Origin of the sequence: Shewanella sp. 10N.286.52.C2, assembly GCF_002874545.1 — a bacterium.
Lineage (GTDB): Bacteria > Pseudomonadota > Gammaproteobacteria > Enterobacterales > Shewanellaceae > Shewanella.
The window spans coordinates 173,014-288,356 of record NZ_MCTV01000039.1; the positions used below are offsets into that span (position 1 = coordinate 173,014).

A 115,343-nucleotide genomic window follows, 5' to 3' on the forward strand; every position below is an offset into this window, starting at 1 on the left:
GGATAATATCGCCTAATTTTAATCGCTTGGCAGGTATTTCTGAAATATCACCATCAAGTTTTAAATGAGCTGTTAATGGCACCAGTTTATGAAGATTACTTGAATTGACGGATGCAGTTTGTTTGGCTTTTTGTTCAAAATAGCGGCCAAGTAATAGGAAGAAAGTAAACATGGAGACAGATTCAAAATACACTTCTCCATTGCCATTAATCGTTGCAAAACAACTGGCAATATAAGCTCCGGCGATTGCAATTGATACCGATAAGTCCATATTGAGTTTACCGCTAAGTAAACTTCTTATGGCGCTGAAATAAAAAGGCTGAGCAGAATAAAATACCACTGGCGCGGCCAAGGTCATACTGACCCAGCGAAAGTAATCGCGCATTTGAGTATCTTGGAGGGTGAAGTAATCAGAGTACAAGGCCAATGCAAACATCATCACTTGCATGGTAGCAAAACCAGCTAAGCCTAAGCGTAATAAAAACTTTCGGCCTTCTGTTTTACTTTGCTTTTCTTGCTCATCCACTTGATAAGGCGCAGCCTGGTAGCCAATACGGCTTATCGCCGCAAGAATTTCACTGAGTTTCAGTGACTCTTCATGCCAACTAACTAAAGCGCGCTGCGTGGTAGAATTTACGCTTATGTTAGTAATACCCGCTAATTGTTTTAGCTTATGTTCAATTAACCATGCGCATGCCGCACAGGTTATACCGTCAATCGAAACTGAAATGGTATTGATACCATCAACTTTGTGGGTAAGGTCTTGTTGAACTTCAGGGATATCATAAGCTGAGTATTGCGCTAATTCAGCTGGGACCAGGGCAGTTTGTTTGCTACCCGGTTCACTTCGATATTGGTAATAACTCGCCAGACCTGAATCAATAATAGCTTGTGAAACCGCCTGACAACCAGGACAGCACATAAGCTGATCTTGGTTGTCGATAAAAGTGGTGAATTCATTGCCAGTTAAAACAGGTTCATTACAGTGATAGCAGTTTTGCATTATATATATTAATTCAACCAGTATTCGACATCATCATGAATTTCAATACGTTGCTGGATTCTCCAGCTTGCATCAAAGCCTTCAAGTCGGACATTCCATGGCCCAGAAATCGCTTCTGATAAACCAATTCGATATGTGCCGTTGCCATCAGCAGTGGCATTAATGTTGAAATCTTTTTCTTCAAGGGTTGGGTGAATAAAACTGACTTTCAATACGGCTTGGTATGCAGGACCGCCATGTTGAGATATTTTAAGTTCGTGATCGTCAACTTCAATTAAGTATTGCATGCCTAAGTTTTTAGCTTGCTTAATTTTACGCAAATCCATATTGATGGCTTTGCCTTCTTTGTAATAATCATCTGAAACCAAGGAGTCAGCATTATCAATGGCGATACTCATCGCAACCATGCTTTTAAGGACAACAACAAAAAGAAGAACAACGATAAACCAAGGCCAAAAGTGCTTATACCAGGGAAGAGGAGCAGACATAAAACGGTCCTAATTATTAACTTTTATTATTAATCTATTTTAACCTGAAAACCATTAATAATCACTTAAAAAAAAGGCCTCGTTTAAACGAGGCCTTTTTTGTTATCAAGCTGTAACTATTTGTTTGATAAGCTATAAACGTATGCAGATACTACATGAACTTTTTCTTCACCTAGGATATCTTTCCACGCTGGCATAACACCTGAACGACCATTTGCAATTGATTGCATAACTTGTAAACGGCTTCCGCCATATAACCAAGCATCATCAGTTAAATTAGGTGCGCCCATAAACTTATTACCAGTGCCATCCATACCATGACAAGCAAAACAGCCTTTCATGAATGAACCTTGACCTTGAGCTGCTAACGTAGCGTCATGATCACGTCCTGATAATTTAAACACGTATTCAGCTAAGCCACGAATTTCACTATCTTCGATGGGTAATCCGCCTTTAGGAGGCATCATGCCGTTACGACCATTCATCAGCGTTGTCTTAATAGTTGCAGGATCGCCACCATATAACCAATTACCATCGGTTAAATCTGGGAAGCCAACACTACCGCGAGCATCCGAACCATGACATTGAGCACAGTTTTGTAGGAATAAACGCCCACCAACTTTAAGTGCCTCTTCGTCTTTAACTAGCTCTTCAATTGGCGTAGCTAAATAAGCAGCAAAGATAGGGCCGTATTGCTTGTCAGCACTTGCGACTTCACGATCGTACTGAGAAAGGCGTTGCTCTGCAGTAGCTAACTCAACCGCTGCTTTAGACTCTTCGATTGAACGAACACTTTGGTTCGAACTTGTCCAACCAAATAGCCCTTGATAGCTGCCAAGACCGGGGTAAAGTGCTAGATAAATCAAACCAAACACGATACTGATGTAGAACATATAAGACCACCACTTTGGTAGTGGGTTATTGAGTTCTTCAATGCCGTCAAAGCTATGACCCATTGATTCCCCTTCATCAATTCCTGTGTTGTTCTTAGAGCAAGCTCTAAGCAGGAAAAAACAACCGGCGATAACTAATAATGTTGGAAAAATAATCCAAACGTTCCAAAAGATACTCATTAATTATTATCTCCTGAATTATTAGCGCGTGTCGCGATTTCTTCTTCAGAAAAAATCAGATTAGCAGCTTCATCAAATTTGGCTTTGCTTTTTGAGCTATAAGCCCAATAGAAAATACCGGCAAATACCACCATAACAATAATGGTTAGAATGCCTTGTAATGTTCCATAATCCATAACTGCCTCCTTATTTCAGTGCATGACCTAAAGACTGAAGATAAGCAATTAACGCTTCAAGTTCAGTTTTGCCTTTAACAGCAGCTTCAGCACCTGCAATTTCTTCCGCGGTATACAAATTATGATCCGGGTGGAAATTACTTAAGATTTGCATTTTATTGCCCGTTAGTTTTCCATCTAATTTGGTATCTGCTAACCAAGGGTAAGCAGGCATATTAGATTGAGGCACTACACTACGTGGGTCGATTAAATGCACTTCATGCCATTTATCACTGTAACGACCGCCAACACGGGCTAAGTCAGGACCAGTACGTTTAGACCCCCACTGAAATGGGTGGTCCCAAACTGATTCGCCAGCAACAGAGTAGTGACCGTAACGTTCAGTTTCGGCACGTAAAGGACGGATCATTTGGCTGTGACAGTTGTAACAACCTTCACGGACATAAATATCACGACCTTCAATCTGCAAAGCATTGTACGGCTTTAAACCTTCAACTGGTTCAGTAGTATCTTTTTGGAAAAGCAAAGGGGTGATCTGTACTAGACCACCGAAACTAATTGCGATTACAGTAAAAATACCAAGCAGGCCGATGTTTTTTTCGATTATTTCATGATTAAATTTCATCGTTCTGCTCCTTATGCTTTGGCTTCAGCTAATGCTGGAAGGGTGTCTTTAGGGGCATTAACGGTACGCAACACGTTATACGCCATGATAAACATACCCGTTAAGAAGAACACACCACCAATAAAGCGAACAAAGTAGAACGGATAAGATGCTTCTAAGCTTTCAACAAAGCTATAAGTCAAAGTACCGTCAGAGTTAACTGCGCGCCACATTAGACCTTGCATCACACCAGAGATCCACATTGATACTATGTATAAAACTGTACCAATTGTCGCTAACCAGAAATGGACGTTTACTAGGCTAGTACTGTACATACGGCCATGACCAAATAGCACAGGAATTAAATGGTATAAAGAACCAATTGAAACCATCGCAACCCAACCAAGCGCACCAGAGTGAACGTGACCAACAGTCCAGTCAGTGTAATGAGACAGTGCGTTTACGGTTTTAATTGCCATCATTGGTCCTTCGAAGGTAGACATACCATAGAAAGATAATGAAACAACTAAGAAACGTAATACTGGATCTGTACGCAGTTTATGCCAAGCACCAGACAGTGTCATAATACCGTTAATCATACCGCCCCAAGAAGGTGCGAATAAAATTAGCGACATCACCATACCCAATGTTTGTGTCCAATCAGGTAAAGCAGTGTAATGAAGATGATGCGGACCTGCCCAGATATATAACGCAATCAATGCCCAAAAGTGAACAATTGATAAACGGTAAGAATATACCGGACGACCAGCTTGCTTAGGTACAAAGTAGTACATCATACCTAAGAAACCTGCTGTTAATAAGAAACCAACAGCGTTATGGCCATACCACCACTGCACCATGGCATCTACTGCGCCAGAATACATTGAATAGGATTTGAATAAGCTTACTGGTACCGCCATTGAGTTAACAATGTGCAATACTGCAACCGTAATGATGAAAGCACCGAAGAACCAGTTTGCAACGTAAATATGCGATGTTGTTCGTTTGATAATGGTACCAAAGAACACAATTGCATAACTCACCCAGACAATGGTAATGGCGATATCAATTGGCCACTCAAGTTCTGCATATTCTTTACCAGAGGTGAAACCCATTGGTAATGTAATTGCAGCAGAGAGGATAATGGCTTGCCATCCCCAAAACGTGAAAGCAGCTAATTTAGGTGCAAACAGTTTGGTTTGACAAGTGCGTTGTACGATATAGTAGGATGTTGCGAAAAGGGCTGAAGTACCAAACGCGAAAATCACGGCATTCGTATGTAAAGGTCGTAAACGACTATACGTTAACCATGGAGTTTCAAAGTTTAGTTGTGGCCAGATTAACTGGGCCGCAATCAATACACCAACTGCCATACCAACGATTCCCCACAATACTGTGGTTAATGCAAATTGGCGAACAACGGTGTAATTGTAATCAGCGCCTGTAGGCTGGGAATGGTTCATCATAATGCTTCCACGGCTTATTACTTTTACTTTAAAATTAGTAAAGAAAGATCTTTACCTGTTTAGGGTGACAGGTGGTTAAAAAAGTATCTGTTTTAGAGTTGCTTTTTTAATTATTGTCAAGGTGTTACCTCATGTTTTTTATAACTATCACGAGGCAATGCAATGATACTTGAGCTAAGTCAAAAAAGATATATGTGAGCTAGGTGTAAACTTGATCTAGATCAATTTCCTAAAGATAATGTTATCAATATGAATCGAGAGGTTAAAAGTTGTGCAGTTTTTAACAAAATGGATTGTTGGCTCTTTTTTTATAGTGTTTTTAGGTGGATGTAATCCTCAATCAAACACTAAAACAGTAACATCTGATGTAATAGACAGCAGTTTGTGCCAATTTCAACAAGGGGTATGTAAGTTAAATGTTAACAGTGTCGACATTATGCTGATGATTAACCCCGTTTTCACACCAAGTGAAAAACCTTTGAGTATTGATTTACACTTTTCCGTCCCTGTCACTGATGTAAAAATGCGAATCGAAGGAAGAGACATGTTTATGGGGGTAATACCGGTAAATCTTACTGCAGAAAAAAACAGTAATCCTAACCACTATAAAGGTAGTGCTATTTACGGTTCCTGTAGTAGTAATTATATGGTTTGGCGCGCGCTAGTTAACTATTCAATTGACGGAAAGCCGCAATCAACATGGTTTGATTTTTTAGCTGACAATAAATAGTCAAAGATAAAGGCTGAATCTCATTGATAATCATTCTCAATTAGATATAATAGCCAAAAAATCAATTGAGAAAATAGTATGTCCCAATTAAACATTTCAATATCCATCGATAAACTTGCTAAGTTAATTCAATCAGGCCAATTGTGCGTTGCTGACTTTAGAAGTTTAGACACTCAAACAAAGCAACAGTTATGGCAATTATGTCTGCTCAGTTGTAAAGAACGGATACACTGCCAGCATCCTGCCGATAACCCTAACAACTTAATAGAAATGTTTTCTGAGTTAGGGTGATTTAAGCATTATGAAAACTAAAATCACCTTCTTTAAACCAAGTTAGTACTACCGACATAGTGAATGTCAAACTTCATTAGTAGATGACGAGTTGGTACCTCAAAACGTTAACAGTGCTTAACTACAGCTTGCATCAAACTTTCAAATCAAAGCCAGTATTATTGATTAAGTCTAGGTTCAGTTACTGACAAGCTTTTAACGGGCCAATTAATTGTTAGTTTAGTTATTTGATGCCGCCATAATCATTTTATTACGAAGCCACTTATTAGCGGGCTCTTTATCGACATTCACATGCCAATATAAATGCACGTCAATGCCCGGCAATTCAACAGGCATCGGATAAATGTTGATATCAAACAATTCACTGTACATCTCAGCTGCTCTTCTAGGCAATGTGAGCAACATATCGTTATTGGTGATAATACGGCATGCCGAAAAAGGATGTTGGCAACGTAATGATATTTTACGATGTAAGCCTAAGCGTGATAATTCAAAATCTTCAAGTCCTGGCCCTGTTGAGCGCGAAGACACTAAAACATGTTGAAGATGTAAATAAGTATCCAAATCTAAGCTGCTATTAATAGTAGGGTGATCCTTGCGTGCCACCACCACCACTTGATCTAGTTCTAGTTGGGTATGCAAAATATTATTGCTAACAGGAATAAGTGCATCAATGGCTAAATCGATATCGCCACTGGCTAATTTATTTTCTAAATCACTACGCCTTACGCGTTTATTACTGCGTAGATTTATCGTCGGAGACTCTTTAGATAAACTTTGCTGTAGTGGCGGTAAATAGTAGGGTTCTAATGAACCATGCAATGACAGTGAAAAATTTTCACGGGAGGTTGACGGCTCAAACTGCCTTGATTGCACCAAACAAACCTGTAGCTGATGTAAGGCTTCACGCACATCCGCAATAACATTCTTTGCCACCGGCGTCGGTCTCATTTCATTACCTTGTCGCACAAATAAAGCATCATCAAAGTGAGCACGCAACTTACCTAAGGAATGACTGACTGCGGGTTGAGACAAATTCAGTACAGAAGCCGCCTTTGTTATATTTCCCTCACAATAAATTGCATCAAAAACCACAAACAAATTTAAATCTATTTTCATGCTGACACCATTGCATCCTTGCTAAAAATCTACACTGCTAACTTTAATCAAAAAAATTCAACCTACGCTGGTCAAAATTTATCAGCCTAACTATTTAAAATATAAATAGTAGGGTATAAGAACTATTCATTTGTTTAATCTAGGTTGCAACCTTAGCATAGTCAAGTCGATTTTAAACAGCCCGATTACAAAGGTAACTAAACCACCAGCAGTTGTTAGTCAATAAACGTGCAGGTGGTAATTAAAAGCTATAAACAAATTGAAGCATCAATAAACGTTTTTTGTTTCGCTGCTTAAAACCCAATATCACACTGAGTATTTATATGGCTGCAATATATTTGATAAGACATGGGCAAGCTTCTTTTGGAAGTGCTGATTACGATCAGCTGTCAAAAAAAGGTGAACAACAAGCACAGCTTCTTGGTGAATATTGGCGCGCAAGAGCCCAGCCAAGTAAGTTTTATTGTGGCGATCTGTTACGCCATGGGCAAACATTATCTGGATTTAATAAAGGTTATCAAACCAGCACAGTACCGATGATTATTCACTCGGGCTTTAATGAATTTGACCATGTTGATATTTTAAAAAAACACCACCCTCAATGGCAAAACTTCCCCAAGATGAGTGAAGATATCAATAAATTGCAGCACCCCAATAAAACCTTTCAAAAAGAATTTGCACTGGCGTTAGAACGCTGGATGTTCAGTGATAAACATGACGAATATAAAGAAAGCTGGCCGCAGTTCAAGTTACGCTGCATCCGTGCGCTACAAAATATAATAGATCAAGAGTTGGCCACTAAACGCCAGCTTAGTGCTAATGATGACAATGCAAAAAAATCAAAAGATATATTGGTATTTACTTCCGGCGGAACAATTTCAGTCATCATTCAACATATCCTTAAATTAACCAATAAAGAATTATTGATGATAAATCAGCAGGTTAGAAATACCAGTGTTACTAAATTATTATTTTCAGAACAGATGCTAAGTATCGATTATTTAAATAATTATAGTCATTTAGAGCAAGCAGGAGAAGACTGGGTAACCTTTAGATAACGCCGCATAAAACAACTTAAAAATAGATAGGGATTAAGCATGGCAGAGATCAACTTATTTGATTTAACAGGGAAAGTAGCATTAGTCACTGGCGCGAGTCGTGGTATTGGTGAAAGTATTGCGAAACTTTTAGGCCAGTACGGCGCGCATGTTATCGTTTCAAGTCGAAAACTTGATGCGTGTAATAAAGTGGTCGATGACATTGTTATCGCTGGCGGCAGTGCAGAGGCAATTGCATGTCATATTGGTGAGATGGAACAAATAGACTCGCTGTTTGCCGCTATTACACAAAAGCATGGCAAGTTAGATATTTTAGTGAACAATGCCGCCGCTAATCCATATTTCGGCCACATTATGGATACTGATTTAAGTGCCTTTCAAAAAACTGTCGACGTTAACATTCGTGGCTATTTCTTTATGTCTACCCAAGGCGCTAAATTGATGAAGCAAAGTGGCGGTGGATCTATTGTCAATGTGGCATCCGTTAATGGCGTTATCCCGGGTGATTATCAAGGTATATATTCGATAACCAAAGCTGCGGTAATTTCAATGACGCACGCTTTTGCCAAAGAATGTGCTCAGTTTAATATTCGAGTTAATGCGTTACTACCTGGCGGCACAGATACTAAATTTGCCTCGGCATTAGTCGACAACCCTAAAATCCTCAAACAAATGATGCATCACGTGCCAATGAAACGTGTGGCGCAGCCAGACGAAATGGCCGGCACAGTATTGTATCTCGTCTCTAACGCTTCTAGCTATACCACAGGCACCGCGATTAATGTGGATGGTGGCTATTTAATCGGTTAATTAACGAGATTATGGCAAAAGCCGTTATTAATAGCAGTCAATTTGCATCAAATAACTAAAAACAATAACCAATAAAAACCCGTGTTAGGAAAAAATTATGAGCAGTCAAAACAGCACTATTTCAAGCAACAGCACTATTTCTAACAACAGCACTCCGAATAACACCAATAATAGTATCGATAAACTATTTGAATCTTTCAGCAGCAAAAGTTTGTCATTAAAAAATAAAACCGTGATGGCACCAATGACACGTGCCTTTTCGCCAAACTATGTGCCTACTGCAGATGTTGCGGCTTACTATCGTCGCCGCGCAGAAGGTGATGTAGGTTTAATTATTACCGAAGGTACCTTTATTTCCCATAAAGCGGCTAACGGTTATGAAAACGTGCCCGCGATTTATGGAGAGAAGGCCCTTGCAGGCTGGAAGCATGTGGTAGATGAAGTACACGCCGCTGGCGGAAAAATTGCCCCTCAGCTTTGGCATGTGGGGTCTGTCAGAAAATTAGGCATAGGTCCAGATAAAGAAGCGCCTGCCCATAGTCCGTCTGGTTTATACAAACCTGGCGCAGAAAATGGTGTCGCTATGACTCAGGCCGATATTGATGACGTTGTTGCTTCATTTGCCCAAGCAGCATTGGATGCGAAAAATATTGGATTTGATGCTATCGAAGTGCATGGGGCACATGGTTACTTAGTTGATCAGTTTTTCTGGGAAGGCACCAACCAACGCCATGATAAATATGGTGGCTCACTTGAAAATCGCACTCGTTTCGGTGTTGAGATTGTCAAAGCCATACGTGCAGCTGTAGGTGCAGACTTTACAATTATTTTCCGATTTTCTCAGTGGAAACAACAAGATTATAGCGCCAAGCTTTGCCAAACCCCTGAGGAATTAGAAACTTTCTTATGTTTACTCAGCAATGCCGGTGTCGATATATTCCACGCAAGTACCCGACGCTTTTGGGTTGCTGAGTTTAAAGGTTCAGATCTTAATTTAGCGGGCTGGACTAAAAAGCTTACCAATAAACCCGTTATTACAGTGGGTAATGTTGGTTTAGATGCTGACTTTATCGGTGAAGGTAACGCCGATCTTTCTGGCACATCTAACCCAACGGGTATTGATGAATTACTGATCCGTTTAAATAACGATGAGTTTGACTTAGTGGGTATTGGCCGCGCTTTACTCGTTGATCCGCAGTGGGTAAATAAGATTAAGTCCAATGCGATAGACGAGATTAAACCATTTAACAAAAAAACACTGATGTCGCTTAGTTGATTGTTAACTGACGACATGACCTGCGTACTGCACTGTTTGTAATGCAAAAAATGATGTTCAGATTGAAAGGGGAATAAAATGGATTTTGAATACAGTCCTAAAGTTCAGCAGCTAATGAAACGTGTCAGCAAATTTATGGATTTACATATTTTTCCTAACGAAGCAGCAATGCATAAACAAGTTGAACTTGAACCTTGGTCAACCCCTCCTTTAATGGAAGAGCTCAAGGCAATCGCAAAAGCGGAAGGCTTATGGAATTTATTTTTACCGGTTACCTATGGCAAATATAGTGCAGGGTTAACCAACCTTGAATATGCACCGCTGGCAGAGTTAATGGGCCGAGTCATGTGGGCGCCTGAAGTATTTAACTGCGCTGCACCTGACACTGGCAATATGGAAGTATTAGCTCGTTACGGTAACGAAGCCCAAAAGAAACAATGGTTAGAACCATTACTGGAAGGCAAAATTCGTTCAGCTTTTGCGATGACAGAGCCAGAAGTCGCTTCAAGTGATGCGACCAATATTGAATTACGTATAGAACGTGACGGTAATGAATATGTCATTAATGGCCGTAAATTCTATATCAGTGGCGCATGCCGCAAGCAATGTGAAATTATGATTGTGATGGGTAAAACGGATCCAACAAATAGCAATCGCTACGTACAGCAGTCACAGGTGCTGGTACCAATGGATACCCCTGGTGTGACTTTAGTCAGGCCGATGAAGGTATTTGGTTTTGATGACTCGCCAGAAGGCCACGCTGAAGTCATGTTTGACAATGTCCGTGTACCTGTTGCAAACATTATTGTTGGTGAGGGCAAAGGTTTTGAAATCGCTCAAGGTCGCTTAGGCCCTGGGCGGATACATCATTGCATGCGCTCAGTTGGCATCGCCCAGCGGGCTTTAGATTTAATGTGTAAACGTGTCAGTGAACGCATTGTGTTTGGTCAGCCGATGATAAAACAACAATCGGTACGTGAAGATATTGCAAAGTCAGCCTGTCAGATTGAACAAGCGCGATTGATGACGTTAAAAGCAGCCCAAAAAATGGACACCGAAGGCAATAAAGCCGCTAAAGATTTAATCGCCATGATTAAAATTGTTGCCCCGAATATGTCCCTTGATGTCATCGACCGTGCAATCCAATGCCATGGGGCTGTGGGTGTTAGCCAAGATACATTTTTAGCTCATGCTTGGGCTGGGCAACGAACCTTACGTTTAGCTGATGGACCCGATCAGGTGCATATGATGCAACTGGGACGTGACTTAGTTAAGAAGGTAGCGAATTAACATCTGGCATCACCTGACTGTAATCAAAAGGGTGAAGTGGTTTTGATTCGCGACACTAAATTAAGTTAACTATTGACCCTAAGTGGTCTAAAAGAGAATTGCCAATGTTAGACGATAATTTAATAGACCTTAAACAATTAACTCAGTATCTAGAGCGCCATATTGCGGGTTTTAAGGGTCCCATTACGCTTGAAAAGTTTGCCGGTGGCCAGTCTAACCCGACGTTTAAATTGCAAGCGGCAACAGGTAACTATGTGCTGCGCAGGCAACCACCTGGCAAGTTGCTAAAGTCAGCCCATGCTGTGGATCGCGAATATAAAGTGATCAAAGCATTGCAAGATACTAAGGTGCCAGTCGCAAAGGTATATCACTTATGTGAGGACCCAAACATCATCGGCTCGATGTTCTATGTGATGGAGTATTGCGATGGCACTGTGTATTGGAGTGCATCTTTATCTGACATAGCCACGAATGAGCAACGTACAGCAATGTATGATGAAATGAACAAAGTATTGGTAGCGCTGCATAGTGTTGATGTCGAGCAGGTAGGGTTAAGTGATTATGGTAAAGCAGGTAACTATTTTGAGCGTCAATTAGCCCGTTGGACTTCTCAATACCGCCAGACTGAAATTACCCCCATTAAAGCGATGAATGATCTAAGCCAATGGCTAGAAGCGAATTTACCTAATGATGACGGTCGAAGCTGTCTAGTCCATGGCGATTTTCGCCTAGACAATATGATGTTTGCCAAAGACTCAGCCAAGGTCATTGCACTGCTGGATTGGGAATTATCAACGTTAGGCCACCCGTATGCTGATTTAGCTTATCAATGTATGCAACTAAGAATGCCTGCAGGTTTGGGTAGCATCGACGGATTGAAAGGTGTCGATCGTACTAGTTTAGGTATCCCTACCGAAGAGGAATATGTAGCCCGATATTGCCAAAGAATGGGTATCGAGCGCATTGAAAATTGGGTGTTTTATCTCGCATTTAGTTTCTTCAGGTTAGCCGCTATTGCTCAAGGCGTTGCTAAACGCGCATCCCAAGGCAATGCATCAAACGAAAATGCTAATAAAGTCGGCGCATTTGTCGAACCGTTAGCAAAAATGGCCCTACAAGTAATCGCCCAAAAATAACTTGCAGCTTTCACTGCTATAACCAAATAAACCACGAATTACAGGAGTTATCTCATGGATCCATTATTAGATTTTAGCGGTAAAGTCGCCATCATAACCGGGGCGGCACAAGGTTTTGGACAACTACTTGCCCAAGAACTAGCAAATCGCGGCGCTAAACTAGTGATCAGCGATATCAATGAAGCAGGTGTTCATAAAGTGGCAGATGATATTGCGGCAACAGGCGCAGAAATTCTAGCCATGAAATGCGATGTTTCAAAAAATGACCAGTGTAAATTAATGGTAGACACTGCCATGGAGGTATTTGGTCGTGTAGATATTGGAGTCAATAACGCCGGGGTTGCCCATGAGTTTATGCCGTTTCATCAGATAGATGAATCTATTATGGATAGCCAATTTGCGGTAAACGTTAAAGGTGTGCAATTTGGCATGCGTCATCAAATACAACAAATGCTGACCCAAGGAGAAGGGGTCATTCTTAATGTCAGTTCTATGGCGGGTATTGGCGGCGCGGCATTAGGCAGTGCTTATTCAATGGCAAAACACGCGGTTATTGGCTTAACCAAAACCGCTGCGGTTGAATATGGCCGCGCCAATATACGGGTTAATGCAATTTGTCCATTCTTTACGCTAACCCCTATGGTCACCAATTTTGCAGATGCTGAGCAGCAACAAAAAATGAGCCGCGGCGCACCTATGAAACGCCTCGGTGAGCCCAAAGAAATAGTCGCGGTGATGTTGATGATGCTATCGCCAGCAAATACCTATATGACAGGCCAATGTATCGCAGTAGATGGCGGAGTATCAGCCCTTTAAAAGGCAACTTTTAGCCAGAGTGAGTTAGTCACGCTTAGGGAATCACTGTTTTACAGGATTTACAGCGAGTTTTTGACCAATAAAGAGAACAAATTATGCCAGCTAGTTTAATGAATCAACGCGATCTTGAATTTATGCTTTATGAACTGTTTGATAGTGAGGCTTTGATTACTCGTGAGCGTTACCAAGATCATGATCGACAAACATTTAATGAAGTCGTTAATACCGCTAAAGCCATTGCAGAGAAGCATTTTCTTCCCATTCGCCAAAAGTTAGATACACATCAACCGACATTTGATGGCACTAAAGTGCATCTCATACCTGAATTAAAACCTGCTATTGATGCCGTCAATGAATCAGGTATTGCTGCAGCCACCGCAGATTACGATGTCGGTGGAATGCAACTGCCGCCAATTGTCGCCAGTGCAGCTGGCGCTTATCTTAGTGTGGCTGGGGGCGTAGGTATGGGTTACAACATGCTAACAACGGCAAACGCCAATTTACTTGAAGCCCACGGCAGTGATGAACTGATTGAAACCTGGGTTAAACCAATGCGTGAAGGTCGCTTCATGGGTACCATGGCGATGACTGAACCGGGAAGTGGCTCTGGTTTAGGGGATTTAACCACCAAAGCGATTAAAGCTGAAGATGGCAGTTATCGCATAACGGGTAATAAAATATTTATTTCGGGCGGTGATCACGATCTCAGTGAAAATATCGTCCATTTGGTGCTTGCCCGTCTCCGTGGCGCACCGCAAGGGGTAAAAGGTATTTCACTTTTTGTCGTCCCTAAATTTTTATTAAATGAAGACGGCACAATCGGTAACGATAATGAAGTGGCATTGGCAGGATTATTTCATAAAATGGGCGGCCGGGCGCAAACCTCAACGGCGCTGAGTTTTGGTGAAAAAAATGGTTCAATAGGTTACTTGGTGGGTGAAGAACATTGCGGTTTGAAATACATGTTTCACATGATGAATGAAGCCCGCATCATGGTCGGCATGAGTGGCGCTGTACTTGCTGTCGCCGGTTATCAGTACTCAGTTGATTATGCCAAAAACCGTCCACAAGGTCGTTTACCTTCTTGTAAAGACCCGTTATCCCCTATGGTCAATATTATTGAGCATGCAGATGTAAAACGTATGCTATTAGCGCAAAAGGCCATTGCAGAAGGTGCTTTATCATTAGTGTTATACGGCACCCAATTAAGTGATGACGAGAAAACAGCGCCAACCATAGAGCAACGACAATATGCTCACACGCTATTAGACTTTTTAACCCCCATCATTAAAACCTGGCCATCTGAATATGGGCCTAAAGCCAACTCCTATGCGATTCAGGTAATGGGAGGCCATGGTTATATTAATGAGCATCCTGTGGAAATGTTCTATCGTGATAACCGTCTTAATCCGATACACGAAGGCACAACCGGCATTCAATCATTAGATTTAATGACCCGCAAAATGCCTATGAACAAGATGCAGGGTTATATAGCAACATTGGACGAAATAACTAAAACCATTGCTGTAGCAAAAAAACACCCAAATTTAAAAGTGTTTTCGAGTCAGTTAAGTGATGCAGTAAGGTTATTAAAAATTACTACTGACTCAGTATTAACGGCAATGTCGACTGAAAATATAGACTTAGCATTAGCCAACTCAGTTAAATATCTGGAATTGTTTGGCCACATTATTATTGCATGGCTATGGTTAAAACAAGCGATAGTAGCCACAGAAGCACTCAGTAAAAAGCCGCATCAAGCAGATGAAAACTTTTATCAAGGTAAGCTGCAGGCTCAGCAATATTTTTATCGATTTGAACTACCGAAAATTGAGCACTGGTCAACCATTTTGTTAACCTCTGACAGTACAAGTTTTGATATGCAACCTGATTGGTTTTAAAGGTTGTATTGTGTATCTGGTGATTTTGAAGCTTAACTTATAAATTAATTTATAACCCCCTCAAAAGCATGATTGATTTTATCAGTCATGCTTTTTTATTATCAGGGTAAATTTTCATTCAATTTATCTTTTTAACTTCCACATCTACTATTCGCTACGGGAATGTGAAGGTATCAAAACTATTCATTTGTTTAATCTTGTTGCTCACATTAGCATGAGTTAATGCTTAATTTTTATTCATTAATTAAATGTGACAAGGGAATGACAACATAATGCCAACAGTAATTAATAGAGAAGACATTGGAAAGTATATCGGCTTTCAAGCTGAGGCTACTGATTGGCATACCATTACTCAAGAGCAAATAAACCAATTTGCAGATTGCACGCTCGATCATCAATTTATCCATGTAGATGAACAAAAAGCCAAATCGACCCCCTTCGGCAGCACCATTGCTCACGGTTTTTTATCTTTGTCTATGTTGTCTCATTTTGCCGAAGACTTCAGCGTCATCATCGATGGTTTTTATATGGGCTTAAATGCCGGTTTCGATAAAGTGCGATTTTTACAACCTGTAACGGTTAACAGTCGTGTTCGTGCTTTTGCAAAAACCTTATCTATTGAAGAGAAAAAACCAGGACAATTTAGATTATCTACCGAAGTAACAATAGAAATAGAAGGCTGTGATACACCAGCGCTGGTTGCTCAATGGATTTCAGTACAAATGGTTAAATAAAGACTTTTCTGGAACCACAATAACAAGAAAGAAATATAACAATTAGGAAATCATTATGACGATGAGTTTTGACGGAAAAGTGGCAATAGTTACTGGCGCTGGAAATGGTTTAGGGCGTTCTCACGCATTAGAGTTAGCTAAAAGAGGCGCTAAAGTGGTGGTTAACGATTTAGGCGGTGCTCGAGATGGCAGCGGCGCTTCAAGTGCAGCCTCTCAAGAAGTGGTTAGATTGATTGAGACTATGGGCGGAGAAGCCATAAGTCATAGTGCTAATGTGGCTAATTTTAACGAAGTGGAAGACATGGTGCAGCAGGCCATGGCGAAGTGGGGGCGGGTTGATATTCTTATCAACAATGCTGGTATCTTACGCGATAAATCATTTTCTAAAATGCTCCTAGATGACTTCAAGTTAGTGATGGATGTCCACGTTATGGGATCAGTGAACTGCACTAAAGCGGTTTGGGAAATCATGAAACAGCAAAATTATGGCCGTATTGTGATGACCACATCCTCAAGTGGCATGTACGGTAACTTTGGCCAGTCAAATTATGGCGCGGCGAAAATGGCGGTGTTAGGTTTGATGAATACCTTAGTACTTGAAGGCGCTAAAAATAACATTCGAATTAATGCGTTAGCACCTACTGCAGGTACACGAATGACGGAAGATTTAATGCCAGAAGAAATTGTAAAAGCATTCGCACCTGAGGCGGTAACTGCTGGGATGCTAACCTTATGTGATGATGAAGCGCCTAATCGATTCATTTTATGTGCCGGAGCTGGCGGGTATTCTAGCGCAAGCATCTTTGAAACGGACGGGTGCTTTTTACCTCAATCTTCACAAACCCCAGAACAAGTCCGTGCTCATTGGGATGAGTTAACGGCGCAAGAAAGCCAAACCGAACTCACTTCAGGCGCCAAGCAAGGTGAGAAATTTGTTATGAAAGCAATGGCGTTTATGCAATCTCAGCACTAATTCTTAAACTAATAATTTTACATACAATCATAATAAATTTAGCGACTCAGTTTTGTTTGCTTTATACCGAACCTAACAATATAAAAACTAAAATAATTAAAATAAGAGAGGGGATTTATGAGAGAAGCCGTCATAGTTTCAGCTGCACGTTCACCGATAGGCAAAGCTTATCGGGGCGCTTTTAACGATCTTTCTGCGCCGACTTTAGCAGCTGCTACGGTCACAGCCGCCATAGAACGAGCTGGAATTGAGCCAAGTGATATTGATGACTGCATCTTTGGCGTGGTGTTAACTCAGGGCAATCAAGGAATGAATTTTGGCCGTCAGGTTGCCATGGCGGCTAATTTACCCGTTTCAGTTCCCGGAATGACAATTGATCGTCAATGTTCTTCAGGCTTAATGTCGATTTCAATCGCGGCCAACCAAATTGTCTGTGATGGTTCGCAAATCGTTGTCGCAGGGGGCTGTGAATCACTGAGTTTAGTGCAAAACGATAAAATAAATAGCTACAGGGTAGTTGATCCAAACGTAAAAGCTTATCGACCCGCCATTTATATGCCGATGCTTGATACTGCTGAAGTAGTCGCAAAGCGTTATAACATTTCTAGAGAACAACAAGACCACTACGCTTTATTATCACAACAACGTACTGCAGCAGCGCAAGCGGCTGGAAAGTTTGATGATGAGATAGTGCCAGTAACTTGCACTAAATTAGTCATGGATAAAGAAACAGGAGGGGTTACACCGCAACAGGTAACCTTAACTAAAGATGAAGGCAATCGTCCATCAACCAATTTAGCGGGTTTATCGGGTTTAAAAGTCGTTAAAGACAATGGCTCCATAACTGGCGGTAACGCATCACAGTTATCAGATGGCGCTGCTGCAGTGGTTGTTATGGAGCGTGAACTCGCCAAAGAGCGAGGTCTTGAACCATTAGGGGTTTATCGCGGTTTAGTGGTGACAGGCTGTGAACCCGATGAAATGGGTATTGGTCCTATTTATGCCATTCCTAAATTACTCGAGCGTCACGGCTTAACCATGGATGACATCGGTTTGTGGGAAATAAACGAAGCTTTTGCTGTTCAAGTGTTGTATTGCGCAGAATACTTAAATATTCCAGAAGATCGGTTAAACGTTAATGGTGGTGCAATTTCTATCGGCCACCCGTATGGTATGAGTGGCACTCGAATGGTAATGCATGCATTAATTGAAGGTAAGCGTCGTGGGGTTAAATACGTAGTCATAAGTATGTGTATTGGTGGCGGACAAGGTGCAGCGGGCTTGTTTGAAGTGCTTTAAGGTTTAACAATAATAAATAAGAGGCAAGTATTATGGAAAAGATTTGGCTTGAAAAAAGTTATCCACCTGGGGTTGAATTTGAGATTGATCCAGATAAATACAGTTCATTAGCTGAGTTGTTTTTTAAATATACCAAGTTATATAAAGACAACACCGCCTTCGTTAATATGGATGTTGCTATTAGCTATGCAGAACTTGAGCAACAGGCTACTGATTTTGCGGCCTATCTACAACAAGAGCTAGGGCTAGTAAAAGGTGATAAATTTGCCATTATGATCCCTAATTTATTGCAATATCCCATAGCCCTGTTTGGTGCGCTGATAGCTGGGCTTACTGTCGTCAATGTTAACCCGCTTTATACTCCTCGGGAACTTGAGCATCAACTCAAGGATTCTGGCGCCAAAGCTATTCTCATTCTCGAAAACTTTGCCAATGTACTACAAGCCGTTATTGATAAGACCGCTGTAGAACAAGTGATTATCACTGCTGTAGGTGACCGCTTAGGAACAATTAAAGGTGCTTTAATTAATACCGCGCTAAGACATGTAAAAAAACAAGTCCCAGAATATAACTTACCTCAAGCAATAAAATTTAATAAAGCCTTAGCTTTAGGCAGTAAATTATCTTTTACTCCAGTTGAAATTGTCGGTGCTGATTTAGCTTTTTTACAATACACCGGCGGCACGACAGGCCCATCAAAAGGGGCTATGTTAACCCACCGTAATATGGTGGCAAATATAGAGCAATCTAAAGCTGTAACTAAGAATGTTTATGAAATAGGTAAAGAAATCATGATTACGGCTTTGCCGCTTTATCATATCTTTGCACTTACATCGAACTGCCTAGCCTTTATGCCTTTTGGTGGTAAAAATATTCTAATCACCAATCCACGTGATATGGACGGCTTTGTTAAAGAGTTAGCTAAATATCCTTTTACTGCTATTACAGGGGTGAATACCTTATTCAATGGCTTATTACATACCCCAGGTTTTGACAAACTAGATTTTAGTTCTCTTAAAATGGGCTTTGGTGGCGGTATGTCAGTCCAACGGCCCGTCGCAGAACTGTGGGAAAAAGTAACTAAGACTCGCTTATTAGAAGGTTATGGATTAACAGAATGCGCCCCATTAGTCACCATGAGCCCATATAACCAACAAAGTTATAACGGTTCCATTGGCGTGCCAGCCTCGTCAACGGATATCCGCTTAGTAGGCCCCGATGGTGAAGACGTTGCCAATGGTGATCCCGGTGAAATGTGGGTTAAAGGCCCACAAGTGATGAAGGGTTATCATAATCGCCAAGATGCTACTGATGAAATCCTTATCGATGGCTGGTTAGCAACCGGCGATATTGCCACCATGGATGAAAATGGCTTTTTTACCATTGTTGACCGTAAAAAGGACATGATTATTGTCTCCGGCTTTAACGTTTTCCCTAACGAAATTGAAGAAGTACTCGTTAGCCATGAAGGCATATTAGAAGCCGCTGCTGTTGCAGCGCCAAGTGATGCAACTGGAGAAATGGTCAAAGTGTTTGTGGTTAGAAAAGATCCTGATTTAGACGAAGCCGCGGTATATGAGCACTGCACTGAATTACTGACTAATTATAAGCGCCCTAAAGAAGTGACCTTCTTAGATGAATTACCTAAAAGTAATGTCGGTAAAGTACTTAGAAAAGAGCTTCGTTCTTAGTCAATAACCTAGTAGTAAGATTGCATTTTAATTTAACGTTCTAAATTTCAATACTTTAATAGCAGATCAGGGGCATAATGACCTGATCTGTTTTCCGCTGCCATGATTTAGCAATCATTATAGATATTCATTAATGACAAAGCTTAGTTTCTTAGTGTGACCCATCTGAAAAATAACAAGAAATACAGGAACAAATATATGAAATTTAAAAAACTGCCCATAAGCCAACTGTCAGTTTCTATTATGCTATTTTTAGCAGGCTCAGTAACGTTACAAGCTAATGATTTAGCAGAGGTGGGTATTGAATTAGATGCAGCTAAAGCTGCTATTGATATTGATGAAAACAGCTTTAGCTGTATCCGCGATATGACACCAGTAAGGCATTTTTATGTGGACAACATACTTGGTGATCTTGACGCAACATTGGCAGTAGCCAATGCCCCTGAGGGAGCAAAATATCCTCCAGGCTCAGTAGTACAGTTGGTACCAACAGAAGTGATGGTAAAAGGCAAGGCGGGTTCATCTCCTGTCACAGGTGATTGGGAATTTTTTGAGTTAGAAGTCAGTGAGGACGGCTCAAAAATAGTTAATCGCGGCTTTGTTGATGTCAATAACCGTTTTGGCGGCAATTGTTTTACTTGTCATTTACCTGCTCGCGATAAGTGGGACTTTATCTGTGAATCAAATCATGGTTGTGAACCCATTCCAATCGATCACAGCATGACGGGTGCGCTGCAACGCTCAGATCCTCGCTGCGGCGAAGAAGCACTTGAATCTGGCGACAGTATGGCGTTATTTAAATTAAAAACCATGGTGGTTATTGGTTCGGTTAAAAAGTGGTTTGAAGACCTTTTTTAACCACACTGCTATTAAGAGTAAAGTGAATAAGCTTTGCTCTTTTTTATGGAAATTTTAAAAGTAAGATTAACCAAGTCAGGGATGAACATGAATGAAGTCAAAACCCATTACCGAAATTGTAATATTTGTGAAGCCATGTGTGGCTTGGAAATTAAATATCAAGACAAACAAATCTTATCGATAAAGGGCGATCAAAACGATCCTTTTAGTAAAGGTTACAATTGCCCTAAAGCCACCGCGTTAGAAGATTTTTATTACGACAAAGATCGTTTAAAAACCCCCATTAAACGTACTACATCAGGTTGGGTTGATATCTCATGGGAAGAGGCATTTGATGAAATAACCGAGAAATTCAAAGCGATTCAACATAAACATGGCAAAAACGCATTGGCAGTTTATTTGGGCAACCCTAATGCCCACAGCCTTGGCAATGCCATGATGCTAAAACCCTTTTCAAAGTCTTTGGGCACCATAAACCGTTTTAGCTCAGCTTCGGCTGATCAATTACCCCATCATGTAGCAGCTAACTTCATGTTTGGTGCCGGTATGTTAATCCCAGTACCAGACATTGATCGCACCGACTTTATGCTAATTATTGGTGGTAACCCTGTTGTGTCAAACGGCAGCATGATGACAGCGCCAAATGTTATCGGGCGCATGAAGGCGATTCAAAAAAGAGGTGGTAAGGTCGTTGTCGTAGACCCTAAATGTTCACGTACCGCTAAAATTGCCGATCAGCATCTGTTTATTCGCCCAGAAAAAGATGCCTTATTTCTTTTTGCCCTCATTCATTGTGTATTTGCGACTAACAAGGTTAATTTACGTCACTTAGCCGCCATGACAGAGGGTGTTGAGCAACTTGAATCGGTCGCTAAATGCTATGCGCCTGAAGATGTTGCTGATTTTGTCGGTATCGATGCTGCGAGTATTCGTCAGCTCGCTGCTGATATGACCGCCGCTGATTCAGCGGTTTGTTATAGCCGCATGGGCGCCTCTACTCAAACTTTTGGTGGTTTATGCCAATGGCTTACCAATGTGCTGAATATCATCACAGGTAATTTTGATCGTGCTGGTGGCGCGATGTTTCCACAGCCTGCGTTTGATTTACTGCGAAATCACGTGAAAGGCCATAAATCATCCTTTGGCCAATATCACTCTCGGGTTAGAAAGCTGCCATTTTTTAACGGTGAATTCCCAGTCTCCACCTTAGCTGAAGAAATACAAACACCGGGTGAAGGTCAAATAAAGAGTTTAATTACTATTGCGGGTAATCCGGTACTGTCTGCGCCCAATGGCAAGCAAATAGCTGATGCATTTAGTGACTTGGATTACATGGTGTCGGTGGATATCTACCTTAATGAAACCACAAAACATGCCAATATTATTTTACCTGGCACTACAGGCTTTGAAAATTCCCATTTTGATATCTTCTTTAACTCATTCTCAGTAAGGAACACGGTTAAATACTCGCCGCCACTATTTGAAAAAAATGCCAATCAGCGAAGTGATTGGCAAATTTTAAAAGAAATTTCATCACGTATGACCAATACGCCTATGGATCCTTATACACCAGAGATGATCTTAGATATGGAATTAACCCAAGGGCCTTATGGCGAAGAGGGTATGAGTTTACAAAAGCTTATTGATAACCCACATGGGATTGATATCGGCCCACTGATGCCGTGTATTGAGCAAAGGATTAAAACAGCTGCAGGTAAAATAGATTTAGCGCCGCAAATATACCTCGATGACTTATCACGTTTAAATGCGTTGATGACCACTGCGCCAAGAGATCAAATATACCCATTTGATTTAATCGGTCGCCGATTAGTAAAAAGTCACAATACCTGGACGCAAAACTCTGCGCGTTTAATTAAAGGTAAAAATCCCTGTACCTTAGAGATCCATACCCAAGATGCGCAAACGCTGGGTATTAAACAAGGACAATTGCTTAAGGTGAGTTCTCGGGTGGGTGAAATCCACATAGAAGCCGCAATTACCAATGACATTCTCCAAGGCGTGGTGTGTATGCCTCAAGGTTGGGGGCATAATCAACAAGGTACGCGCATGTCAGTTGCAGCAACACAACCGGGTGTCAGTATGAACGACTTAACGGATGCAAGTAAGGTCGACACGTTAACAGGTAATGCCGTACTTAATGGTATACCCGTTGCTATTGAACTTGCGTAACTGTAGGGGAAACATGACAGATGAAATACTTTACACCGTTATTTGTTTTTATTGCTGGTTGGATACTCTTAATATTTAGTGATACTTTGGCGACAATTGGTCTTGTTAATGGTTTGCTGCAATTACTCATTTTCACCTTTGTGGTATGTATTCCTACATGGCGTACAGGCCGAATGTCCTACGTTGATATAGGTTGGCCATGGGGGCTCACACTGATTGGTATTATGACTTGGTGTTACAGTGACGGCGATTCAACCCGTGTCGCATTAGTCAGTATGGCTTATATTTTTGCTGGTAGCCGAATGGGGTTTGGGGCGTTAAAACTGTGGACATCAGGTCACCTGCAAAAAGAATTGCCACGTTATGAATACCAAAAACGTCGCTGGCAAAAAGCAGGTAAAACTAACGTGGCGTTAGCGCAGCAAATAGAGGCGATAATACAAGGTTTGGCCAATGCATCTTATTTGGCTTTACCTGCATTTATTATTGCAGCCAATACAGACTCACAAATTTCAATATTTGAAATTATCGGCATTATTGTGTGGCTGGCTGCATTTGCGATGGAAACTATTGCCGATATACAAAAGTTAGCTTTTTTGAAAGCGATGAAATCGACAGGGATTAACAATCAGGTTTGTAATGTGGGCTTATGGCGATTGAGTCGTCATCCAAATTATTTTGCTGAATGGATGGTGTGGAATGGATTAGTCATTGCCGCTATTCCATCATGGCTAGCCTTATACCAACAAGAGACAGTGGTTGTTTGCGGATTATTAGGTGTAGGTTTACTGATTACCTCCAAAATAATGTACACCACCTTAGTTGTTTATACTGGCGCAGTACCTTCTGAGTTCTATTCAGTGCAAAAACGCCCTGAATATAAGGCCTATCAGCAAACAACCAATATCTTTTTCCCGGGCCCGAATAAGACACAGTAAATATAACGTTAACTAAAAATAGCACTAGAACTAAAACTAAAACTATCACCAATAGGTAAAAGCATGTTTAAAAGTACTGACAACTATATTGCTTCGAGCGATCTCACTATGGCTGTGAATGCCGCTATCGCATTAGAAAAACCGTTATTGATTAAAGGCGAGCCGGGTACCGGTAAAACACAATTAGCAGAAGAGTTAGCTAAATCTTTAAATTGTAAGTTGTATCAGTGGCATATTAAGTCGACCACTAAAGCGCAGCAAGGCTTGTACGAATACGATGCTGTGTCACGCTTAAGAGATAGTCAATTAGGTGATGCACGTGTGCATGATATTTCAAACTATATCGTTAAAGGTAAGTTATGGCAGGCTTTTGAAGAAGAGCAAAGACCCATCTTACTTATTGATGAAATTGATAAAGCTGACATCGAATTTCCCAACGATTTACTGCAAGAATTAGACAAGATGGAGTTTCATGTTTATGAAACTCAGCAAGTGATCAAAGCCAAACAGCGTCCGATTATCATCATTACCTCAAATAATGAAAAAGAACTGCCAGATGCCTTTTTAAGACGCTGCTTTTTCCATTACATTAAATTCCCCACCAAAGTCGAAATGGAAAAAATCATCGATGTGCATCATCCAGATGTTAAGCAAGAACTACTCAAGCAAAGCTTAGAAGTATTTTTTGACCTACGAGAAGTGAATGGCATTAAGAAAAAGCCGTCTACTTCTGAACTGATTGATTGGATCAAGCTATTAATATCAGATGATATTTCTCAAGCGAGTCTATTGGATAAAAATTCTGACGTTATTCCGTTATTTGGTGCGCTGCTTAAAAATGAACAAGATGTGTCATTACTTGAAAAACTCGCTTTTATGAGTCGTAGAAACCGCTAATCGCTAAAGAAAGGTAGTGAAATCATGTTTATTGATTTTTTTCTTACGTTGAAAAAACATAACGTACCTTGCAGTTTGCGGGAGTTATTAGATCTTATTGCCTTATTAAAAAAAGGCGTGGTGTTTGCAAGCGTTGAAGATTTTTATAATTTGGCCAAAATCGTGATGGTAAAAGACGAAATGTACTATGACAAATATGACAACGCTTTTGCGGAATACTTTAAAGGCATAGAAAGCATTAATGTGTTTGATCAAATCTTGCCTGAAGATTGGTTACGTAAAGAATTTGAAAAGCATTTAAGTGATGAAGAAAAGCAACAGCTGAAAGCCTTAGGTGGCCTCGAACAGCTAATGAAGGCATTAAAAGAGCGACTTGAAGAACAGAAAAAACGCCATGCTGGTGGCAATAAATGGATCGGTACCGGTGGAACATCACCTTTTGGTGCTTATGGCTATAATCCTGAAGGCATAAGAGTGGGGCAAGAGGGTAACCGTAATAACAGCGCGGTTAAAGTCTGGGATAAACGTGAGTTTAAAAACTTCGACCAAGACCGAGAGCTAGGTACCCGTAATATCAAGTTAGCATTAAAAAAATTACGTAAATTTGCCCGAACTGGTGCCAGTGAAAAGTTAGATATAAACACCACTATTCGCTCCACTGCTCAAAATGGTGGCTTGTTAGATGTACACATGGAGCCTGAGCGTCACAATGCGGTAAAAGTGCTAATGTTTTTTGATGTTGGCGGCTCAATGGATGATTACATTCAAACCTGTGAAGAGCTTTTTTCAGCCGCCCATACTGAATTCAAACAATTAAAATTTTTCTATTTTCATAATTGTTTATATGACAAAGTATGGCAAGACAACAGCAGACGCTATCAACAAACAATTGACCTTGAAGAAGTCATCAGAACATACGGTTCAGATTATAAAGTCATATTTGTCGGCGATGCGACAATGGGGCCTTATGAAATTGTCGCCCGCGGTGGCAGTGTTGAACACTGGAATGAGAAACCTGGCAGTGATTATATGAATCGGCTATTAGGCCACTTCAATAAAGTGACCTGGTTAAATCCACAACCCCAGCAGCATTGGTCTTATCATCAGTCGATATCGATAATTCAGCAGTTAATGGATAACAAAATGTACCCGCTAACGGTAGATGGTATTGGTAGGGCGATTAAGGAACTGAGTTAACTCGCGATATAAAATCGACAAACTACAGCTTCATATTGAGCTAAAATAATTCAAGGAAGAAATAAGTGGCTTTTGTGAGGTATCACAAAAACCGTATTTAAAATTATGATTATAAAAGAGATTAATATCACCCAAAAAGCCATTGAGCTGTTTTTAATCGCCATTGTTGTCAGTGTTTTTCTAAATGACATTATCATTAATGAACATACCTTAGCCGCTAACCATCTTTGGTATTTAGCCTTAGCGGTTATCATATTAAGCCTATATCGGCTAGATATCCGCCCCAACAAACAAAATAAAATTCACCATCAAGGTTTAAAAAAAACAGGTATTTATAGTCTACTGTTTATTGCAATTTACCTTTGTGGTCCACTCGCCACAGCAAGATATGGTCATGTTTTACTGACTACGCTAGGTAAATATGAGCATGTTAACCATGAGTTCATTGTTAAATATGTGAGTACAGCCTATAGCAGTCAATATTGTACTGGCGCTGTTTACATTAAAAGTTACCAATTATTCGGCAATGACCGTATATGCGGGGTACCTAAATCACTTTGGTTTAGGTTAAAAAAAGGTGATACATTAACCGTTAAAGGTAGACAAACTAGCCTAGCGTTTGAATATCAGACCGTACAGTTAATCAACAACACTAGCGGAAGCTAACCGCTGTAACAACAAGGTTTTATGAATAAGGATTAGGTGTGAATAACATACAAAAAATAGCTGGCGTTGCTGCACTTTTTGAAGCTGTTATTTACATATCAGCTTTTATATTTTTTGGTGCGTGTTGGGATTACCCAGTCAGTGCAGGTGATACACAAAAACTCAGTTATCTAATTCATCATCAATCAATTTTATCAATCGTTAATTTTGTTATGTATGTCGCTTTTGGGCTTTTTTTAGCCATATTAGTTATAGCGATCCATCAACGGATGAAAACCAAAGCGCCTCTTTTGTCACAAACGGCTACAGTCTTCGGTATTATTTGGGTTGGCCTTGTCATCGCAAGTGGCATGATTGCAAATGTTGGATTAGCAGCTGTTATCGATTTGTCAGCCCAAAATCCACAGCAAGCAATGACCCTTTTAATGGTTATAAACACAATCGTTGAGGCTTTTGGAGGCGGCAACGAAATTGTCGGCGGCTTATGGGTTCTATTATTGAGTGTTGCAGGGTTAAAAGCGATTGAATTACCGAAATGGTTACACTATTTCGGACTATTAATTGGAACTGTCGGTGTTCTTACAATTTATCCTGCTGAAATCCTCACTGAAATATTTGGCTTAAGCCAAATAGTGTGGTTCTCTTGGCTAGGTATGGCAATGCTTGTAAACCTTAACAGCGAATAGGGCGTTCAAACGGCTGAATGACCATTGCAGTCACTAAGTAAATTACTATGGAGTTAACTTTAAAGATAAATATGCAAAAAGTTTCGCACCTTGTAGTAAATAAAAATAGGCCGCCAGAAGCTAAGACTATTGTTAGCTTTACTTTATAAATATAGCTGACTAATTTAGCTGCTATTAAGTAATAACATTATTAATACCATTAGCGTTGTTACCAGTCTTTGACTATGGCCTTAATCATATTGGCAGTATTTTGTGGTTGCTCTAGGGGGAACATATGACCACCATTGGGCATCATGGAAACTTCAATGTTGTTTAAGTTTGCAAAGCGAGTGAAATACTTAACCGGGAATACGTCAGTTTTTTCGCCATAAATAAGTGCAGCTGGGACCTTAAGTTGGTTTTTATATCTGGCTAAGTTACAAGGTAAATGTCTGAAAATATCGGCTTCAACTTCGGGGGTAAAGCTTAATTCTAAGCGTTTATTGCGCTGGGTTACACCATGGTCAACGTAATCTTTTAAACACCTTGGATCAAAGTTTTTAAATAAATTTTTCTGTGCGAAGTAACCAACTAAGTTAGTGTTTAGCGGCCAATGACGTTGACGGTTTTGTGCCCGGCCTGCAGGAGACCATTTATCAATAAAACGAGTCTTTTTAACGACTTTGAGTACATGACTGAAAGGGCCTGTAACAACTGGCGGATCTAACATGATTACACCACGAAACAACTCTGGATGTTGGCATGCTGCAAGAAATGACAGAATGCCACCAAATGAATGACCAATACATATCACTTTTTCATCTTGCTGTTTTAAATAATCAAGCAACTCAGTAACCAAGTGCTGCCAATTAGTGTGTATAGGGTATTTATGATTATGCCCATATTGATCATGAGCAATGGTACTGAACTTTTCATTAAATTCACCGAGAAATGTTTTATAACTTCCTGCAGGAAATCCATTGGCGTGAACGAGGTTAATCAGTGGCTTGGTCATAGTTACTTCATACCATGTTTGATTACTTTTGGTTTAAAATCTTTTTATAAAATCTTGTTATAAAAGCTTTTATAAAAAGGCTATTGTCGATTTAAACACTGTTTGGTTAATTCAATCGAGCAATAGCCCTACAGCGAGTTAGAATATTTTTGAATTATCAATTGGTGTTAGCTCTTGAAACTCTGGTGCTCGTTTTTGCGCTTTGGCAGTAAAAGTTTCCATCATGTCATTTTGCGGTTGGAACATACCACTTTGCCAAGCTGCCATATAATTTAAGCTGTCTGCTACAGAATGATCGCGGCCATAATTTATCATCTCTTTACAGCCTGCTACCGCCAATGGTGAGCGAGCAGCAATTTCAGCTGCTATTGCCATTACGCCTGTTAACATGCTTTGTTGATCTTCAAATACCTGATTAACCAGACCTGCATCTTTGGCTTCATTGGCTGGCATTCTGCGACCGGTATAGGCTAATTCTTTAACTAAACCCATTGAGATTAATTTAGGTAAACGCTGTAATGTGCCTAAGTCAGCGGTCATGCCTAATTTAGTTTCTTCAATACTGAAAAAAGCATCACTGGTACAATAACGACAATCAGCAGCGCTGACCATATCAACCGCGCCACCAATACAACCACCTTGAACGGCCATTAATACTGGCATTCTGGCACTTTCTAATACGTTGAAGCACTCTTGTAGCCTTAATACTAAGCGGCGTAATTGCTCATGTTTACGGCCTAATTCAATATTCTTATCATTATTACTTTGGGTAAAAACGGCTAGATCCATTCCTGCACAGAAATGTTTACCTGTTGATGAAATAACAATGACACGAGCAGCAGCTTGATCATTTATCTGTTGAATCACTTTTGGGAATTCATCCCAAAAATCAATATTCATTGAATTAAATTCATCAGGACGATTAAGCTTGATATGAGCAATTTTAGCGTTAACTTCTACAGTCAAACTGTTAAACTTTTCATTGTTATTCATCGTATTAACCTTATAAAATTAACGTGCTTTGGGCATCGATTTCTATCGCGCTATCTAACGCGGCAAGGATTGCGTGACGTTCTTTTAGTTTGGTGCCGTGATGTGATTTCATATCAAGAGATTGCATATGCTTAGCCACTGCATAGGCAGTTGCCATCAGGTGCTCAGGTTCAACAACTTGATCAAGAAAACCTGCTGAAACCGCTGTTTGTGGGGCAAACAGTTCAGCGACTATAACTGAACGAGTAAGATAATTACGTGGGATACGATTTCGCGCAAGCTCAATACCGGCATTGTGCATTGTCATGCCTATAGCGACTTCATTTAAACCAATTTTAAAATCACCCGCACAGCCAATACGGTAGTCACAACTGAGTAATAAAAATGCCCCTTTGGCAATAGCATGACCGGTACATGCCCCAATAATAGGGGTCGGGAACGCCAGCATTCTGCGGGCTAACTTAGAGCCTGCGGTTACCAGTGCTATTGCAGCCTCTGAACTAGACTTCATGGTTTTAAGATCAAAGCCACCTGAAAATATTCCGGCTTGGCCTGTTAAAATAACTACGGCTTGTTGCTGCTCAGCAGCATCTAAAGCGACATTAATTTCTGTAATTATCTCTGGCGAGATAGCATTAACTTTGCCATTGTTTAGCGTAATTACATGTATATTGTTGTCGATTTCGACCTTGATAAGTTCCATTTGCTACCTTTTTAGTTTTAGTTGTCTGTTTTTATTGTCAATCGTTGGTTGTAATATTGTTGCTGTTAATTACTTTATACAGTATTTACTCTAATAAAAAGTCCTATCCGTGTTTTAACACTAATTGATAGGCCGCTCTTTGTTGAACTTTGCAGAGGTAAGCTTTGATATTGTCTTGTCCCTTGAGTAATTTTAAACTCATGGCTATCTCTAACATTATGGTCATCATGATATCGGCGGCGCTAAAGTCATTGCCAGCAAAGTAACTGTGGCTTGCTAAATATTGGTCAATATAAGCAAAGTCGATTGCTAATTCTTTGGCAATATAACCATCTAGTGGGTAACTACCGGCACGGGGTTCCATTTGCAATAATAAAGTCGTGATAACGGGTAAAGCCAGTGAGCCTTCGGCAAAATGTAACCATTCAAGGTATTGATAATATTGGCTGCTATTTGTGTCTGGTCTTAAATGCGTTGAATAATCTTGGTTTAAGATATATTCCATAATGGCACCAGACTCACATATGGTTATGTCATCATCAACCATGATGGGGGATTTACCCAGAGGGTGTATGGCATATAACGCCTTCGGTGCGAGGTTAGTGTTTGGATCACGCTGATGTATGACTAACTCATAGGGTAACTTCATCTCTTCAAGTAACCATAAAACGCGTTTAGATCTTGATTTAACTAAATGGTGAACTGTAATCATATGAGTATCTTCCGTGTTGTTAATTTTTTAAAAGGCTTCATTTCGCGATATCTAACTGCACTTTCGGTTTATCGGCGCGATTAAACTTTGAATTAAATATTCTGACGACTACACCTGCAGTAAATAGCATGGTTAACGTATAAATAGCAGGTGTAAATGACATTTTATAATTGGCCAATAAGGTCAGCGCCATGAACATGGATAAAGTACTATTTTGTAAACCTACTTCGATGGTAATTGAAGTGCGCTGAGCAAGGTTTAAACCAAGCCACTTACTTGAATAGTAGCCCAGCGCCATGGTTGAAATATTGAGCAATATTGAAACTGGCCCTGCAGCGATAAGGGCTGAAACCACAATGTCTTTTTGAATGTATGTCAAAAAGATAATTAATAAGGTTAAAAATAAAATACCAAATTTAGACACATGAACTTGTGTACTGTCAGCTAATTTGGGGGCAAATCGCTTTATTAACATCCCGATGCCAATAGGCAATATTGTCAGCTTCATTAAACTTATCATGGTGGTAATAATCGGTAATGAGAACTCAGTACCTTTACCCATAAAGTGCTCAAGCGATAAGTTAAGTATCACTGGAATGGTAAATACCGTTATGATGCTGGCTATTGCTGTCATCGAAACTGACAGCGCGACATCTCCTTTGGCTAAATGGGTAAACATATTCGAAGTCGTACCACCTGGACATAGTACTAACAGCATGACGCCTACGGCATATTCTGGTTCTAAAGGCATGACACTTGCCAATACAAACCCTATAAGCGGCAAAAGTATGAGTTGATTAACCAAACCGATAGATACAGCTTTAGGGTACTTTACCACTCGCTTAAAATCTTTAGGAATAAGAGAAAGCCCCATTCCCATCATGATTAAAAATATACAAATTGGAATCACTTTTGTGTTTACAAATTTGACTAATTCAATACTTTCCATACGAACCTCAGGTTTAACAGACCTTGCTGCTGGCCAATTTAAATGAATTGATATTATTAATTACCAAGAAACAATTTGGCCCACAGATGCATCGGCTTTACCTGCTAATACTTGTTGGTAAATAGCATCTAATTCATTTACGTTTTCAGTTGTGTTGATGGTTATGTTCACACGGCAAAACTCAATGTAACGCAGTAATGCTAAATTCATCTGGTTCATCATTTCGGTGGCACCATATTCTGCAGCACGTTTTTTAAGCTGGTTTGGTGCAAAAAAGAACTCTGGTTTTGCGCCCGGCAAGCTAGCAACGTTAAAACCATCCGAGATATCAATATCTTGGTGATGAGTTGCCCCTATTCGACACGAATAACGCAGTGAGTCTGCAAAGTGGTAATGTATTGCTGAAAGTGTTGATTGACCGCCAGCCATATCAACTAAAATTGATGTGACACCGCTGTCGAGTGACGCTATTTGTTGGTAGCTGACAACTTGATCATAACAAGCTAATGACTCAACAAATTTACGATTAGATTCAGAGGTGATACCAATAGCAGGGCGTTCGCCTCTGTCTTTAATTGAGAAGGCCAGGGCAATGCTGGTTTTACTTGATGCACTGGTGATGAGGTATTGAGCTGCGTCAAAGTAATTATTATCAAACATAAAGTCATCAACTAACCATGACGTGGTAAATAAACCTCGAAGTAAAATATCAAAATCTTCATTATTAACTTGATAAAAAGGGCTCGCACTGATGCGATCAAAGCGACTGTAAACAGGTGAAAGACCTTCTCGACATAGAGTCATATCAGAAAAACCCGTGGTTGTAATATTACCGGCAATGACTTTTAAATGAGTCGCCATTGGCATAAATCCCCAAAGCCTTTCTCCCACTTTAATATGTTGGCAATTTGAAGCAATAACATCTGCATAGCCCATTACTGGGAGTCGCCCCCATTGGGCTTGCTCAGTGCTATTTGCCGTTGGGAAAAATCGCCAATAACCTAAAGCATCTCCGGTGACGCCGTAACTAATGTTGTTTGCTGTAAGAGCAAATTTATCTACTTTCAGCAGTAATTCATTTTCAGCTAAAGGCTGCTCAATACTCAGTGGGACTACTCGGGTTTGGATTAAATTTGATTTTGAAACTTCAAAAACAAATGCACTGTGGGTTAACGTTTGTGATTGGGTCATAACAAGCCTTTATTTTTGTGATTATGTATTAATAAAATGATTCATGAGGTGGTTTATCTCTGCAGGTCTTTCGTGTTGTAACCAGTGACTGCAATTTTTGAAACGCACTATGGTGCAATCCGGAACGTATTGGTTAATATCGGTAAGATTCTCATTAACAAAGGCTTGGTCTCGTTCACCCCATAAAATAAGCGTTGGAAGGTTAATACGTATATTGGGTATTTTTATTGTCGCGATGTCTTTAATTGGACTCAATTGACCCGAGTCTTCACTTTTTGACGAGCAGTTATTTTGTTGTTTTAGCGCTGAATGATTAGTGTTTTCTTTTGCCGCTAATTGCGGCATTGCACGGTAATATTGCAGCATGCCATTAATGCCGCCTTGTTGACTCCAAACCTGACGGTACTCAGCTTTGGTTTTATTACTAAATGTACTTTTATAAGCACTTACCATGATGTTCTCAGCTAGGTATTGATAGTTATTTTGCTGTAATAAATGCTCTGCATTTTGACTAATTAAGTCATGAATATAGGTACTCTTTTGGCGTTGTAGTGGGTTGTTAACCATTTCTCGGGTGAAGGTACTTGGATGCGCGGCATTCAAAATAATCAGTTTACATATTAGTTGTGGATGAAAGGCTGCAAGGGGCCAAGCGATGGCGCCGCCCCAATCATGGGCAACTAAAATCACTGCGCTATTTGGGCTAATGTGTTTAATAAACTTTGAAAAGAAAGCGATTAAATTGGGGACAGAGTAAAAATCAACTTCAGTAGGTTTATCACTTAAGTTGTACCCAGGTAAATCAGGCGCTATAACCCGATAACTTTCAGCGAAATAACTTAATTGCTTACGCCAAACGCCCCAATATTCAGGAAAACCATGAAGGAAAATGATCGTTGGCTTTGCTTCTGTGCCTGATACAAGATTCGATTCAACATAGTGAATGTTGGTCTGATCTATTAACGCAAACTTATGCTCCAACTGCATGTTGATTCTCTTTTAATGTCATATATAAAAAGGCATTTATTCGAAAAAACTGACTGCATTATCGATTAACTCTCTGTCTGTTCTGGTTTTATTTACAGGATTAGTGTCATCAGCAAAGCCAAAAGACATGCCAAATAAGATGCCGCGTTCCTCAGGTAGGTTTAATGCTTCTCGCACAGGATCAGGAAATTGACCTAAGGCACCTTGCATACAATTTGATATGCCATGCTGAGCAAGAACTAATGAAAGTGTTTGCGCGTAAATACCTAAATCTACTGCACCCATAATGTCTAAATATTTATCCATGGTAAAAAATACCGCATGGGGAGCATCAAAGAATTGCCAGTTACGCAGCATTGCCATTTGACGCGCTTTCTTATCTTCTCTGGCTATGCCTAATTCGGTGTAAAGCGCATTTGCTGATCCAAACTGACGCTCACGGTGTACGCCACTGTATTGTGCCGTCCAGTTAAAGTCTGGGTTTGGCTTGGCGCCGCTCATTAATAATTCCATGAATTGATGTTGTAATTTGTGTTTTGTTTTTCCCGACACCACACAGGCTTGCCAAGGTTGAACATTACAATTGGAAGGGGATAATTGCACCGTTTCAAAAATGTGTTTTAAGGTTTCTTGTGGTACAGGCTTATTCAAAAACGCACGTGCTGAATAGCGTTGTTTTAAAATCGTTTCAATAGGCATTTGCTTACTCTTTACTTAGTATAAAAATGTAGAGTGTTATTAATTGCGTTAAAGGTTAAAGCCAACAGCGACAATGTAAGTCATTGTCACTATTGGCTTTCTCTTAACTAAAACTCATAGGAAATGTTAGCACCGAAAGTACGAGGTTGATTTGGGTAGCCATTAAAACTACCTGCTTGAATCGGAGGCGGGAATGCTGACAATAAGTATTCGTCGTTGGTTAAATTACGTACCCAAAGCTGTAGATTGATACCATTGCCAAAGGCTAATCCGGTGCTGGCATTAACGGTATTAACTTCGCGAGTTAATGAATCAGGCACGTTTTCAGCTAATTTAGTGTCACTTTCATATAAGTAATCAACTCTAGCGTAGCCATATATGTCCTCACCGATTTCATAATTATAAGCAAGTCCTGCTGTCAGGCTTAAATCAGAGATACCAGCTGGTTTTTCACCGGATAAATCCACAGGCCCGTCTAGACCTGATGCGCCAACAAAGGAATCATAAACAGGGTCAAGGTAAGTCCCAGCAAAGGTGATTGACCAATCACTGTTTAAATTATATTTGGAGTCAAATTCAATCCCTTGAGTACTTTGCTTACCTGCATTAGCTAGCACAAATCCAGTACCGATAAAGATAGATGATTGAAATCCTTCAATAGTTTGATCAAAAAATGTGGCATTAAAAGCGCCATTTTCAAAACGTGTTTTAATACCAAGCTCGTAAACGGTAGCTTCTTCAGGAGAGGCATAACGTCCGCCATAAGCTTGGTTAGGTTGTGAAATACCGGCAGTTTCTAATGCCTCTTGATCTGATGCAAAAGGGCTACTATAACGGGACAAATTCCATGACGTCGCTTTAAAGCCTGTTGCAGCTGTGGCAAATATATTGACGTTATTGTTGATTTCGTAGGCTAGGCGAAATGACCAGGTGGTTTTGCTGTCATCTGTTTTATGGTTTTCTACCACGTTAGGTAATTCCATCATTGGCGGTAAAAATTGTAAGCCTTTCAATACTGGAACTGCAGGAGCTAGTTGGGGGATCGAACCAATGGGCACACCAAACAAGGTAAGATCATTATCTAAATCAATTGCAGAAAATACATCAGTATTAGTTTGTTCTATGGTGATGTCTTTTTGGTCATTAATATAACTGACACCAAAAATAGCCGTTAGCTGTTCAGTGATATGGTAATCAAAGCTTGCGAACAGAGAATAGGCATCATTTTTTTGTTCAAACTCTGAGTTAACGGCTGAGGTGTTTGAAAAAAATGTTCCTGGTTCAAGACCATATACTCCTTCAACACCTGCTAATAACCCTGGGGCACCGCCTGCAGCGGTTAATACATCAAAGTAGTTTCGAATATCATTACCGTAATATAAAGTATCGCCAGTAATCACTTCTTCATGGAACAGATAGGCACCGACCATCCATTCAAAGTCTCGCTCGCCTGTTGAAGTTAAGCGCAACTCTTGAGTGACGGTTTCTATTTCTGTGTGACCACCTTCAGTGAGAATATCTAAAGACGTGTAATCAACATCATTCTTAAATCCTGAATCATTACTGCGATAAGCACTGATTGACGTTAATGCAAAACCATCAAAATCAACGTCAATTTGTAGTGAGGCACCGCCATCTTCGACATTATTGTCAGGATTTGAATTAAGTGCAGATTGATAAGAAAATGAATCATTTTCGTCGATAACAATGCCACCTAATGCGCGAACGGCAGCAGTAGTAGGACCATTAATTGAATCTTCAACAGCGCAGCAGGCCTCTTGAATTTCGCTATAGTCGGCTATTAAGCGAAATTTAACATCTTCAGTGGGTTCATATAAAGCTTGCCCTCGAATGTTCCAACGGTCGCGGTCATTAACATCTGACAGACCAACAATACTTTCAGCATAACCATCGCGAGCGTTATAACCGCCCGATAAACTCACGGCAAACGTATCAGAGAGCCCATTAGTTATATAGCCTTTAACTATTTGTTGATTGTAATTGCCATAGCCTAATTCAACCATGCCTTCTAAATCATATGAAGGTTCCATGGTAGTTACGCTGATCACACCAGCAGATGCATTTTTACCAAATAAGGTACTTTGGGGGCCACTGAGCACTTCTATTTGTTGAACTCGCGGTAAGTCACCTATTTGCGCCGCTGCGCGGGAGCGGTAGACACCATCAATGAACACACCAACCGATGGCTCAATCCCGGTATTATTGGTGCCATTACCAAATCCACGAATTGAGAAGTTAGTATTGGTAGAGCGCTGTAATGGCGTAACCCGTAAAGTGGGCACCAATGTTTGTAGATCGTTAATATCAAGCGTATTTGACTGTTTAATTGCAGCGCCGTCCACTACGGTTACCGCCACTGGTGACTCTTGCAGGCTTTTTAGGCGTTTAGAGGCTGTGACATAGATGACTTCGATATCATCTTTTTCTTCTGAGTTGGTGTTTACTTCTTCAGCAATAGCCGATGAATTAAGTACCCCACAAACGGCTAACGCGGTTAAAGAGTGCTTAAAGATTTGTACTGTTTTTACATTCATATTTATCCCCAAGAATGACCAATAGTTATTAAGTAACCTTGTCAACAAACTGATTTACTTAAGTTATTTGTGACACTTGAGTGCTCTATTAATAACCAGTAAACATCTAGTTTTTATTTGCGTTATTCAATAACTGCAAGGGAATAAATTAGAAGCTAACCTAAGCTTCTGAATATAACTAACTACCACTTTTATGAACGTTTAAACGCCAAATCATGCTATGTGGAGTTTCTGTATTTATCCAATCAATTGTTTTAATAGATAACTATTCATGTAAGGAATACAGGCAGGGCTCAGTCTATGTATATGTATATGTATATGTATATGTATATGGTATGGAAATTACATCGAGGAACAAATACCCACTGACCCGATTAACTAAATAGCATAAATCAATACCATATTATTTTTACTAATAGATCGTCATAAGTATTATGCATTTGGATAATAGCTTTAGTTAACTTAGCATCGAATATTCGGAAATGTTATTTGTGTGAATTATCATCCAAATAGTCAGTTACCACCTTAAATAAAATAATTATTTGGAGAATGACAATGCCTGACTACAAAGCGCCCATACGCGATTTTAAATTTGTGATGCAAGAGTTACTTAGCTGTGAAAGCCATTACCAAGGTCTTGGTTATGAAGATGCAAGTATAGATATGATTGATGCCATCATTGCTGAGGCGGCTAAATTAACTGAACAAGTCGTGGCACCATTAAACCAAATTGGCGACCAACAAGGTTGTACTTGGACTGACGGAAACGTCACAACTCCTGATGGCTTTAAAGATGCCTATAAACAGTATGTAGAAGGTGGATGGCCAACGTTATCGCAATCACCTGAATTTGGTGGGCAAGGCTTACCGCACTCATTAAATATGAACATTGCCGAGATGTTTTCTAGTGCGAATCATAGTTTTGCCATGTATCCAGGCTTAAGTCATGGCGCTTTGGCGACGATTGAAGCCCACGGCAGTGAAACCCAAAAGCAGCAGTTTATGCCAAAACTTGTTGAAGGAACATGGACTGGCACCATGTGCTTAACTGAACCACATTGTGGCACTGATTTAGGCATGTTGCGCACCAAAGCTGAGCTTAACGAAGATGGCACCTATTCGTTGTCAGGGACAAAAATCTTTATCTCTGCAGGTGAACATGATTTATCAGATAATATTGTTCATATTGTTATTGCGCGTATACCTGGCGCACCAGAAGGTAATAAGGGCATTTCGTTATTTATCGTGCCTAAGTTTAATGTAAACGAAGATGGCAGTATTTCAGATCGTAATGGCGTGAGCTGCGGTTCTATCGAACATAAAATGGGTATCAATGGTAATGCCACCTGCGTGATTAATTTCGATGCTGCTACTGGCCACTTAATTGGCGAACCAAACCGTGGACTTAAGTGCATGTTTACCTTTATGAATGCAGCCAGAATAGGTGTTGCAAGCGAAGGGGTTGCTGCTGCAGAAGCTTCATTTCAAGGTGCTTTAGCCTATGCCAAAGACCGTCTACAAATGCGATCAATTAGCGGAGTGAAAAATCCACAAGGACCAGCTGATCCTATTATTGTGCATCCAGATGTACGAAGAATGCTATTAACTCAAAAATCAATTGCTGAAGGTGGTCGCGCTTTATTATCTTATTTAGCCCAACTAGTTGATATTGTCCATGCAGAAAAAAATGAAGCAGTAAAAGCTGAAACTGAAACTAAATTGGCTTTATTAACCCCAATTGCAAAAGCATTTTTGTCTGAACTTGGTTTTGAAGCGACCAGTCATGGAGTACAAATATTTGGTGGTCATGGATTTATAAAAGAGTGGGGCATGGAGCAACTCATGCGAGACACTAAAATTAGCTGTTTATATGAAGGTACAACCGGTATTCAAGCACTGGATTTATTAGCGCGAAAAATAATAGGTACCCAAGGTGAAATATTAAAACCATTTTCAAAAGATGTGACGCTATTTTGCCAACAAAATATGGACGATCAAGCTATGGCTGAGTTTATCCAACCCATCATGGCATACGCTAAAGAGTGGCATGAACTTACTGTTACTATTGGTGCTAAAGCAACAAAGAACCCTGATGAAATAGGCGGGGCTTCAGTAGATTACTTGATGTTTGCTGGCTACGTTACATTAGCCTTTTTCTGGGCAAGAATGGCAAAAGTGGCTCAAGAAAAGTTAAAGACTGATACATCTGAAAAAGCATTTTACCAAGCGAAAATAAAAACCGCACAGTTCTTTATCCAACGTATGTTGCCAAGAGCTAAAGGTCATGCCGCCTGTATTCAGAACGGTGTAGATTCGATGATGGCATTAGATAGCAAAGATTTTGTTTTCTAAACTTTGAGACCTTATTCATATAACCCGCAATGTAGGTTTTGCGGGTTATGTGTTTTACAAGGCTAATCAGCCATTTCCCAATGAGCATCCTCAAAACTAAGTTGCTTCAATAAAGCAATTAAACTGCTTAGTACTGGCCCTGATTGATGTTGCCGAGAGACTAAGCAACCAACAGGCGTTATCCAGCCTTTGTATTCATGTGCTACTGGTAAACAAACAATATCATCTGATTGAATTTGTTTAACTAATAATGCTGGCACATTTGCCCAACCAACGCCTTGCTGCACTAGTTCAATTAATGTTTGGTGTGTATTGGCATACCAAAGCATTGAGCTAATACCATAACTAAACCACAGTTCATTTTGTTTAAAACTACGATGCACACATTGACGATAGCGCTTTAAATCGGCTCCTTGAACAATATCAAGATTAGCCAAGTGGTGATCTTTTGATGAAATGGTAAAAAACCTCGCTTGACCCAACAGGAAAAAATCCATATCAACTTTTAGTTCACCATCAGTATATATGATACCTACTTGCACTTTCCCTATTCGAATCCATTCTTCTATATCAAATGAAGAGGCAGTGATAATTTCGACATTTGTAATAGGGAATTTGTCGGCCAATGAGGCTAAAACGGATAACAGTTTACTGTCAACAAGACTTTCATCTATCGCTATCACTAACTCGTGTTCATCCTTGTTCGTCAAGGACTCCACTTTTTGATCAAAATACTGCTGTTGATGCAATATTGATTGGGCTACAGGTAGTAAAGCTGCACCGTTTGCCGTTAATACAGGGATGTTTTTTTCACGGTTAAACAACTCTTGGTTAACCGATATTTCCAGGTTAGCAATAGCCTGACTTACGCCAGATTGTGCTCTTTTTAATTTTCGCGCGGCCGCGGAAAAGGAACCCGTTTCACACACAGTTACAAAGACTTTTAATTGCTCAAAACTATACATAATCTGACCACGAATAAATTAATTACCACAAGGTATCACGAAAGCTGATGGCTGTTAACTTTGTTTAGCGGTTTTAAAAGTCATAATAGCGACTTGTTTTATTCAGTAATGCTTGTTGGAGCGATAGTTATGGGTACATTAGAAAGGGTTTTTCACTCGGTTTTGTTTGAAGTTTTAGCAGTATCAATGTCAATGGCAGGATTGGCTTTATTTACAGATCATGAGGTTAGTTCATTATCAGGAACTATGATAACAATCGCTTCAATTGCCATGGTTTGGAACTATATTTTTAATATGGCATTTGACCGAATAGTTAAGGGTGAAAAAGAAAAAAGAACCTTTTCAACACGTATTATTCATGTTGGTTTGTTTGAAGCTGGGTTATTATTCTTCACGATTCCAGTGATGGCTTATATCCTCAAGATCAGCTTATGGGATGCTTTTATTCTTGATTTAGGGGTTACCATTTTTATTACCATTTATGCATTTGTTTTCAACTTAAGTTACGATCATTTGAGAGCATTTTACTTAAAAAATAAAGCAGCTAAAAAGGCATCGTTAGCTCATTCTATATCTTCATAAAGTATGAAATTTAGTTAAATAATTATGCTTAAGTTACTGTTTAACTGCCATAAGACGTTAAAAAAGCAGATACCCTAATCAGTATCTGCTTTTACTTATCTACAAAATAATCTACTTAAATATTACTGTCTTTGAGGTGTAATTAAGTACTTTTCACCAGTCGCTTGCTTTGCATAACCAGCTATCGATTTTAAATTCAAAACCTCAGCTAATGTCACTTCATGTGTGTAGTGACTTGCAAATGTTGTAGTAATTTCATCAGCGACACGTTTACGCATAGCGACGACAGTTTCTGTGCCGAGTTTACCCAGTGCATTAAATAATAAAAATCCATTAACACCCCAAGCAAAACCGAAGTTACGGTTAAGCGTAATAGGTCCACGGTTTAATGCGCCGTAAATGTAAATATTTTTAAGTTTATTGAAATTTATAGCTGTTTCAGCAAACGTTCCAATTGAATCTGTATAGTGGTTAAGAATCTCCAATGAAGTTACATAGGACGAATACTTAATGATAAAATCTGCCTAAGCATGTAACCAATATCAGTCGTTCATTACGAGGGTGTAACAGATTCTGTGTAACTGCAATTTAGTTAATATGCTTCACAATTCTGTCTTCGAACTCAATAATAAATCGGCTCATCGCAGTACGCCAGTTTCGGATGGGCATGGTCCATTTTTTACTGGCTTCTTTTATCGCAAGGTAAATCATTTTCTTGGCCGAGTCATCATTAGGAAATACCTTACGTTTTTTTAAAGCTCGTCTAATCACGCTATTTAACGACTCTATAGCATTGGTTGTGTAAATGGCCTTACGAATATCCTGAGGATAATTGAAAAACGTATTTAAGTTGTGCCAATGATTATGCCATGACTTGCTGATTTGGGGGTATTGCTCATCCCAGGTATCGCTGAAACGGTCTAATTCAAGTAAAGCTTCCTCCTCCGTTGTTGATTGGTAGATGCTTTTAAGGTCCGCAGTGACTGCCTTGTAGTCTTTCCACGATACGTACTTTAATGAATTTCTGACCATATGTACGATACAGAGCTGTACATGAGTATCTGGATAAACGGTATTGATAGCATCAGGGAAGCCTTTTAAGCCATCAACACAAGCGATGAGAATATCCTCAACGCCTCGTTGCTGTAGTTCAGTGAGGACACCTAACCAAAATTTAGCCCCTTCATTTTCAGCTATCCAAAGCCCCATTAGCTCTTTGTGACCTTCAAGGTTAATGCCTAACGCTAAGAAAATAGATTTGTTAATAACGCGCTTATCCTGACGGATTTTTACGACGATACAATCAAAGTAAACGATTGGGTAAATGGCATCTAAAGGTCGACTTTGCCATTCAATAACTTGCTCTAGAACGGCGTTGGTAACGCGAGAAACTAACGTGGGTGATATCTCTGCGCCGTACCATTCATCAAAGGCTTGAACGATATCACGAGTACTCATGCCTTGAGCGTAGAGCCACAATATTTTATCGTCCATAGAGGTAAATCTGGACTGGTGTTTTTTAACTAACTGAGGTTCGAAACTGCCTTCACGGTCTCGCGGCGTATCAAGCTCAAATTGACCATCTTCAGTTTGAATGCGCTTGCTGGTTTTACCGTTACGGCTATTAGCAGAAGTCGATTCATGGTGTTTCTCATAGCCCAGGTGGTCATCCATTTCGGCATTAAGAGCGGCTTCGACCGTTATCTTTTTGAGCATCTGACTGAATTGATTTAAGTCTTCTGGTGTTTTAATGCTTTTAGCAGCTTCTTTAGCAAAAGCTTCAATATCTTTTTTGTTCATGAGTATCTGCCTATCCTTGACTCTCTATAGAGTACGTGTTGATAAGCAGTTACACAAAATTAGTTACAGTCTCTTCATTACATCAAACAATAAAAATCGGATAATACCTCTCGTATTTTTTCAATTTCATAAGGTTTCCCTAAATGACCATTCATGCCTATTTTCTTATAATATTCAATGTCACCTTCTGTGATATTTGCTGTTAAGGCAATAATATTTAAATCATCTGCACTATAGCTTTTACGTAGTTCTATAGTAGCTTCTTTACCATCCATTATTGGCATTTGAATGTCCATTAATACAACACGATAATTTTTCTTCATTATCAATTCGATTGCCGTGCGACCGTTTTCTGCTAAATCAACATGAAAGCCCAATTTTGTTAATAGTTTTTTGGCTATCAACTGATTTATTTTATTATCTTCAACTAGTAAAATACTATTTTTACCTTTAACAAGCTGATTACTTTCACTTTTGTAAGCTTCTGAATTTTCCTTTAAAAACGATAGAGGGGTATCAATGTTACTATTAAGATTAATTGTTTTACTTAATGACAAAAAGGTTAACGGTTTAGCTAAATATAAAATTGTGCTCTCTACTGGTGCATGTTTTTCGATGTATGCTTGACTATAGGCACTGCATATAACTAATGTTTCCGGACAACAATTTTTAGTCTTTATTTCATTAATAAAATCTAATCCAGTTTCGCCATCTAAACTCCAATCAACCAAAGCTATATCGAATCTATTTTGCTGGCAAAGATTAATTGCTTCTTTTACGCTACTTGAAACTTTAACAGTTGAGCCAATAGCTTCTGCCATTTTTTGTATCACATTTTGTGTAACTTTATTATTTTCAAGCAATAATAAATGTTTACTATTCCGCTGTATTAGGTTTAAATTTCCTTTATTTTCATCGACTAATCCTAACGGTAAGGTTACGCGAAATGTTGAGCCATGTGCTAGTTTACTCAAGACATTTATTTCACCATCCATTAAATCGACAAGTAATTTACTAATTGCAAGACCTAATCCTGAACCGCCATATTTTCTCGTAGTCGATTGATCTGCTTGTGAGAATCGTTCGAATAGTTTTGACTGTTGTTCATCTGATAAACCTATTCCAGTATCTTTTATTTCATAAATAATTGTTTGTGACTGCTCATTATCATTCCCCAATGAAGCCTTGAAAATAACATGACCTTCCTCAGTAAATTTTATTGCATTTGATAGCAAGTTTAATAAAATCTGATTCACTCTGACTGGGTCACCCATTATTTCTAATGGTATATCCGGCGATATATCAAAAATCAACTCGATACCTTTGTCTTCCGCTACCATGCCAAGCATCATGATAAGATTATCGATTAATTTATTATGCTCCCAAGGTATATTTTCAATTGTTAACTTACCAGATTCAATTTTAGAAAAGTCTAAAATGTCATTAATTATTACTAACAATGAATCTGCTGAGAACTTAACTTTCTCAAGGTAATTTCGTTGTTCTTGATTTAACTCAGTTTGTAATGTCAATTCAACTAAACCGATAACGCCAGTCATTGGCGTTCTAATTTCATGTGACATATTAGCTAAAAATTGTGTTTTGACTTCTACAGCTTTGCGATGTAATTCAGATGTTTCTTCTAAAGCGTATTGATGACGTTTAATAATTATTATAAAGAGGAACAGTAAAGGAAATAAAGAACAAAAAAAGGTAACAATCTGATTGAATTGTATATTTTCAATATCTTTATTTAGTAGGTCTAACTCTTCTATAATCGAGTCAACTACCCTCATATCAATAAGCCTTTGCCGATAATGAGCGGTTAATTCGTGGTTTTCTAATATGAATACACTATGCAACTTAACTAACTTTAAATATTGATAATTTTCAACTTGGCCATCCTCTGTAATATCTAATAATTTTCTAAGTGAGGATTCATCTTTTTTATTTGGTAAAGTCAATAACGAAAATATTTGTAAACGTATAGCATTTATAATTTGTATAATATTTTTATCATCTACGTTAGGTTTTTGAGCTATTAATCTTAGAGAAGTCTTCATCATACTGGCTAACTGTATGTAATGTAATGAGTTTTCTTTATACTCGTTTAGTAAGCCATCAAATTTATTATTAAGCCTCACCTTTAATAGTATAGATTCAATTTCAAATTGTATTTGAGCTAGTTTATCATAGTGCTGCTGGTCACTAAAATTTGCATTTAGTAGCTGTACTTTATGCTGAGGTATTAACAGTTCAAGTTGTTGTAAAGGTTTTACTTTTATTTCTTTTTCTTTGTTTTCTTGAATAGAAATAACCCATAAAGTAGAAAACATTGTAAATAAAAACAAGCATGTAAACTCAGGAATATATTTTAAATTAATCATCATAATTTACCTCTATTACTTGAGAGGTAAATGCATGTAATAGTGCCACTATATCGTCAAGCTCTGAATCAGTTAACTGCCTGCCCAACTGAGAGCTAGCCATAATACGAACTGCTTCTGTTAAGCTTTCAACTGCACCATTATGAAAGTATGGCCCAGTTTCAGTAATATTCCGGAGGCTAGGTACTTTAAAGACATACTTATCTTTATCAAGACCCGTGACTTCAAATTTACCTAAATCTAATGTTAATTTTTTGGGTATTGTATTTATTCTTCCTAATTTCTGAAAAATATTACCGCCTATATTTCTTCCTTGATGGCAAGTACTACAGCCATAATTGATAAAGTAATTTAAACCTCTCTTTTGTTGATCTGTTAAGGCAGTTTTATCCCCTAATAAATACCTATCAATTGGTGCATTCGGTGTAATTAAAGATTCTTCAAAAGTAGTAATTGCTTTGATAATATTTTCAGATGTTATGCCCTCATAGCTTAAGTCTTGAAATGTTTCGCTAAAATAACTATCTTGTTTAAGCTTTTTAATTATCTCAGGCCAAGTAGAACCCATTTCAACCGGGTTATGAATTGGACCTTCGATTTGCTCTCTAAGTGAGGCGGCTCTACCATCCCAAAATTGTCTAAAATTAAATACGGAATTAAGTACGGTGGGGGAGTTACGTACACCTTGCCCATTATTTACTCCAATTGATACAGGAAAACTGTCGTCACCTCCAAAGTCCAATAAGTGGCATGATGAGCAAGAGATTGTATTATTTTTAGATAACAAAGGACTATGAAATAGCGCTTTACCGAGGATTAACCACTGTTTATCAATTTCTAGTCTGCGTGGAATTGGCTGAATAGGGCTATCAACTTTCTCAAAATAGTAGTGAGTTTTTGTATGTGACTTTTCTGCTTTTTTTCCTATCGTTGCCATGTACACAGTTGCAGGAACTACTGAGCAAATCAGAATGCCAGAAATTATCAATATATAATATTTTTTGTACATAACGAGTGTCTTAATCCCTTAAGTATTTAGCTAGAACAAAAAGCTATCACTAACGTTATTATATAATAGTTCAATATTTGAAATATTGTTTGTATACATATCAAAAAAGGTAAATTAATTACTCCAATTCTCATAAATTGTATTACCTATGAGTCCGAAGTGGCACTATACATTTAGCCATAGATATGAGGTTATCAGCCTTTATCTTTTGCTTTTTTTAGTTAAGTCGCTCACTCTATTTTGTACAAAAGGGGTTAGGGGACTTAACAGTTATTGTTTGATTCATTCCACGAAAAGCTAGCTTCTAATATTGTCAATTTCAGTTTGCTTTGACCCAACTGTACGATTGTTTATCTAAATAATAAAAAACCTATAACAAATAGAAATAAAACCAATTAATTACTTTGTACAATATATGATTAGAGATGAGCTTTGATACTGTTATTTAAGGTAATCAAAATCCCAATAGAATTACAGATGGTTAAACGAATGCTGCAATAACTTTAAAAATAAACTAACGAGTATCTTTGTCGCGCTATATAATTTTTATGTACCAGGGAAATGACTCCTGAGAGTCTGTGAGGCTATGTGTTTTGGCAATTTATGCACCTCTGTTTAAATTATACAGGCCAAGTTCTTAGTAAAAGTCGCAGATTTCACGTAGCGACGCCTAATTATTAAGCATTTTCTTATTCGAGTTAGCTTGTTTAATAATTGTCTTTTTATCTAAATACTAAACTGTTATTTATTATCTATAAATTTCATACACTTAATGTTAACTAGTATTAATAGGTAATGATATTCAGTTTATAAAGAACACCAGAAAACATGCTTCATTAACTTTAGTGTCAGTTTTTGTGTAGTAAATCAATACATGCATGCGGAGTTAACAGCTTACTATATGTTTTCAGTTCGATCTGTAGTTATCTTGCTGAGGGCATAGTTATTGGTACAAGGGCAAATAAAAATCTCATTGCGCAGTAAAATCTCGATCTAAGTGGCAGGGCTTGAAAAAATTTTTTACTATAACTAAACGTTTAAATGCCATTTAACATAATATACATTGTGCGCAGTTGTGTATGGGTATTTTTATATGCTTTTAAAGCTACATTAGACAACTAACATAGCTTTTAAATATGACCTTATTTTAAATTCTGAGCCATATTACCTTGATTATATCTTCAGATTTCACATAGCGTTGCCTGTTAAATATGCATATTTGATGACATTAATTAGCTAAATGATTAAATGGTTTATTTTGTGCACTTTGATCACGTTCTGTCTGGCTAGTATGTAAATATTGTGACGTGGTATCAATACTTTCATGGCCTGCATCAGCTTGAACATGTGATAATGGTCTTTGGTTTAAATTGATGTCATGAGTTATACCGGTATGACGAATATTGTGTGCGGTTAGTTTCCTCATGAGTTGACTGTCATAATCAAAACCATCTTCAAACGCTTTATCTGCTGCGAGATTTATTAAGGTATTAATTTCTTCACGAATTTGTCTTATCCCTAGGTTAGCATTTAGCATTCCAGAATCTCGACCATGACCAGCGGCTTTATGTCTAACAAAAATCGGATGCGTTTCATTGGCACTTGGTAATGCTGACAGGCCTAGATATTCTCTATAGGATTTAAGACCTGTTAGTAGTGATTTCGAAATAGCAATATTTCTTGCTTTGCCACTTTTAGAAAATGGTACATAAAAATACCAAATACCAGTATGCGGATTCTTTTTAAATTGACTCATTAATGGCGAGTATCCAGCTCTAGCGCTGATTTCAGAAATTCTAAGATAGCAACTATAGAGTAAATTAATTAAAAACAAGCTACGTTGATGTTTTTCTGGCTGCGATATTGCTAACTCAGAAACTGTAGAAACCACGTATGACCATTGTAGTTCAGTAAAAGCATGATGATTATCATCGTCATCTTTTATGTATTTTTTCTTAACAGCAAAACGACTGTATTTGAGCCATAATTGTGCAGGATTTTTCTCTGTGTATTCTTCACTAATTAAATAGCTATACATAGATGATACTATTGCTATTTTGGTTTTTAGTGCGTTATCACTCAAACTATATGGTTGTGGTTTTCCAAGTATTTTTTTACCTACAAATGGCCGCCATTGTGGATTTGGTATTCTTTCATTTATGCTTTTTTCTAGCTTAAATTGTGGCACATTAAAATAACCAATAAATTCGTTGGGAGGTGTTTCGCAGTATGCAATATACCTGGCGATATCTTTTCTAGTTACCATTATTGGCGATATTACAGCCACATCAAAACACCAATGTAGAAATGTGGTTAATTCACTTCGGTAGGCTTTATAGTTATTTTCACTATGCCGTTGCTCATATAACCAATCAGAGCAATGTTCAATAATTAAACCGGCATCAGTTACATTATCAAGAGAAATTTGAGTGATGTATTGATTAACGACACTATTACCTTCAAGTAAGAAGTCAGCAGAGTCAAAAAGCGGTAATACTGGTGGTAGAGTGTAATCCATATATTTTATATCTAATTAAAACATGTACTTATTCTAGCATTATCATGATGCCGATAACGTTATTTATCGGCATTAAAATCAATATTTTACTACTACAATCCCATTATTTGCTTACGAATCTTTGATTTGTAAAATTCCACGTTTAACTAATAAGTCCTTTATTCTTAGTGTTTCACTCTCAATTGTATGCAGTTTTTGTTTGATATCGTCAATTTTTGATGCGTTTTGCTCAATCCATTTAAACGTTTCCCCAATAACAGCAGCACCTGTCGAAAACGATATCCCTTTCAATGCGTGCGCTCTGGTTCTTATCAAATCAGATTGCCCTTCCTCTACTGCTTCAATCAATTTTTTAGTGTCTTGGGTAACACTATTCCAATACATTAATAAAATTTCGTCAGTTATTGTTTTATCATTGGTACCGATAATTTTAATTAAGTGCTTAAAATCAATACTATCATTAGCCTTATGGCGCTCAGTACAATCTACAACCTCCCCTATAGCTTGTGTGTTTTTGTCCCGACTCATATATTTACTTAGGGCAATTTTGAGCATTTTTAATTCAACAGGCTTAGCAATATAATCATTCATCCCTGCCCTAATACAATTTTCAAATTCACCGACAAGCCCATTGGCAGTTACTGCAATAATCGTCGTTGGGCTTAGCCCTTTGCGACTTTCTTCTTTACGGATTTTTTTTGTTAGCGCAAATCCATCCATATTAGGCATATGACAATCAGTAAGTATTAAGTTGAACCTGCCTGTTATCCATAATTTATATGCAGCATTTCCATCTACTGCTATTTCATGTTCATATCCTAGACTTTCCAATTGATTACTTAATACTAATCTATTCGTTGGCTCATCTTCTGCGAGTAAAATCAGATTACGATTTCGCTTTTTATCTACTTTAAGCGCTACCTCTACCCTATGGTTTTCCTCTATTTCTTTGTTTAGATCTAGTGTTGGGCTTTCAAGTTCACATAAAATAGCTAAACCATGGATTAAGTCGCTGGGTTTTAACGGCTCACACTTGACGACATAGGTCAGTGGATCAATGTAGCCATTATTTTTTATCTGATGTGGATTTAAAATTATTGTTTTTAAGCTTGTTGATTCTAAAATATTAGTTTTATCGACTGCAGATGTAATCACTACAACTTGTTCATCTTTTATGGCGCACAAATTCTCTAGCTTATCAATTCCAACTTGGCTGACATGTAAAGGGTTTAATTGGGCTATAATGTCCTGACAACACTTCGAAAGTTCTTTTGATTCATGAATAATATAAAAACGGTATTCACTAAAATCTAAATGTTCAAATTCATATTTCGTATTTTTATTTTTAGTTATAGGGATTGACAGTCTAAAACAACTGCCCTTTCCTAATTGACTTGTTAATTTAATTTCACCACTCATTAATTCACTAAATGATTTACAAATACTTAACCCTAAACCTGTGCCACCAAATTTTCTTGTAGTCGATGTGTCAGCTTGAATAAAAGGTGTAAATAATTTTTTTTGTTGTAACTCTGAGATCCCAATACCGTTATCTATGACATCAACAACCAAAGTAACACTAATCCAATCAAATCTTGTTTTTATAATCACAACACCTTTTCTTTCTAAGCTTGAAAATTTTATCGCATTGCCTACCAAGTTAAGAATTATCTGTCTGAAGCGTACGGCATCAATTTTAACTTTATCTGGGATTTTTAAATCAGGACAAATATATAGCTGTATATTTTTATTATTTGCATTGATACAGAGTGCATCTACAGCTCTTTCTATTAAAGAAAGAATGCTTACTGATGTCAGTTCTAGTTCAATTTGTCCCGATTCAATTTTTGAAAAATCTAAAATGTCATTAATAATATCTAATAACGAAAACGAAGAATCCTTTATGGTTGCCGTCATACGCTTTTGTTCTGTATCTAAGTGAGTTTGTCTGAGTAAATCAATCATACCGATTACACCATTCATTGGTGTTCTGATCTCATGACTCATAGTTGCTAGAAATCTAGATTTGGCTTCGTTAGCATGTTTTGCCGCTTGGGTTTCTTTTTCTAACTCGATTTGAATTAATTTTTCATGGGTAATATCAATATTGATGCCAAACATCATTGTGGGTTTATTATTTTCATTACAAGATACATTCGCCGCGCACCGAACCCAAACTAACTCATTGGTTTCAAGGTTAAAAACTCTAAACTCAATTTTAAAAGAGCAGATGTTATGAATAGCAGCTAAGATATGATGTTTAATTTCTTCAACGTCTTCTGGGTGAACAGCATTAAGCCAATCTTGGTAAACAAGCTGTTGGTCTAAATTGATCCCATATAGCAGTCGCGTACCTTCATCCCACTTTAATTTATTCGTAACTAAATCTAACGACCAATTATTTACACCTCCTGCCTCTGATGCGATAGTGAGTCCGGCTAATAGCTCTTCTCTTTCTTTACTTATATTTATTAGCGCTGTTTCTATATTTTTTCTATCTGATATATCTTCAATTACAGCGATCATATAAATAGGTTGGTTTGTGACATTATCACACACTAATGATACTGATATGTTAGCCCAAAACTCACTTTTATCTTTCCTAACATACTGTTTATCTAGGTTAAAAAAATAAATTTCTTTACGAAACAGTTGCCTAATTAGCATCTCTGATTTTTCTATATCAGTATCAACAGTCAAGTCTTTTATTGATAACTTACAAAACTCTTTCTCGCTGTAACCAAAAATTTTGCATAGCATTGGGTTAACTTCAACAATGTATGAATCAACATTTACTCTTGCGATACCAATTGCAGCTTGATTAAAAGCTGATTTGTAAATCATTTCTTTATTAAATAGTTTTACATACAAATCTATTTCGCGTTGTAATTGTTCTTGTTCCGCGGTGATATCTCTTATTAGTGCGAGGTACAATGTTTCATTTTCATGTGGTAGTTTACTAATTGAAATTTCTATAGGGATATATAATCCAACTTTATTTAAAAAATATAACTTTTCAGGTTTACTCACTAATTTTTTAATCCGCGCAATCATAGTGTCAGTTGATTTTTGATGAGTAGGTTCCGTAAAAAACAAAAATAGTGATAAATGGCTTGTTATTATGTCGTCTTTACAACAGACCAAAATCCTTTCCACTCGTTCACTAACATTCAAAATAACACCGTCTTTGTCTATTAGAATATAACCGTCTTTACTTAATTGTGATAAAACATTTTTATTAAAAACATAAAATATTTTCTCTATTAGGTCGTTATTCAGTTTTTCAGGAATGACTTCTTTCCTACAATGGGTAGTTGGAGTTTCGATAATAGCTAGCTCATGCTTATTCAATTTACTTAAATGTAGATAAAGGATTAGCAGCCAACATGTAGCGAAAAAAGTGAGTGTTATCATATGGCCAGCTAAAACAACAATAGCAGCAAGTAACAAAACCCCATATATTATAAAAATGGACCCAACCCTTTTAAGTCCGTTCACATGTTAATTCCCTTTGAAATTTCACCCCGTAATCAAGCCCCTCCTTATTAATAACCGTTATTATTTTATTGGCTGGAAAAGGTTTACAGAAATAGAATCCTTGAGCAATATTGCACCCCAGTTTCTTAATTACATCTACAGTTTCTTTTGATTCAACACCTTCTGCAATCGCTGTCATTTTAAGATCATTGGCAAGTAAAATACTTCGTGTAAACAAAGCTTGAGACTTAGTATTTGTAACAATATTTTCAACAAAGCATCTGTCTATTTTCAGTTCATGAAAAGGTAACATATGTAATTGTTCTAGTGAGGCAAAGCCTGTACCAAAGTCATCGATTGATAGTTTAAATTTCATCATGCGTAATCTCAGTAAAGCTACAATCATCACTGATGGGTTTGAAGGGATTGCAGTTTCAGTTAGCTCGCAAGTAATCGAATTGCAAGATATTTTATTTTTACTGGTTACTTCTTCTAACCAAAAAGGTAAGTCCTCTTCATCAAGCACTTTACCTGAGATGTTAATTGATAAACTCAACGAACGATATTTTACATCCAATTTAACAAAGTTTTTTATGGCATCTTCAACAACAGCTTTGGTAATACGTAGAATAAATTTATTTTCTTCTGCTGCATGTATAAATTGAGAAGGCGAAATCACTTTATCACCATCAACTATTCTAGCTAATGCTTCAAAGCCACAAATTTGCATGGTGTCAAGATTATATTGTGGTTGTAAGTAAGCGCGAACATTACCTTTATTTAAGTGATACTCTAATTGTTTAGATGTGAGGGTTGCTATGACTTGTGTTTGAGGCATGCTATCAGCATTAGTGGCTTTAACCAAAAACTCACTCAGCATTGTTGCGGTGATGGGTTTACGAACTACACCAAGAATATTAAGATGATAATAAGTGGCTAATACTTTAGCAGAATTAAGTAAAGTTTCACCTTCTCCGCTGAATAATACAATAGCACTGGTATATTGAATTTCTATGAGTCGTTGAAGTAAATATAATCCGTCTTTTACGGGCATATTTAAGTCACAAAATATCAAATCAAATTGTTTTTGTTTGATTAAATTAAATGCTTCTAATCCATCAGCCGCCTCGATAATTTCATAAGTCCCTAGTTGTTCTAGACTTCTTGTGAAAATTCGTCTAACTATTGGCTGGTCATCTACTACTAAAATTGAGTTAATGTGCTTTTTCACTCAGATTTCACCCATCGAATGTCCATTTCTTACTATGAGTATAGACCACTTAAACAAAACAGGTAGATAAACTAATTTCTATATTTTTAGTATTTTACAGGCAGCAAACATACCCGAGTATTCTTTAAATTAATTAACGAATTTTAAATAATCATTATTAATAACTGCATGTTATTAAACATTTATTTTTCTAACCATGCTAACGCCTTTGCTTTTTCTTCAAAAAACTGTACCTCACCACTCATAAACCAAGCTGCAACTTTAGCACTATAATTTTGCCAATTTTTATTACCCCAAATAGCCACTTTTTTAAATTCATTATTATGTTGCAGGCCAAGTTTTAAATCATCCCAGGCTGCTCGAAGTTCCCAGCCATCAAGTTCAGTTCCATCAATAAACACGTTTACTTTCGGGTGTTTTACCTCAGCTAACGCCGCATCGAGTAATGGCGTTATGACTAAATAGTCGTTATGAGTTAAAGTGCCAGTCGCCTTTAATGATAAGTACACATCGTCGTTAACCCGTTCTATACCAATACTCAATCCATGTGTTTTTACAGATGACATAATAAACCCCTTAGTTTATTGTGGGTATAATTAAATTTAGCAGCTTTTAAGCATAATTAAAGCTTTTGTTAGCTTTTAATGAGCACCTGATTGATAGAGGTTTATTTTAAGAACTGACTTTAACACTTGTAAAAATCTAGCAGCTGTAACAATAAAATCTGTGATTGTTGTTAAGGGTTATATCATTTTTAAGGCAAGTTAGAAATATAGAAGAACTTCGGGTTACTCATTGAAAAGTATTGTCTTTTTATATAATTAACCCCACTCATTGAGGCTGTGGCCGCCTCGTAAGCTATAATTAAGTTATTTGTCTAGCTTAACAATATGGGTTCTTTCTTGTTCACACTCATAAGACCCCATTTCAAACTCACGGCAAATCCACGGTCTATTTTCATAAATAGTACACATTAACGTTTCTCTATCTACTGCAGCGCACCATCCATCATCTAATCGTTTCATGGTTTGGCTACCCCAGCTGTCTTCACTGATGTATTGCTCTGGTACACCGGTGTCAGAAATAATCATCACTTCAAGTTTGCAGCAGCATGCTTGGCAACTTGAACAGGTGATTTCTGGATCAACAATGGTCGTGATATCAATAGTCATAATTTACAGCTTATAAGTAATGGCAAGTTTGAAGTGGCTTTTGAGGTTATGTTTTACGTTTTGGTAAAGCATAGAGTGTTAAACCTAAATATACAGCGGATAATAGCTTAACGAAGTGTTATTCACTATCGCAATTGTCATTTAAAGACTCAATTTAGTGATGTTTTATCATTGACAAGCCAAGCTGATGAAACATCCATCAGCTATTGAACGAATTGACCTCAGCTTCAGTAAGGTAACGCCATTGATTACTGGAAGTATTTAATTTTATCTCACCTATTTGCTCACGATGAAGCTGGGTTACTTTATTGCCCACAGCAAAAAACATACGTTTAACTTGATGGTAGCGACCTTCAGTAATACTTAGTAGTACCTGGCTTTCGTTTACTGTTGTGATTTTAGCTGGCAATGTCGGTTTGGTTTCACCGTCCAGTAAAATCCCCTGCTCTAACTGTTTAATCGCTTGAGTTGATAGCGATTTAGCTAAATGTACCCGGTATAGTTTCGCGCAGCTCATTTCAGGGCGAGTAATATTAAAAGACCATCTGCCATCATCAGTAATGAGCACTAAGCCCGTTGTATCTGCATCAAGCCTGCCAACAATATGTAATTCGTCTTTATTATCGATATCAATATCGTTAAACAATGAAGGATAATGTCCATCGACATTTGAACAAATCTTGTCTGCCGATTTATGCAAAAGTAGATATCGAAATGGCCTTGGAGTTAACGTCTGACTATTTAACTGTATGAGGTTATTCTCATGGACTTGGTGTTTTACATCCTTGATAACCCCATGATTGACACAAACTTGCCCTGCTTCAATTGCGGTTATCACCTGAGTTTTAGTCAGTGCAGTACTTCTTAATACAAATTTATCTAAACGCATAAGGTCCTAATACAATTGCCAATAATCGCTTCAAATAACTCGTTTAATTCCAGCTTTGTTCAATTGCGGTCGATAACGCAGAAGAGTAACTTGATAAAATTGCAGTGTGGCCAGCGGTAAACATGGCAAAAGAAGCATCTATAGGTTCTACAATACCTGTGCTCGTTACATCAACATTTAAAGTTGGAAACAACATCGTTTTAGATTTGATTACGATATCTTGTGCTTCCGTTAGTGAATACTCATCATTAGAGAATGCGGCATTAGACAAAATCGATAGCTCTGAATCTGAAACTTCTTCTATACTTGTGGCATTGTCTAAGGCAAGTACTGAATCTTCACTTGAGTCTGCTAAGTTTGCGATTTTATAATCTTCAGGCTCAGACCATGTGTAGCTATAACCACTATCAAAATCATAAATTCGACTATTTTCAAACTCGATTTTTGCTATCGCACCATCAGCAGGCAAATGAAAAATTACTCGGCTAGCATTGGTACTTTTGGCATAACTATTTTTTAATAACACATCATTAAACGTGTATTCTACTCTTAGTTCAAGGGCACTTTCGTCATTGTAATTGCTGACACAATGAATGCTTATGTTGTCGGTAGCATTACATAAACGTTTAACCGTTGTCTCTGATAAACCTAGTTGTTGAGCATTACTGCTAAAGTTTTTATCTATTTTTGAGTCTTCATCATCGTCTCCGGGATGTAAAATACCGTCGATGAGATCACAACCGCCAAGGTTCAAACACAACACGCTAAAAGCAACGAGCTTAATTTTTGAATCCATTTAACTACTACTCCAATATCTAATATCACCTCATTTTGACACGATAGCATTGTTTTTATAGGTTAAATAGTAAAACCTTAGCTTCATCATGCTTGCTTTCAAAGCTTTAAAATTAAGTCAACATTCATGGTTATTTCAGCTCCAACATCATTAACGTTTAATTCCTATGGTCTAAATATCAACCAGCTCATTAAACACAGCCTATATATGTAGGATTCAATCCTTCATATGGCATTCAGCACAGCGTTAATGATTGATTATGATGTATTTAAACAAATCATCGTAAAAACTTAAAACAGTAGTTATCGGCCTAATTTTAGGTGATTTTAAACATATTTTACGAATTAAAAATTTAGGGTAATAGAATGAAAAAGACATTGGTTGCAGCATTACTTATTTCACTATCTGCAGGTGTTTCTGCAGAGACATTGAACGAAGCAGCCCATCATAAATTAGACTCAGCAATGGAGCAGTTAATAACATTAGATGAGCAAACTGATATTCTTATCACTGTTGATAAAAATGCTAATTTTGAACGCGTTACCTATCAAGGATTTGTCAAAGACGTTTATAGCGAAATTTATACCACAAGCCACAAAGCTAAACAGCTTGGGCTTGAAAAAGTGAACAAATTCTATGTTTATAATGAATCTAATATAGATAAGTTAAGTGATAAAATTGCCGTAAAAATTGATCAAGATAAACCAAAGGCATTCTCAGTTGATTTGTACCGAAACTATCGCAATGACTCTGGTAAATTTAGCTATATCGCTCGTATTATTGAATACAAATAGACTTTTTATTTACCGGTGACTTTTTATTAAAATTAGGCAGGCTGTTGAATATCAGTCTGCTATATCCTTAGCTATTTCAATAGCTCTTGCTTGCACATTCCATTTCGCCTCTAGCTTAATAACCTGTTCAGATAACGCTGTTAACTGCCCTTGTTGTTCTTGCTTTGGCTGGATTTTATTTTGCATTAAAACAACTTTTTGTTGATTGCTCCACCAGCAAACCAGCATGAACTCAACTTTTGCTTCTACGTTTGTATCTTCTTGGGCACTAGCTTGTGACTTAAGTGAGCGACTAAGCCTTAAAAGCTGGCAATCAATCAACCCCTTTGATGAGCAGTTGTCAAAGTAAAGTTGCTGCAGTTGCGCCATTTGCGCTAAATCAGCCACATAATGACTAATGCTGATAATCTCTGAGTTGAGGTGAGCCACAACTAAGTTTGACGATGTTGGCAACATTTCAAAATACTTAACCTGGCAGGTTTGGTAGGTTTTACCCTGATGATTAGTGGTAAATATTTGATCGTGCGTAGTTTGCATGAAGGCAGTAACATCTTCAACTGACTGCCAAAACCCGAAAACCACGGCGGTATTTATGTTTTTATCATGCAACGGTGCAGCATAATTTTGCAAAGGTAGTTTATTTAAATCAGCGCGCCAGCCACCCGCTTGTGCTAAAAATCCGCTACAATTTTCTAATTGCTGCCAAGCACATTGGCTTGCTGTAAAAGCGGCAACATTATCATCATCTACAGTGCAGCTAATTAGTTTTAAAATTGTCATTACCCATCCTTATGCATTGAATTTAATCAGTTACATTATTTTGCTAATCGCTTTGCATAGCGATTAGCTAACAGTGCACAATAAAAAATCTGTATTGGGTGATACAGCATGATGGGTAACAAAATCATTCCCAATGCGGGATCAGATCCAAAAATAACCTGCGCCATCGGTACACCAGCTGCCAAGGTTTTTTTAGTGCCGCAAAACACCGCGGCGATTTCATCTTCCTTATTAAATTGACATCGCTTAGCGCCCCATTGGATCCCATGCACCATAAACAACAGCACTAGGGTACAAATGGCAATACAATACAGCAGTAACCAAGCTGAAAATTCACTCCAAATACCATTAATAACCGAATCACAAAAGGCATTGTAAACAATTAAGATGATGACGATTTTGTCTACTTTGTTTATCACGGATTTATGTTTCTCTATAAAGCGCAGTAATAACGGCCTTAAAAGCTGGCCAACAATCATTGGAATTAATAATAGTTTGGCGATAGAAAACACCGAATCCATCAGGTTTAATTCAGCGCCATCGAGATTCATAAACAGCTGAATAAATAATGGCGTTATAAAAACGCCTATAATACTTGAAAGCGATGCATTGAAAATTGCCGCAGGTATGTTGCCTTTGGCTACGCTTGTCATTGCTACTGAAGAAGATATGGTACTTGGCAATACGAATAAATAGCAAAAACCAAACGCTAGCGCTGCAGGCATAAAGGCTAAAAGTGAATCCCCAAAAAGTAGCCACAGGATCGGGTAAGCAATAAAAGTGGCCGATTGAATATAAAGGTGTAGTCGCCAGTTAGTAACGCCCGCTTTTATTGCCTTAGGTGACAGGTTAAGCCCATGTAAAAAAAACACCATGGCAATACCAATAGCCGTTACTTGATCAAGCTGTAATATCCCGCCAGACTTGCCCACATCAGCTGACACCATAGCCAATGCAATCGCTGCAACCATAGCGACTAAAAACCATTCTTGTTTTAATTTACTCATTATATTCATATCAAAAAATTTAACCTTAACAACTTAAAAACGTAAACTTATTAAAAAATCTCTTTACTGCAATGATTCTTAGGTTGAATTTTTTTCACGACTTTTTGATGTGCCGAATGAAAAGCGAACCTAGGGGCTCAAACACTGTTAGCAAGCATGACCAACAGCAATTTAATTTAACAGCCAATATATAAACTTACGACCATTAAAATTGCACTTTTATAAACTATTTCCTCGTTGAGGCGTATAACTATGCATCTTCTTTCTAACAGGATTCACCTATGTTTGGCATATTCAAACGAGATCCCATTAAAAACTTACGCAAGCAATATGATTTAACGCAAGAACAAGCCATGCAGGCACAAAGAAAGGGGGATATAAAAAGTTATGCTAGCCTTTCCTCTGCAGCAGAGAGTATTTGGCAACAGATTGAATTAGCACAACGACAAGCTAGTAAGTAGCTTTAAAACTCCAAATAGTTTAAATAGACAGAAGCTATGCATCATCATCTAAAGTCATGGCCTCTTTTATTTCATCACTATCAAAGCCTTTTCGAGATAAGTAAGCATAGGCTTTGGACTTTTCTTTATAGTCGGATAAGTCATAACGCTTTTTAGCCAGCTGACTTTTACAACTGAGATAAAAGTCTAACTCTTCTGTTAGGCTTAGTTGGTATATCAGCTCTTCGAAATCACTGACATCAAGAAGCCGCTGTTTTAATTCTTGCAAGATCAGCGTTTTGCCTTTGCCTTTATTATACAACTTGATAATTTCAGACTTCAGGTCAGCCTTGTCTGCTTTTATGGCTAATTTACTGCGCAGGGTGTCAACTTGAGGGTGTTGTGATAGTGCGTAATCAATTTCAGCGCGAGAAAACCCTTTGGTGGTCATCTGTGAATAAACTTTTTCTTTATTAGTGCCATGAAAGTGTTCAAATTTGTTTTGCAATCGTGCTGTCGCCATTTCAAATGAATCGACATTTTGCTCATGCATGACTTGTTCAATTGCGGTATCAATTTCAGCAACTGATACGCCTCTTAATTGTAATTTACGTTTGATAGCGCCTTTACCCGTCTCATGACTAAAGGCCAGTTCGCAATAGCGAACGGCAAAATCAAAATCATTTTTCAAATAGCCACTTTCAATGAGTCTAGCGAGAACAGTGTCAATCCATTGCTGGTTATCGGTTTTACGCTCAAGCTTGGTGCGAATTTCATTGATAGTAAAATCTTGCTGACCAAGGTGCCAATAGGCACTGTTGAAAACATTCTCGATTGTTTTGGCTTGACGAAGTGGCTTACTTTGCATAAAAAATTTTAATTGATTAGAAATGACAAAGGCAGTTTAGCAGACCACTACTCTGTTCAGAACTAGAAGTTCTTGCCACGGTAAAATGTCTGCTTTATTCGTGGTAAATATTAATCGCTTTATGAATATTAACTATGCCTGTACATCTTAATTATGACCGTACATCTTAATTATTTGCGTAGTGGACACAATCATTCTTTTTAGCCGTTTGTTGCAGCAGTTGTTTTAACTCTGTTTTTCCACCGCTTTTAGTATCATTGATTTGTTGTTCAATGGTTTGTGTTTGCATGACAATTTTTTCAATCGCTGTTTGTCTTGCGCCCTCTTCTGACTGGCCTGATAACACGAGTTGTTCAACAAGATCTGAATAGCGTTCGTAGACCACTCCTTTATAATAATCGGCCTGTGAAGTCATCGGAGTGTGGGCATATATAATTGAGCAGCTTAAAGCACTATTGATTTGCGTGAATGAATCCTGAATTTGAATGACAACGGGCTTTTGAGTCGATGGGCTAGCGCTCGCGCCAAAAGATAATATTGCTAACATTGAAATGATAAATACTTTTTTCATTATGTTTACTCCCGTTGATGAACAACTGAATTCTGATACTGATAATAAGCTTTAAACTTGCCTCTATTTTACCTACGTAAGCTAAACGTAAGCTGAACAAACAATTAACTTTTAACGTTTTTCCTTAAAGAATGCTTATTAGGTTATTTTCGGCTAATGGTTCGACAGCAGCTCGATAATAGTCGCCACTCAATCTTAAACACTCACGCTTACCTTGCTCATAATTTAGTACTTAGCAATGCTGTTTAGTTCAGCTCACTCAGCAAAGCATTCCCTCAATGACCCATAACAGATTAAATAACCAACAATTCGCACGCTTATTCGACAACCTTACGGAATTTATTGCCAATTTTACGGGGACAGCTATAATACTGTATAAACATACAGTACTGTTGGGTGTCGATTGTTATGAAGGTTATTCCTATTTTTGCTTGTGCCGGTATTACTGGTTTTGAAAGTCCTGCTGCTGAATATCGGCAACTGCCATTAAGTTTAGATGAGCTATTGATTGAACATCCCAGTGCCACTTTTATTGGCCAAGCTAGCGGCGACTCTATGGAGAAAATCGGCATTTTTGATAAGGATATTCTCATTGTGGATCGCCATGTCAGTGTCGAAAACCATGATGTGATAGTGGCAAACTATAACGGCAACTTTGTCTGTAAGCTCATTGATATCAAGCGGCGATTATTATTATCGGCAAATGATCTTCACCAGAGTGTTACGATACAAGAGTATGACAACTTCAGTGTTGAAGGCGTGGTGATCCGTTCAATCCGTTGTCATCGCCAAAGCCCTATATTAGTTAATAACTAATGTTAGCGGATTAAACTAACGACTAACGGACAGTTAAATTATGTATGCACTCGTTGATGCCAACTCTTTTTATTGCAGCGCCGAGCAAGTGTTTCGCCCAGAGTGGCGTGGCCGTCCTATCGTGGTGCTGTCCAATAACGATGGTTGCATTGTGGCGGCTAACCGCCAGGCAAAAGCATTAGGAGTGGGTAAATTTGGTCCTTACTTTGAAGTGCGCGATTTTTGTGAAAAAGCAGGCGTGATTGCGCTTTCCTCCAATTATGAGCTTTATGCCTCTTTGTCTCACTCTATGATGGAAGTGATTGGCCGCTTTGCACCTGAGCAACATATTTACTCTATTGATGAGTCATTTCTGTCATTTAAACATTGTTACCCTGCGATCCCGTGTTTATTAAGCCATGCCGCTATGATCCGCCGCGCGGTATGGAAAGAAACCCGTTTACCTGTGTGTGTCGGTATTGCTGCCACCTTAACCCTTGCCAAAGTGGCCAATCATGCCGCTAAAAAGCTCCAGGGCTATAACGGGGTATGTTATATCCAATCCATTGAGCAAAGAAATGCCATTTTAGCGACAATGAAAGTCACCGATGTGTGGGGGATCGGTTCGCGGATCGGTAACAAATTACATGCCATGGGGATCACCACCGCACTGGATCTGGCTAAATTACAACCAGGCATTGCTCGTAGCCAATTTAGTATTGAAATCGAGCGTACAGTCAGAGAGCTCAATGGCGAGGCTTGTAAAGGCTGGGATAGCGCCAGAGCAGATAAACAGCAGATCTTTTCAACTCGTAGTGTCGGTGAACGTATTAGCGATATAGACTCATTATTACAGGCGCTCAGTAAGCATGCTGGTATCGCGGCAGCCAAAGCCAGAAAGCAAGGCTCTGTGGCTAGCACCATACTGATCTTTGCCAGTAACTCCCCTTATGATGAACAGCCTAATGGCTTTAAATATCATTACCGCTGTGCATATCCAACTAATGACAACCGTGAAATCATCAGTTACGCAGCAGAAATTGCCCGTAAGCTTTATAACCCCAATACTCGCTACTATAAAATCGGGATTGGATTGTTAGATTTATCACCGGTCAAACATTTGCAAACAGACTTGTTTGCCCCAGTAAAAGATCCTGCCTTGATGCAGGTTTTTGATAAGTTAAATCAACGCTACGGTAGTGATGCAATATTTGTCGCCGCCCAAGGTATTGGAGGTAAATGGCATATGCGCCGTGAGCTATTAACCCCGCAATACACCAGCTGTTGGCAAGATATTCCGCAAATCCACTGTGGCTAAATTGGTGATAAATTGATTTGCGTGTGCTGGTTTTTATTCTGACTTGGTTCAGGTTTAGTTGTGGCTTTAAATTAGCGTAAAATGGACAACTAATATCAAACCCAAGCAGTACATTAATCGATCTAAAGCTCAACAAAAATACAACTTAGTCAACTCTAGCTGTTCAAAAAACACTCTCCAGTTCACAGTTTTATATCTAATCACATGAGCGAGGCTATTATGCGATTTTAGCCATTGTGTTATTGCTGAAAAAAACGACAATACGCATCCTTAATTTTCTTGGATTGTGCTTGCCTGTGTTAGATTTTTCCGCATTTGATTTTCAGTTTATTGCCGAGCCCCTATTTTACTTTCAGCTTATTGGCTTTGTCTCAATGGCCATTGGCTGGTGGGCAAATAGCCAACAACAAGATTGCAAATTTATTCATGGCAATATGATAGCGTCAGTACTTACCGCAATCCATTTAGGCTTATTAGGCAGCTTTCTCGGCATGGCCAACCAACTAGTTAATGTTATTCGCTTTCGTTTATGTCAAAGTTTGAATAGCAATAACCAGCAAAATCTTGCATCGACTGCCTGGTTAACATCGCCTTTAGCCATGTCACTCAGCTTTAGTATTATTGCCATGACGCAGGGTTTTCTGTGGGCTGAGCATTGGAGTGAATGGTGTGCGGTCATCGCTGCAGTCGTAATGAGCTTTAGTTTATTCTTCTTAGCGGGCAGTCAACTAAGGTTAGCTATGGTTGCCAGTAATGGATTAAACCTGATGCTTTCAATATATTTGATGTCATGGTCAGGAATACTCTACCAAGTAATGACAATAGCAATATTGGCACTAGGGCTTATGCGCGAATTTAGCGACTACTATAACGACCAGCTCAACCAAAACTTTGAGCAAAATAGTGCCCTTGAAAGCTGTAATGAAACACAAGTGGCACTGTCTAAAGGTTAAAGTAATTAGCTTGAATCAATTCAGTTAGGATGAGTAAACCCTGTGGTAATAAGCAATTAAGAGCGAGTCATATTACTCACTCTGCTAATGCTAATACCAATGACTCGCAACGAAAGCACATTCACTAGAACGCATTCACTAAAGCGCATTAAGGTACGACTTTAACGCTTTAAGCCTAACAGTCGCCGCGCCAATGATATCCATAAAGCCCAATGCTGGATGGGGTTTCTCAGCAGAAATCCAAGCTGAGCCGGTTGCCCCAATCGGTAATGAATAACCTTCAGGTTCTTCAAACTCAATAACGACTGTACGACCATGAGAGCCGCCATTGTTACCCACATGCTGGCGCACATGTTGACTGCCACTCATGGGGTTAATCATGGCTTCGCCCGTACCTGAAGTAATGCTGTGCACTCTGCCTCTAAAGATTTCTCCCGGATAAGCATCCACATAGAACTCGGCAAACTGCCCAGGTTTTATATAGCGATATGATTGATCGGCAATGCGCATTTCTAAAAATTTCTTACTGGTATCAAACAAGTGCATATTACCCAAGCGGGTGCCTTCAGTTACATTGGTAATGGCAAGCTGCCCATCATATTGAGCCCGTATTTCACGACGTGAATCTGTCCATTTAGCCGATTCAATATCAGCCTCAATAGCTTGCATTTGCGCTGTTTGCGCGCCCAACTGGGCAATATTGGCAGCCACTTGGGCACGATTGGCATCAATCTGCGCCTGTAAATTATCGCGGTCCACCTGACTTGCATGCTCTTTTAAGGCCGTTAGACGCGCTAAATTACGCTCATCATTATTGATACTGACATTTAAAGCGTTAATTTGTTGGATTGCGGCAGCGTGCTGCGCTTGTACTGCATTTTTACTGGCTTCAAGGGCTTTGATTTGTTCCGTGCTATCCACTGATACTAAGGTGTAAATCAAGTCCCCTTTTTTAACGATTTGGTTATGAGTCACATAGACGTTTTCAACTTCCTGACCAATGAGTGGACTTAGCACTGCATGAGGCGCTTTAACGGTTGAGCTATCGGTTAAATCAGCGGGTGACCAAAAGCGATGGCCAGTAAACAATGAAAAAGCAATAAACATTCCTAAACCAATGGTGCGTACCGCATTAGTAAGGTTCCATTGAATGACCCCTAATTTGACTAAGAGCCATATAATTAACACATAAGGCAACATGATCTCTTTCATGATTTAACTCCTTTGATGCCATTACTAATGATGCTTGATAACCGTTTAGATAGGACATCCCAGCGCCCAAAAGCAATGATTATCGCCAGTACCCACCAGGTCTTATCAATAAACAAACCACATAAAGATAAAGCAAACACAATTTGGGTATGGGCACTCGACATGGCTTCTGCCTTATGAACTGCAACTTCATGTAATTTCCAAAATAACAGCAGTACATAGCAAATGATCAAAATGGTGACCACAAACACAAAGCCCATAAAAAATTCAGAATCTAATAGGGTTAAAATGCTGGGGTAGCCATTAACAAAGTAGCCTTCAGGTAATTGCTTACCGTGTATTTGAGTGAGTAATGAGAAGCCATAACTTAAAAGTCCGATAACCGATAACGATAAAATAAATGTGGTCATTTTTCGCACATAGAAAGATAACTTATTGCTCAATGATGGTTGAACCGTGTCGATATCAGGTAATTCAGTCATAAAGATCCTAAAAACATGAGATATTTAACAGGGAGAGTAACAATGTCTCGCTGTATATGAGCTGAATACTAGCAATAACTCACTGTGATAACGGAATAACCGATATTCCAAATGAACTATTTACTTTAGTCCCAATGTACGCTTCGAATTTATAGTGTAATATATTGTTAAATTGCACTTATTTATCGGTATCTCATGGATTTGAATGCACTGAATGTGTTTGTCACCCTGTATAGATCAGGCTCGACCCAAAAAGCCGCCAAGCAACTGGGCCGCTCACAATCATTTGTCTCAAAAGTATTGGCTCAATTACGTGAAGAACTAAGCGACCCGTTATTTATTCGCACCGCTAATGGCCTACAACCCACCAGTTACGCCGATAAAATCGCCCCGCAAATCCAAAGTTCTATCGAGCAAATTAGCTTAGCCCTAGAACCAGAATACTTTGACCCTAAAAACCTGCAGTTCATTTCGGTGCACTTAGGCGAACCCTTGATGGTATTAATGGGTAAAAGCCTAATCAATGAATTACGCAAACAAACCAATGCCACCATAGAGTTAAGACAATGGCGAAAATCCAGTAATGATGGCTTGATCGATGGCTCCATTGATATCGGCGTGCAATCATTGCGAGACAGACCGCAGCAGCTGTATCAGAAAAAAGTGGCTTCTGGTTATGTTACTAAAGTGGGCAATGAGCAAGGGGAATTTGTAAAGCTATTAGTTGATGATTTAAATGAACATGTTGAATATTTTCGTGAATTAAATGAAAACCATAATCCGACAATCATTACCGACAACTATAGTTTACATCGCCAATTACTGGCCGATCATTACTCCTATAATTTTAAAATCGATGCTGAATTGCACAAAAAAGAAGTCGCCATAGACATGGCGATTATTTGTAGTTCATCGCGGCGCCATGAAGCTAAAATAGTATGGCTATCAGAGATATGTAAAAACGTCTTATTACAAGCAATTACCACGCGTTAATGATTATGCTGAGGGTATTATGAGCCAAAGAAGTATTCACACATTATTTAAACCCACTTCCATCGCCGTTATTGGTGCCTCAAATAGTGAAAAGCGCGCGGGGCGCGTGTTGATGAAAAACTTATTGGCCAGCGGCTTTTCAGGGCCCATTATGCCCGTAACCCCTAAATATTCCGCCGTTATGGGCGTATTGGCTTATCCCAATATTGAATCGCTGCCCATTAAACCCGATTTAGCCGTGATATGTACTCGCGCCAGTCGCGTACCTGGTATCGTCGAAACATTGGCGCAGTTTGGCTGTAAAATCGCGATAATTATGGCCTCAGGCATGGCTGATGAGTTTGATGAACATGGTGTTAGCCTGTTAACTCAAACGCTGCAAAATGCAAAACGTTACGGCATGCGAATATTGGGATCAAATAGTTTAGGGATGATTATTCCCACCATTGGTCTTAATGCGAGCCTAGCGCATACCGGCGCTAAAAAAGGCAAAATTGCGTTTGTGTCACAATCTGCCGCCATTTGTACTACGGTGCTGGATTGGGCTAATAATAAAGACATCGGCTTTTCATCGTTTATATCTTTAGGTGATGCATCTGATATAAATTTTGATGAATTGCTCGATTATTTAGGTCGTGATAGCCGCACCAGCGCCATTATGCTTTATATTGATTCTATTAGTGAAAAGCGTCATTTTTTATCCGCAGCGCGCGCAGCAGCCCGTAATAAACCCATATTTGTGATTAAATCGGGTCGCAGTGCTGAAGGTGTTAAGGCCGCTATGTTGCACACAGGCGGTAAAGGCGGCAATGATGCCGTCTACGATGCCGCCTTTAAGCGTGGTGGTATGTTGCGGGTGCATGACTTAATTGAACTGTTTGCCGCAGTTGAAAGTTTGGCCCACTCCACGCCATTAAAAGGTGAGCGAGTCGCCATAATCAGTAATGGCGGCGGCCCTGCAGTATTGGCCGCTGATGAACTCATTATTAAAGGCGGTAAACTGGCACAGTTGTCAGATGACACCATCACTCAATTAAATCGCATATTGCCAACAACCTGGTCTGGTCAAAATCCAATAGATATTGTCGGTGATGCTGACAGTAAACGTTATAGCCAAGCACTAACTATATTGATGGATAGCCAAGAAATGGACGCTATTTTAGTGCTGCATTCACCATCAGCATTAGAAGAAAGTGACCAAATCGCCCAGAGTTTAATTGATGTCATCAAGGGCCATCCAAATCGAAACAAGTTAAATATTTTAACCAATTGGAGTGGTGAGGATTCAGCCTACACCGCAAGAAAGCGATTTAGTAAAGCCGGGATTCCGACTTATCGAACCCCTGAAGGCGCAGTAAAAGCCTTTATGCATATGGTCGAATACCGCCGTAATCAAAAACTATTGCAAGAAGTGCCGCAATCTATTCCAGATAATATTCCCACTGACACTAATACAGCGCGGAATTTATTACAAAAAGCCCAAGCCAATAATCGTTTTATTCTCGAAACCCATGAAGCCAGTGACATTTTAAAAGCTTACGGTTTAAATACCATAGATACAGAGTTTGCCAGTAGCGCAGAGCAAGCCGTTAATATCGCCACCAAGTTGGGCTTTCCTGTGGCACTAAAAGTCCAATCCCCTGACTTGATGTACAAATCTGATGTGCACGGTGTGGTACTAAACCTCAATAATGCTGAAGAAGTGTATCAGGCAGCGCTATCCATTACTTCCAGAGTTAAGGACACCAACCCTGACGCTGAAATCAATGGCATGATAGTGCAAAAAATGGCATTAACCGCTGGCGCTCAAGAAGTGCGGGTCTCTGTGATTAATGATCCTGTTTTTGGCCCTGCAATTTGCCTTGGTGAAGGCGGCTCAGAATGGGACCCGACACGTGATGCTGCAGTTGCCCTACCGCCACTTAATATGGCACTGGCGCGCTATATGGTCATTCAGGCGTTGAAAACTCACAAACTTAGAGACAGACATTTACCCCTTGGTTTAGACATGAATGCAATATGTGTGATGCTAACCCAAATATCGCACCTGATTATCGATTGCCCTGAAATCGCTTCTTTAGACCTTAACCCAGTGCTCGCCGCAGGTGAAACCATTACCCTGCTTGACGTTAACATGAAGCTCAATTGTACAGATATTGATCCCAAAGCGCGCTTAGCGATCATGCCATACCCAAAAGAGTTAGAACAAAAGGCCACCTTGAAAAATGGCTTGAAGGTCATGCTCAGGCCCATTCTTCCTGAGGATGAGCCAAAGCATTTAGCCTTTGATAACTCACTCAGTGATGAAGATCGCTATAAACGCTACTTTGGCGTTCGTTCGAAAATGACCCATGAGGAAATGGCGGTTTTAACACAAATAGATTACGCCAGAGAAATGGCATTTATCGCCACTGCAGAAGATGAAAATGGTGAGGCAATCACCTTAGGTGCGGTGCGAGCATCGACAGATCCTGATAATACAGAAGCAGAATTTGCTATGGCGGTGCGCGGCGACTATCAAGGAATTGGTTTAGGTAAAATGCTATTAGAAAAACTGATTAACTATTATAAAACCACTAATACTCCTGTGTTAGCGGGCTTTACCATGTTTGAAAACCGCAGTATGGCAAACCTCGCCAAAGGGCTTGGCTTTACGGTATCTTTTGATATGGATGAGCACCTGATTAAGATGCATATGGACTTGCCCCAATGTGAAGCTAACCCGCAAGCTAAAGCGGGTATAGACTCTGCCGATAAACATTAGCCTTTAACACAGTTGCGACCTGATGATTTCGCTTGATACAGCATTTCATCAGCGCGACTTAACCAGGTATCACTATCATCTCCAGGGTGGATTTCAGCAGCCCCTATCGATACTGTGATATTGCCTAAATGCTGCTTTTTTTCTTTACCAATGGTGAGCTGCTTATCTGCAATACGATTTTTAATTTGCTCAGCCACCGTTAAGGCATCTTGTAGCTCAGTATTAGGCAATAAAATCACAAACTCTTCACCGCCATAGCGGGCAACGAAATCATTACCTTTTACCGTTTGTTTTAATGCAAAAGCCACAAATGCCAGCACTTTATCGCCAACTAGATGACCATAAGTATCATTGAATTTTTTAAAGAAATCGATATCTATCATTAATAGGCAACAAGGTATATTGCTATGGCTAAACAAACTGACTTGCTCTAAAGCAAACACCTCATAGGCACGGCGATTATTTAACGAGGTTAATTCATCGGTCATTGCCACTTTACTTAAACTGGTCATTTCATCTTTTAAAGTCGTTAATTCATTACCCAGAGAGTCTATGTCGGCTTTCATTAAATCGTTGTTTAATAGCACCTTCTCCACTTCAATACTAATATTGACGATTAACTCGTTAAGTAATTGTGGACTTGGATTTGACTGCAGTTCCTCGTTTAAAGAATGTAAGCTCGATGAAAAGTTACTAGTACCAGAAGAAAGCTGACTGATCTTACTGTATAAGCTATTGATGAGTAATTTGGTTTCAATTTGAACATTATCAATGACTTCTGGAGACTGCTCTTGAATAAAGTTGTTATAAAGGCCTTGATTGACCGCGGCGGTAAACTCAACTTTATTGGCAATTAAACCATCGATCGCACGTTTTAAGTCTAAATTTGTTTCCGCATAATACTGATACCAAATGGCATAATTTTCTGGGGTAACCGGTATATGCAGCGCGGACATTTGCGGCACTGCCATTCTTAGTATTTGTGCAGAATTTTCTAAACTCGTCTTCAATTTCACGTCCTATGATTTATATAAGTCAATGTAAGCCCAGCAAAGGTAACGCTATACTTAAATGCTAAAAAATTAAATTTAAAAAAATATAACCCTTTTACGCATTTGATACGTTTAAAACAATAACAAGCATAACAATAACATTTTACATAAGAGAAACCATATGAAAATTTTACTAAAAAACCAATTAAATAAACTACCTATGGCAACGTTATTAAGCGTATCGGCGACAGTAATAGTACCCGCTTATGCCACTAGCCCTGTGCCTAACCAATTTAGTCAACCCGCAATGATAACCATGCATAAAAATACTCATGAAAATTATCAGCTAATTGACAATATAAAGATGTTTCCAAAGCCAGCGACTAAGCAAGTGCAACATATACTTGAATTAGCACAGCGTGATGATGAGGCGAGTTATAAAATTGAAATTCAAATTGGCCAAAATAAGCTGGTAGATTGTAATCACCATAGACTAAGTGGCAAATTGGTCGAGCAGAATTTATCAGGCTGGGGATATCCGTTTTATAGCGTCGATAGTATAACGGTAGGGCCAAGTACGATGATGATGTGTAATGAACCTAAAACGGCTAAATTTGTGCCAATGGGACAAAGCTTGAGCATCAATTATGATAGCCGTTTACCAAAAATATTTTATCTACCTGAAGATGCAACGTTAAGATACCGTATTTGGCAAGCTAAAGGTGATTACCACTATTCAAATTAATGTGTGGGACCATGGCTAAACAGCGTTATAACAAAGCGTCAGCAGATAACCCAAATAACCATGGTGCATCTGCTAACGCTGTTTAATATTTAACTGGATCCAAGGTAATAATTTAACAACGTTTAACCCGAACAACCTGCATAATCTCTACGCTAAATCCAGCCACAGTATGCTCTTCAGGGTAATACACTAAACTCACAAGTTGATCCTGCAAGCTCTTATATTTTTTAGTACGCTTAAATTTAAATGCTACATCGTAACCCGCTAACATCAAGGTATGGTAAACCCACTCTTCTTTTTCACGCTGAGTATGGGAAACAACTTTAACCCCTTCAATATGGTTAAGTTTTTCATGCTTTTTAAGTAGTGCATCTACGGCTTTCTTCTTCATATTAACCTGGTCCCATATCTGAGTTATTACCGTTTATGTGATTGATATAATCAACGATGTCTTGATATCGATACTGACTGCAATAACCAAAACCTGACAGTTGCTTTACTTTGTTGCGGGTAAAAATCGGCACACTAATACCTGCTAAAAATTTAGTTTGAACCGCTACAGATATCGGCATAATGCCTTTTGCGTTCATATGAGTGCAAAACTCATTAAGATACTGCTGCAATGACGCTAATTGAGTGATTGGCGCTAATGCCTGTTGCGGCAACAATGCTATCTGCCCACGACAGACACTACAATGACCACAATGACTAGGTGCTTGCTGATCATCAAAATAACGCGCCAATTTAGCAGTAATACACTCAGTTGATTCAAAAAAACTAATAAGCTGATTTAAACGTTTTATCTCTTTGACTTCGTTACTTTGGAAGTAATCAGACAAACTTACAATAAGGTTTGGATTACTTAAAGCATTGATATCAACATTAAACACTTGGGTTATTTTTTTGGTTTCTAACTGGATATATTGTTTGTCTGCTAGGTAGTCTAACGCCGAAACTACCCGTTGCCTGTCTGCACCATATTGCTGATATAAGCTATCGAAATCTAGTTGACCCCATATTTTCTTAAAACGAGTATGCTCAAATATTTGCTGCAGAAACGCTTGGCGCTGGGGATCAAAACTGGCCAGCAACTGCTGTTTATCAATCAAAAATTGATACTTAAACTCAGCAAAATAAGCAAAGCTTGGTTGCACCACGTTGGCTAATTCAAGTTGAACTAACAGGGTTTTTAACGGCAACTGTTTAATGTTACAGCTAGTTGAAATCGCATACTCTTGCATTTCCCAGCGGCCATATTCAACTTCAGCGCTAATATGTTCTATTAAGTTGGTAATCGCTGAGGGTTCTGGCGTATCGCCATAAACAAAGTTTTCAATGGTATTTAAGCCATCTTTGTTAGCTAGCGTAATACAATGAGACAATTGCCCATCTCGGCCTGCACGGCCGATTTCTTGGCTGTAGTTTTCGATAGATTTCGGTAAATCGTAATGAACCACAAAACGGATATTGCTTTTATCTATTCCCATACCAAAGGCAATTGTGGCAACAATTACGTTGATTTGGCCGTCCATAAATTGCTGTTGGATGCGATTTCTGAGCTCTGAATCAAGTCCTGCATGATAAGCGGTGGCTTGAATATTGTTAGCACTTAAAAAAGCCGCGATATCTTCTGCCGTTTTTTGCAAGGTCACGTAGATAATCCCAGCACCTGTGCATTGCGATACTGTGTTGACTAATTCCAATTGCTTAGCGGCTTCAACAACAGGTTTGATACTGATATCTAAATTACTGCGATAAAAACCCGTTTGTACCACTTGCTCAGGCAAAATAGCAAAACGGTTGGCCATATCCAGCTTTACCTTTTCAGTGGCTGTGGCGGTTAATAACAACACTTGGGCAATACTAAATTGCTGCACATAAGATGGGATTTTTAAATAATCAGGCCTGAAGTTATGGCCCCATTCAGAGATACAATGAGCTTCATCAACGACTAATAATGAAATATCAATACTGCTAAGAAACTGCCTAAAACGTTCATTTTTAAAACGCTCAACTGACACCATTAAAATTTTTGTATGCCCGCGGCGAACATCACGCATAACCTGCTGTGTTTGCTCAAAGGTTAAGCTTGAATCTATGCTGGCGGCATTTATTCCCTTAGCATTTAAAAAAGCGATTTGATCTTTCATTAACGCAAGCAATGGCGATACCACTAAGGTGACATTAGCCAGTTGTAAGGCGCTAAATTGATAGCACAGTGATTTACCTGAGCCTGTAGGAAAAATGGCTAAAGAAGATGCTCCTGACAAAATATGTTTAATTACATCAATTTGCCCTTCTCTAAACTGATTAAATCCAAATTGCTGCTCGAGCTTTTGAATTAAATCGGCGTTGTCATGTAGTAATGGCGAAGGACTATCAAACGATGGAGTTTGCATACTGGAGCCTAGATTGATGATTAAAGCGAAGGCAATTATACGCTAACACGAATAAAATTGAAACTCTGAAGCTTATAAAACAATAACTTATAAAATACTTACCCGAGGTGAACACGGCTTTATTCATCAAAAGAATAAACAGTAATATCGGAGCATAAAGTTGAAATAAACAAGGTCGGTTAGCCTTTACGTGATAGGTATTGATTGATTAACAAGGTTAATTTGTCTTCGAAGGTTTCTTGAGCTTGCTCTAAATCATCGCCAAAGCGAACCATAAATTTAGTGGCTTGCTCACGAGATAACATGTTATTGGCTAGACAGTACGCCATTTCATCGAGTTGTTTGTTGTAACGTGGCTCTAAAAACCATTGGCATGTTGCAGTATCAAGGCTTGCCAGCATTTGCTGTGCTAAATCACAAAATATTTGTATGTGCTCCATACCATCGGGGCCCAAACAACCGGGCTCTAGACGATATAACACAATCAACTTACTTTCTAACATAGAGTAACACTCGCATCCGCTGCTTTTATGATGGTATTTAAACGCTATTTAGCCGCTGCGTTTAGCATTGCTTGTTCAAACTGCTGAATATAACTTTCAATCGGAATGATATCTTCTTTTAAACGACGATTTCTACCCAGTAACGACGACTCAACAAATAAATTAAACCACGAGCTCAATGCTTTGGAGTTTAATGGCTCGTCGATGGCTTCAAGGGCCAGAGCTGCCACTTCAGCAGTTGATAGCTGAAAATCATGGCTGCCTTTTCTTAATTCGTAATTAGCTAAGGTTTCAGGACTAAAAGAAAACAATGGCAATCTATGTAAATAAGGGCTTTTACGAAACATTTTGATCGCTTGACGCCAGCTACCATCTAATAAAATTAACAGCGGTATTTTACCAGTGGCGGCATTGTCACATTGACTAGGATGACTAACCACCATTTGCCCTTCTTGGGCATACTGCTCAGGAAATATCAGCATTGGCTGATATTTGGGGTCGTTGATCGCTTCAATCATTTGTTTATTGGGCTCAGTACGAGACCATAAATAAGCGCTAGTATTAGGGACTAAATCAGCAATTAAACGGCCACTGTTGGTTGGCTTTAGCACTTCATCATCATACATGACTAGCATGAAGTGGGCTTCAGTATTGATATATTGTCTATGTTGACAGGTACAGAAAATTTCTCCTAATAAACACCACTGGCAGCGAATGAGTTTTTTCCCTCTGGCAGCAAATGGTTTAGTTGAAATAGATTTTCGGTATTGATACAAACGATGAACTGCGTGTTGCTGCTCAGGAGGTAACGCCAACATGGGATTATTCTCGGTTACACGTTATAGTTTATAACGTTCAAAAAAATTCATCACCCAATTGGGTGATGAAGTTACTATAGAATTCTTTTTAGTAAAAGGTCAGCTTTTAAGCGCTTTATCCTGGTCATAATCTTTTTCACAGGAGCCGGATACTTTTGCACGGTTTCAATTTGACTATAATGGAACAGTTTTTCGGTATGCTGCAGAATAAATTCTTGTTCCGCCTCAAAACTTTGCTTCCACACACCACTGTCATCATGCAATAACAAACCATTTTCTAAATCCAACGCCCACGCTCTTGGGTTTAAATTAGAACCAGTGATGAGATGCTTTTTGCCATCAGCACTAATCCCTTTTAAATGATAACTATTGATACCGTCTTTCCATAAGTGGATCCGTAACTGACCGTTTTCAATCGCCCATTGCTGACGTTTTACAAACTTACGTAAGGTTTGTTCGTACATGTAAGGCAATGCGCCAATGGTAGAAAAATCTTTCTCTGGTGGGATATAAAAATCATTGGCGGTTTTATCACCCACCACGATATCAATACTCTTTCCATTACGTAAATGACGCGTCAACGCTCTCACTAAAGAGTTTGGTGGGTTAAAATACGGCGTACAGATAAACAGTGACTCGGTTGATTCATCAACCAATTTTATCACCACTTCGTTTAACTTATTCTTCTTGCGGCCTAAGCCTACAAGCGGCGTAACACGATTGCCAATACGGGTACTTTCAAACTGATAATCTGAACGTGATAAGCGAGTTTTAAAGGTGCGCATGTCATTTTTATCAGGGCATTTTTCGTCGCTGCTGTCTTGAGTCAACGGACAAACAGCCGGATCGCTAATTAGATGTTGCTCAATGAACTCACCCATACTGCGAGCAAGCTCAGCAGATTCCAGCACATGATAACGATCAAAACGGTACTTATCGTTTTGTTTAAAGTAAATGTTATTAATGCTAGCGCCGCTGAATATTACTGCATCATCAATGATGAAGCCTTTAAGGTGTAATACCCCTAAAAACTCGCGAGACTTAACTGGTACACCTAAGATGTCAAAAGGTGCCTTCGCAGCAGCCATGGCTTTGCGGTACATGATGTAATTACCACTATCACCTTTATGGCCAATTAGGCCACGCCTAGCTCTATGGTAGTCCACTAGGACAACTATTTTTAACTCTGGGTTAGCAGCTTTAGCTGCAAGTAACGCCTCAAGAACTTCTCGGCCCGCTTCATCATCTTCTAAATAAAGCGCAGCAATATATATCGCATTCGTAGCATTCGCGATGCGAGTTAACAATTCTTGTTTAAATTGAACCGGGGTTAATAACCACTTTAACGATTCATTTTGTAATGCGATACCACCAAGCTTATCCAGCAAGGCAACCTCCTTGAACTTAAACAGTTAAATGCTATTAACGTCGATATAAATTGACTAGGTAAGTATTTATCGTTTGTTTCTAATTTTGAATAATAAATACTGTCACTTAAAATTTATACTTTGTCATCGTTTTAACTGAATAACAAAAAATATTAGGAGATAGAAATTACCGACTTAGCGGCTTATGAGCAAGGCTTTTCTGATGTTATAGCCCTATTTGATGGGTTTATGAGGCTCAAGTGAACGATTTTGGATCAAACTTTTAAAGTGATTGTTAAGGCCTGTAGAAAAAACAACCTACGCTATCTTGTTTGAATAAATAAAAATCAATTATGTTGAGCAAAAAACAAACACAAAAACTGACGCTAAGGTCTAACATCAATTTTTATCGCTTCATCACTGTAATAATCCGTTAGATCACGTATTTTAGAGAGACTCAAACTTTTACTACTGGCTAGTTATGTATTTACTAATACGTATATTAATTGTTTCTTTATTTAGCTTACCTGTGTGGGCCGATGAATACTTAGCCAATGTGATGCAACATATTGCGCCTCCTCAATCACAACTGGCTATAAACATATGGGATATTGAAAAAAACAGCAGTGTTTACAGCATTAATGAGCAGACATTAATGCAACCCGCGAGCATCCAAAAGCTACTTACTGCCGTTGCAGCTACAAAGCAATTAGGTACTGATTTTTATTATGAAACCCAAGTATATATTGATGGAGTTGTAGTACAGCAGCAACTCAATGGTGATGTGTATATTAAATTTAGTGGTGATCCTAGCTTTACTCGTGAACAACTAAAACAACTACTCACCACACTTAAAACTAAGGATATACAACATATAAATGGCAATGTGATCTTAGTATCACCGACCAGTGAAAGTCTTAGAGCACCTGGCTGGGTATGGGATGACCTCGGTATTTGTTACGCAGCGCCAGTGTCCGATTTTATTATTGATAAAAACTGTGTCAGAGCAAGCCTAAGTCCACTAGCAGATAACGCATCTGAAATCATAATAGATGCACAATACCCAGTTGAAATCAGCACCAAGGCGGTTTTTAAACCTAATATAGACGTTACTCAAGCTAAGGCGCAATTTTGCGAGTTACACATGCAACGCTTTGACGGCAATCGCTATCGAATTTCAGGTTGTTACCCAGGCAATCAAACTATAAGTTTAGCCGTTGCTGTTAATGATCCGTCTCGCTATGCCAAAGATGTGGTCAAAGCCATACTCAATGACAAGCAAGTCAATTACGCTAATTTGATCATAAGTAAGCAAAGCATCCCGCCTAGCGCGCAGTTGTTAGCCACGCATCAGTCTGAAAAGTTACCCAAATTATTAAAGATCATGCTGGAAAAGTCAGATAATTTAATTGCCGATAGCTTATTAAAAAACATTGGCCAAGATTTTTACCGGCAAACGTTTAACAGCGATAACATAGAGGGTCTTTATATTAACGGCTTTACTATGGCCGCTAAAGCATTACAATCGATTTTAATCGAATTGAACTTACCATTTAATGATGCCAATCTCGTTGATGGCTCAGGCTTGTCTCGTTATAACTTACTGACTTCAGCACAAATGTTATCTGTGCTGCAACTCATCGACAGCGATACACGTTTTCAATACCTAACTGAGTTTTTACCTATATCTGGTAAAAGCGGCACCTTAAAATACCAACAACATTTCAATAAACCGCCTTTGAAAGCGGCAATATCAGCAAAAACAGGCACCATGCTAGGGGTTGAAAACTTAGCGGGATTTATTCAGGCAAAAAATGGTAAACACTATGCCTTTGTGATTATAGAAAATGGACTCACTCCTGATGCAAAACAAACAAGACTAGCCCCTTTTAGCGCGCTATTACTGCGAAGATTATATGATTTACAGCCATAAAAAAGCGCATTGTAAACTATGCGCTTTAACTCTCTTTCTCAAGCAGAAAATTGAACCAATTGGTGTTTAAAATAACTCTGCTGGCATAGCCATTATTGCATCATCACCTTGACTGACTTGAGCAATATGAAAATCTGCTTTTGGCAAAATTTTATCCATATAGAATTTAGCCACATAACGCTTTTGCTCACTAAAGCTGCTGTCATCATGACCAACTGCACGCTCTGCCATGAGTAATGAGTAATAGCCATATAGGATATAACCAAAGGCATCTAAGAAATCTACCGCACTGGCGTTGATTAATGCTGCTTGAGTAAGCTTGTTGTCATTGATGTAGTTTGCTAATGTCAGCAAATTATCAAAGCGTGAACTGATAGCTTTTCTGTCAGATTCAGAAACATGCTCAAAGCCCGCTAAATCAGCATTGATATCTGCCACAAACGCATTCAAAGTAGCAAGGTTATCACCAGTGACTTTACGGCCTAAGAAATCAATTGCTTGGATACCGTTCGTACCTTCATAAATTTGTGCAATACGGGTATCACGCACAAACTGCTCAATACCAGTTTCACGAATATAACCATGCCCACCAAATACTTGTTGCGCCATGATAGTGGCGTCTAATCCGCGGTCAGTTAGAAACGCTTTTGAAACCGGTGTCAGTAAGCCCACATACTTGGCTGCTTTTGCCTGAACATCACCTTCAGCATGCTTTGCTAAATCCAATTGTTTACCGGTAAATACTGATAACGCACGGCCAGCATCGGTAACCGACTTGATGGTTAATAACATGCGGCGCACATCGCCATGAACAATAATGGGGTCAGCCGCACTGCCTGTTGGCGAACCACCTGCTGCAATACCTTGCACACGTTCTTTAGCATAATCAGCAGCCATCTGATAAGCGCCTTGAGCACTACCAAGGCCTTGGATACCAATAGCTAAACGTTCGTAGTTCATCATGGTAAACATGCAAACCAGGCCGCGATCAGGACGTCCAACGAGGAAGCCTTTGGCACCATCATAGTTCATTACACACGTCGCTGATGCTTTTAAGCCCATTTTGTGTTCAATAGAGCCGACCGTCACACCATTAGCCCCACCTAAGCTACCATCATCGTTAACAGTGATTTTTGGTACTAGAAATAATGAAATACCTTTAGAGTTAGGAAGTTTCGCTAACACTAAGTGGATAACGTTTTCAGTAAGATCATGGTCACCACCTGTGATGAAAATTTTGCTACCAGTAATCGAGTAGCTACCATCATCTTGTGGTTCGGCTTTGGTGCGAATATTGCGTAAATCAGAACCTGCTTGCGGCTCTGTCATGTCCATGGCACCAGACCACTGACCTGAATACAAGTTAGGTAAATATTTAGCTTTTAATTCATCTGTCGCGTGTGCATTAATACACAGCGCAGCACCAGCAGTTAATGAGCTATACAGGGTAAATGAGTTACATGCGCTGTAATTCATTTCATCAACCAAAACACCTAACATTTTTGGCATTCCCATGCCACCAAAATCAGGTTCGCCACATAAACCTACCCAACCGCCTTCTGAAAACTGCTGGTAAACTTCTTTAAAGCCATCTGGTGTGATGACCTTATCATCTTGGTGCCTAACCCCTTGCTCATCACCACTTCTATTTATAGGATGAATCAAATCACGACTAATCTTGCTTGCTTCATCTAAAATAGCAACAGCAGTGTCCATATCAACCATCTCAGCGATATTTGGCATCGACTGCCAAGTATTCGTCGCATCGAATACGTTTTCTAACAAAAACTGCATGTCCTTTAAAGGGGCTTGGTAAGGGTTCATAGAATGCTCTTAAACAGATAATTAAAACAGTTGTTTCAATTTATACAAAAACCGCACTAAATACAAGATGAATCTAGTATTGTTATTGATTAATTTCTAGTGATAGAACAAACATAAAAGCATATTAAATACTGATAAATAAGTAACTTAGTATAAAGAACGCCTACAAAGAGTACAATTTATAGGCAAAGATTTGGATCTTACAAATAAGCGATTTAATTATTAAGCTTGCGCTCAAAGGCTGCGCCTAATAAAGCAAAATAATCGATCATCGCTGAGAATATTTGCGATCTGTGCTGCGCTGCTGGATACATCAATTGTGTCGCCAAATCCTTTTTTAATGTACCAGAGACTAAGTAATTGTTTTGTATATCACTACAAGCTTCAATCGCCGATTCAAATGCCCGTGCCATCAGTTCTGTGGGCTTAGAAAAATAATAACAGCCTTGCTGCTTATCAAGTTTGATTGCATTAGTGACATACTCACTGGGCTGTTCGCCATCATCAGACAACAACACCACTTTAAACAAAGCAGATAAATTGTCATTAAGCTTATGAGACTTTAATAGTGAATCATTTAGCCACAAGTCACTGGCGCATTGATATTTTTTAAATGAAAACCGGGGTGATACATCAAAAGCCTTATCGACAATATAATGATCAAATGCATGCCAAAACTCATGGGCTAAAGCCCCCGCGCCCGCATTTTTAGCAAGAGCTAACTCGCGAGTTAGCGGAGAATAATGGGCCTGCACACCTTTTTGACCACCACGACCGAATAACAAATTTAGCGTTTTACGAAGGCCAATAAGCTCTGTGGGTACTTGCAGTATTTGCGATAAATCTGCCATTGAATCAAATACTAAATTAGCGGCAAGATCAGATTCTTCTTTGGTTACCCATTTACCCACACTGATATGATTGAGGCCAAAACACTGTTTGATATCAATAAAATTAGCTTGTTCACCAGAGCGGTAATCGGCTCCATTTCGAAAATAGCGGGCTGTTTTTAACAAACATCACCTCAAAATTTATTCTACAGCTATGTAAATATCTGCAATAAAAAATGCCTCTTCATGAGGCATTTATTTCTGTTTTATCCCAAGCATTAGCTTGGGTTAAAAAACCTTACCACATTAAATCATCAGGAATAGCGTAATCAGCATAAGGATCGTTTTCTTCACTGGCCTGTTCAACTTGATTATCAGCAGATTCTTGCCATAAATACCCACACCACTCAGGTACCAACAAGTTAACTCGTTCAGCAAGTTTATGGGGCACAATATAACTTTTGTCTTCAAAACGCACGATACCAACAACACCCGTTTGTAATTGGCCTTGTAGTTTTTCATCCACATAAACAGATAAAATTTTATTCTCAACTGTAAAGTTAAATTTTATCTCGCCGCCTGCAGGTGCTTTAATCGCAAACTTAGTAAATTCAGTGATTAAACCACGTACCTGACCTTTTTCTGACGCTTCAGCAAAGCGCTGCTCGTTTAAGGCTTTGTCCTTCGCTGCTTGTTCAAGTTTTTGCTGGGCAATTTGTTGCTTTAACGCTGCACTGCCATCATCAATTTTCGCTTTCTTTTGTTTACGCTTTTGTGTTTTCACATCGCGCGCTTTTTGCTTACTGGCAAGTCCTGCTTTTAGCAGCTGCTCTTGTAATGCGTTTGCCATTTAAATCACCTATAAAAATTGTTCATATTACTGTGGTAAATGTTTTGCTAATGCATCCATTGCAGCGCCTGCGCCACCTAAAGACCAACCGCCATCGACGGGCAAAATGGTGCCTGTGATGTAGCTGGCCATGTCAGAAGCTAAAAATAACGCTGCATTGGCAATATCTTGTTTTTGACCATTGCGCTTTAATGGCACACTGTCTGCTATCATTGATTTTAAAGCTTTACTGGGCGCTAAGCGATCAAAACCTTCTGTCTCTTCGATTGGGCCAGGTACAATCGAGTTTACCCGTATCCCTTCAACGCCCCACTCCATTGCTAAAGTGCGAGTTAACATATCAACGCCGGCTTTAGCAGCGCATACGTGCACTTGCAAAGCCATTGGCACGTAAGCCTGAGGTGCAGAGATTTGTATCACGCTCGCATTGCCTTTAGTCAACAAAGGGTAAGCTTGCTTAATGACTTGAAAGCTACCTAATAAATCAATATCCATCACTGATTTAAAACCATTAACGGAGAGATCTTTTGCCCTTGAAGGGAAATTACCCGCAGCGCCGCTGATGAGTATATCAATAGTGTTATATTGATCAGCGATGCTATTGAAACCAGATGCAACTGCGTCTGAATCTCTGACATCAAAACTGACCCCAATATGCTTACCTTTGGGATTGGTTTGCTGCAGTAAAGCTAGCGCAGTATTGACTTTATCCATGTTACGACTGGCAACAGCCACATTGGCCCCCGCTTTTGCAAAAGCACACGCTATACCTAAATTGATACCACTGGTGCCACCTACAACAACGACATTCTTTCCTTGATAATTAAACATTTTATGCTCCTGCATGTGTGTTATTAATCAGTTTAAAAGTTGCGCTGCTATAGGCTAGTGCTGGCGAAAATGTTCGCTATTAACTGCTATTTAAGCGAGTTAACGATTGCCTGTAACGACGCTAATGGATCTGTCGCTTTAGTAATGGGTCTACCGATTACTAAATAATCTGAACCAGCCGCAATTGCTTTTGGTGGCGTCATAACACGGTGCTGATCACCGACATCAGCGCCAACGGGGCGAATGCCGGGAGTGACTAAATTAAAGTCTCCGCCAAATGTTTGTTTTAGCATAGTTGCTTCTTGAGCTGAGCACACTACACCATCTAGGCCTGCTTGCTGTGTTAACGCTGCTAGGCGTTTAACATGTTCTGAAGCTGGCACATTGATCCCTAATAGCGCGAGGTCTTCATCACTCATAGAAGTCAGCACTGTCACGGCGATTAATAATGGCGCATCTTTACCATAATTCCCTAATGCCGTTTTAGCAGCTTGCATCATGGCTAAACCGCCGCTTGCATGGACATTGGTCATCCAAACACCGAGATCGGCAGCTGCTGATACCGCTTTAGCCACAGTGTTAGGGATATCATGGAATTTTAAATCAAGAAATAAATCAAAATCACGGTCATGGATATCTTTAACCAGTTGTGGGCCGAATAAAGTAAACATCTCTTTGCCTACTTTTAAACGACACATAGTAGGATCAAGTTTATCGATTAAAGCAAGCGCCTCATTTTTATTGTCATAATCTAAGGCCACTACAATCGGTTTATCTGCCATGTTCACTCCAGTAATATAAAAAATCAGTTATTCGCCATCTAGCCCTTTTACGCGTTTTATACTTCCCCACTCTTTACATGATGGACAATGCCAGTAAAGGCTGTGTGCAGGGAAACCGCATGAGCTACAACGATAACTAGGACGAAATTTAATTTGTTGTTCTACTAACTTTTCAAGCATTGAAAGACTTTGTTTCGCTTGGCCATCTTCAGCTTGCTTGATATGCAATTGCATTAAATGTTGGAAACCTTTCATTGTTGGATGTCGATACAAATGATCGAGCACCATTTTTTCGGCATTTTCACTAAAGCCTTGCTGAATTTTATGCTGAGCTAACGCAATAATTACTGACGCGCTAGCGCCTTCTTGTAAAGCTTGCTGAAGCAAGGTTTGGTAACCTTCAAGATCGTTACTGTCGCGGTAGACTTGCTTAGCAATACCAATGGCATCAGCAAATAACTCTATATCGGCAAGTTTTAACTCGACTAAGCTTTTTTTACATAGGCTTACTTGGTTAGCATCAAGATATATCTTCGCTAGCGTTAACCAGGCACGGCCACATTTATCATCTAATTTAATGGCTTGTTGGAGATATTTGATTTTTTCAGCGTTTCCAGATTCTTCATCAGCGAGTTGACAATAAAAATGAGCGGTTACATGTTTTAAAACTTGCTGGCGTTTGCGACTTAGGCGTTTAGTAATATTAATGGCGTTTTGCCATTCTTTAGTGACTTGATAAATTGATATTAATGCAGTTTCAGCTTCTTCGCTGTGATCATCTTGACTAACAAGATTAATAAAGATTTCTTCAGCTCTATCGTAAAAGCCGGCGGCTAAATAGTCTTTACCTAACTCCATCATGGCAATATCGCGTTGCTCTGTGGTCAGGCTTGGTCTAGCGATGAGGTTTTGATGTATTCTAATGGAGCGGTCTACTTCACCGCGCTTTCTAAATAATGAACCTAAAGATAAATGGGTATCTATGGTTTCATCGTCAACATCTAGCATGGTAATGAACAAATCAACCGCTTTATCTGATTCATTAGACAACAAAAAATTAAGCCCTGTAAAATAATCACGGCTTAGTTTTTTACTTTGTTGTTTTTGATTCTGTCTTATACTTCTTCGACCCATATACCAGCCATAGCCGGCCGCGATAGGTAATAACAGAAAGAGGATTTCAAGCATATTACGCTACAGTATCCTGTGACATTGGTTGAGATTGTTGTTCTAACAGTTGCTCTGTTAATTGGGCAATTTGCTTTTTGTTTTTTCTTAATATGATTTTGAATTTTAAAATATAATAAGCAGCAAATAACCAGCTTATGACAAAACCACTGAAAAAAACAACAGCGAGTACGACGGGTAAACGATACTGACCTTCTGCAATAAAATAACTTACAGTGACAATTTGTTCATTCTTAGCACCAAAAAGTAAAGCTAGGACAAAGAATAAACCAACAATAACAATGGCAATAAATGATTTCACGTGAGTCTCCATTCAACGTCGCAATATAATTGATTATCCAAGATATTTGCTAAAGTAACCAGCTTTGCAGTGCAATAGATACAAAAAAGCCTCCAAAAGGAGGCTTTTTAATCAAGCGTTAATTAAACATTAACCGCATCGACACGTTCACGCAGTTCTTTGCCTGGCTTAAAGTGCGGTACATATTTGCCTTCCAAGTCAACTGAGGTTCCAGTTTTTGGATTACGACCAACACGTGGTGCACGATAATGAAGAGAAAAACTACCAAAGCCACGGATTTCAATACGATCCCCGCCTTCTAATGTTGTTGCCATTTGCTCCAACATTTCTTTAATAGCACTTTCCACTTCTTTAGCCGACAACTGCGACTGCCCAGTGGCAAGCTTTTCGATCAGTTCGGATTTAGTCATCCTTTACCCTCTATAATCAAGCCAAAACAGTCGCCTAATGGGGAGCGAACTCCCCAAACAACAGGCGATATATTACTTACGAGCTGCCTTGAACGCTTCAGCCATTGCATTACTAATAACAGCATCTTCTTGCTTGTTAATAGTTGCCATAGCTTCTTTCTCATCTGCTTCATCTTTCGCTTTGATAGATAAGCTGATAGAACGATTCTTGCGATCTACGCCCATGAACTTAGATTCAACTTTGTCACCTACAGCGAATACTGTAGATGCGTCTTCGATACGCTCGCGAGAGATATCTGCAACGCGAAGGTAACCTTCAACAGTTTCAGCTAGTTCAATTGTAACGCCTTTAGCGTCAACAGCAGTAACTACACCATTTACAATAGTACCTTTCTTCTTATCTGCCAAGTAGGCATTGAAAGGATCGTCTTCAGTTTGCTTAACGCCTAAGCTGATACGCTCGCGCTCAGGGTCAACTGAAAGTACTACTGCATGGATTTCGTCGCCTTTCTTGTACTCAGAAACAGCGTCTTCGCCAGTTCCGTTCCAAGAAATGTCAGAAAGGTGAACAAGACCATCGATGCCACCGTCAAGACCAATGAAGATACCGAAGTCAGTGATAGACTTGATCTTACCAGAAACTTTATCGCCCTTGTTGAAACGAGTAGCGAAATCATCCCATGGATTAGTCTTACATTGCTTAAGACCTAGAGAAATACGACGACGTTCTTCATCGATGTCTAATACTAGAACTTCAACTTCATCACCTAAGTTAACAACTTTAGATGGGTGAATGTTCTTATTAGTCCAATCCATTTCAGAAACGTGAACAAGACCTTCAACGCCTTCTTCGATTTCAACGAAACAACCGTAGTCAGTTAGGTTAGTTACGCGACCAGTTAAGCGTGTGCTTTCTGGGTAGCGCTTGCTGATTTCTAACCATGGATCTTCGCCAAGTTGCTTAAGACCTAGTGATACGCGTGTACGCTCACGGTCATACTTAAGAACTTTAACGTTGATTTCGTCACCAACATTAACGATTTCAGATGGGTGCTTAACGCGCTTCCAAGCCATATCAGTGATATGTAGAAGACCGTCAACGCCACCTAAGTCTACGAATGCACCGTAGTCAGTAAGGTTCTTAACGATACCTTTAACTGCTTGACCTTCTTGAAGGTTCTCAAGAAGAGCATCACGCTCGGCACTGCTTTCTGATTCGATAACAGCACGACGTGAAACAACAACGTTGTTACGCTTCTGGTCAAGTTTGATAACTTTGAATTCTAATTCTTTGTACTCTAGGTGAGCAGTATCGCGAACTGGGCGAACGTCTACTAGAGAACCTGGTAAGAAGGCACGGATACCGTTTAATTCAACAGTGAAACCACCTTTAACTTTACCATTGATGATACCGATTACAGTTTCAGCATCTTCATACGCTTTTTCTAGAACAATCCAAGCTTCGTGACGCTTAGCTTTTTCACGAGATAATTGAGTTTCACCGAAACCGTCTTCAACAGAGTCAAGTGCAACATCAACTTCATCGCCAACAGCGATTTCTAAAACACCTTGAGCGTTTTTGAATTCGTCAGCAGAGATAGGGCTTTCAGACTTAAGACCAGCGTCAACAAGTACAGTACCGTTTTCGATGCGTACTACTACGCCACGTACGATAGAACCAGGACGGAACTCAAGTTCATTTAGGGATTGTTCAAATAGATCAGCAAAAGATTCAGTCATTTTATGATTACTTTCTTTTATAAACCACCATCCATCCTAGATGTGGAGTCAATTAATTGATTTACATCTTCCGTGATATAAATGTTGTTTGATAAATTCTCAGAATTAAGAAATTACCTTAAGTTTTTATTGATGTGTTCAAGCACAAGCTCAAGCACTTCATTAATACCTATGCCACTAGTATCAATAACTAGCGCGTCATCTGCAGGCACTAAAGGTGAGACAGAGCGATTAATATCGCGGTCATCACGCTCAATGATTTCAGATAAAAGGCGATCGATATTAACATCGAAGCCTTTGTCCTGCAACTGTTTATAGCGTCGCTGCGCCCTTTCCTCTGCGGATGCAGTTAGGAATATTTTTGCGGGTGCGTTAGGAAAAACCACTGTTCCCATGTCACGCCCATCGGCGACTAAACCCGGTTCAGTACAAAAAGCGCGTTGTCGTCTCAGTAATGCTTCTCTTACGCGAGGTAAAGCAGCGATTTTAGATGCTGCATTACCACATTCTTGAGTACGAATACTGGTTGAAACGTCTTCACCTTCTAAAATGACTTTTACAAGGTCACTGCCCGCTAAGAACTGCACGTCTAAATGAGAAGCAAGTAAGGTGATCGCCTCTTCATTTTCTAATTCAACATCGTGATGAATGGCTGCAAGGGCTAAAACACGATAGATAGCGCCGCTATCTAGTAAGTGCCATTCAAGTCGCTCAGCGACGAGTTGGCATATGGTCCCTTTTCCTGCACCGCTTGGTCCGTCGATTGTGACTACTGGAGCACGTTCAGACATAAATTCCTCCGAAAAAAACAATCTTCCATGAATATAAAAAGGTTCATCAAAATGAGCGGGCGGCATTGTACAACAATTTACAGCAAAATACTGGAGAAAATTTACGATATTCAATCAAGATCAAATGACGGCAGTATATTGACTGCCGTCATATTTAAGACTTAAACCAAGCGCTTTACTCACCGATACGTGCAAATTCAGTAAAATAGGCTGGGAAGGTTTTAGAGGTGCAATCTGGATCATTAATGGTAATACCGCAATCAGCAAAAGCCAGCATTGAAAAACACATCGCCATTCGGTGATCGTTGTAAGTGTCAATTGCTGCTGTATTTAAAACAGCTGGTGGCGTAACGGTAATATAGTCATGACCCTCGTCAACGGTTGCACCGACTTTACGTAATTCAGTGGCCATTGCTGCAAGACGATCGGTTTCTTTAATGCGCCAGTTGTAAATGTTTGTGATACGTGTGGTGCCTTCGGCAAATAATGCCGCAGTTGCAATGGTCATTGCCGCATCTGGAATGTGATTCATGTCTAAATCAACCGCGGTTAATTTTGCTTGGCGCGCGATAATAAAATCGTCGCCCCACTCGATGTCTGCGCCCATTTTTTCGAGTACATCAGCAAATTTAACATCGCCTTGAATACTGAGTTTACCGACACCGGTCACTTTGACTTCACCGCCTTGAATTGCGCCAGCAGCAAGAAAGTATGAAGCAGAGGATGCATCGCCTTCAACTAGCACTTTACCTGGGGAAGCATATTTCTGACCTGTAGGTATTTCAAAACGGCGGTAGTCATGATTGATCACTTCAACACCAAAACGGGCCATTAGTGCGATAGTGATATCAATATATGGTTTAGACACTAACTCACCTTTAATGGTGATATTAACCGTGTCTTTGGTTAATGGCGCTACCATTAACAAAGCTGTGAGGAACTGACTGGATAAATCCCCCGCTATCTCAACATCACCGCCATTTAAACCATTGGCATTAATCGTCAGCGGTGGAAAACCATCATTTTTAAGATAGCTCACTTCAGCACCGAGTTGACGTAGTGCATCAACAAGATCGCCAATAGGACGCTCTTCCATACGTGGTTCGCCCGTTAAGGTGAACTCGCCACTGCCCAGTGTCAATGCCGCGCATAAAGGCCGCATTGCTGTCCCCGCATTACCTAAAAATAAGCTTTGCGCTTGTTCCGCCGTAATAGGCTTACCTAAGCCTTGTAGCTCACATACGGTGTTATTTTCAGATAATTGGTAATCAACGCCTAATTGCTTTAATGATGCCAACATATAGCGAATATCATCTGAATCAAGCAGATTTGTTAGCGTGGTTCTGCCTTCGGCTAAGGTTGCTAATAACAGCGCTCTATTCGAAATACTCTTAGAGCCAGGAATATTGACAACGCCATTTACTTTTTGGATCGGATCAAGACGCAATTGTTTCATTACAAGTTCTTCTTAAATGTCTTCTCCCTGCTACGGAAGAATAAATGTGTATGGGCTAAAGAGAAAATGACGTCTTTGTCAATTTATCTATACGAATTAGATGGTATAAACTTAATAAATTATTCTTGAATACAAATTTACTGATTGCAGCCAATGATTCAAGGGATAACTGAAATTAAATGACAGTTTTACGCTGAACTTGAATTATTTGCGTAAAAAAAGCGCAACTCGGCCATTTATATGACCCAAACAGCCAACTTCATTAAGCAAATAAATGACTTTTTTGGTAAAAGTGTAAACTTTAAACTATGTAAAATCTTTATTTTAGGTAGTTTCTAGAAATAGCCATTTCAATCCGTATTTAAACCACGTTATGCTAAACAAAACCCTACTTTTATTTTTAATACTATAAGGTCAATGGCCATGTTTAACGCGTTAACTGCAATGCCTGCAGATCCCATTCTTGGTTTACTTACTCAGTACCGCCAAGACACTCACCCACAGAAGATTGACCTCGGGGTTGGTGTTTACAAAGACCCAATCGGCAATACGCCTATTCTTGATTGTGTAAAGACAGCAGAGCGACTGCGCACTGAGTCTGAAACGACTAAGGTTTATATTGGCCCTACTGGTTCTCCTCAGTTTAATACTTTGATGACAGAACTAGCATTTGGCGAAGCTCACAGTGCATTAATTGCTGACCGTATCCGAACGGTATCAACGCCTGGTGGCACAGGTGCCCTGCGCGTTGCTGCTGAATTTATTAAAAGCTGTAATCCTAATGCCGTGTTATGGGTGAGCGATCCAACCTGGGCTAACCATACTGGCTTATTTGAAGCCGCTGGCATCACTGTAAAAACTTACCCATATTATGATTACGATGCGAAAACTCTAAAATTTGATGAAATGAAAGCGGCATTAAATAAGATCGGTAGTAACGATGTGGTACTACTACATGCATGTTGTCATAACCCAAGCGGCATGGATTTAACCAATGCCCAGTGGGATGAAGTCATCAGCATTACCGCTAAGCAAGGTTTTACCCCATTAATTGATATGGCATATCAAGGGTTTGGTGATGGCGTTGATGAAGATGCTTACGGCGTTCGTCAAATGGCCGCTCAAGTTGAAGAAATGATCTTATGTAGTTCATGTTCTAAAAACTTTGGTTTATACCGTGAACGAATTGGTGCTTGTAGCATTATGGCTAAAGATAGCACTAAGGCGAATATTGCTTTTTCTGTACTCTTGTATGTAGTGCGTTGTATTTACTCAATGCCGCCAGCTCATGGCGCTGCCCTTGTTGAAACCATTTTAGGTGACGCACAATTAAAGCAGCAATGGTTAGATGAGTTAACCGTTATGCGCAACCGCATTAATGGCAATCGACAAATGTTGGTCAACAAATTAATAGAACAAGGGGTTAAACAAGATTTCAGCTTTATTGCTAACCAAAAAGGCATGTTCTCTTTCTTAGGGATTAATGCTGAGCAAGTTGAAACCCTTAAAAAAGAACATAGCATTTATATGGTCGGCTCAAGCCGTATGAGTATTGCGGGTATAAGCGAAACAAATGTTGATTACCTTGCAAAATCAATCGCAATAATTCTTTAACTATCTGGTTGTAAGCCAATAATTGCGTTTAAAAAAGCGAATAATGACTGCTCATTATTCGCTTTTTATTCTGTAGAGCTAAAGCTCAACAATGTAACTTGGTATCGCTTTAGCTATGCTGCTTAGCAAAAGCTTGCATAAAGTCAACCAGTGCCTGCACACCCGCTAACGGCATAGCATTGTAAATACTGGCACGCATGCCGCCTACTACTCTATGACCTTTTAAGGCGACCAAGCCTGCTTGCTCAGCTTGGGCTAAAAACTCACTATCTAAGCTACTATCGCTTAATTGGAATGTCACATTCATCCGTGAACGGTTTTGCTTACAAACACCGTTGGTATAAAACGGGTTGTTATCAATACAGTCATACAGCATTTGCGCTTTTTGCTGATTTAATGCTTCCATTGCAGCTACGCCGCCTACTGATGTTAACCAGTCAAACACTTCGGCAGCTAAGTACCAGGCGAACGTGGGTGGCGTATTGAACATCGAGTCATTGGCTTGTGCGATACGGTAATCCATAATCGATGACTGCGGCAAACTGGGTAGCTGCAACATATCATCTCTGACAATCACGATAGACAAACCTGAAGGGCCGATATTTTTTTGAGCGCCAGCGTAAATCAAACCATACTTACTGACATCGATTTTTCGCGACATAATGGTTGAAGACAAATCAACCACGACTGGCCAAGGACACTCAATTTCATCAAAAATTTCGATGCCATCAACGGTTTCATTGGCGCAAAAGTGCAAATAACGATAATCGTCACTATGCGCGCTAAAGTCAGGCAGCACCACCTGATTTAAACCATCGAAATTTTCAATGATATTGACTTGATCAATGTTGTTTTCACCAACCAGTTTTATCGCTTCTTTTACCGCAGCCGTTGACCATTGGCCATTAACTAAATACAAGGCTTTACCGTTGTCACCTAAGAAATTATTAACAACATTGGTAAATTGACCTCGTCCGCCGCCATGCATAAACAAAACGTGATAGTTTTTTGGAATATCCATCAAGGTACGTAAGGTTTTCTCGGCATGTTGGGTTAACGCCATAAACTCTTTACTACGATGACTAATTTCCATTACGGACACACCCAAGCCATTCCAGTTAATTAATTCTTGCTGCGCTTTTTGCATCACAGCTTGAGGTAACATGGCAGGTCCAGCACAGAAATTATAAATAGCGCTCACAGCATTGTCCTTATATCGTTTTTAGTTAACACATTCATAATGTATCGAATTCTCAGCAGTATATCGCAACTGTTTGGCAGCTAAAATGAAAATTAATCATCAATGCTGATTCTGTCGAGCTTTATTGCTAGTTAATGACAATAAACGACAACGCTATTTTAAAAACTAAGTGCTATTTATCACTAGTAAAGTGAGAAAAATTACACAACAATAGTCATACTAAAGCATTAGGTTATAGTCTCTTTGGAGATTGGCCTTGTGTCAGTGTTAACTAGAATAATAAATACCGTAACGCGGTCATGGATATTTACATGTTTTCAAAATCGGCTTTTATCGTAGGCACGCTTTCTTTAGCAATAAGCACTGTCCTTGTCAGTAAGCCAACACATGCTTCAATTTATAACGGCGTATCTGATAAATTTAAGCAAAAATTTCATCAGCAACTTAAAAAGAACAAAGTCCCGGGCGGTGCGTTTGTTATTGTCGAAGGCGACAAGATTCTAAAGCTCAGTTATTACGGTAAACGCAGCAAAGGTAGCGCTTTAAATGTAAATGCCAATACGGTGTTTCGACTTGCATCTGTATCTAAAACCTTTGCAGGTACTCTGGCCAGTATGTTAGTCCAGGAAAATAAACTTGACTGGCAACAACCGATAAATGCTTATCTTCCAAGCTTTGTATTAGCTGATCCTAAAGCCAGTCAGAAAATTAACCTAGGCCATATTATCGGTCAAAGCACAGGCTTAATGCCAAATAGCTACGATAACTTAGTCAATGCCAATGTAAGCAAGGATAAAATTCTAAATAAGTTTTCAGAAATAACCCCAATGTGCAGGCCTGGCGTTTGCTATAGCTACCAGAATGTAGCCTTTTCATTTATCGAATCTGCCATTGAGCAAAAAAGTGGCCTAAGCTACGAGAACTACATTGAAAAACGCATCTTTAAGCCACTAGAGATGAATAACGCCTCAACAGGCTATACAGCATTTATGGCGGAAAAAAATCGCGCAGAGCCACACATTAAGACTAAATCAGGCTTTAAAAAAGTATCAGTAAAACCAAACTACTATGAACTGGCTCCAGCGGCAGGCGTCAATGCGAGCATTACTGATATGTCCAAGTGGTTAATCGCCAACTTAGGCGAGAAACCTGCTGTACTTTCAAGCGCTGTGATTAATGATGTGACGACGCCAGGCGTTAAAACAACCAAGGAGCTTCGCCGCCGAGATTGGCGTACCTACCTTGATAATGCTTATTACGGCAAAGGATGGCGGGTATATGAGTTTGAAGGCCGGCCATTAATTTATCACGCTGGTTGGGTAGCGGGTTATGTTGCTGAAATTTCCTATTCTCCCGAGCTGAATATCGGCATGGTAATGCTATTGAATGGTGAGTCGAGAGTTATTGCTAAATTGAGTTCTGCTTTTTGGCATGATGTATTTAAACAGCAAAACTAATTCGGACGTCATTATCATCTATAAATGACAAGCAATAAAAAAGGATGCCAATTGGCATCCTTTTTTGTCACTAGAATAACTTATTCGTCATCTTGTGCAGGTGTATCTGTTGCAGGGTTTTCAGCATCAGAAGTAGTTGCAACTACTTCGCCTTCTACTGTTTGACCTTCTGCTTCAGCATCAAGTTCAGATTCATCCATTTGAATTTCTTCGATACGCTGCAAGCCAACGACTTTCTCATCTTCTGCAGTGCGGATAATCGTTACGCCTTGGGTGTTACGACCAATCAACGACACGCCAGCAGATGGTGTACGAACCAAGGTGCCTTTATCACTAATTAGCATAATTTCGTCAGTTTCAGTAACTTGAACTGCGCCTACTACAGCACCATTACGTTCACTTACTTTGATTGAAACCACACCTTTAGTGCCACGGCTCTTAGCTGGATATTCAGCTAAATCAGTACGTTTACCATAACCGTTTTCAGTGACAGTTAGAATATCACCTTCTACTTTCGGAATGATCATCGAAACAACTTTCTGACCATCTTCAAGTTTGATACCACGAACACCTGTTGCTGTACGGCCCATTGGACGAATCGCAATCATGTCTTCACCAGTTTCAGGATCTTTCTTCACTTCACCGGTTTCTGAATCACGTACTTTTTCGTTAAAGCGAACCACTTTACCTTCGTTTGAGAACAACATGATGTCGTTGCTACCGTCAGTAATATCAACACCAATTAGTTGATCGTCGTCTTTAAGGTTAACGGCAATAATACCGTTCGCACGTGGGTTACTGTAAGCCGTTAATGCGGTTTTCTTCACGGTGCCGTGAGCGGTAGCCATAACAATATATTTGTCATCTGCATATTCACGAACAGGTAGAATTGCAGTAATACGCTCACCATCTGACAATGGTAATAAGTTAATGATTGGGCGACCACGAGCGGTACGGCTTGCCAGTGGTAGTTGATAAACTTTCAACCAATACATTTTACCAAAATCAGAGAAACATAAAATCGTATCATGGGTATTGGCAACTAATAGTTTTTCGACGAAATCTTCATCTTTTACTTTAGTAGCAGCTTTACCTTTACCACCGCGGCGCTGAGCTTGATAGTCAGTTAACGGTTGGTACTTGGCGTAACCCATATGAGAAAGTGTTACGACTACATCTTCTTCATTGATTAAGTCTTCTAGACTCATATCAACTTCGTTTTGGTTAATAACAGTACGACGTGGGTCGCCGTATTGCTCAAGCATTTCTTCTAATTCTTCTTTGATCACTTCCATCAAGCGCTCAGGACTACGAAGAATGAATAATAAGCTTGCAATGAACTCAAGTAACTCTTCGTATTCTGAAAGAATCTTCTCGTGCTCTAAACCTGTTAGGCGATGTAAACGTAGCTCAAGAATAGCTTGTGCTTGTTGCTCAGTCAGGAAGTACTTGCCTTCACGGATACCATACTCTGGCTCTAACCATTCAGGTCGAGCAGCATCATCACCGGCTTTTTCAAGCATGCCTTGAACGTTACCAAGATCCCAACCTTGTGCCACTAATTTTACTTTCGCTTCCGCAGGGGTTGGCGATTCTTTAATTAGTGCAATGATTGGATCGATGTTAGCTAATGCAATAGCCAATGCTTCAAGAATATGAGCACGTTCACGGGCTTTACGTAATTCAAATACAGTACGGCGCGTCACCACTTCACGACGGTGAAGAATGAAGCACTCTAGCATTTCTTTCAGGTTAAACAGTTTAGGCTGACCATTGGTCAATGCCACCATGTTAATACCAAAAGAACATTGCATTTGAGTTTGCGCATATAAGTTGTTTAAAACAACTTCACCGACTTCGCCACGTTTGATCTCGATAACGATGCGCATACCGTCTTTATCAGATTCATCACGTAGACCAGTAATACCTTCAATCTTTTTATCTTTAACAAGCTCAGCAATCTTTTCGATCAAGCGGGCTTTGTTAACCTGATATGGGATTTCAGTAACAATAATACGCTCACGGCCATTATTGTCTTCAATTTCAGCTTTTGAGCGCATAATCGCACGGCCACGACCGGTCTTATACGCGTCAATGATCCCTTTACGACCATTAATGCTGGCTGCTGTCGGGAAATCAGGACCTGGGATGTAATCCATTAATTGCTCAATAGATAACTCAGGTTCTTCAATTAATGCTAAACAGCCTTTAATCACTTCTGAAATGTTATGTGGCGGGATATTTGTTGCCATACCAACCGCAATACCAGACGAACCATTAATTAATAATGTTGGTACACGAGTAGGTAAAACCGCTGGGATAAATTCAGTACCATCATAGTTAGGTACAAAATCTACGGTTTCTTTTTCTAAGTCAGCTAATAAAGAATGTGCCAACTTACGCATACGAATTTCGGTATAACGCATCGCCGCTGCTGAATCGCCATCAACAGAACCAAAGTTACCTTGGCCGTCAACGAGCGTGTAACGCATTGAGAATGGTTGTGCCATACGAACAATCGTATCGTACACGGCCGTGTCACCATGTGGGTGATATTTACCAATTACGTCACCAACAACACGAGCTGATTTTTTATAAGGCTTATTGAAGTCGTTTTTCAACTCGTTCATGGCAAATAACACACGACGGTGAACAGGTTTTAACCCATCACGAACGTCAGGTAATGCACGACCTACGATTACACTCATTGCATAATCTAAATATGAATTCTTTAGTTCGTCTTCGATGTTAATTGGCGAAATTGATGATGCCAGATCAGTCATAAACTGCTCGTTCCCCTAAAATTAGCGCACAATAATTATTCCATTTTATTGTGTAGCTCAAAAACGTGATTTGGCATTCTAACACAGATATTTAAAGAGGCTAGACCCTAGAACAAGGAAATATTAACGCGAGGACAAAAGCTGTCAAAAAATCTTTAAATTCAACTATCTCTATTACATTATTTGCGTATTTCATTTTGATAAATTGCCCCATAAAATACTGATGTCGTTTTTATGGGCAGACATTGAGCAATATTCCGTCAACCAAAGTGAAATCTTGCTTCATCTCACTATGTTTATTCAATCCAATGGTTATAATACCTGCAATAAATACTAATAATTAATGGGTTCTCGACATGTCTAACCAAGAACAAACCACGCCGCAAAATGTAGATCATCAAGAAATAGAAAAATTTGCCCAAATGGCCCAGTCTTGGTGGGATCCTAATGGCAGTTTCAAGCCTTTGCATCAACTTAACCCATTACGCCTTAATTATATCGATCAAACCAGTGGTGGTATTTTTGGTAAGCAAGTATTAGATATCGGTTGTGGTGGTGGTATTTTGTCAGAAAGCATGGCTAAAATTGGTGCCAATGTAACAGGTTTAGACATGGGTGAAGCGCAAATTGAAGTGGCTAAACTGCATGCATTAGAAACTGGCATCGATATCCAATATCAAACCATGACCGCAGAAGAACATGCACAGCAACATCAAGGCTATTATGATGTGGTCACATGCATGGAGATGTTAGAGCACGTCCCTGACCCATTATCAGTGATTAAAGCATGCTGCGATATGATTAAACCTAACGGTTATGTGTTCTTTTCAACCATTAACCGTAACCTGATGTCATATATTCAAGCAATTGTTGGCGCTGAATATGTTTTAAAGATGCTGCCAGTTGGCACGCATGACCACAGTAAGTTCATTAAACCGTCTGAGTTAATCAATTTGGTTGACCAAACAGAGCTTCATTGCCGTGATGCTCTTGGGATAAGCTTTAATCCTTTAACGGGTGTATATAAGTACACGAATAAAGTTGACGTTAATTATATGATCGCCACCCAAAAAGCTGATTAGTATCACATCGTCATCTTTAATAGCCAGCCATAAATAGTAGAACAATATTAAAGTAGTAATACTGCAGTGAATCAGTGACATTACTACTTTAATCCTTCACTTAATTCATAATCGGATTAAGTAATCGCTAATAACTTCAGCACGCTTAGGATAACTATGAACAAGATTAAAGGTGTACTCTTTGATTTAGACGGTACATTAGCTGATACAGCCCCAGATCTTGTCCATGCATTAAATTTAAGTTTGCAAGAGCGCGGTATCGCTAGTAAAAGTATTGATAACTTACGCTCTGCTGCCTCCCATGGTAGTTTGGCGCTTGTAAAAGCCGGTATACCTGAGCTTTCCCATGAGTTACAAATCGAAGTTCAGCAAGCTTTGTTAGTGCATTACCAACGGGTCAATGGTGAAAAAGCATCATTATTTAGCGGTTTTGATGATTTTCTGTTGTTATTAGAGCAACGTGACATCCCTTATGGTGTTGTTACTAATAAACAAGCCCGTTTTACTCGGCCATTGGTTAAGGCCTTAAACATCGAGCACAAACTCACTGCGATTATCAGTGGTGACTCCACCCAGCACTCCAAACCACATACCGCGCCAATGTTACTTGCTGCCCAGCAAATTAATTGCCTGCCACAGGACATCCTATATATAGGTGATGCTGAAAGGGATTTAATTGCCGCCCGTAATGCTGGGATGAAAGGCGCTATCGCATTATGGGGTTATTTGTCAGAGCAAGATAAACCCAATGAATGGCCGAGTGATTTTCAGTTCAGCAAGGTTGCCGACTTACATCAGGCTTTCCTTAACAAATCTTAAATATAAATAGCAAATAATTTTGTTAACAAAACAATCGATCGCCGAATATTGTAGCGATCGAGCTCACGTTTTTTTTCGGCTAAATATTAATCTTAACCAACAAAATATCGTGTATTTTGACCTAGCAGGTTAGCCTTCACTAACATTGGCCACTATACATAAGATATCCACAACTTATTCACTAAATTGCTGCTTGCAAATCGCCCCAAACCTCACTATCTTGTATGTAAGTTTTAATTAAACACCATATCTTGTGTGTGACATCAGAACAAGACACAAGGCTTTTTCTGCTTTGGGTCTTCAAATAACACTCGTATTTCTTGGATATATTACGTTGTTAGTGCTTATGGATGATCAACTTACAAGGGAACGTATTGTGATTTAATGGCGATCGTAAACGAGACGATTAAAAAAGATCCAAAATTTAAATCACGCAAACTATTTTACAATCAAGGCTTTTTTAATGAACAGCAATATGACAGTCACAAAACGCAGTGGCGAACGCGAAACAATCGATTTAGACAAAATTCATCGCGTTATCGAGTGGGCAGCTAAAGGATTGAAAAACGTTTCAGTCTCAGAAGTTGAATTACGTTCTCATCTACAATTCTTTGACGGTATTCCAACTGAAGCAATCCACGAAACCATTATTAAAGCAGCAGCAGACTTAATCTCACCAGAAGCGCCTGATTATCAATTCCTCGCTGCAAGACTTGCTGTTTTTCATTTACGTAAAAAAGCTTTTGGCCAATTTGAGCCACCGAAGTTAGTTGATCAAGTCACTCGCTTGGTTGAACTTGGCAAATACGATAAGCATATTTTAGAAGATTACACGTCAGAAGAATTAACCATTTTAGATGGTTATATTGACCACTGGCGCGATATGAACTTTTCTTATGCTGCAGTTAAACAGCTTGAAGGCAAATACCTAGTTCAAAACCGCGTCACTAACGAAATTTATGAAAGTGCTCAGTTCCTGTATATTTTAGTGGCAGCTTGTTTATTTGCGCGTTACCCAAAAGACACCCGTTTAGATTACATCAAACGTTTTTATGACGCGGCTTCAACATTTAAGATTTCTTTACCAACCCCAATCATGGCAGGTGTACGTACTCCGACACGTCAATTTAGCTCATGTGTATTAATTGAATGTGACGACAGCCTTGACTCTATCAATGCGACCGCATCTTCAATTGTAAAATACGTTAGTCAACGCGCAGGTATTGGGATCAATGCCGGTCGTATCCGTGCATTAGGTAGCCCTATTCGCGGTGGTGAAGCATTCCATACCGGTTGCTTACCATTTTACAAATACTTTCAAACAGCGGTTAAATCGTGCTCTCAAGGCGGCGTACGTGGTGGTGCAGCTACCCTATTCTACCCGTTATGGCATTTAGAAGTTGAATCGTTACTGGTACTTAAAAATAACCGTGGTGTTGAAGACAACCGTGTTCGCCATCTTGATTACGGTGTACAGCTAAACAAATTGATGTACCAACGTTTAATCAAAGGTCAAAACATCAGCCTATTCAGCCCATCTGATGTGCCAGGTTTATACGACGCTTTCTTCGCTGATCAAGACGAATTTGAACGTCTATACCTTCAGTATGAAGCTGACTTAAGCATTCGTCGTAAAGAGATTAAAGCAGTTGAATTATTTTCATTGATGATGCAAGAGCGTGCATCAACAGGCCGAATCTACATTCAAAATGTTGATCACTGCAATACTCACAGCCCATTTGATCCGCAAGTTGCGCCAATTAAGCAATCAAACCTTTGTTTAGAAATCGCTTTGCCAACTAAACCGTTGAAGAATATTGATGATCCAAATGGTGAAATTGCCCTTTGTACATTATCAGCATTAAACCTTGGTGCTATCAAAGATTTATCAGAGCTAGAACCATTAGCTGACTTAGCAGTACGTGCATTAGATAACTTGCTTGATTATCAAGATTACCCAATCATTTCAGCGCAACTTGGTTCTATGAATCGTCGTACTCTAGGCATAGGTGTGATTAACTTCGCTAATTACCTTGCTAAGAATGGCATGAAATATTCTGATGGCTCAGGTAATAACTTGACCCATAAAACCTTTGAAGCAATTCAATTTTACTTATTGAAAGCATCAAACAATTTAGCAAAAGAGCAAGGCGCATGTCCTTTGTTCAATGAAACAACGTACGCTCAAGGTATTTTACCCATTGATACCTATAAACGTGACTTGGATAAAATTTGTGACGAGCCATTACACATGGATTGGGAAGGTTTACGTGCCGATATTAAACAGCACGGCCTGCGTAACTCCACTCTTTCGGCATTAATGCCGTCTGAAACATCATCGCAAATTTCTAATGCAACCAATGGCATTGAACCACCTCGTGGCCTGATCAGTGTTAAAGCCAGTAAAGATGGTCAATTAAAGCAAGTTGTACCTGACTTTGATGAACTTAAAGATAAGTATGAATTACTTTGGAATATGCCAAATAATGAGGGTTACTTACAGTTAGTCGCTTTGATGCAGAAGTTTGTGGACCAAGCAATCTCATCAAATACCAATTACGACCCGACACGATTTGATAATCAAAAAGTGCCTATGCAAACCTTACTGAAAGATTTGCTCACCGCTTATAAGCTTGGGGTTAAGACCCTTTACTATCACAACACCCGTGATGGTGCATCGGATCAGTTTGATGACATCACTGTCGTTGAAAAAGAAGACGATGGTTGTGCAAGCGGCGCTTGTAAGATTTAATCACTAATTAGCATATCAACGCGGGGAGTTTTCCCCGCTTTTTTGGGATATAAAAATGGCTTACTCTACTTTCTGTCAAACTCCGAACAACCCAATGTATGAACCTATGTTCATGGGACAACCCGTTAACGTTGCACGTTACGATCAACAAAAATATGAAGTGTTCGAAAAGTTAATTGAAAAACAATTATCCTTTTTCTGGCGTCCGGAAGAAGTAGATGTAAGTAAAGATAAAATCGATTATCAAAGTTTACCTGAGCATGAAAAGCATATTTTTATCTCAAACCTCAAATACCAAACCTTACTTGATTCAATTCAAGGCCGCTCACCAAACGTAGCATTATTGCCATTAGTGTCGTTACCTGAGCTTGAAACTTGGATTGAAACTTGGTCTTTCTCTGAAACTATTCACTCTCGTTCATATACCCATATTATTCGTAATATTGTTAATGATCCTTCAGTAGTTTTTGATGACATCGTCGTCAACCAAGAAATCTTAAAACGGGCCGGTGATATCGCTCAATATTATGATGACTTGATTGAATTAACCCAAGTGATGAATCTACACGGACAAGGCACGCACCTCATCAACGGTAAAGAAATTACCGTTAATAGCCGTATTCTTAAAAAATCATTGTATTTATGCATGATGTCAGTCAACGCATTAGAAGCAATTCGTTTTTATGTTAGCTTTGCATGTTCATTTGCTTTTGCTGAACGTAACTTAATGGAAGGCAATGCAAAAATTATTCGTTTGATTGCCCGTGATGAAGCATTACACCTTAATAGTACTCAGCATATTTTAAATATTATGCAAGGTGGAAAAGACGATCCTGAAATGGGTGAAATTGCGGCTGAATGTGAGCAAGAAGCCTATGACATCTTTTATAAAGCTGCAGAACAAGAAAAGCAGTGGGCACAGTACTTATTTAAAGACGGTTCAATGATTGGCTTAAATGAACAGATTTTATGTCAGTACGTTGAATATATTACTAACCAGCGCATGAAAGCGGTTAATTTAAAACAGCCTTATGCTGAGCAAACTAATCCACTTCCTTGGATGAAAAACTGGCTTGAAAGTGATGCGGTACAAGTTGCCCCACAAGAAGTAGAAGTCTCTTCTTACTTAGTAGGACAAATTGATTCAGCTGTTGATAGCGATGAGTTTTTAGATTTTGACCTATAATAGACATTTAAAAAAAGCCCCCATTGTTAGCTTAAATGGGGAACCTGTGTTGCTGTTTAATCAACAGCAACACACGCTTTTAGAAGTATTAGAAATAAAAAAAGTCAACGTCTTCTCTGAATGTCGACGTGGTTTTTGTGGTGCCTGTAAAACCAAAATCATTAGTGGTAAGGTGAGCTATATCACTGAGCCACTTGTTGAGTTAGAAGCTGATGAATGCCTGCCATGTTGCTGCGTACCCGATAGCAATATTGATTTAGATCTCACCACAGATGAACCCAGTAATATTTACGTTCAACAACGCAGACATTTATTAGTGACTGAGTAATATCACTAATTAACGCTAAGTCATGACCTGACTTTTAGTAATAGCATCTTTGATAGACATAAAAATTGAATTATATTCTTTCTTTTTTAGCTGCGATGAACATTTTTTCCACCTCACCAAACATCCAGTTCATTATGTGTCCCGCACCTTTATCCCGTCGCTTCACTAATCCCATTTCAATGGTGAGTGAATCCGATATGTGATAACAGCTTAACTCAATTATCTCGCCTGTATACCAATCTGAATGGGCAATATGCTCCGGTACTAAGGCCCAACCTAAACCACGGGCAACGAGAGAAGTAATATAATAATAGCTGTCCACGTGCCAACAATTAGCTGAAATAGGTTTACCTGTGGTTTCTAAGTCACAAATAACAAATTGTTTATACATGTTTAATTGTGAAATATTTGGCACTGGTATTGACGCTAACGGATGTTTCGGTGCAACAATTAGAGATTGATGAAAACTATCAATGGTAAAGAACTCTAAACTGTCACTCAGTTGTTCACCCAAGAACAAAATACCTAAATCAGCCTTTCCTATTTCAACCCACTGTGCAATATCGTCTCGGGTTCCATTTAAGATAGTCAGTTTTAATAATGGAAATTGGTGAGCGGTTTTATCAAAGAAATCTTCGAAAATAGAGATAGGTACAGCTTCGTCAATAGCGATTGTTAGCGACAATTCATCATCAGTCATTACCGACATAGCTCTAGCGTTTAAACGCTCACATTGTGCTATAACGGCATTGGCTTCAATATACATTTGTTCGCCCTGCTCTGTCAGCACAGGTAAACGCCCAGATCTATCAAATAATTTAAAACCTAAATCAATTTCCAAGTTAGCTATAGCACTGCTTATCCTTGACTGCGCTTTTCCTAAAGAACGGGCAGCAGCAGAAAATGAACCTAAATTCACGGCAGTAACAAATGCTTGTAATTGCTCTATAGACCAATTCATATTCATACTCTTAATTGAATCATTAACAATCTATCCGTTTAGCGGATAGTAACCAACTTTAGTCTATCTTATATGGTGCGATAATGATGCTTCATTCTCAACAAGCCTTAAAAAAATGTCGTTAATCATATCTCAAAAAGTTAACCCTAATAATGTGAAGCAACATTATTGGAAATATGCAATTCCATCGATTAGCGCAATGCTAGTCAGTGGCTTATATCAAATCATCGACGGTATCTTCGTTGGCCATTACATTGGTTTCGAGGGGCTTGCTGGGATCAACCTCGCTTGGCCAATTATCAGCGGTATTATTGGTGTTGGCATGATGATAGGCATGGGTGCAGGCAGCTTATTATCGATCAGCCGTGGCGAGAATAACCCTATAAAATCAAAACGCATTTTAAATAATGCCATCGCCCTGCTCATTGGCTTTAGCATAATGGCTGCGCTGTTCATTCAATTTTTTGCTAAAGACTTATTGTTATTACAAAAAGCTGAAGGTGAGAACTTATCTATGGCAATGGCCTATATAGACGTTTTTGTTTATGGCGCATTTTTTACAACCGCAGCTACTGCAATACCACTGTTAATTCGTAATGATGAAAACCCGGCTATCGCGACACAACTTATGGTGCTAGGTGCCTGTGTAAATATCATATTGGATTACCTGCTGATTGTCCTTTACCCAATGGGCTTGCATGGTGCTGCGTTGGCTACCATGATTTCTCAAACCTTAGTCGTGATATTAGGCGGCTGTTATTTTATGTCGAGTAAATCGAATACTAAATTACAATTTTCTTTGAATGTCATTAACGTTAAGACTATGGGTTCTATAATGGCATTGGGCTTATCCAGTTTGTTTATGTTCATGTATTTTAGCTTTATTATTGCCTTACATAACTACTCATTCATGGTTTACGGCTCGGCTGTGCATGTCGCCGCCTTCGCGATTATCGGCTATATCGCCACAATGTTTTATCTCATAGCAGAAGGGATTGCTGGGGGTATGCAGCCACCGGTAAGTTATTATTACGGCAAAAAACAAATAGCCAACATCAAAACAACGGTGATTCTTGCGACAAAAGTCGTTTGTATTTTCGCACTGTTATTGGTTGTAGTATTAAACTTGTTTCCTAGCAATGTGCTGCAGCTGTTCAGTCATGGCGATGGCGCATTAATGGCTGAAGCTTTAATCGGAATTCGATTACATCTGTTTGCGTTAATCTTGGAAGGTATTATCTTTGTGGCCACAGTGTATTTTATGGCCGTTAATCAAGGCCGTAAATCCTTAACCATTTCGATAAGTAATATGCTGATCCAACTTCCATTTTTGATGCTTTTGCCGTTGATGATTGGGGTCAATGGTATTTGGCTGGCTGTGCCACTTTCCAATATAAGCTTATGTCTTTTACTGATGCCGATGGTATTTAATGAACTAAAACGCATTAAAAAGATCGACGAACAACACCAGCCTGTAGCGGTAGTACAGCAAAGTCCCCAAACAACGAGTGTGCACGCGTAAGCGCTGTGCAAATATACAAAAGGACTGCAAATGCAGTCCTTTTTAGTTTATTCGATTGTAGACTGTAGGCCTAAATCATTAAGGGCTTAACCGTAGGTGTAACTTGCACCAAGGCCTAATGGGAAACCAATTGACCAATAGATCAATAACCAAGCGCTCCAAATAGACAACAATGCCAAGCTAAATGGCAGCATCATAGAAATTAACGTACCAATGCCTATGCCTTTCACATAACGTTGACAGTAAACTACCACCAACGGGAAGTATGGCATCAATGGGGTAATGATATTAGAGCTTGAATCGCCCACTCGGTAAGCGGCTTGGGATAAATCTGGGCTAATATTGAGCTGCATCAACATAGGAACCAGTACCGGCCCAATCAGTGCCCATTTAGCCGACGATGAACCAACAAATAGGTTAACGAAACCAACTAAAATTACCATGCCAATAACGGTAACTTCAGCAGGCAAGTTCATGGCTTTTAAGCCGCCTGCGCCTTCTACCGCAATTAACGCACCAAGGTTTGACGCTGAAAATGCAGCGACAAACTGGGCACAGAAAAACGCCATTACAATATAGTGCGCCATGCCACTCATTGATTTTGACATCGCCTGCACCACATCGGCTGAACTTTTAAAGGTGCCAGTCATAAAGCCATAAACCAAACCTGGCAATACAAAGAAGATAAAGATTAACGGCACAATTGATTGCATCAATGGCGCACTAAAACTGGTTAACGAACCACTAGCATCGCGTAAGGTTGAGGTTTCTGGAATAGTTAACGAGAAAAAGCCGACAATCGCTGCCAACATCACTGCAGAAGCCACTCTAAATGCGTTTAACTCTTTTGAAGTGACCTCTTCCATTGCAGGTAAATCAACATCTTCACACTTTACTTTGTGGCTACGATTAAGTCTTGGCTCAAGTATTTTATCGGTTAAATACCAGATTGTTAAGGTGATAGGAATACACGACGAAGCAGCAAAAAACCAATTGTTAAGTGGATTGACCTGAATATCAGGATCAACAATTTGAGCCGCCGACTGCGTAAAGCTTTGTAGTAATGGGTCGATACCAGAAGGAATAAAGTTGGCGCAGAAACCACCTGATACACCGGCAAATGCCGCGGCAATACCCGCTAGTGGATGACGACCTACGGTATAAAATATTACCCCAGCAAGTGGGATAACCACCACGTAACCTGCATCTGTTGCAGTATGTGAAATAATCCCCACTAACACGACCGCTGGCGTTAAAAATTTAGCGGGAGTGATTTTAAGCATTTGCTTCAGCGCGGTATTGATAAAACCCGATTGCTCTGCAACGCCGACACCTAACATGGCAACAAGGACCACCCCTAATGGGGCAAACGCGGTAAAGGTAGACACCATAGAGGTTAAAAAGTGCGTTAATGCTTCAGCGCTAAGCAAATTATTAACCACGATTGGACTATCGGTTCTTGGATCAATTGCCTCAAAACTTACCCCAGACAATAAAGCTGAAATTCCCCATACTGCAAACATCAAAATTAAGAATAGCATTGCAGGATCTGGTAATTTATTACCCACTCGCTCAATACCATCTAATGCTCTTCCTAAAAAGCCGGGTGCTTTTTCTGAAGACTCACTTGTAGTTGTCATTTTAGCCCTACCTTCATTGATACCTTAATCCATTAGCAAAGCATAAATGCCATCAACATTTATCGCTAGTGGATAGAGGTTATATCTATTTTTGAATTTTTGTATTTTTCAGTTTATTAAACCAACCTTTAAGCAAACTTAAAAAAAGAGCCACAATGCTTATAAAAAAAGCATCAAACACAATATTCAGAACTTTATTCCGCAGTTTAGATATATTGACAATTACAGCACTACTAAAAAAAACAGACAGACCCAAGGTGGCAGCATAACAAACAACCCATTAACATCAGTAACTTGCGGTATTTTTTATTATAAAAACACTCATCACTCAGGGTCTAAATCTGTTAACCTTTAATAAAAATAGTTACTATAAAATGAGTTGTTGAGGGCACATGAGTCAATCAAAAGACAAATACAGTATTAATAATACTGACTACGAAGTGGGACAAGATAATATCCAGAAATGGGGTTTTGATATCCACAATCCTGTTTTTGGTATCAGTGCAGGCTTAATCGCTGTTTTTCTAATTGCATTACTTTCAGTCGATGCAAGCACTGCAAAAGCAGCACTCGATGGCGTTAAATGGAAAATAATCAATAATTTTGATGTGCTTTTCATGTGGTCTGCAAACTTTTTCTTACTATTTTGTATCGCCTTAATTATTTCTCCCTTTAGAAAAATCCGCCTTGGTGGCAATGACGCAGTACCCGAATATTCCATATTTTCATGGATGGCGATGCTATTTGCAGCAGGAATGGGCATTGGGCTGATGTTTTGGGGCTTAGCAGAACCTGCAGCTCATTATACTGGTTGGTTTGAAACGCCCGGTGGTGTCGAGCCATTTACTGATGAAGCCATTAAAGCTTCTCTAGGTGCTACCATGTTCCATTGGGGTCTACACCCATGGGCAATATATGCGGTAGTAGCATTATCAATGGCCTTCTTCACATTCAATAAAGGCTTACCCCTGTCTATGCGCTCTGCGTTCTACCCTATTTTAGGTGATAGAACTTGGGGTTGGTTTGGTCATATCATTGATATATTGGCAGTGCTTGCCACTCTGTTTGGTTTAGCAACATCACTAGGCTTGGGCGCTCAACAAGCTGCCAGTGGTATAAGTCATGTATTTGGGATCAGTAATGGCATTTCAACTCAACTTATTATTGTTGCATTTGTTACTTCATTAGCCATATTTTCAGTGATTCGCGGTATGCACGGCGGCGTTAAAGTTCTCAGCAATATTAATTTACTGGCAGCTTTTGCTTTATTGTTATTTATCATAATAATGACTTTTTCCGTCACTCTGACCTATTTACCGATTACTATCATGGGCTATATTGAAAATATTATTCCATTAAGCAATCCACATGGTCGAGAAGACGAAGCTTGGATGCATGGCTGGACAGTATTTTACTGGGCGTGGTGGATATCTTGGTCACCATGTGTGGGGATGTTTATTGCACGTATTTCTCGCGGTAGAACAGTAAAAGAATTCCTACTTGGCGTACTATTGATACCAACAGCGATTACTATTTTTTGGATGGCAACATTTGGCGGCAATGCTATTGATCAAATCATCAATCAAGTCGGTGAATTAGGTGCCAATGGGCTAACAGATATCACGCTAGCGTTATTTCAGGCTTTTGACGTAATGCCAATGACTTCGATAATTTCGATTCTTTCAATCATATTGATCATGGTGTTCTTTATTACTTCATCTGACTCGGCTTCACTGGTCATAGACAGTATTACATCCGGTGGTAAGATTGATGCACCAGTGCCACAACGTATCTTTTGGGCAACCACAGAAGGCGCTATTGCTGCGGTATTATTGTATGTTGGTGGTACAGAAGCGATACAAGCCCTTCAAGCGGGCGCTATATCCACAGGACTCCCTTTCACCATTATCTTACTGACAATGTGTGTAAGCTTAACAATGGGTTTGAAATCGGAAATGGATATTAACCAGAAAAACTACGCTAAGTAATAATTGTAGTTCTAATTAAAATTCCATTAAGTAGAATATAAAACCAGCAAAATACTATTAAAAATAGATTTACTGGTTTTTTTTGCATTAAAGCTGACTATTATTTCACCGGTTAAGGTTTTTCGACATTAACGCCTTTACTACTTGCTCGAGTAATAAAAAACTTCATTGATACATCGCCAGTATTAAATATGCCGTGTAAGTCCCAGGGGGAAACATACAATACATCGCCAGTTTTTGCAGGTGTTTCTACGCCGTTTAACGTCCAAATACCCGAGCCTTCTACAATGTATAAATACTCCTCTTCAGCATGTTGGTGAGGCGGATGAATTTCGTTGTTAGGTTCTATAATTGCCAAACCCACAATTGTATCCTTGGTGCCTATTGTTTCGCCGTAAAAATAGGTGTAGAAATCACTACCATCGTAAGCTGTCTTATGGGTGTTTTCAAAGTTAACAATACTAGATTGAATATGACTATTTGATTCATTATTTATAGCGTTAGTTTCATTCGAATCTGTATTTTTTACAAAGGCACACGACGTCAGAAAAGTTATAGATATCGAAATAATTAAGTAAAATCCCGATACTTTTGCCATTTTTGACAGATTATTTTTCATAGCTTGTTCCTTATCGTAAATAAATTGCCAACTTTAACTTAAGCACTTTCATAAAAAAGTACTCAGCCGGCTACCTATTTATCTGATCCAATAGCCCCTTCACCAACTTGTTAAATTTTCAGGTATTAATATAACCAGAGACACATATATTCTTATCTGTGATTCAGATTAACTTATCAATTTTAGGTATATTGCATTGTCATTATTAAGCTATTTATCATTATTAAAAATAGCATCGAGCTTAATACGTTCAACTGAATTTAATTCGGGTGATCCACCCTGCATACCAGAACCTGAGGCAATCCATAGGTAGCCATTTGCTTCGATAACACCACTCCCGTGTCTTCCTTGAATTAAAGAAGGCTTTTTAAGCCATTGTTTTGATTGGCTATCAAATAAGTGAACTTCTTCATGAGCTTTATTGGGATCGGCACTTTCTCCCCCGACTACTATCAATTTATTTTGATGAGCGAATATTGCAATGCCAGCTCGTGGGATTGGTAATTCGTTTCGCACTACTTGCCATTGATTAGTCTCGATATTAAATACATCAAGTTTGCCTTCAACTAACTCAAAGACTTGATTGTGCTTGCCTAGAGTTCTTCGTCCCCCTGCAACATAAATATGATTATTTATTAGCGCAGCTTGAGCATGGTCTCGCGCGTGTGGGGCATCATTTAGAATAGTCCAGGTATTGGTCATAAAGTCATAGCGATCAACCCAGTTAACATTCCCATCTAGGTGACCGTTAGTAATACCGCCAATAAGGTAAAGGGAATCGTTTTTAACAACAGCAACGGCACTACCTCTTAACCTTGCTGGTGGAATAGCAGGACCTTTTTCCCATTTGTTTTCATTGGGGTAAAAATAATAAATATTTTCAACTGGCGTCTCAGCGGGATAAGCTCCAGTTAACGCCCCTGCAATAACAATTTTGTTTTTCCATACACTTGGTTGAAAGTGATGTAGCTCTATGGGGGATTCTTGTAAAGGGCGCCACATTAACAAATTAGGGTCAAACTCATCAACGGCTTTTATTCCTCTGCCACCAATTAAATAACCCTTATCTTCAAATTTGATAAAGCCCGCTTCGTGGCGTGCAGAGAAAGAGTTCGACGTTGCTATTTGCTGCCAAGTGGTTGTGGCTGTTGCGTTAAGTACAACAAATAGTGAAACAAATAGTGAAACAAATAGTGAAACAAATAGTGAAACAAATAGTGAAACAAATAGTGAAACAAACAAGGCCACCAAAGAAAGGGGGGAATGGGTAATTTTCATGGCTATTTCTCTGAAAGCGTTTTGTTATACTTAGTAAAAAACGCCGCTACCGTTGGTGTGTCTTGAATATCTAATATATAAGTGACTTCAACTAAATCAGAAAAGTCAGTACCGCCAGCTGAAATCGCCTTGTTATCGTAGCGCCCATTAATACCATTATATTTTGTACATATTTCATTGGCCTGTTTCCAAACTTTTGCTGACAAAAGCTTGGTATCTTCAAGATTTTTACTTGAGTAGGATTGATTGTTAAATCCTGGGGTACCGTTTCCTTCTTTGTTACCGTCAGCAATTCTTATGTAAGTGGTGTTTTGCTTAACGTAATTTAATGCATCCACGCTAGTTTCTTGTTCATTCCAATCGGCGTGTTGCACTACGATTATTTGATCTTTGGAAAATGAGATATTGAATTCACTAAGTGCTACTAATATTTCTTGAGTAAAATCACTTTGCCCTGCCTCTACCATCCAAACATTGCCACCTAAAGATAATGTTTTGTTTATCTTTTTGATGCTTCTATAGATAGAGTTTTGTCTGTCGTTATGTGCATCTGTCCAGTTTTGCTTGAACACCATATCGAATAGATTATTTGCCGGTACATAGGCGCCTGCTTGTATGCCGTAAGTGCCGCTAATAGCGTAGTAATTCAAGTTTTTATATTCCTTTGATTGCAGTAATAAATCGAATGCTGCAATGGTATGAACATCATCAACATCCGTTTTAAGATCAAAGTTTAAAAGTAGTAAGTCTTTGTCTATGTCGAACTTTTGTTCCGTGGCAGCGCCATTAAATGATAAAAATAGCGCAATGATGAACAAGAGAGATTGAGTTATGTATTTCATGTAGAGCCTCATGGTTATTTATTATGTTTAGACAAACATTAAGTTATTTTTTTCTATCAAAAGCATTGATTTTTCGACTGTTAGCGAACTTAAACAGCAGGTACAGCTAGAAAGAATAAAGTTATGCTAGCTGTTTTTTTAGTGAACAAATTGACTGTCAAAATACCAACCCATCAACAGTTATGGTTATAATGACCATTACCATAACGTCTTAACGATACGATGTTCAACAACTTTTTATTAACAACTTTATCACCCAAGATTTAACCATTGAAAAATCTACTCTTTATTGCCTTAAACTAATGTATTTAGACTGGAGTGTTATGCTTAATGCGGTCACCTAATTAGATGTGAATTTTCAAAGCTCTAGTGGTCAAAAAATATTGGCAAACCTCAGCAAGATTAGCAATCTATACATTGGTACCCCTCCTTTAAACATTAAATAATTAGCGACTTACTTAGCAGAACTACAATGTGTCACCTATGCTTTAGATAATCTGAATATAAATCTGTAGGTTGTACATGACTGTGAGAAAAAGCATCCCCAAGGTTGCCGATACTGTTTTAGTTGATGGTCATTACATAGTTGAGCAACGATCTTATGTTGAGCGCCGCAAAAACAAATCGGCTATCGTTCGTTATGACCGCAGAAAACAGCGAGACCCACGTTTACCGCAATTTAAATCTATTGACGAGGTGGTGTGACTTCAATAGCCGATAGGTCTAAATAATCATTTCAACAACCATCCTCTAAAGACCAAATACCATGTCACTAAATCAAATTATCATTGTCATAATCTTATTCGTTACTATGGCGCTTTTTTTATGGGGGCGCTGGCGTCATGACTTAGTCGCTATGTCTGCCTTGCTTGTTTGTGTATTCACAGGTCTAGTCCCAAGCAGTGAAGCTTTTACAAGTTTCAGTCACCCAGCAGTCATCACTGTGGCCGGTGTGCTGGTATTAGGCTATGGCCTGCAACGCTCCGGTGCTGTCGATATATTGGCAAAGTACTTATTACCAGCTCAAGCGGGACCAACCTTGAGTATACTGGCGCTGATCAGTTTGGCGGCCTTGCTATCAGGGTTTATGAATAATGTAGGCGCCCTTGCATTACTAATGCCTATTGCGATTCAAATGGCTGCTAAATATGACTTACCTGCAGGGAAAGTATTAATGCCACTGGCATTTGGTTCAATTTTAGGCGGGATGACAACTTTAATTGGTACGCCAACAAATATCGTCGTTTCTGGATTTCGTGAATCCAGCGGATTAGGTAGTTTTACCATGTTTGACTTTTCGCCAGTAGGTGTTTGTATTGCTCTGGCTGGAATCGTGTTTGTCGGTTTATTTGGCTGGCATATCGTACCCAGTCGCAAACAATCTTCATCTGGCAGTTTTGATACCGGTAATTACTTCTGTGAAGTTAATATTGTGGCTGGCAGTATTGCTGAAAAAATGAATCTGCGAGAAGTAGATAAATTGCTTGATGAGGCCGATGCTCAAATTATCAGCATGATCCGTCGCGAGGTACACCTCACGGCCCCAAATCCAAATAGAGTGCTACAAACTGGTGATATCCTGATCATAGAAGTCGAACCGGAATCTATCCCTAAAGCACTTTCTAGCCTAGGGCTAGAACTTGAACCAGAAAGCGCTATTACAGAAGAAGCGCAAACTGTAGCAGTGGTTGAAACTAAACTGCAAAAAAAAGGCGACGAATCAACACCAGAATCTGCTAAAGATGATGATAATGACACAAGTAAGCCTGCAGAAATTATCATGCAGGAGCTAGTCGTAATGCCAGGCACCACAATAGTTAATCGCTCGGTATCCGATATTGAATTACGTAACCGCTATGGTATCAATTTACTCGCCATCTCTCGCCAAGGCCACCGCTCAGTAAAACGTTTACGATCTACCCCGATAAAAGCCGGTGACGTATTATTACTTCAAGGTGATCCTGAATCTGTATCAGGTTTTGCATCTCAGTACGGCTGCTTACCTTTGGCGGCGCGTGATATTCGCGTCCCCAAAAAAGGACATGCACTAACTGCGTCACTGATCATGATAATTACCCTCATTACTGTAGCGTTCGGAATACTGCCAGCAGCGGTAGCATTTGTAGCAGGCGCCCTTGCCTTTACTTTATTTGGCTTAGTACCAATCCGCTCTATTTATACTTCAATCGACTGGCCTGTGATTGTTTTACTTGCGGCTTTACTGCCTGTTGCTAATGCTATGTACACAACTGGCACCGCAGATTTAATTGCCCAGTTTTTACTGGATAATATTGCCCAGAGCCATGCCATTGGCGCATTATTATTGGTGTTAATTGTGACCATGTTTTTATCTGATTTGATGAATAATGTCGCCACTGCAGCAGTCATGTGCCCGATCGGGATCAGTACTGCTGCCCAACTTGGGGTTAACCCTGATACATTCTTAATGGCCATAGCGATTGGGGCATCATGCGCGTTTTTAACGCCAATAGGTCATCAAAACAATACCCTGATCCTCGGTCCTGGTGGGTTTCGCTTTGGGGATTATTGGCGACTGGGTTTATTACTTGAACTTATTGTGGTGTCAGTGAGCATACCTATGCTGCTATGGGTGTGGCCATTTTAATCAACATTGCTGAATTTCTAATAGCTTCCACATAATGCATTCACAAGCTATATTTTATATCGCTTGTGATCAGCAATGGGCTTTTTAATAATCAGTTTTGACGTTTTGCCTTTAATCTTACCAAGGCAACACTTGACCGTTTGAATGTTTAAATACGCCAGTTTGACTCATATCAAGTTGCGTTATTAAACCTACAATACGCGCAGCTGATTCAGTTGCTGATATATCACCGCCATGATTTACCATATCTGTTTGTACATAACCTGGGTGATATATACCGACCGCAACCTCTTTTGATGCTAAGTCATGACTTAACGACATTGATGCAGCATTTAAAGCAGCCTTTGACATACGGTAACCATAACGACCACCTGAGGTATTATCTTCGATAGAGCCCATTCTTGAGGTTATCATCGCAACTTTACCACCAACATTTAGTTGTGATTGTAGCGCAGCAACAATACGCAACGGAGCCAGTGCGTTTACTTCAAACTGCTGGCGAATCGTATCTATGTTCAGATGAGCTAACTGCTCATCACGTAAAATACCCGCATTGCACACCAATACGTCAATTAACACACCAGCAAGTGAGGTTTTCATATTATGAATCCCCTCATCGGTAGCCACATCAATTTGAGTTATCACGTTAATACCCAAATCGTCGAGCTCATCAGAAGTATGACGGCATAATCCAAACACTTTATAACCTTGCTGCTTGAATAGTTTTGCTAGTGCTAAACCAATACCGCGGTTTGCACCCGTAATAACAACGTTTTTTGACATAGGATAATCCTTAAACACTGAGCTCTGCATTGAAACAAACCTCAATAAGTAAACTTAGTAATTATATTTAATACAAATAGTGAATATTATCAGTAAACAAAAAAACCTAGCAAATTGCTAGGTTTTTTAATTAATACTCACCTTAAGCTTAAATCGCCATGGCCAGCTCAGCGCCTTGTCTAATAGCGCGTTTAGCATCTAATTCAGCGGCAACATCAACACCACCAATAAGGTGAACTGGTAACCCTGACGCTTTCATCTCATCGACTAATGTGCGGTTAGACTCTTGCCCTGCACATAAGACTACATTATCAACCGCAAGAATTTCTGACTGCTCACCGACTTTAATATGTAACCCTTGTTGGTCAAACTTTTCATAGCTAACACCGGTTTTCATATTCACTTGATGCTGCTTTAAAACACTACGATGGATCCAGCCGGTTGTTTTACCTAAACCTTTACCCATTTTAGTGGTTTTACGTTGCAGTAAATACACATCGCGACTTGGGTTATGCTCTGATTCGTCAGTTAAACCGCCAGCATGTTGATAGCTTTTATCAATACCCCATTGCTTTAACCACTTTTCAGGCTGTAATGTTGATGATTCCTTCTCGCACAGGAAATGCGCCATATCAAAACCAATACCGCCAGCACCGATTAACGCAACTTTATCACCAATCTCTACTTCACCTTTTAGCACTTGCTGATAATCAACCACTTTAGGATCATCAAATCCCGGTAAGGATAACGCCCGTGGGACAACCCCAGAGGCAATAATCACTTCATCAAACTTTTCAG

General features: G+C 39.3%; 101 protein-coding genes and 1 pseudogene (2 of these 102 only partly in view). 42 read left to right on the forward strand and 60 right to left on the reverse strand.

Annotated features, from left to right (window positions below; genetic code table 11):
- The 6 genes from BCU94_RS14575 to ccoN form a co-directional block, all read right to left on the reverse strand.
- Positions 1-1,003, reverse strand: partial view of a heavy metal translocating P-type ATPase gene (locus tag BCU94_RS14575; protein ID WP_102476784.1) — the 5' portion only. 1,376 nt of this gene lie to the left of the window's left edge; 1,003 of the gene's 2,379 nt are visible here — the first part of the coding sequence; the start codon lies at positions 1,001-1,003; its stop codon lies off the left edge, out of view.
- 8 nt (positions 1,004-1,011) lie between these two features.
- Positions 1,012-1,491 (reverse strand): FixH family protein, encoded by a 480-nt coding sequence (locus BCU94_RS14580; RefSeq protein ID WP_076536711.1) that lies wholly within the window; start codon positions 1,489-1,491, stop codon positions 1,012-1,014.
- Positions 1,492-1,607: 116 nt separating this feature from the next.
- The gene (ccoP, locus tag BCU94_RS14585; RefSeq protein WP_102439471.1) at positions 1,608-2,564 is read right to left on the reverse strand and encodes a cytochrome-c oxidase, cbb3-type subunit III; all 957 of its coding nucleotides are present in this window, start codon (positions 2,562-2,564) and stop codon (positions 1,608-1,610) included.
- A complete protein-coding gene (locus tag BCU94_RS14590) occupies positions 2,564-2,740 on the reverse strand; it encodes a cbb3-type cytochrome c oxidase subunit 3 (RefSeq protein ID WP_102476785.1) in 177 nt (58 codons plus the stop codon). The genes ccoP and BCU94_RS14590 overlap by 1 nt, the downstream gene beginning before the upstream one ends.
- Before the next feature lie 10 nt (positions 2,741-2,750).
- Positions 2,751-3,365 (reverse strand): cytochrome-c oxidase, cbb3-type subunit II, encoded by a 615-nt coding sequence (ccoO, locus tag BCU94_RS14595; RefSeq protein ID WP_102439469.1) that lies wholly within the window; start codon positions 3,363-3,365, stop codon positions 2,751-2,753.
- A gap of 11 nt (positions 3,366-3,376) precedes the next feature.
- On the reverse strand, positions 3,377-4,810 hold the full coding sequence (ccoN, locus tag BCU94_RS14600; protein WP_102439468.1) for a cytochrome-c oxidase, cbb3-type subunit I: 1,434 nt from the start codon (positions 4,808-4,810) through the stop codon (positions 3,377-3,379).
- 271 nt (positions 4,811-5,081) lie between these two features.
- On the opposite strand from ccoN, the gene BCU94_RS14605 reads away from it, so the two are divergent.
- Together BCU94_RS14605 and BCU94_RS14610 are read left to right on the forward strand one after the other, a co-directional pair.
- Complete coding sequence (locus tag BCU94_RS14605) at positions 5,082-5,540, forward strand: hypothetical protein (protein WP_102476786.1); 459 nt, start codon at positions 5,082-5,084, stop codon at positions 5,538-5,540.
- A gap of 78 nt (positions 5,541-5,618) precedes the next feature.
- Complete coding sequence (locus tag BCU94_RS14610) at positions 5,619-5,831, forward strand: hypothetical protein (protein WP_102439466.1); 213 nt, start codon at positions 5,619-5,621, stop codon at positions 5,829-5,831.
- Between the two features lie 219 nt (positions 5,832-6,050).
- Here BCU94_RS14610 and BCU94_RS14615 read toward each other — a convergent pair whose 3' ends face one another.
- Positions 6,051-6,950, reverse strand: coding sequence for a LysR family transcriptional regulator (locus tag BCU94_RS14615; RefSeq protein WP_102439465.1), 900 nt, complete (start codon positions 6,948-6,950; stop codon positions 6,051-6,053).
- 323 nt (positions 6,951-7,273) lie between these two features.
- Between BCU94_RS14615 and BCU94_RS14620 the strand changes: the two genes are divergently transcribed.
- The 18 genes from BCU94_RS14620 (at position 7,274) to BCU94_RS14705 (ending at position 27,366) form a co-directional block, all read left to right on the forward strand.
- Positions 7,274-8,008 carry a histidine phosphatase family protein gene (locus BCU94_RS14620; RefSeq protein ID WP_102439464.1) on the forward strand — a complete coding sequence of 245 codons (735 nt, stop codon included), beginning with the start codon at positions 7,274-7,276 and terminating at the stop codon, positions 8,006-8,008.
- 39 nt (positions 8,009-8,047) lie between these two features.
- Positions 8,048-8,818 carry an SDR family oxidoreductase gene (locus BCU94_RS14625; RefSeq protein ID WP_102439463.1) on the forward strand — a complete coding sequence of 257 codons (771 nt, stop codon included), beginning with the start codon at positions 8,048-8,050 and terminating at the stop codon, positions 8,816-8,818.
- 97 nt (positions 8,819-8,915) lie between these two features.
- Complete coding sequence (locus BCU94_RS14630) at positions 8,916-10,094, forward strand: NADH:flavin oxidoreductase (protein ID WP_102476787.1); 1,179 nt, start codon at positions 8,916-8,918, stop codon at positions 10,092-10,094.
- 78 nt (positions 10,095-10,172) lie between these two features.
- On the forward strand, positions 10,173-11,384 hold the full coding sequence (locus tag BCU94_RS14635) for an acyl-CoA dehydrogenase family protein (RefSeq protein ID WP_102439462.1): 1,212 nt from the start codon (positions 10,173-10,175) through the stop codon (positions 11,382-11,384).
- 104 nt (positions 11,385-11,488) lie between these two features.
- Entirely contained in the window at positions 11,489-12,520 is a 1,032-nt protein-coding gene (locus BCU94_RS14640) for a phosphotransferase family protein (protein ID WP_102476788.1), read from the forward strand.
- A 54-nt stretch (positions 12,521-12,574) separates the two neighbouring features.
- Positions 12,575-13,336, forward strand: a complete 762-nt coding sequence (locus BCU94_RS14645; RefSeq protein ID WP_102476789.1) for an SDR family oxidoreductase — start codon at positions 12,575-12,577, stop codon at positions 13,334-13,336.
- Positions 13,337-13,431: 95 nt separating this feature from the next.
- On the forward strand, positions 13,432-15,237 hold the full coding sequence (locus BCU94_RS14650; RefSeq protein WP_102476790.1) for an acyl-CoA dehydrogenase: 1,806 nt from the start codon (positions 13,432-13,434) through the stop codon (positions 15,235-15,237).
- A gap of 272 nt (positions 15,238-15,509) precedes the next feature.
- A complete protein-coding gene (locus BCU94_RS14655; RefSeq protein ID WP_102439458.1) occupies positions 15,510-15,971 on the forward strand; it encodes a MaoC family dehydratase in 462 nt (153 codons plus the stop codon).
- Between the two features lie 55 nt (positions 15,972-16,026).
- Positions 16,027-16,944, forward strand: coding sequence for an SDR family NAD(P)-dependent oxidoreductase (locus tag BCU94_RS14660; RefSeq protein WP_102476791.1), 918 nt, complete (start codon positions 16,027-16,029; stop codon positions 16,942-16,944).
- Positions 16,945-17,061: 117 nt separating this feature from the next.
- Positions 17,062-18,243 carry an acetyl-CoA C-acyltransferase gene (locus BCU94_RS14665; RefSeq protein WP_102476792.1) on the forward strand — a complete coding sequence of 394 codons (1,182 nt, stop codon included), beginning with the start codon at positions 17,062-17,064 and terminating at the stop codon, positions 18,241-18,243.
- 32 nt (positions 18,244-18,275) lie between these two features.
- The gene (locus BCU94_RS14670) at positions 18,276-19,934 is read left to right on the forward strand and encodes an AMP-binding protein (RefSeq protein ID WP_102476793.1); all 1,659 of its coding nucleotides are present in this window, start codon (positions 18,276-18,278) and stop codon (positions 19,932-19,934) included.
- A 198-nt stretch (positions 19,935-20,132) separates the two neighbouring features.
- The gene (locus tag BCU94_RS14675; protein ID WP_241905016.1) at positions 20,133-20,792 is read left to right on the forward strand and encodes a hypothetical protein; all 660 of its coding nucleotides are present in this window, start codon (positions 20,133-20,135) and stop codon (positions 20,790-20,792) included.
- A gap of 87 nt (positions 20,793-20,879) precedes the next feature.
- Positions 20,880-22,982, forward strand: a complete 2,103-nt coding sequence (locus BCU94_RS14680; RefSeq protein WP_102476867.1) for a molybdopterin-dependent oxidoreductase — start codon at positions 20,880-20,882, stop codon at positions 22,980-22,982.
- 20 nt (positions 22,983-23,002) lie between these two features.
- Positions 23,003-23,920, forward strand: coding sequence for a DUF1295 domain-containing protein (locus tag BCU94_RS14685; RefSeq protein ID WP_102476794.1), 918 nt, complete (start codon positions 23,003-23,005; stop codon positions 23,918-23,920).
- Positions 23,921-23,983: 63 nt separating this feature from the next.
- Positions 23,984-24,817: a MoxR family ATPase gene (locus BCU94_RS14690; protein WP_102476795.1), complete on the forward strand. Its 834-nt coding sequence runs from the start codon at positions 23,984-23,986 to the stop codon at positions 24,815-24,817.
- Between the two features lie 24 nt (positions 24,818-24,841).
- Positions 24,842-26,014 (forward strand): VWA domain-containing protein, encoded by a 1,173-nt coding sequence (locus BCU94_RS14695; RefSeq protein ID WP_102476796.1) that lies wholly within the window; start codon positions 24,842-24,844, stop codon positions 26,012-26,014.
- A gap of 105 nt (positions 26,015-26,119) precedes the next feature.
- Entirely contained in the window at positions 26,120-26,680 is a 561-nt protein-coding gene (locus BCU94_RS14700; RefSeq protein WP_102476797.1) for a hypothetical protein, read from the forward strand.
- A 38-nt stretch (positions 26,681-26,718) separates the two neighbouring features.
- Positions 26,719-27,366, forward strand: a complete 648-nt coding sequence (locus BCU94_RS14705; protein WP_102476798.1) for a DUF4386 family protein — start codon at positions 26,719-26,721, stop codon at positions 27,364-27,366.
- Positions 27,367-27,574: 208 nt separating this feature from the next.
- Here BCU94_RS14705 and BCU94_RS14710 read toward each other — a convergent pair whose 3' ends face one another.
- From BCU94_RS14710 to BCU94_RS14750, 9 genes are all read right to left on the reverse strand, one after another.
- Entirely contained in the window at positions 27,575-28,360 is a 786-nt protein-coding gene (locus BCU94_RS14710) for an alpha/beta hydrolase (protein ID WP_102476799.1), read from the reverse strand.
- A 138-nt stretch (positions 28,361-28,498) separates the two neighbouring features.
- A complete protein-coding gene (locus BCU94_RS14715; RefSeq protein WP_102439303.1) occupies positions 28,499-29,353 on the reverse strand; it encodes a crotonase/enoyl-CoA hydratase family protein in 855 nt (284 codons plus the stop codon).
- 10 nt (positions 29,354-29,363) lie between these two features.
- Complete coding sequence (locus tag BCU94_RS14720; RefSeq protein ID WP_102476800.1) at positions 29,364-30,056, reverse strand: crotonase/enoyl-CoA hydratase family protein; 693 nt, start codon at positions 30,054-30,056, stop codon at positions 29,364-29,366.
- 103 nt (positions 30,057-30,159) lie between these two features.
- Positions 30,160-30,768 (reverse strand): glutathione S-transferase, encoded by a 609-nt coding sequence (locus BCU94_RS14725; protein WP_102476801.1) that lies wholly within the window; start codon positions 30,766-30,768, stop codon positions 30,160-30,162.
- A gap of 37 nt (positions 30,769-30,805) precedes the next feature.
- Positions 30,806-31,717 carry a bile acid:sodium symporter family protein gene (locus BCU94_RS14730; protein ID WP_102476802.1) on the reverse strand — a complete coding sequence of 304 codons (912 nt, stop codon included), beginning with the start codon at positions 31,715-31,717 and terminating at the stop codon, positions 30,806-30,808.
- A gap of 60 nt (positions 31,718-31,777) precedes the next feature.
- Entirely contained in the window at positions 31,778-32,908 is a 1,131-nt protein-coding gene (locus tag BCU94_RS14735; protein ID WP_102476803.1) for a DUF2855 family protein, read from the reverse strand.
- Between the two features lie 21 nt (positions 32,909-32,929).
- Positions 32,930-33,895: an alpha/beta hydrolase gene (locus BCU94_RS14740; protein WP_102476804.1), complete on the reverse strand. Its 966-nt coding sequence runs from the start codon at positions 33,893-33,895 to the stop codon at positions 32,930-32,932.
- Positions 33,896-33,931: 36 nt separating this feature from the next.
- Positions 33,932-34,594, reverse strand: coding sequence for a nitroreductase (locus tag BCU94_RS14745; protein ID WP_102439297.1), 663 nt, complete (start codon positions 34,592-34,594; stop codon positions 33,932-33,934).
- Between the two features lie 107 nt (positions 34,595-34,701).
- Positions 34,702-37,149, reverse strand: a complete 2,448-nt coding sequence (locus BCU94_RS14750) for a TonB-dependent receptor (RefSeq protein WP_102476805.1) — start codon at positions 37,147-37,149, stop codon at positions 34,702-34,704.
- 555 nt (positions 37,150-37,704) lie between these two features.
- On the opposite strand from BCU94_RS14750, the gene BCU94_RS14755 reads away from it, so the two are divergent.
- Positions 37,705-39,501 carry an acyl-CoA dehydrogenase C-terminal domain-containing protein gene (locus tag BCU94_RS14755; RefSeq protein WP_102476806.1) on the forward strand — a complete coding sequence of 599 codons (1,797 nt, stop codon included), beginning with the start codon at positions 37,705-37,707 and terminating at the stop codon, positions 39,499-39,501.
- 62 nt (positions 39,502-39,563) lie between these two features.
- Here BCU94_RS14755 and BCU94_RS14760 read toward each other — a convergent pair whose 3' ends face one another.
- Entirely contained in the window at positions 39,564-40,466 is a 903-nt protein-coding gene (locus BCU94_RS14760) for a LysR family transcriptional regulator (RefSeq protein WP_102476807.1), read from the reverse strand.
- A 129-nt stretch (positions 40,467-40,595) separates the two neighbouring features.
- Here BCU94_RS14760 and BCU94_RS14765 point away from each other — a divergent pair, with 129 nt between their 5' ends.
- Complete coding sequence (locus tag BCU94_RS14765; RefSeq protein WP_102476808.1) at positions 40,596-41,048, forward strand: PACE efflux transporter; 453 nt, start codon at positions 40,596-40,598, stop codon at positions 41,046-41,048.
- 122 nt (positions 41,049-41,170) lie between these two features.
- Here BCU94_RS14765 and BCU94_RS14770 read toward each other — a convergent pair.
- From BCU94_RS14770 to BCU94_RS14820, 11 genes and pseudogenes are all read right to left on the reverse strand, one after another.
- Positions 41,171-41,455 (reverse strand): annotated as a pseudogene (locus BCU94_RS14770) (NADH oxidase); the annotation flags it as partial.
- Positions 41,456-41,636: 181 nt separating this feature from the next.
- On the reverse strand, positions 41,637-42,848 hold the full coding sequence (locus BCU94_RS14775; protein WP_102476809.1) for an IS256 family transposase: 1,212 nt from the start codon (positions 42,846-42,848) through the stop codon (positions 41,637-41,639).
- 77 nt (positions 42,849-42,925) lie between these two features.
- Positions 42,926-45,238 carry a response regulator gene (locus tag BCU94_RS14780; protein WP_102476810.1) on the reverse strand — a complete coding sequence of 771 codons (2,313 nt, stop codon included), beginning with the start codon at positions 45,236-45,238 and terminating at the stop codon, positions 42,926-42,928.
- The gene (locus tag BCU94_RS14785; RefSeq protein WP_102439291.1) at positions 45,228-46,244 is read right to left on the reverse strand and encodes a cytochrome-c peroxidase; all 1,017 of its coding nucleotides are present in this window, start codon (positions 46,242-46,244) and stop codon (positions 45,228-45,230) included. The genes BCU94_RS14780 and BCU94_RS14785 overlap by 11 nt, the downstream gene beginning before the upstream one ends.
- 1,228 nt (positions 46,245-47,472) lie before the next feature.
- Positions 47,473-48,762 carry a site-specific integrase gene (locus BCU94_RS14790; RefSeq protein ID WP_102476811.1) on the reverse strand — a complete coding sequence of 430 codons (1,290 nt, stop codon included), beginning with the start codon at positions 48,760-48,762 and terminating at the stop codon, positions 47,473-47,475.
- A 111-nt stretch (positions 48,763-48,873) separates the two neighbouring features.
- Positions 48,874-52,260, reverse strand: coding sequence for a PAS domain-containing hybrid sensor histidine kinase/response regulator (locus tag BCU94_RS14795; protein ID WP_133149793.1), 3,387 nt, complete (start codon positions 52,258-52,260; stop codon positions 48,874-48,876).
- Complete coding sequence (locus BCU94_RS14800; protein ID WP_102476813.1) at positions 52,247-53,470, reverse strand: EAL domain-containing response regulator; 1,224 nt, start codon at positions 53,468-53,470, stop codon at positions 52,247-52,249. The genes BCU94_RS14795 and BCU94_RS14800 overlap by 14 nt, the downstream gene beginning before the upstream one ends.
- A 182-nt stretch (positions 53,471-53,652) precedes the next feature.
- A complete protein-coding gene (locus BCU94_RS14805; RefSeq protein ID WP_102476814.1) occupies positions 53,653-54,036 on the reverse strand; it encodes an STAS/SEC14 domain-containing protein in 384 nt (127 codons plus the stop codon).
- A 303-nt stretch (positions 54,037-54,339) separates the two neighbouring features.
- A complete protein-coding gene (locus BCU94_RS14810; protein ID WP_102438623.1) occupies positions 54,340-54,642 on the reverse strand; it encodes a YkgJ family cysteine cluster protein in 303 nt (100 codons plus the stop codon).
- Between the two features lie 199 nt (positions 54,643-54,841).
- Positions 54,842-55,531 (reverse strand): pseudouridine synthase, encoded by a 690-nt coding sequence (locus tag BCU94_RS14815; protein ID WP_102438621.1) that lies wholly within the window; start codon positions 55,529-55,531, stop codon positions 54,842-54,844.
- A 43-nt stretch (positions 55,532-55,574) separates the two neighbouring features.
- Positions 55,575-56,327 carry a hypothetical protein gene (locus tag BCU94_RS14820; protein ID WP_102438619.1) on the reverse strand — a complete coding sequence of 251 codons (753 nt, stop codon included), beginning with the start codon at positions 56,325-56,327 and terminating at the stop codon, positions 55,575-55,577.
- 365 nt (positions 56,328-56,692) lie between these two features.
- Here BCU94_RS14820 and BCU94_RS14825 point away from each other — a divergent pair, with 365 nt between their 5' ends.
- Complete coding sequence (locus tag BCU94_RS14825; protein ID WP_102438617.1) at positions 56,693-57,121, forward strand: hypothetical protein; 429 nt, start codon at positions 56,693-56,695, stop codon at positions 57,119-57,121.
- Positions 57,122-57,172: 51 nt separating this feature from the next.
- Here BCU94_RS14825 and BCU94_RS14830 read toward each other — a convergent pair whose 3' ends face one another.
- Both BCU94_RS14830 and BCU94_RS14835 read right to left on the reverse strand, forming a co-directional pair.
- Positions 57,173-57,901 carry a DUF4937 domain-containing protein gene (locus BCU94_RS14830; RefSeq protein ID WP_102476815.1) on the reverse strand — a complete coding sequence of 243 codons (729 nt, stop codon included), beginning with the start codon at positions 57,899-57,901 and terminating at the stop codon, positions 57,173-57,175.
- Between the two features lie 35 nt (positions 57,902-57,936).
- Positions 57,937-58,908, reverse strand: coding sequence for a bile acid:sodium symporter family protein (locus BCU94_RS14835; RefSeq protein ID WP_241905018.1), 972 nt, complete (start codon positions 58,906-58,908; stop codon positions 57,937-57,939).
- A 281-nt stretch (positions 58,909-59,189) separates the two neighbouring features.
- On the opposite strand from BCU94_RS14835, the gene BCU94_RS14840 reads away from it, so the two are divergent.
- Positions 59,190-59,369 carry a DUF6435 family protein gene (locus BCU94_RS14840; protein ID WP_102476817.1) on the forward strand — a complete coding sequence of 60 codons (180 nt, stop codon included), beginning with the start codon at positions 59,190-59,192 and terminating at the stop codon, positions 59,367-59,369.
- Positions 59,370-59,403: 34 nt separating this feature from the next.
- On the opposite strand, the gene BCU94_RS14845 is transcribed toward BCU94_RS14840, so the two are convergent.
- Together BCU94_RS14845 and BCU94_RS14850 are read right to left on the reverse strand one after the other, a co-directional pair.
- Positions 59,404-60,216 carry a RecX family transcriptional regulator gene (locus BCU94_RS14845; RefSeq protein ID WP_102476818.1) on the reverse strand — a complete coding sequence of 271 codons (813 nt, stop codon included), beginning with the start codon at positions 60,214-60,216 and terminating at the stop codon, positions 59,404-59,406.
- A gap of 166 nt (positions 60,217-60,382) precedes the next feature.
- Positions 60,383-60,787: a hypothetical protein gene (locus BCU94_RS14850; RefSeq protein WP_102476819.1), complete on the reverse strand. Its 405-nt coding sequence runs from the start codon at positions 60,785-60,787 to the stop codon at positions 60,383-60,385.
- A 408-nt stretch (positions 60,788-61,195) separates the two neighbouring features.
- Here BCU94_RS14850 and BCU94_RS14855 point away from each other — a divergent pair, with 408 nt between their 5' ends.
- From BCU94_RS14855 to BCU94_RS14865, 3 genes are all read left to right on the forward strand, one after another.
- Entirely contained in the window at positions 61,196-61,603 is a 408-nt protein-coding gene (locus BCU94_RS14855) for a S24 family peptidase (RefSeq protein ID WP_102476820.1), read from the forward strand.
- A gap of 40 nt (positions 61,604-61,643) precedes the next feature.
- Positions 61,644-62,900, forward strand: a complete 1,257-nt coding sequence (locus BCU94_RS14860; RefSeq protein WP_102439842.1) for a Y-family DNA polymerase — start codon at positions 61,644-61,646, stop codon at positions 62,898-62,900.
- 296 nt (positions 62,901-63,196) lie between these two features.
- Complete coding sequence (locus BCU94_RS14865; RefSeq protein WP_241901023.1) at positions 63,197-63,853, forward strand: YgjV family protein; 657 nt, start codon at positions 63,197-63,199, stop codon at positions 63,851-63,853.
- Positions 63,854-63,991: 138 nt separating this feature from the next.
- On the opposite strand, the gene BCU94_RS14870 is transcribed toward BCU94_RS14865, so the two are convergent.
- Entirely contained in the window at positions 63,992-65,065 is a 1,074-nt protein-coding gene (locus BCU94_RS14870; protein ID WP_102476821.1) for an efflux RND transporter periplasmic adaptor subunit, read from the reverse strand.
- Entirely contained in the window at positions 65,062-65,547 is a 486-nt protein-coding gene (locus BCU94_RS14875; protein WP_102439840.1) for a magnesium transporter, read from the reverse strand. The genes BCU94_RS14870 and BCU94_RS14875 overlap by 4 nt, the downstream gene beginning before the upstream one ends.
- Before the next feature lie 195 nt (positions 65,548-65,742).
- On the opposite strand from BCU94_RS14875, the gene BCU94_RS14880 reads away from it, so the two are divergent.
- Together BCU94_RS14880 and BCU94_RS14885 are read left to right on the forward strand one after the other, a co-directional pair.
- On the forward strand, positions 65,743-66,540 hold the full coding sequence (locus tag BCU94_RS14880; RefSeq protein WP_102439839.1) for a LysR family transcriptional regulator: 798 nt from the start codon (positions 65,743-65,745) through the stop codon (positions 66,538-66,540).
- A 19-nt stretch (positions 66,541-66,559) separates the two neighbouring features.
- On the forward strand, positions 66,560-69,304 hold the full coding sequence (locus tag BCU94_RS14885) for a bifunctional acetate--CoA ligase family protein/GNAT family N-acetyltransferase (protein ID WP_102476822.1): 2,745 nt from the start codon (positions 66,560-66,562) through the stop codon (positions 69,302-69,304).
- Here the strand turns inward: BCU94_RS14885 and BCU94_RS14890 are convergent.
- Positions 69,301-70,275, reverse strand: coding sequence for a GGDEF domain-containing protein (locus BCU94_RS14890; protein WP_102476823.1), 975 nt, complete (start codon positions 70,273-70,275; stop codon positions 69,301-69,303). The genes BCU94_RS14885 and BCU94_RS14890 overlap by 4 nt on opposite strands.
- Positions 70,276-70,477: 202 nt before the next feature.
- Here BCU94_RS14890 and eco point away from each other — a divergent pair, with 202 nt between their 5' ends.
- Positions 70,478-71,041: a serine protease inhibitor ecotin gene (gene eco / locus BCU94_RS14895; protein ID WP_102439837.1), complete on the forward strand. Its 564-nt coding sequence runs from the start codon at positions 70,478-70,480 to the stop codon at positions 71,039-71,041.
- 112 nt (positions 71,042-71,153) lie between these two features.
- Here eco and BCU94_RS14900 read toward each other — a convergent pair whose 3' ends face one another.
- From BCU94_RS14900 to pssA, 5 genes are all read right to left on the reverse strand, one after another.
- Positions 71,154-71,432, reverse strand: coding sequence for a hypothetical protein (locus BCU94_RS14900; RefSeq protein ID WP_102439836.1), 279 nt, complete (start codon positions 71,430-71,432; stop codon positions 71,154-71,156).
- A 1-nt stretch (position 71,433) separates the two neighbouring features.
- Positions 71,434-73,440 carry an ATP-dependent DNA helicase RecQ gene (locus BCU94_RS14905; protein WP_102476824.1) on the reverse strand — a complete coding sequence of 669 codons (2,007 nt, stop codon included), beginning with the start codon at positions 73,438-73,440 and terminating at the stop codon, positions 71,434-71,436.
- A 179-nt stretch (positions 73,441-73,619) separates the two neighbouring features.
- Positions 73,620-73,943 carry a hypothetical protein gene (locus BCU94_RS14910; protein ID WP_102439834.1) on the reverse strand — a complete coding sequence of 108 codons (324 nt, stop codon included), beginning with the start codon at positions 73,941-73,943 and terminating at the stop codon, positions 73,620-73,622.
- Positions 73,944-73,987: 44 nt separating this feature from the next.
- Positions 73,988-74,758, reverse strand: coding sequence for a DTW domain-containing protein (locus BCU94_RS14915; protein WP_102439847.1), 771 nt, complete (start codon positions 74,756-74,758; stop codon positions 73,988-73,990).
- Between the two features lie 77 nt (positions 74,759-74,835).
- A complete protein-coding gene (pssA, locus tag BCU94_RS14920) occupies positions 74,836-76,149 on the reverse strand; it encodes a CDP-diacylglycerol--serine O-phosphatidyltransferase (RefSeq protein WP_102439833.1) in 1,314 nt (437 codons plus the stop codon).
- A 460-nt stretch (positions 76,150-76,609) separates the two neighbouring features.
- Here pssA and dacB point away from each other — a divergent pair, with 460 nt between their 5' ends.
- On the forward strand, positions 76,610-78,061 hold the full coding sequence (gene dacB, locus BCU94_RS14925) for a D-alanyl-D-alanine carboxypeptidase/D-alanyl-D-alanine-endopeptidase (RefSeq protein WP_102476825.1): 1,452 nt from the start codon (positions 76,610-76,612) through the stop codon (positions 78,059-78,061).
- 66 nt (positions 78,062-78,127) lie between these two features.
- Here the strand turns inward: dacB and BCU94_RS14930 are convergent, their stop codons facing one another.
- From BCU94_RS14930 to aroA, 11 genes are all read right to left on the reverse strand, one after another.
- The gene (locus tag BCU94_RS14930) at positions 78,128-79,885 is read right to left on the reverse strand and encodes an acyl-CoA dehydrogenase C-terminal domain-containing protein (protein ID WP_102476826.1); all 1,758 of its coding nucleotides are present in this window, start codon (positions 79,883-79,885) and stop codon (positions 78,128-78,130) included.
- A 215-nt stretch (positions 79,886-80,100) separates the two neighbouring features.
- Complete coding sequence (locus BCU94_RS14935; RefSeq protein WP_102476827.1) at positions 80,101-80,901, reverse strand: CLCA_X family protein; 801 nt, start codon at positions 80,899-80,901, stop codon at positions 80,101-80,103.
- Between the two features lie 112 nt (positions 80,902-81,013).
- Positions 81,014-81,565, reverse strand: a complete 552-nt coding sequence (locus BCU94_RS14940) for a DUF2058 domain-containing protein (protein ID WP_102439829.1) — start codon at positions 81,563-81,565, stop codon at positions 81,014-81,016.
- 27 nt (positions 81,566-81,592) lie between these two features.
- Entirely contained in the window at positions 81,593-82,396 is an 804-nt protein-coding gene (locus BCU94_RS14945) for an SDR family oxidoreductase (RefSeq protein ID WP_102476828.1), read from the reverse strand.
- An 86-nt stretch (positions 82,397-82,482) separates the two neighbouring features.
- Positions 82,483-83,178: an orotidine-5'-phosphate decarboxylase gene (gene pyrF, locus BCU94_RS14950; protein ID WP_102439827.1), complete on the reverse strand. Its 696-nt coding sequence runs from the start codon at positions 83,176-83,178 to the stop codon at positions 82,483-82,485.
- Between the two features lie 27 nt (positions 83,179-83,205).
- Complete coding sequence (lapB, locus tag BCU94_RS14955; RefSeq protein WP_102476829.1) at positions 83,206-84,366, reverse strand: lipopolysaccharide assembly protein LapB; 1,161 nt, start codon at positions 84,364-84,366, stop codon at positions 83,206-83,208.
- 1 nt (position 84,367) lies between these two features.
- Positions 84,368-84,667, reverse strand: a complete 300-nt coding sequence (locus tag BCU94_RS14960) for a lipopolysaccharide assembly protein LapA domain-containing protein (RefSeq protein WP_102439825.1) — start codon at positions 84,665-84,667, stop codon at positions 84,368-84,370.
- Between the two features lie 122 nt (positions 84,668-84,789).
- Complete coding sequence (gene ihfB / locus BCU94_RS14965; RefSeq protein WP_076536501.1) at positions 84,790-85,077, reverse strand: integration host factor subunit beta; 288 nt, start codon at positions 85,075-85,077, stop codon at positions 84,790-84,792.
- Between the two features lie 72 nt (positions 85,078-85,149).
- A complete protein-coding gene (rpsA, locus tag BCU94_RS14970; RefSeq protein WP_277869102.1) occupies positions 85,150-86,838 on the reverse strand; it encodes a 30S ribosomal protein S1 in 1,689 nt (562 codons plus the stop codon).
- A gap of 92 nt (positions 86,839-86,930) precedes the next feature.
- Complete coding sequence (cmk, locus tag BCU94_RS14975; RefSeq protein WP_102476830.1) at positions 86,931-87,608, reverse strand: (d)CMP kinase; 678 nt, start codon at positions 87,606-87,608, stop codon at positions 86,931-86,933.
- A 175-nt stretch (positions 87,609-87,783) separates the two neighbouring features.
- Positions 87,784-89,064 carry a 3-phosphoshikimate 1-carboxyvinyltransferase gene (aroA, locus tag BCU94_RS14980; protein WP_102476831.1) on the reverse strand — a complete coding sequence of 427 codons (1,281 nt, stop codon included), beginning with the start codon at positions 89,062-89,064 and terminating at the stop codon, positions 87,784-87,786.
- A 423-nt stretch (positions 89,065-89,487) separates the two neighbouring features.
- Between aroA and BCU94_RS14985 the strand changes: the two genes are divergently transcribed.
- Complete coding sequence (locus BCU94_RS14985) at positions 89,488-90,678, forward strand: amino acid aminotransferase (RefSeq protein WP_102476832.1); 1,191 nt, start codon at positions 89,488-89,490, stop codon at positions 90,676-90,678.
- Positions 90,679-90,787: 109 nt separating this feature from the next.
- On the opposite strand, the gene serC is transcribed toward BCU94_RS14985, so the two are convergent.
- Complete coding sequence (gene serC, locus BCU94_RS14990) at positions 90,788-91,879, reverse strand: 3-phosphoserine/phosphohydroxythreonine transaminase (RefSeq protein WP_102476834.1); 1,092 nt, start codon at positions 91,877-91,879, stop codon at positions 90,788-90,790.
- A gap of 311 nt (positions 91,880-92,190) precedes the next feature.
- Between serC and BCU94_RS14995 the strand changes: the two genes are divergently transcribed.
- Positions 92,191-93,336: a serine hydrolase domain-containing protein gene (locus tag BCU94_RS14995; RefSeq protein WP_102476835.1), complete on the forward strand. Its 1,146-nt coding sequence runs from the start codon at positions 92,191-92,193 to the stop codon at positions 93,334-93,336.
- 80 nt (positions 93,337-93,416) lie between these two features.
- Here the strand turns inward: BCU94_RS14995 and gyrA are convergent, their stop codons facing one another.
- Positions 93,417-96,119, reverse strand: coding sequence for a DNA gyrase subunit A (gene gyrA, locus BCU94_RS15000; protein WP_102439818.1), 2,703 nt, complete (start codon positions 96,117-96,119; stop codon positions 93,417-93,419).
- 356 nt (positions 96,120-96,475) lie between these two features.
- Between gyrA and ubiG the strand changes: the two genes are divergently transcribed.
- From ubiG to yfaE, 5 genes are all read left to right on the forward strand, one after another.
- Complete coding sequence (gene ubiG, locus BCU94_RS15005; RefSeq protein WP_102439817.1) at positions 96,476-97,201, forward strand: bifunctional 2-polyprenyl-6-hydroxyphenol methylase/3-demethylubiquinol 3-O-methyltransferase UbiG; 726 nt, start codon at positions 96,476-96,478, stop codon at positions 97,199-97,201.
- Between the two features lie 150 nt (positions 97,202-97,351).
- Positions 97,352-98,020 (forward strand): HAD-IA family hydrolase, encoded by a 669-nt coding sequence (locus BCU94_RS15010; protein WP_102476836.1) that lies wholly within the window; start codon positions 97,352-97,354, stop codon positions 98,018-98,020.
- A gap of 463 nt (positions 98,021-98,483) precedes the next feature.
- On the forward strand, positions 98,484-100,772 hold the full coding sequence (nrdA, locus tag BCU94_RS15015) for a class 1a ribonucleoside-diphosphate reductase subunit alpha (protein ID WP_102476837.1): 2,289 nt from the start codon (positions 98,484-98,486) through the stop codon (positions 100,770-100,772).
- Positions 100,773-100,827: 55 nt separating this feature from the next.
- Positions 100,828-101,958 carry a class Ia ribonucleoside-diphosphate reductase subunit beta gene (gene nrdB / locus BCU94_RS15020; protein WP_102439814.1) on the forward strand — a complete coding sequence of 377 codons (1,131 nt, stop codon included), beginning with the start codon at positions 100,828-100,830 and terminating at the stop codon, positions 101,956-101,958.
- A complete protein-coding gene (yfaE, locus tag BCU94_RS15025; protein WP_102476838.1) occupies positions 101,948-102,286 on the forward strand; it encodes a class I ribonucleotide reductase maintenance protein YfaE in 339 nt (112 codons plus the stop codon). The genes nrdB and yfaE overlap by 11 nt, the downstream gene beginning before the upstream one ends.
- A gap of 70 nt (positions 102,287-102,356) precedes the next feature.
- On the opposite strand, the gene BCU94_RS15030 is transcribed toward yfaE, so the two are convergent.
- Positions 102,357-103,247 (reverse strand): LysR family transcriptional regulator, encoded by an 891-nt coding sequence (locus tag BCU94_RS15030; RefSeq protein ID WP_102439812.1) that lies wholly within the window; start codon positions 103,245-103,247, stop codon positions 102,357-102,359.
- Between the two features lie 115 nt (positions 103,248-103,362).
- Between BCU94_RS15030 and BCU94_RS15035 the strand changes: the two genes are divergently transcribed.
- Positions 103,363-104,769 carry an MATE family efflux transporter gene (locus tag BCU94_RS15035; RefSeq protein WP_198590891.1) on the forward strand — a complete coding sequence of 469 codons (1,407 nt, stop codon included), beginning with the start codon at positions 103,363-103,365 and terminating at the stop codon, positions 104,767-104,769.
- A gap of 86 nt (positions 104,770-104,855) precedes the next feature.
- Here the strand turns inward: BCU94_RS15035 and BCU94_RS15040 are convergent, their stop codons facing one another.
- Positions 104,856-106,409: an AbgT family transporter gene (locus BCU94_RS15040; protein ID WP_102476839.1), complete on the reverse strand. Its 1,554-nt coding sequence runs from the start codon at positions 106,407-106,409 to the stop codon at positions 104,856-104,858.
- A 392-nt stretch (positions 106,410-106,801) separates the two neighbouring features.
- Between BCU94_RS15040 and BCU94_RS15045 the strand changes: the two genes are divergently transcribed.
- Complete coding sequence (locus tag BCU94_RS15045; RefSeq protein WP_102439809.1) at positions 106,802-108,397, forward strand: BCCT family transporter; 1,596 nt, start codon at positions 106,802-106,804, stop codon at positions 108,395-108,397.
- A 112-nt stretch (positions 108,398-108,509) separates the two neighbouring features.
- Here BCU94_RS15045 and BCU94_RS15050 read toward each other — a convergent pair whose 3' ends face one another.
- From BCU94_RS15050 to BCU94_RS15060, 3 genes are all read right to left on the reverse strand, one after another.
- Positions 108,510-109,016: a cupin domain-containing protein gene (locus BCU94_RS15050; protein ID WP_102439808.1), complete on the reverse strand. Its 507-nt coding sequence runs from the start codon at positions 109,014-109,016 to the stop codon at positions 108,510-108,512.
- Positions 109,017-109,226: 210 nt separating this feature from the next.
- A complete protein-coding gene (locus BCU94_RS15055) occupies positions 109,227-110,294 on the reverse strand; it encodes a kelch-like protein (protein WP_133149794.1) in 1,068 nt (355 codons plus the stop codon).
- A 2-nt stretch (positions 110,295-110,296) separates the two neighbouring features.
- Positions 110,297-111,136, reverse strand: a complete 840-nt coding sequence (locus tag BCU94_RS15060) for a hypothetical protein (RefSeq protein WP_102476842.1) — start codon at positions 111,134-111,136, stop codon at positions 110,297-110,299.
- Positions 111,137-111,658: 522 nt separating this feature from the next.
- On the opposite strand from BCU94_RS15060, the gene BCU94_RS15065 reads away from it, so the two are divergent.
- Positions 111,659-111,841, forward strand: coding sequence for a hypothetical protein (locus BCU94_RS15065; protein WP_102439805.1), 183 nt, complete (start codon positions 111,659-111,661; stop codon positions 111,839-111,841).
- 61 nt (positions 111,842-111,902) lie between these two features.
- Positions 111,903-113,762: an SLC13 family permease gene (locus tag BCU94_RS15070; protein WP_102476843.1), complete on the forward strand. Its 1,860-nt coding sequence runs from the start codon at positions 111,903-111,905 to the stop codon at positions 113,760-113,762.
- A gap of 117 nt (positions 113,763-113,879) precedes the next feature.
- On the opposite strand, the gene BCU94_RS15075 is transcribed toward BCU94_RS15070, so the two are convergent.
- Both BCU94_RS15075 and BCU94_RS15080 read right to left on the reverse strand, forming a co-directional pair.
- Positions 113,880-114,545 (reverse strand): SDR family oxidoreductase, encoded by a 666-nt coding sequence (locus BCU94_RS15075; protein WP_102439803.1) that lies wholly within the window; start codon positions 114,543-114,545, stop codon positions 113,880-113,882.
- Between the two features lie 148 nt (positions 114,546-114,693).
- Positions 114,694-115,343: the final stretch of an NADPH-dependent 2,4-dienoyl-CoA reductase gene (locus BCU94_RS15080; RefSeq protein ID WP_102476844.1), read on the reverse strand. The gene runs 1,366 nt beyond the window's last position; the window shows 650 of its 2,016 coding nt (coding positions 1,367-2,016); its start codon lies beyond the right edge, outside the window; its stop codon occupies positions 114,694-114,696.

Excerpts from the sequence above, each read along its gene's own strand:
- BCU94_RS14580 (WP_076536711.1), bottom strand. The coding sequence starts at position 1,491 with ATGTCTGCTCCTCTTCCCTGGTATAAGCACTTTTGGCCTTGGTTTATC.
- ccoP (WP_102439471.1), bottom strand. The coding sequence starts at position 2,564 with ATGAGTATCTTTTGGAACGTTTGGATTATTTTTCCAACATTATTAGTT.
- BCU94_RS14590 (WP_102476785.1), bottom strand. The coding sequence starts at position 2,740 with ATGGATTATGGAACATTACAAGGCATTCTAACCATTATTGTTATGGTG.
- ccoO (WP_102439469.1), bottom strand. The coding sequence starts at position 3,365 with ATGAAATTTAATCATGAAATAATCGAAAAAAACATCGGCCTGCTTGGT.
- ccoN (WP_102439468.1), bottom strand. The coding sequence starts at position 4,810 with ATGATGAACCATTCCCAGCCTACAGGCGCTGATTACAATTACACCGTT.
- BCU94_RS14610 (WP_102439466.1), top strand. The coding sequence starts at position 5,619 with ATGTCCCAATTAAACATTTCAATATCCATCGATAAACTTGCTAAGTTA.
- BCU94_RS14615 (WP_102439465.1), bottom strand. The coding sequence starts at position 6,950 with ATGAAAATAGATTTAAATTTGTTTGTGGTTTTTGATGCAATTTATTGT.
- BCU94_RS14620 (WP_102439464.1), top strand. The coding sequence starts at position 7,274 with ATGGCTGCAATATATTTGATAAGACATGGGCAAGCTTCTTTTGGAAGT.
- BCU94_RS14625 (WP_102439463.1), top strand. The coding sequence starts at position 8,048 with ATGGCAGAGATCAACTTATTTGATTTAACAGGGAAAGTAGCATTAGTC.
- BCU94_RS14630 (WP_102476787.1), top strand. The coding sequence starts at position 8,916 with ATGAGCAGTCAAAACAGCACTATTTCAAGCAACAGCACTATTTCTAAC.
- BCU94_RS14635 (WP_102439462.1), top strand. The coding sequence starts at position 10,173 with ATGGATTTTGAATACAGTCCTAAAGTTCAGCAGCTAATGAAACGTGTC.
- BCU94_RS14640 (WP_102476788.1), top strand. The coding sequence starts at position 11,489 with ATGTTAGACGATAATTTAATAGACCTTAAACAATTAACTCAGTATCTA.
- BCU94_RS14645 (WP_102476789.1), top strand. The coding sequence starts at position 12,575 with ATGGATCCATTATTAGATTTTAGCGGTAAAGTCGCCATCATAACCGGG.
- BCU94_RS14650 (WP_102476790.1), top strand. The coding sequence starts at position 13,432 with ATGCCAGCTAGTTTAATGAATCAACGCGATCTTGAATTTATGCTTTAT.
- BCU94_RS14655 (WP_102439458.1), top strand. The coding sequence starts at position 15,510 with ATGCCAACAGTAATTAATAGAGAAGACATTGGAAAGTATATCGGCTTT.
- BCU94_RS14660 (WP_102476791.1), top strand. The coding sequence starts at position 16,027 with ATGACGATGAGTTTTGACGGAAAAGTGGCAATAGTTACTGGCGCTGGA.
- BCU94_RS14665 (WP_102476792.1), top strand. The coding sequence starts at position 17,062 with ATGAGAGAAGCCGTCATAGTTTCAGCTGCACGTTCACCGATAGGCAAA.
- BCU94_RS14670 (WP_102476793.1), top strand. The coding sequence starts at position 18,276 with ATGGAAAAGATTTGGCTTGAAAAAAGTTATCCACCTGGGGTTGAATTT.
- BCU94_RS14675 (WP_241905016.1), top strand. The coding sequence starts at position 20,133 with ATGAAATTTAAAAAACTGCCCATAAGCCAACTGTCAGTTTCTATTATG.
- BCU94_RS14680 (WP_102476867.1), top strand. The coding sequence starts at position 20,880 with ATGAATGAAGTCAAAACCCATTACCGAAATTGTAATATTTGTGAAGCC.
- BCU94_RS14685 (WP_102476794.1), top strand. The coding sequence starts at position 23,003 with ATGAAATACTTTACACCGTTATTTGTTTTTATTGCTGGTTGGATACTC.
- BCU94_RS14690 (WP_102476795.1), top strand. The coding sequence starts at position 23,984 with ATGTTTAAAAGTACTGACAACTATATTGCTTCGAGCGATCTCACTATG.
- BCU94_RS14695 (WP_102476796.1), top strand. The coding sequence starts at position 24,842 with ATGTTTATTGATTTTTTTCTTACGTTGAAAAAACATAACGTACCTTGC.
- BCU94_RS14700 (WP_102476797.1), top strand. The coding sequence starts at position 26,120 with ATGATTATAAAAGAGATTAATATCACCCAAAAAGCCATTGAGCTGTTT.
- BCU94_RS14710 (WP_102476799.1), bottom strand. The coding sequence starts at position 28,360 with ATGACCAAGCCACTGATTAACCTCGTTCACGCCAATGGATTTCCTGCA.
- BCU94_RS14715 (WP_102439303.1), bottom strand. The coding sequence starts at position 29,353 with ATGAATAACAATGAAAAGTTTAACAGTTTGACTGTAGAAGTTAACGCT.
- BCU94_RS14720 (WP_102476800.1), bottom strand. The coding sequence starts at position 30,056 with ATGGAACTTATCAAGGTCGAAATCGACAACAATATACATGTAATTACG.
- BCU94_RS14725 (WP_102476801.1), bottom strand. The coding sequence starts at position 30,768 with ATGATTACAGTTCACCATTTAGTTAAATCAAGATCTAAACGCGTTTTA.
- BCU94_RS14730 (WP_102476802.1), bottom strand. The coding sequence starts at position 31,717 with ATGGAAAGTATTGAATTAGTCAAATTTGTAAACACAAAAGTGATTCCA.
- BCU94_RS14735 (WP_102476803.1), bottom strand. The coding sequence starts at position 32,908 with ATGACCCAATCACAAACGTTAACCCACAGTGCATTTGTTTTTGAAGTT.
- BCU94_RS14740 (WP_102476804.1), bottom strand. The coding sequence starts at position 33,895 with ATGCAGTTGGAGCATAAGTTTGCGTTAATAGATCAGACCAACATTCAC.
- BCU94_RS14745 (WP_102439297.1), bottom strand. The coding sequence starts at position 34,594 with ATGCCTATTGAAACGATTTTAAAACAACGCTATTCAGCACGTGCGTTT.
- BCU94_RS14750 (WP_102476805.1), bottom strand. The coding sequence starts at position 37,149 with ATGAATGTAAAAACAGTACAAATCTTTAAGCACTCTTTAACCGCGTTA.
- BCU94_RS14755 (WP_102476806.1), top strand. The coding sequence starts at position 37,705 with ATGCCTGACTACAAAGCGCCCATACGCGATTTTAAATTTGTGATGCAA.
- BCU94_RS14760 (WP_102476807.1), bottom strand. The coding sequence starts at position 40,466 with ATGTATAGTTTTGAGCAATTAAAAGTCTTTGTAACTGTGTGTGAAACG.
- BCU94_RS14765 (WP_102476808.1), top strand. The coding sequence starts at position 40,596 with ATGGGTACATTAGAAAGGGTTTTTCACTCGGTTTTGTTTGAAGTTTTA.
- BCU94_RS14775 (WP_102476809.1), bottom strand. The coding sequence starts at position 42,848 with ATGAACAAAAAAGATATTGAAGCTTTTGCTAAAGAAGCTGCTAAAAGC.
- BCU94_RS14780 (WP_102476810.1), bottom strand. The coding sequence starts at position 45,238 with ATGATGATTAATTTAAAATATATTCCTGAGTTTACATGCTTGTTTTTA.
- BCU94_RS14785 (WP_102439291.1), bottom strand. The coding sequence starts at position 46,244 with ATGTACAAAAAATATTATATATTGATAATTTCTGGCATTCTGATTTGC.
- BCU94_RS14790 (WP_102476811.1), bottom strand. The coding sequence starts at position 48,762 with ATGGATTACACTCTACCACCAGTATTACCGCTTTTTGACTCTGCTGAC.
- BCU94_RS14805 (WP_102476814.1), bottom strand. The coding sequence starts at position 54,036 with ATGTCATCTGTAAAAACACATGGATTGAGTATTGGTATAGAACGGGTT.
- BCU94_RS14810 (WP_102438623.1), bottom strand. The coding sequence starts at position 54,642 with ATGACTATTGATATCACGACCATTGTTGATCCAGAAATCACCTGTTCA.
- BCU94_RS14815 (WP_102438621.1), bottom strand. The coding sequence starts at position 55,531 with ATGCGTTTAGATAAATTTGTATTAAGAAGTACTGCACTGACTAAAACT.
- BCU94_RS14820 (WP_102438619.1), bottom strand. The coding sequence starts at position 56,327 with ATGGATTCAAAAATTAAGCTCGTTGCTTTTAGCGTGTTGTGTTTGAAC.
- BCU94_RS14825 (WP_102438617.1), top strand. The coding sequence starts at position 56,693 with ATGAAAAAGACATTGGTTGCAGCATTACTTATTTCACTATCTGCAGGT.
- BCU94_RS14830 (WP_102476815.1), bottom strand. The coding sequence starts at position 57,901 with ATGACAATTTTAAAACTAATTAGCTGCACTGTAGATGATGATAATGTT.
- BCU94_RS14835 (WP_241905018.1), bottom strand. The coding sequence starts at position 58,908 with ATGAGTAAATTAAAACAAGAATGGTTTTTAGTCGCTATGGTTGCAGCG.
- BCU94_RS14840 (WP_102476817.1), top strand. The coding sequence starts at position 59,190 with ATGTTTGGCATATTCAAACGAGATCCCATTAAAAACTTACGCAAGCAA.
- BCU94_RS14845 (WP_102476818.1), bottom strand. The coding sequence starts at position 60,216 with ATGCAAAGTAAGCCACTTCGTCAAGCCAAAACAATCGAGAATGTTTTC.
- BCU94_RS14850 (WP_102476819.1), bottom strand. The coding sequence starts at position 60,787 with ATGAAAAAAGTATTTATCATTTCAATGTTAGCAATATTATCTTTTGGC.
- BCU94_RS14855 (WP_102476820.1), top strand. The coding sequence starts at position 61,196 with ATGAAGGTTATTCCTATTTTTGCTTGTGCCGGTATTACTGGTTTTGAA.
- BCU94_RS14860 (WP_102439842.1), top strand. The coding sequence starts at position 61,644 with ATGTATGCACTCGTTGATGCCAACTCTTTTTATTGCAGCGCCGAGCAA.
- BCU94_RS14870 (WP_102476821.1), bottom strand. The coding sequence starts at position 65,065 with ATGAAAGAGATCATGTTGCCTTATGTGTTAATTATATGGCTCTTAGTC.
- BCU94_RS14875 (WP_102439840.1), bottom strand. The coding sequence starts at position 65,547 with ATGACTGAATTACCTGATATCGACACGGTTCAACCATCATTGAGCAAT.
- BCU94_RS14880 (WP_102439839.1), top strand. The coding sequence starts at position 65,743 with ATGGATTTGAATGCACTGAATGTGTTTGTCACCCTGTATAGATCAGGC.
- BCU94_RS14885 (WP_102476822.1), top strand. The coding sequence starts at position 66,560 with ATGAGCCAAAGAAGTATTCACACATTATTTAAACCCACTTCCATCGCC.
- BCU94_RS14890 (WP_102476823.1), bottom strand. The coding sequence starts at position 70,275 with ATGGCAGTGCCGCAAATGTCCGCGCTGCATATACCGGTTACCCCAGAA.
- eco (WP_102439837.1), top strand. The coding sequence starts at position 70,478 with ATGAAAATTTTACTAAAAAACCAATTAAATAAACTACCTATGGCAACG.
- BCU94_RS14900 (WP_102439836.1), bottom strand. The coding sequence starts at position 71,432 with ATGAAGAAGAAAGCCGTAGATGCACTACTTAAAAAGCATGAAAAACTT.
- BCU94_RS14905 (WP_102476824.1), bottom strand. The coding sequence starts at position 73,440 with ATGCAAACTCCATCGTTTGATAGTCCTTCGCCATTACTACATGACAAC.
- BCU94_RS14910 (WP_102439834.1), bottom strand. The coding sequence starts at position 73,943 with ATGTTAGAAAGTAAGTTGATTGTGTTATATCGTCTAGAGCCCGGTTGT.
- dacB (WP_102476825.1), top strand. The coding sequence starts at position 76,610 with ATGTATTTACTAATACGTATATTAATTGTTTCTTTATTTAGCTTACCT.
- BCU94_RS14930 (WP_102476826.1), bottom strand. The coding sequence starts at position 79,885 with ATGAACCCTTACCAAGCCCCTTTAAAGGACATGCAGTTTTTGTTAGAA.
- BCU94_RS14940 (WP_102439829.1), bottom strand. The coding sequence starts at position 81,565 with ATGGCAAACGCATTACAAGAGCAGCTGCTAAAAGCAGGACTTGCCAGT.
- BCU94_RS14945 (WP_102476828.1), bottom strand. The coding sequence starts at position 82,396 with ATGTTTAATTATCAAGGAAAGAATGTCGTTGTTGTAGGTGGCACCAGT.
- pyrF (WP_102439827.1), bottom strand. The coding sequence starts at position 83,178 with ATGGCAGATAAACCGATTGTAGTGGCCTTAGATTATGACAATAAAAAT.
- lapB (WP_102476829.1), bottom strand. The coding sequence starts at position 84,366 with ATGCTTGAAATCCTCTTTCTGTTATTACCTATCGCGGCCGGCTATGGC.
- ihfB (WP_076536501.1), bottom strand. The coding sequence starts at position 85,077 with ATGACTAAATCCGAACTGATCGAAAAGCTTGCCACTGGGCAGTCGCAG.
- cmk (WP_102476830.1), bottom strand. The coding sequence starts at position 87,608 with ATGTCTGAACGTGCTCCAGTAGTCACAATCGACGGACCAAGCGGTGCA.
- aroA (WP_102476831.1), bottom strand. The coding sequence starts at position 89,064 with ATGAAACAATTGCGTCTTGATCCGATCCAAAAAGTAAATGGCGTTGTC.
- BCU94_RS14985 (WP_102476832.1), top strand. The coding sequence starts at position 89,488 with ATGTTTAACGCGTTAACTGCAATGCCTGCAGATCCCATTCTTGGTTTA.
- BCU94_RS14995 (WP_102476835.1), top strand. The coding sequence starts at position 92,191 with ATGTTTTCAAAATCGGCTTTTATCGTAGGCACGCTTTCTTTAGCAATA.
- gyrA (WP_102439818.1), bottom strand. The coding sequence starts at position 96,119 with ATGACTGATCTGGCATCATCAATTTCGCCAATTAACATCGAAGACGAA.
- ubiG (WP_102439817.1), top strand. The coding sequence starts at position 96,476 with ATGTCTAACCAAGAACAAACCACGCCGCAAAATGTAGATCATCAAGAA.
- nrdA (WP_102476837.1), top strand. The coding sequence starts at position 98,484 with ATGAACAGCAATATGACAGTCACAAAACGCAGTGGCGAACGCGAAACA.
- nrdB (WP_102439814.1), top strand. The coding sequence starts at position 100,828 with ATGGCTTACTCTACTTTCTGTCAAACTCCGAACAACCCAATGTATGAA.
- BCU94_RS15030 (WP_102439812.1), bottom strand. The coding sequence starts at position 103,247 with ATGAATTGGTCTATAGAGCAATTACAAGCATTTGTTACTGCCGTGAAT.
- BCU94_RS15035 (WP_198590891.1), top strand. The coding sequence starts at position 103,363 with ATGTCGTTAATCATATCTCAAAAAGTTAACCCTAATAATGTGAAGCAA.
- BCU94_RS15040 (WP_102476839.1), bottom strand. The coding sequence starts at position 106,409 with ATGACAACTACAAGTGAGTCTTCAGAAAAAGCACCCGGCTTTTTAGGA.
- BCU94_RS15045 (WP_102439809.1), top strand. The coding sequence starts at position 106,802 with ATGAGTCAATCAAAAGACAAATACAGTATTAATAATACTGACTACGAA.
- BCU94_RS15050 (WP_102439808.1), bottom strand. The coding sequence starts at position 109,016 with ATGAAAAATAATCTGTCAAAAATGGCAAAAGTATCGGGATTTTACTTA.
- BCU94_RS15055 (WP_133149794.1), bottom strand. The coding sequence starts at position 110,294 with ATGAAAATTACCCATTCCCCCCTTTCTTTGGTGGCCTTGTTTGTTTCA.
- BCU94_RS15060 (WP_102476842.1), bottom strand. The coding sequence starts at position 111,136 with ATGAAATACATAACTCAATCTCTCTTGTTCATCATTGCGCTATTTTTA.
- BCU94_RS15065 (WP_102439805.1), top strand. The coding sequence starts at position 111,659 with ATGACTGTGAGAAAAAGCATCCCCAAGGTTGCCGATACTGTTTTAGTT.
- BCU94_RS15070 (WP_102476843.1), top strand. The coding sequence starts at position 111,903 with ATGTCACTAAATCAAATTATCATTGTCATAATCTTATTCGTTACTATG.
- BCU94_RS15075 (WP_102439803.1), bottom strand. The coding sequence starts at position 114,545 with ATGTCAAAAAACGTTGTTATTACGGGTGCAAACCGCGGTATTGGTTTA.